Below are 115,343 nucleotides of genomic sequence, written 5' to 3' on the forward strand. Positions count from 1 at the left end.
GAATATATAAAAAGTATCATGAATCAGCCATTAAGAAATATATATAATACTATCCCCCTACATTTACAAACATAGATTTGAATACATAATTTAGTTAAGAGCTCAATTTTAGGTTTGAGAACCTATAAAAATGGCAAAATTATTAGAGTCCGATTATTTGCATATAAAAGGTTTCATCATGTATAATAAAAGTCAAATATAGTCAAAGTCAGAGGGGAGGAAGCTTGGTGCGAAACATCTCAGATATCATTGAAAACTACTTAAAACAAGTCATGAAGATGAGTGAAAAAGAAGTAGTAGAAATCAAGCGTAATGAAATTGCTGATAAATTCCAATGCGTTCCTTCGCAGATTAACTATGTGATTAACACCCGGTTTACTATAGAAAAAGGATATGTGGTAGAAAGCAAGCGCGGGGGTGGCGGATATATCCGTATCATGAAGGTTCACTCTTATGATCATGCACATTTAATCGACCAATTAATCGGTATCATTAAAGAAAGAGTTACACAGGGAAGCGCTGAGGATGTGATCTACCGATTAGTTGAAGAAGAAATTATTTCTAAACGGGAGGCTAGAATCATGTTAAGCGTGATTGACCGTTCCGTTTTATATATCGAGCTTCCACATCGAGATGAATTGCGAGCACGAATGTTGAAGGCGATGCTCCAAACATTAAAATACAAGTAGGAAGCAAAAGAGGTGTTATTATGGTATGTCAAGAATGTAATCAACGTCCTGCAACTTTACACTTTACAAAAATAATTAACGGGGAAAAAGAACAATTTCACCTCTGTGAACACTGTGCACAAGAAAAAGGTGACATATATATGTTCAATAATACCTCCGGTTTTTCAATAAATAATTTATTAGCAGGTTTATTTAACATAGAACCGAATGTAAAACAACAGCAGCAAAATCCATTCCAACAACAAGAAGTACTTCAGTGCAATCATTGTTCAATGACTCTGAATCAATTCTTAAAGGTCGGACGTTTTGGATGTTCTCATTGCTATTCAACTTTTAAGGAAGAGTTAGATCCTATTTTCAAAAGATTACATGGCGGAAACTGGACACATCACGGAAAGATTCCAAAACGTGTCGGTGGAACGATGCACATTAAGAAAAATATTGAGGATTTAAAAAATCAGCTTCAACAGTTGATAGCCAATGAAGAATTTGAAAAGGCTGCTCTTGTTAGGGACGAGATTCGCCTACTAGACCAAAAATTAGATCATTCTAGTGGGGGAGGGAATTAAGTTGTCATTAGAAAGATTTTTAAATCAGGCCGTCAGTTCATGGATGAATACAGAGGGTCCTGATTGTGATATTGTATTAAGTTCTAGAGTACGATTAGCAAGAAATATGGATAATTATAAATATTCTTTCCTTAACTCAAATGAGGAAGCTTTACAGGTGATTGAAGAAATTAAAAAACGGGTAAACATAACTCCATATACGAAAAAGGGAAATATGGATTTGCTAGTAATGGATGAGTTGCAGCCACTTCAAAAAAGAGTGTTAGTTGAAAAACACTTGATAAGTCCACATTTGGCCGAAAATGCCAAACATGGAGCATGTTTATTAACCGAAAACGAAGAAATCAGTATTATGATTAATGAGGAGGATCATATAAGAATTCAGTGCATATACTCTGGTTTACAACTGCAAGAAGCATTGAATACTGCATTTGAAATAGATGATTGGATTGAGGAACAAATTGATTATGCTTATGATGAGAAGTTTGGCTATTTAACAAGTTGCCCAACAAATGTTGGAACCGGGCTTCGTGCCTCAGTTATGATTCACTTACCAGGTTTAGTTATGACACAGCAAATAAATCGAATTATTCCAGCAATTAATCAATTGGGTTTAGTTGTTAGAGGAATTTATGGGGAAGGCAGCGAAGCATTAGGAAACATCTTTCAAATCTCCAATCAAATTACATTGGGTAAATCTGAACAGGATATTGTAGAAGATTTAAAAAGTGTTGTTAGTCAAATTGTTTCCCAAGAAAGAGCTGTTCGTGATACATTAGTAAAAACTTCAAATATTCAGCTTGAAGACCGCGTATATCGATCACTTGGAGTATTAACCAATAGCAGAATTATTGAAACAAAAGAAGCAGCTAAATGCTTATCTGATGTGAGACTAGGAATTGATATTGGTTATATCGAAAACATCTCTAGAAATATTTTAAATGAATTAATGATATTAACCCAGCCTGGATTTTTACAGCAATATGCCGGAGGCCCATTAAGGCCAAATGAACGGGATATTCGTCGGGCTACTTTAATAAGAGAAAGACTCCATTTGGAAAAATAATAAGAGTAGGGAGGAATGGACATGATGTTTGGACGATTTACAGAAAGAGCTCAAAAGGTATTAGCTTTAGCCCAGGAAGAGGCCATTCGCTTAGGTCATAACAATATTGGTACAGAGCATATTCTACTAGGACTAGTACGTGAAGGTGAAGGAATTGCCGCTAAAGCTTTATATGCGTTAGGTCTTAGCTCTGAAAAAATCCAAAAGGAAGTAGAAGATTTAATAGGTAGAGGTCAAGACACACCAGGATCCATCCACTATACCCCACGAGCCAAAAAGGTTACCGAGTTATCAATGGATGAAGCACGGAAACTTGGCCATTCCTATGTAGGGACAGAACATATATTATTAGGATTGATCCGTGAAGGAGAAGGTGTTGCGGCTCGAGTCTTAAATAATCTTGGTGTTAGTTTAAATAAAGCACGCCAACAAGTGCTACAGCTCCTTGGAAGTAATGAATCTGGTTCACATCAAGGTGGTTCAACAGCCAATGCAAACACTCCTACTCTTGATAGTCTAGCTCGTGATTTAACAGCGATTGCACGTGAAGGAAGCCTGGATCCGGTTATTGGTCGTAGTAAAGAGATTCAACGTGTGATTGAAGTATTAAGCCGCCGCACTAAAAACAACCCTGTATTAATCGGAGAACCTGGTGTTGGTAAAACGGCGGTTGCTGAAGGACTTGCTCAGCAAATTGTACAAAATGAAGTACCTGAAACTTTACGAAATAAACGTGTAATGACTTTAGATATGGGTACGGTTGTTGCAGGTACGAAATACCGTGGTGAATTTGAAGACCGTTTGAAAAAGGTAATGGATGAAATTCGTCAAGCGGGAAATATCATTTTATTTATTGATGAACTTCACACATTAATTGGTGCTGGTGGAGCGGAAGGTGCAATTGATGCATCGAACATCCTTAAGCCGTCTCTTGCACGTGGAGAACTGCAATGTATTGGTGCCACAACATTGGATGAATACAGAAAATATATTGAAAAAGATGCAGCATTGGAAAGACGTTTCCAGCCGATTACAGTTGATGAACCTACTTTAGAGGAGTCAGTACAAATTTTGACAGGATTACGTGACCGTTATGAAGCTCATCATAGAGTGTCTATCACTGACGAGGCAATTGATGCTGCAGTTAAGCTATCAGATCGTTATATTTCGGACCGTTTCCTACCAGATAAGGCCATTGACTTAATTGATGAGGCTGGATCAAAGGTTCGCCTTCGTTCCTATACAACTCCACCTGATTTAAAAGAATTGGAAGTAAAATTAGAGGAGATCCGTAAAGAAAAGGATGCAGCTGTACAAAGTCAAGAATTTGAAAAGGCTGCTTCACTTAGAGATTCAGAGCAACGCCTTCGTGAACAATTAGAAGAAACAAAGAAGGTTTGGAAGGAAAAACAAGGACAAGAAAATAGCGAAGTAACAGTAGAAGACGTCGCAAGTGTTGTAGCTAGTTGGACTGGAATCCCAGTTTCAAAACTTGCCCAAACAGAAACTGATAAATTGTTAAACTTAGAAGAAATCCTTCATTCACGTGTAATTGGCCAGGATGAGGCCGTTGTGGCAATTTCTAAAGCTGTTCGTCGTGCGCGTGCAGGTTTGAAAGATCCAAAGCGTCCGATCGGATCGTTTATCTTCCTTGGCCCAACAGGTGTAGGTAAAACAGAGTTGGCAAGAGCATTGGCTGAGGCTATGTTTGGCGATGAAGATGCGATGATTCGAATCGATATGTCCGAATACATGGAAAAACATTCAACTTCCCGTTTAGTTGGTTCACCTCCTGGGTATGTAGGATATGAGGAGGGCGGACAGCTTACTGAAAAGGTAAGGAGAAAGCCATACTCTGTAGTATTGTTAGATGAAATTGAAAAGGCACATCCAGATGTGTTCAATATCCTTTTACAAGTATTAGACGACGGAAGATTAACTGATTCAAAAGGAAGAACAGTTGACTTCCGTAACACAGTAGTCATTATGACTTCAAACGTAGGTGCATCTGCCTTACAACAAAACAAATATGTTGGTTTCAATATTAATGATACACAACAAGAATATAAAGACATGAAGGGAAAGGTAATGGAGGAATTGAAAAAGGCCTTCCGTCCAGAATTCCTAAACCGTGTCGATGAAACGATTGTTTTCCATTCCTTAGAGAGAAAACATTTGAAAGAAATTGTTGTTCTATTGGCTAATCAATTAATCAAACGATTAAAAGAACAAGACATAACATTAGAACTTACAGAAGCTGCGTTAGAGAAAATTGCTAAAGAGGGTTACGATCCGGAATATGGAGCCAGACCTCTCCGTAGAGCTATTCAAAAGCATATAGAGGATCGTCTCTCAGAAGAGCTTCTTAAAGGCACAGTGTTAACAGGACAGATCGTAGCCATTGATGTTGAAAATGATGAATTTGTTATCCGTTCATCCACATCGATTCCTGAGTCTCAATTACAAAATTAAGTCAACTAGATATCCGACAATAACTTAACTTGGATAAAGGGGTACACGAAATCACGTGTACTCCTTTTTTAAAATAGGGTTTTTAATCATGTTTTATAAATAACAGGAATATAATATACTTTCAAAAGAAGACAATTGTATGGAAAGTGATGATGAAGGTAAATGGCAAAAAGAAAAACAAAGTTTATGTGTCAAGATTGTGGCTATGAATCTCCAAAATGGATGGGAAAATGTCCTGGTTGCGGCGCTTGGAATAAAATGGTCGAGGAGATTGAGAAGCCCCCTGCAAAAAGAGGTGCTTTCCTACACTCCGAGGCTACGGCAATTGTTGCAAAACCAATGAGCATTACAGCCATTGATATTGAGAATGAGGCCAGAATTAATACCGATTCGAAAGAGTTAAATCGGGTTCTCGGTGGAGGGATCGTAAAAGGTTCACTTGTTCTGATTGGTGGTGACCCGGGAATAGGGAAGTCCACCTTGCTTCTGCAAGTATCCTCTCAATTAGCGAATAAAAAGCATTCTGTTCTATATATTTCAGGGGAAGAGTCATTGAGACAAACAAAACTTAGGGCAGAAAGGTTAGGGGTTACCTCGGAGCAGTTAATGGTTTACTCTGAGACGAATTTAGAAGAGGTTAGTTTGACGATTGAGACGTCAAAACCTGAATTTGTGATCATCGATTCCATTCAGACGATCTTTCATCCTGAGGTCACCTCAGCCCCAGGAAGTGTCTCTCAAGTACGTGAATGTACAGCTGAACTTATGAGAATTGCTAAAACAAAGGGGATTGCTATTTTTATCGTTGGTCACGTGACAAAAGAAGGATCGATTGCGGGCCCTCGTATTTTAGAACATATGGTTGATACCGTTTTATATTTTGAAGGTGAGCGTCATCATACATATCGCATTTTGCGTGCGGTCAAAAATCGTTTTGGATCAACAAACGAGATGGGGATATTTGAAATGCGGGAGTCAGGCTTAGAAGAGGTGGAAAACCCATCTGAAATGTTCCTAGAAGAACGTTCTCACGGTGCAGCCGGTTCAACTGTTGTTGCCTCAATGGAAGGAACAAGACCCGTTCTAGTGGAAATTCAGGCGCTTATCTCCCCAACAAGCTTTGGGAATCCAAGACGGATGGCGACGGGGATTGACCATAATCGGGTGCCCCTGCTTATGGCTGTATTAGAAAAGAGAGTGGGGATGCTTCTTCAAAATCAAGATGCATACTTAAAGGTAGCAGGCGGAGTGAAACTGGATGAACCAGCCATTGATTTAGCTGTAGCCATTAGTATTGCCTCAAGCTTTCTTGATAAGCCGACAAAAGCAACAGACTGTATCATTGGAGAGGTTGGCTTAACAGGTGAAGTTAGAAGGGTGTCAAGGATCGAGCAACGAGTTCAGGAAGCGGAGAAGCTTGGATTTGAACGAATTATTTTACCTGCTAACAATATTGGTGGTTGGACAGCACCGAAAGGAATCCAATTAATTGGAGTCACCTCTGTTAAGGAAGCTTTGCAAGTTGCATTAGGGGGATAAAACATGGATAACAAAAGGTTAAACGACCAAACCATGAGTAAGATACTGTCATTTATGGCCCCTGGTACACCCATTCGAGAGGGCATCGAAAATGTTTTAAGGGCCAATACAGGTGGACTGATTGTAGTAGGTTATAATGAAAAGGTTAAAAACATTGTTGATGGCGGATTTCAGATCAACTGTTCTTTTTCACCAAGTTACTTATATGAGCTCTCCAAAATGGATGGAGCTATTATCCTAAATGAAACAGGCAATAAGATATTGATTGCCAACGCACAATTGACTCCAGATACAAGCATCCCCTCCTCTGAGACAGGAATGCGTCATCGTACAGCTGAAAGGGTGGCAAAACAAACAGGAAATCTTGTCATTGCGATTTCTCAAAGAAGGCATGTCATTACCCTTTATCATGGACATTTGCAATATGCCCTTAGAGATATTGGTGTTATTTTAACAAAGGCCAATCAAGCCTTACAAACACTTGAAAAATATAAAGTAGTGTTAGAACAAAGTGTAACAAATTTAAGCCTATTAGAGTTTGAGGAAATTGTTACGTTCAATGATATTTTACAAGTGATTCAGCGGTTCAGAATGGTTTTAAGGATTAAGAATGAATTACTAACCTATTTAAACGAATTAGGGACAGAAGGGCGTTTAATTCGCTTACAAATGAATGAGCTTCTTTCCGATATGGAAAGAGAGTTAAAGTTATTCATTAAAGATTATGCTCATTCGAGAACGATTAACGTAAGCGAAGCAGTGCAGACATTGCATGAGTTGTCCCATGTAGAAGCGATCGAAGACCAAGCGCTTTTAAGACAATTAGGTTATCAAGGGTATATCCATCTTGATGAATTAAAATGCCCACGCGGCTATCGTATGTTAAGTAAAATTTCACGACTTCCTCCGATTATCATTGAAAATCTAATTGACCAGTTCGGGCAACTCCCATTTATTATTAAAGCTACGGTAGATGATCTAGATGAAGTAGAAGGGATTGGTGAAGTAAGGGCTCGGAAAATTAAAGAGGGCTTGAAGTTTTTTAGAGACCAATTATTTGCTGATAGACGAGTATGATGTGATTTAATGTGTTTGTAATAAGTGTAAATGACTTTTTTATAGTAAAATATATATAAAGAAGGTTTTGATTTCCCTAAAATGTTAATACTTAATAAAAAGGAGGTGAAGGAATGTTAAGAAGAATTGTTCAAGTGTGTTTCCTTATTATTGGGGGTACCTTGGGACTGATTTTGATACCTGACTTATACAATTTAATGTTTTCTAATGACATTCCTCTAGTTAATAACCCATATGTTTCTGTTATTTTAGGTTCTCTTATCTTTTATCTTATTACTTTCTGGGCGATTGATCATGTTGTGAATTTTATCAAGTGGATTGAGGAATCTTTAGTTAAGGCACCCATTACAGACATTATCTCTGGAAGTATTGGACTTGGTTTTGGACTTATCGTTGCCTTCTTAATTGGTTATGCACTTAATGCGATTTCAGTACCCTTTTTAAATACTGTAGGTCCTATTTTGTTAACCTTATTATTTGGTTATTTAGGTTTTCAAGTTGGTTTTAAGAAGAAGGAAGAGTTATTAGGATTATTTTTGAAACAAAAACGGAAACCGGCAGAAGAAGAGAATGCTAAACCTAAAAATGGTTTGAAGATTCTTGATACGAGTGTTATTATCGATGGTAGGATTGCTGATATTTGTCAGACTGGCTTTCTAGAAGGTACAATTGTCATCCCACAATTTGTCCTAGCTGAATTGCAGCATATTGCCGATTCCTCAGATGTGTTGAAAAGAAATCGAGGAAGAAGGGGTCTTGACATTTTAAATCGAATTCAAAAAGAACTTGAAATCAAAGTTGAGATTTATGAAGGCGATTTTGAGGATATTCATGAAGTAGACAGTAAGCTAGTAAAACTAGCTAAGATCACGAATGGAATTGTTGTTACAAATGATTTCAACTTGAATAAAGTATGTGAATTACAACAAGTATCTGTATTAAATATTAATGATCTGGCAAATGCGGTGAAACCAGTTGTTTTACCAGGTGAAGAAATGAATGTTCAAGTCATTAAAGATGGAAAAGAGCATAATCAAGGGATTGCTTATTTAGATGATGGTACAATGATCGTTGTTGAGGAAGGCCGTAACTATATTGGTAAGCACCTTGATGTACTAGTAACAAGTGTTTTGCAAACATCTGCAGGTCGAATGATTTTTGCGAAGCCTAAACTATTAGAAAAGGCACTATAACGCTAGATAAGATAGGAGTACGGTTATGACTTATCAAGTCATTATCCCTGCAGCAGGTCAGGGTAAAAGAATGGGAGCAGGGAAAAACAAACTGTTTTTAGAGTTAGAAGGAGAACCCATTTTTATCCATACACTAAAGGTCTTTGAAAAGGATAAAAATTGTACGGGAGTCGTTCTCGTCATTAACGAAAATGAAAAAGATGAATTTAAACATGCCTTACAAAGGTTTGGAATCAAAAAAGTAATCGCTTTTGCACCGGGTGGAGAAGAAAGACAATACAGTGTCTTTCATGGGATACAGACAATCAAAGAAGATGGCATCGTGCTTGTTCATGATGGAGCGCGTCCTTTTGTTGATTTAGATTTAATTGCTGATTTGGTTGTAGCAGCTAAGGAATATGGTGCTTCCGTACCAGCTGTCCCTGTTAAAGATACGGTAAAAAAGGTTATTGGTAATAAGGTGAAAGAAACGGTTGAACGTTCTAGCTTGTGGGCCATCCAAACCCCACAAGCTTTTCGTGTGCCACTCTTACGTGAGGCACATGAAACAGCGATGAAGGATGGTTTTTTAGGTACAGATGATGCGAGCCTTGTTGAACGCTTAGGTCGGGATGTTATAATTGTTGAGGGAAGCTATAATAATATAAAATTAACGACACCGGAAGATTTATTTGTAGCGGAAATGTTCTTGCATAAACGGAGTCGCAAATAGAAAAAAGGAGACTACTGAATGTTTCGTATTGGACAAGGATTTGATGTTCATCAATTCGCTGAAAATCGACCGCTGATTATTGGTGGTATTACGATTCCTTATGAAAAAGGGTTAATAGGCCATTCTGATGCTGACGTATTATTACATACAGTGACAGATGCCTGTTTGGGTGCAATTGGTGAAGGTGATATTGGCAGACACTTCCCGGATACGGATCCGGAATTTAAAAATGTGGATTCTAGTATATTGCTTAAACAAGTATGGGGACTTGTAAAGAAAAAAGGCTATGAACTAGTGAATGCAGATTGCACGATTATTGCTCAAAAGCCAAAAATGGCCCCTTATATTGAACCAATGAAGGAAAGAATTGCAGAGTTATTAGAAACAACAACAGATCGGATTAACGTGAAGGCCACAACGACCGAGAAGCTGGGTTTTGTTGGACGTGAGGAAGGAATCGCCGCTCAGGTTGTTGTATTGTTAAAGCAGAAATAGGTAATACAAGTGTGTTAAAGAGGAAAATAAGAATAGGAAAAGTGATTAGCTTCAGCGCCTAGCGCCTAGTGGACTTCGCATTCCTCCTCAACGATTGCGTCAACATCGATTTGCATTGTCGTGCTCATCGTGTTTCCTTTTTCTCAGTCTGAGGAGTACATCAACTAAAGGCCGCCACGTCCTGTGGCGAACGTCAAATTCAGCACATCCTGTGCAAGTCAGTCTATACGTCGCTGGGCAAGGCGCTTACGCTTTTCGATTTTGGAGGAGTAAAACATGGCGAAAGAAGTTCGTGTAAGATATGCACCAAGTCCAACAGGTTTTTTACATATTGGAAATGCCCGTACAGCCTTATTTAATTATCTGTTTGCTCGACATCACAATGGAAAGTTTATCATCCGTATTGAAGACACTGACCAAAAGCGGAATGTTGAAGGTGGGGAAGCTAGCCAACTTAAATATTTAGACTGGCTTGGAATTGATTGGGATGAGGGCGTAGATGTAGGCGGAGAGTACGGCCCATATCGACAATCAGAACGAAACCACATTTATGAAGTGTATTACAAAGAACTTTTGGAAAAAGGGTTTGCTTATAAATGTTACTGTACGGAAGAGGAATTAGAACAAGAGCGAGAAGAACAGATGGCAAAAGGTGAAACACCACAGTACTCAGGGAAATGCCGTCACTTATCGACAGAGGAACAACAGAAACTAGAAGCAGAAGGCAGAAAACCAAGCATTCGCTTTAAAGTTCCACAAGGAAAAGTCTACTCATTTGATGACATGGTAAAAGGTCATGTTTCGTTTGAGAGTGAAGGGATTGGTGACCACGTTATTGTTAAAAAGGACGGAATCCCAACATATAACTTTGCTGTAACTGTCGATGACCATTTAATGGAAATGACTCATGTCCTGCGTGGGGATGACCATATCTCTAATACACCTAAACAATTAATGATTTATGACGCTTTTGGTTGGGAACCACCTGTATTTGGCCATATGACATTGATTGTCAATGAAAGCCGTAAAAAACTTAGCAAGCGGGATGGGTCGATCATCCAATTTATTGAGCAGTATGAAGAATTAGGGTACATCCCAGAAGCGTTATTTAACTTTATTGGCTTGTTAGGGTGGTCTCCAGAGGGGGAAGAGGAGATTTTCTCCAAAGAAGACTTCATTCGGATATTTGATAGTAAACGCTTATCAAAATCACCTGCTTTATTTGATAAACAAAAGCTGACATGGATGAATAACCAGTACATGAAATCACTTGAACTTGACCGCGCTGTGGAAATCACTTTACCGCATTTAGTGAAAGCGGGTCTAGTGAAAGAAAGTCGAACAGAACAAGAAGAGCGTTGGGTGCGTGAATTGATCGCTCTAAATCAAGAACGGATGAGTTATGGAGCGGAAATTGTTGATCATTCGAAAATCTTCTTCTCTGATGAAGTTGTCATGGATGAAGAGGCGAAAGCAGTTATAACAGAAGAACAAGTTCCAGAAGTTCTTGCTGCTTTTCTGAATGAAGTTGAGAATTTGGGGTCATTTACAGCTGAGGAGATTAAAAAGGCCGTTAAAGTAGTTCAGAAGACAACCGGACATAAAGGCAAAAAACTATTTATGCCCCTTCGGGTGGCGACTACTGGTCAAACCCATGGACCAGATTTGATGAAAACAATTGAATTATTAGGTGTAGAAAAGGTAAATTCAAGAATTAGACAATTAATTTAATTAACAAATCTGCAAAAATGTAATATAGTAAAGTAAAATGAATCAAATAGTGAAAAAGTGTAGATGAGGAATAGTAGGAAAATGAAGCTTTTTTAAATGGTTTTTTAACTTTATTCAGCAGAAGTCTTTCCTTTCAATAAGTGAAAGATGTATACACATAGGATTTTTCAAATCTGACGAGATTCAAACCTTTGCTGAATGAAGTTAAGCCTCCCGGCGTATGCCTCGGATTTTTTAAGTGTATTTTTTCGTGCGGGCTTGACAACGGAAGAACGTCCTAGTCAGGCGAATGCCACAGGATGTGGTGTTTTGAAGCGTGAATCCGGGCACAAATTCGGTGGACGAATTTGATATAAAACCTTTGTCAGAGAGAACCTTCACCGGCTGAAAGGGGTTCAAAGCCTCTCGTTTTCTGAATGCGCCTCAGAGTCTTGTATTGAAATCGTTAGTAAATACAGGCGGAGGGTCCCACCGTTAAAGGGCAGAGTGAAGTCTTGTAAGTAAAAAAGACTTAAACAGAGTGGAACCGCGCAGAAAAAGCGTCTCTGTCGTAATGACAGAGACGCTTTTTGTGTTTTTTTAAGGCTCTTTTCTCAGACATTGTTGCTTATAGTATGAAAAATAAGATGTTTGACCTAAGCTTTACACTGTGTATCAGGTTTTAACAGAAGAGCAAAGAGCTACAAACTGAATTGAAGCCCAGAAATAGCTATGTCCACGTTAAAATTGGCCTTTAAATTTTAACAACAAACTTTACGAAAACAGCTTTTTTAAAAGAGTTGTTCGACTTAAGATTGGAATATCTTATTAAAGAAAGCATCCATGGGATTTAAAGAGGTTAATGAATGGAGGGGAAGTGTATGTTTCGAAACTTAAAAGAAGATATAGACGTGATATTAGAACAAGATCCCGCTGCAAGGAGTCGCTTTGAGGTTATATTAACCTATTCTGGACTACATGCGATCTGGTCCCATCGGATCGCACATGCGCTTCACAAAAGGAAATATTTTTTCCTTGCACGTCTTGTATCACAAATTAATCGGTTTTTTACCGGAATTGAAATCCACCCTGGCGCAAAGATAGGAAGAAAACTTTTTATCGACCATGGAATGGGGGTTGTGATTGGGGAGACATGTGAAATCGGGGATAATGTAACGATCTATCAAGGGGTGACATTAGGTGGAACGGGAAAGGAAAAAGGCAAGCGCCACCCAACTGTGAAAGATAATGCATTAATTTCTAGTGGAGCCAAAGTTTTAGGAGCCATTACAATTGGCGAAAATGCAAAGGTAGGTGGAGGTTCTGTCGTTCTTCAGGATGTACCAGATAATTCAACTGTAGTAGGGATACCTGGTAAAATCGTTGTCCAAGATGGGATTAAAGTCAAAAAGGATTTCAATCATGCAAACCTTCCAGATCCAGTTGCAGATCGATTAAATGAAATGCAAAAGACCATTGAAAGTTTAACCCACGAAATAAAAGAGTTAAAAAAGGAAAGGGGTCAAAAACACCATGACTATTCAAATCTATAACACGCTTTCACGGAAAAAGGAAGAATTTATTCCTTTAGAAGATGGGAAGGTAAAAATGTATGTGTGTGGTCCTACTGTATATAACTATATTCATATAGGGAATGCAAGACCAGCAATTGTGTTTGATACGGTTAGAAGATATTTTCAGTATCGTGGCTATGATGTTCGCTACATCTCTAACTTTACGGATGTTGATGATAAATTAATCCGCGTAGCAAATGAAGTCGGTGTAGATGTACCGACAATTGCAGATCGCTTTATTGATGCTTATTTCGAAGACGTAACTGCATTAGGGTGTCAAAAAGCAGATGCCCACCCCCGCGTAACAGAAAATATGGATATTATAATAGATTTTATTTCCGTATTGATTGATAAAGGATTTGCTTATGAATCAGAGGGTGATGTTTATTTTCACACAAGACGTTTCGAAGGATATGGGAAGTTGTCTCAACAATCGATTGATGAACTGCGAGTAGGCGCACGGATTGCAGTCGGAGAAAAGAAACAAGATTCCCTTGACTTTGCCTTATGGAAAAAGGCTAAAGAAGGGGAGATTTATTGGGATAGCCCATGGGGAAAAGGCAGACCAGGTTGGCATATTGAGTGTTCAGCAATGGCAAAAAAATACTTAGGGGATACGATCGATATTCATGCAGGTGGTCAAGACTTAGCCTTCCCGCATCATGAGAATGAAATTGCCCAAACAGAGGCATTAACAGGGAAAACGTTTGCTCGCTATTGGATGCATAACGGTTATATCAATATTGACAATGAAAAAATGTCTAAATCATTGGGGAACTTTGTGCTAGTCCATGATATTTTAAAAGAAGTTGATCCCCAAGTATTGAGGTTATTTATGTTATCGGTTCATTACCGCCATCCGATTAACTACAGTGCTGAACTATTGGAAAATACGAAAGCGGGTCTAGACCGAATTAAAACGTCTTACCAAAACTTAACTCATCGTAAAGAGGCGAGTACGGACTTAACTGAAAATAACAAAGAATGGTTCGAACAAATGGATACGTTGAGGGGTACATTCATTAAAGCGATGGACGATGATTTTAATACGGCGAATGGAATATCTGTTCTATTTGAGCTATCCACTTTAGCTAATCGTTATTTATTAGAAAAAAATACAGCGGTGGAAGTCATTGATGGTTTTCTTGCCTTATTTGATGAATTATTAAATGTATTAGGTTTACAAATTATGTCTGAAGAATTGCTTGATGAGGAAATTGAAGATTTAATTCAACAGAGAATTCAAGCTCGTAAAGACCGAAACTTCCAATTAGCAGATCAGATACGTGACCAATTAAAAGATTTAAATATTATTTTAGAGGATACTCCTCAAGGTACGAGATGGAAAAGAGGATAAATCATGCTTGACTATGGAAAAAAGGTAGATGGAAAACAATTGAACAGCCTCGCTCTAGCTTATATGGGCGATGCTGTTCTTGAAGCCTATGTAAGATATCACTTGTTACAACATGGTCAAGTCAAGCCCCACCTTCTCCATAAAGAGGCCACTCGGTATGTATCAGCTAAATCACAATCCAATGTTCTTCATGCCATGAAGGATGAGGGGTTTTTCAGTGAAGAGGAAGTCGCTATTTTGAAAAGGGGGAGAAATGCGAAATCTGGTTCTGTCCCTAAAAATACCGATGTACAAACATATCGTTACAGCACAGCCTTCGAAGCATTAATTGGCTCTCTCTATTTGGAAGGGAAACAAGAACGTTTGGAAGCAATTATTGGACATGCATTCGACTTGATCGACGAAACGAAAGGAGGAAATTAAGATGAACCAAGATTTTATCATGGGAAAAAACGCTGTTCTTGAAGCACTTCGTTCTAACCACGATATAAATAAGATTTGGATTGCGGAAGGATCCAATCGCGGCCAAATGCAACAAGTGATTAACATGGCAAAAGAAGCCAATGTAATCGTACAATTTGTTCCTAAGAAAAAAATAGATGGCATGGTGGAGGGGAATCACCAAGGGGTAATCGCACAAGTAGCTGCCTATCAATATGCTGAACTCGATGATTTATTTGCAGTCGCAGAGAAGAAAAATGAAACGCCATTCTTTTTATTACTGGATGAAATCGAAGACCCACATAATTTAGGCTCAATTATGAGAACCGCAGATGCTACTGGAGCACATGGAATCATTATTCCGAAGCGGCGGGCAGTGGGGCTGACAGCCACAGTTGCTAAGGCTTCTACCGGGGCTATTGAACATATCCCAGTTGCCAGGGTTACGAATATGGCCCGAACGATTGACGAATTAAAGGAAAGAGGCATATGGATTGTCGGAACAGATGCAAAAGGAAAGCAAGATTATCGTCAAATTGATGCTAATATGCCTTTAGGTCTGGTCATTGGCAGCGAAGGGAAAGGCATGGGCCGACTTGTACGTGATAAATGTGATTTTCTTATTCGTTTACCTATGGCAGGCCATGTTACATCATTAAACGCATCAGTTGCAGGGGCTTTATTAATGTATGAAGTCTATCGAAAACGATATCCGCTAGAGGGATAGTCATGGATATTTTACTCGTAGATGGTTACAACATTATCGGGGCATGGCCTGAACTACAGGAATTAAAGATGAAGGACCTTTCTGCCGCAAGAGATCTGTTGGTAGAAAAAATGGCAGAATATCAAGGGTTTACAGGATATAAAGTAATTGTCGTTTTTGATGCTTATGGTGTACACGGATTAGAAAAAAAATATAAAAATTATCAAATTGACGTCATTTTTACAAAGGAAAATGAGACTGCAGATGAACGGATAGAAAAGTTAGCAATTGCATTAAGTAATCGGAAAACCCAAGTTCATGTGGCAACATCTGATTTTACAGAACAATGGGCTATATTTGGTCAAGGGGCATTGAGGAAATCCGCTAGAGAATTATTAATTGAAATGGAATCAATTGAAAACGCCATTGGAAAAAAGGTTAAGCATATTATTGACGATAGGCCAGCCTCCAAAATTGAACTAAGTGACGAAATGGTTGAAATTTTTGAAAAATGGCGCCGAGGTGAGTAAGATTTGGTTGACGCTGGAAATTTAAGTGCTGTATAATTATGCTAGGATGCTTGTACGGTCGGGGGGACTTGAATTGAATTCATACTTCGGGACAAAGCTTAACGATGATCAAATTCACTTTAAAGAATTTGAGGATGAGGAAATTATTGAATTAGTACACAAGGGTGATAGTGAGGCTCTTGATTTTTTAATTCATAAGTATCGCAACTTTGTACGGGCAAAAGCACGATCTTACTTTTTGATAGGTGCTGATCGTGAGGATATTGTACAAGAGGGCATGATAGGGCTATATAAGGCGATTCGCGATTTTAAAGGGGACAAGCTGTCTTCCTTCAAGGCATTTGCCGAATTATGTATTACGAGACAAATTATAACCGCTATCAAAACAGCAACTAGACAAAAACATATACCGCTGAACTCTTATGTTTCGTTAGATAAGCCTATTTATGACGAAGAGTCAGATCGGACATTGATGGACGTTATATCAGGGGCAAAGGTATTAGACCCAGAGGAATTAATTATAAATCAAGAAGAGTTTGACCTTATAGAGGTCAAGATGGCGGAATTATTAAGTGATTTGGAGAGAAAGGTCCTTTCTTTATATTTGGATGGACAATCCTATCAGGAAATTTCAGAAGAACTTAACCGTCATGTTAAATCAATTGATAACGCATTACAGCGTGTAAAGAGGAAACTTGAGCGTTATTTAGAAGTAAGAGAATTTACGCTCTAGACAGTTAGGGAGACCCTGCTGTTATTGACATGACCAATCGCTCATGTTACATTTTTATGGTATAAAAGAGCTATAGTAGGTGCGGAAATGAGAAAAAAAACAGTTCTTGCATGTTCAAAATGTGGGTCAAGAAATTACTCAACAATGAGCAAAAAGGAATCGGAACGTCTAGAGTTAAAAAAGTATTGTGATCAATGCCAATCTCATACGATCCACCGTGAAACAAAGTAGCTAGTAGAATAAACAGTAGAGAATACTCGTCTATGGAGTTTGGAGGTTACGAAATGCAACGCATCGTGAATTTTTTCCGTGAAGTTGGACGTGAAATGAGAAAGGTGAGTTGGCCGAAACGAAAAGAACTGACGAATTACACCATTACGGTTCTTGCAACCGTGGCATTCTTTGCAGTCTTTTTCGCCGTCATTGATCTTGGGATTTCTAATTTGATTCGCTTTATTCTTGAATAACACCTGTCCTGTAATGGTATAATGGAAAATAACAAAAGTAAATAAAATCAAAAGAGCCCGGGAACGGGTTTTTTGGTTTTGTAAAGAAAAGTCGAACATAAGAAAATTAGTTTAGCATCAGCGCTGGCACTATGCTTTTAAATACTTCAATGATTCTTTCAAGTTGAAGGCGTGCGCTTTTCTTATAACACTAATGCAGGGAGGGAAGGACGTAAGGTCCCCTTAAATGGAAAAAAATTGGTATGTTGTCCACACGTACTCAGGTTATGAAAATAAAGTAAAAACCAATTTAGAAAAGCGTGTTGAGTCAATGGGTATGCAAGATAAAATATTTCGGGTTGTTGTCCCAGAAGAAGAAGAAACAGATATAAAAAACGGCAAGAAAAAAGTAGTAAAGCGTAAAGTTTTCCCAGGTTATGTATTAGTCGAATTGGTCATGACAGATGATTCTTGGTATGTTGTCCGAAATACGCCAGGAGTAACAGGGTTTGTTGGTTCTGCAGGAGCGGGTTCAAAGCCGACGCCACTATTACCTGAAGAAATTAATTCCATACTAAAACATATAGGTGTTAATGAGAGACCAATCGATATTGATTTTGAAGTTGGTGAAACTGTAAAGGTGAAGGAAGGACCATTTTCTGATTTTACAGGAGCCATTGAAGAAATTGATAGAGATAAAGCAAAGATAAAAGTGTTAGTAAATATGTTCGGTCGAGACACGCCGGTTGAGCTCGAATATACACAAGTTGAAAAAATATAAAAGGAAAACTTGAAATTCATTAGAAAAAGTGGTAACATTTCAAAAGTCAGTATGTCTCAGTTATTCTGAGGCGTTGCCGATAGTAAAGTCTTTTATATTAAAAGAGACGATAGATGAGTGGGAGGGACCTACATAATTGTCCCTATTACCACATCACGGACTTAAGGAGGTGTGTCTCGTGGCTAAAAAAGTAATTAAAGTGGTTAAATTACAAATCCCTGCAGCAAAAGCTAACCCAGCTCCACCGGTAGGACCAGCACTAGGTCAAGCAGGTGTTAATATCATGGGATTCTGTAAGGAGTTTAATGCTCGTACAGCTGAACAAGCTGGCTTAATCATTCCAGTTGAAATTACGGTATTTGAAGACCGTTCATTTACGTTTATTACGAAAACTCCACCTGCTGCAGTTTTACTTAAAAAAGCAGCTGGAATCGAGTCAGGTTCAGGTGAACCTAACCGTAATAAAGTAGCAACAGTTAAGCGTGATAAAGTACGCGAGATTGCTGAAACAAAAATGCCTGATCTAAACGCAGCAGATGTTGAATCGGCTATGCGTATGGTTGAAGGTACTGCACGCAGCATGGGCATTTCTATCGAAGATTAATTTCGTTCGGCAGAGATCCTTCTGTTATATGAGGAAGATGAATGCTAATGGCTTTTCATTTTCAGGGGGGATAACCCAGCTGGATGAAATGAAGCCTCCGGACGCAATTCGGTTGGCGAATCTGATTTATTGTCTTGAATAAAGGTTGCGGGGAGACATACAACAACTCGCAACCTTTATTACTGCACATTACATGCAGTGCTTTTAACGTGGGAGGTTATTCCGCTAAAACCACAAACAAGGAGGAAATTATAATGGCTAAAAAAGGTAAGAAGTATGTTGAAGCTGCAAAGCTGATTGAACGTACGAAACATTACCCGATTAACGAAGCAGTTGAACTTGTTAAGAAAACAAGTTTTACAAAATTCGATGCATCTGTAGAAGTTGCATTCCGTTTAGGAGTAGACCCTAAGAAAGCAGACCAACAAATCCGTGGTGCTGTGGTTCTTCCTAATGGAACTGGTAAAACACAAAGAGTATTAGTATTTGCTAAAGGTGAAAAGGCGAAAGAAGCAGAAGCTGCTGGAGCTGATTATGTAGGCGATGCAGAATTCATCAACAAAATCAACCAAGGTTGGTTTGAATTTGATGTAATCGTAGCTACACCTGACATGATGGGTGAAGTTGGTAAACTTGGTCGTGTATTAGGACCTAAAGGTTTAATGCCAAACCCTAAAACAGGCACTGTTACTTTTGATGTAGCGAAGGCTGTTAACGAGATCAAAGCTGGTAAAGTTGAGTATCGCGTTGATAAAGCTGGAAACGTCCATGTTCCAATCGGAAAAGTATCTTTCGAAGATGAAAAACTAATCGAAAACTTCCAAACTATTTTCGATACAATGGTAAAAGTAAAACCAGCTGCTGCAAAAGGTACTTATATGAAGAACGTAGCGATTACTTCTACTATGGGTCCTAGCGTAAAAGTAGACGGAGCTTCTCTATAAAAAATGTTGACAAACATGAACCTAGTATCTATAATAGGTTCTGTTGTAAAAATACAAATAACATTTGTACCGTAGACAGCAGGTGCTAACCGCTTAATTCCCTGCCGAGGTTCATACGATAGATTTTTTTAAGAATCGTTTTTTAAAAACGACTATTGTATAGATACCTCTATGTCCATGAAGATATAGAGGTATTTTCATTGACCGGTATGAATGCATTAATTCTTACAGGAGGTGTACAGAATGGGCAGTGCAATCATTGAACAAAAGAAACAGATCGTAACAGAAATTGCTGATAAACTAAAAAATAGTAAATCAACAGTTGTAGTTGACTACCGTGGTTTAAATGTTGCGGAAGTAACAGAACTACGTAAACAACTTCGTGATGCAGGCATCGATTTCAAAGTATACAAAAATACAATGACTCGTCGTGCTGCAGACGCTGCTGAATTATCTGGACTTAACGAAGCGTTAACAGGTCCAAACGCAATTGCATTCAGTAACGAAGATGTTGTTGCTCCAGCTAAAATTATTAATGACTTCGCGAAAAAGCACGAAGCATTAGAAATCAAAGCGGGTGTAATCGAAGGAAACGTCGCATCAGTGGAAGAAGTTAAAGCTCTAGCTGAACTACCATCACGCGAAGGTTTACTTTCTATGTTACTCAGCGTGCTACAAGCACCTATCCGCAATCTTGCTCTTGCAACAAAAGCTGTTGCAGAACAAAAAGAAGAACAAGGCGCGTAAGTTAACCGCATATTATAAAATTTCGTGAAAAATTAGGAGGAAATAAAGTCATGACTAAAGAACAAATCATTGAAGCTGTCAAAAATATGACTGTTTTAGAATTAAACGACTTAGTAAAAGCAATTGAAGAAGAATTTGGTGTAACTGCTGCAGCTCCTGTAGCTGTTGTTGGTGGCGGCGCTGGTGCTGCTGCTGAAGAACAAACTGAGTTCGACGTTGTTCTTACATCTGCAGGCGACCAAAAAATCAAAGTTATCAAAGTGGTACGTGAAATCACTGGTCTTGGTCTTAAAGAAGCAAAAGAACTTGTTGACAACACTCCAAAGGCAATCAAAGAAGGCGTTTCTAAAGATGAAGCTGAAGAAGTTAAAGCTAAACTTGAAGAAGTTGGAGCTGGCGTTGAAGTTAAGTAATAATCCTATGAAAAAGCTCGCTGTATAAGCGGGCTTTTTTATAGCTACTCTATTATTTCCTCAAAATATAACGCACATTTCATATGTGTGTATCTCCGGTGAGGTGAATCCATGTCTGAGCATTATTATTCCCAAACACAAAATGTTGAAAGTGAACCGAAGTTTTGGAATACCGAACTTAGAAACATAAAGTTACGTTTCAAAACGGATAACGGCGTGTTTTCTAAAGGAGAAATCGATTTTGGATCAAGATTACTAGTTGAAACCTTTGTGATGCCAGATTTGTCTGGTGACATTCTTGATGTTGGTTGTGGTTATGGTCCAATCGGATTAGCCATAGCAAAGTCCTGGGCCGACCGAAAGATATATATGGTTGATGTGAACAGAAGGGCCCTTCAACTTGCCAAGGATAACAGTGAATTAAATGGGATCAAAAATACTTCCATAAAGGAAAGTGATTGTCTGAGTGCTGTTAAGGATGAGAGTTTTGCTGTTATCTTAACGAACCCGCCAATTCGCGCTGGTAAAGAGGTTGTACACACGATCTATGAGCAAAGTTATGAATGTCTATTACCAGGTGGAGAATTATGGGTAGTCATTCAAAAAAAACAAGGGGCTCCTTCGACGATCGAAAAGCTCTCAAACATATATTCAGATGTAGAAGTGGTTTCCAAAAAGAAAGGTTACTTTATTATAAAAGCAATAAAATAGGAAAAACAGATTTGTCAATACGTTTTTGGGTATTTCAAGAATAAATTATTGACTTAAGAAAATCGTTGTGATAGCATTGTAAAATGCTAATGGATTATTTTCTCCGATATGCTATTTTTTATCCTATTTGTATAAAGTTGGTATTGTTGGAGAAACTGATAAAATAATAGTCGTATTGTGGAAATGTGGTTTTTGGAGTTGAAAACCCTTTTTCTTTTTGTACTCATGGAAAGTCAATTAATGTTTGCCTTTCCATTTGATAGTAATACATTTCATAAATAACGCTTGATTTGAGGGGTGAATCAGTTGACAGGTCAACTAGTTCAGTATGGACGGCACCGCCAACGAAGAAGTTACGCACGGATCAGTGAAGTATTAGAATTACCAAATCTTATTGAAATTCAAACCTCATCCTATCAATGGTTCCTTGATGAAGGTTTGCGTGAAATGTTTGCAGATATTTCACCAATTGAAGATTTTACGGGTAATCTATCACTTGAATTTATTGATTACAGTCTTGGCGAACCAAAATATTCTGTTGCAGAATCAAAAGAGCGGGATGTTACATATTCAGCACCGCTGCGTGTGAAAGTACGTCTTGTTAATAAAGAGACAGGCGAAGTGAAAGATCAGGATGTCTTTATGGGGGATTTCCCATTAATGACAGAGACAGGTACATTTGTTATTAATGGAGCGGAACGTGTTATTGTTTCACAACTCGTGCGTTCACCAAGCGTTTACTTCAGTGCCAAACTCGACAAGAACGGTAAAAAGGGCTTTACGGCTACGGTCATACCTAACCGTGGTGCTTGGCTTGAGTATGAGACAGACGCTAAAGATGTTGTGTATGTTAGGATTGATCGTACTCGGAAACTGCCCGTTACGGTCCTTTTGCGTGCTTTAGGTCTAGGATCTGATCAGGAAATTCTTGATCTGATCGGTGATAATGAGTATTTAAGAAACACGTTAGAAAAGGATAGTACGGAAAGCTCTGAAAAGGCGCTGCTAGAAATTTACGAGCGTCTACGTCCTGGAGAACCTCCTACCGTTGAAAACGCAAAAAGTTTATTAGTTTCTAGATTTTTTGATCCAAAACGCTATGATTTAGCAAATGTTGGGCGTTACAAAATTAACAAAAAATTGCACATCAAAAATAGATTATTTGGGCAGCGCTTAGCTGAGACATTAGTTGATCCTGAAACAGGAGAAATTATTGTTGAAAAGGGAGCAACCCTTGATCGACGTACACTTGACCGTATTATTCCTGCTTTAGAAAAAAACGTAGGCTTTAAAAATCAAAGTCTATATGGCGGTGTACTTGACGAAGAAGTTCTACTTCAATCCATTAAAATCTATGCGCCAAGCGAAGATGATAAAGTAATTAATGTAATCAGCAACGCTTATGTTGAAGAGGCAGTTAAGCATATTTCTCCTGCTGATATTATTGCATCAATCAGTTATTTCTTTAACTTATTATATGATGTAGGTCATACAGATGATATCGATCATCTAGGGAATCGTCGCTTACGCTCTGTTGGTGAATTATTACAAAACCAATTTCGTATTGGATTGTCAAGGATGGAACGTGTTGTAAGAGAAAGAATGTCAATTCAAGATACAAATACGATTACACCACAACAATTAATCAATATCCGTCCGGTTATTGCATCAATTAAAGAGTTCTTTGGAAGTTCCCAATTGTCACAGTTCATGGATCAAACGAATCCGTTGGCAGAATTAACACATAAACGTCGTTTATCTGCTCTTGGACCGGGTGGTTTAACTCGTGAACGTGCTGGGATGGAAGTTCGTGACGTTCACTATTCCCACTATGGACGTATGTGTCCGATTGAAACACCGGAAGGTCCGAACATTGGATTAATTAACTCATTGTCTTCTTATGCAAAGGTAAATAAATTCGGTTTCATTGAAACGCCATATCGAAAAGTTGATCCGGATACGGGCAGAGTTACTTCTCATATCGACTATTTAACAGCTGATGAAGAGGATAACTATGTAGTGGCGCAGGCCAATGCTCGTCTTGATGAAAATGGTGAATTCCTTGATGAAGAAGTTCTTTCACGTTTTCGCGGTGAAAACACAGCCGTAAAACGAGAAAGAGTTGACTACATGGATGTATCGCCGAAACAAGTTGTATCAGCGGCAACTGCATGTATTCCGTTCTTAGAGAATGATGACTCCAACCGTGCTCTAATGGGAGCGAACATGCAACGTCAAGCAGTTCCACTAATGCAACCTGAATCACCAATAGTTGGTACAGGTATGGAATATGTATCTGGTAAAGACTCCGGTGCGGCAGTTATTTGTAAATACGATGGAACTGTTGAACATGTTGAGGCACGTGAAGTATGGGTGCGTCGGACTCAGGAAGTTGACGGTCAAACTGTGAAAGGTGACCTTGATAAGTATAAATTACAGAAGTTTAAACGTTCTAATAACGGTATGTGCTTTAATCAGAAACCGATTGTTTCTGTAGGCAACCATGTAACAAAAGGAGAGATCCTTGCTGATGGTCCTTCCATGGAGCTAGGTGAATTAGCGTTAGGGCGTAACGTATTGATTGCTTTCATGACATGGGACGGATATAACTATGAGGATGCCATCATTATGAGCGAACGTCTTGTAAAAGATGATGTGTATACTTCGATCCATATCGAAGAATATGAATCAGAGTCTCGTGATACAAAACTGGGACCTGAAGAAATTACTCGTGATATTCCTAACGTTGGGGAAGATGCTCTTCGCAACCTTGATGAGAGAGGAATCATTCGTACAGGTGCGGAAGTAAAAGACGGAGATCTTCTTGTTGGAAAGGTAACTCCAAAAGGGGTAACAGAATTAACAGCAGAAGAACGTTTGCTTCATGCCATTTTCGGTGAAAAGGCCCGTGAAGTTCGTGATACGTCATTACGTGTCCCACATGGTGGCGGTGGAATTGTTCTCGATGTTAAAGTTTTTAATCGTGAAGATGGCGACGAACTACCACCAGGGGTAAACCAACTTGTTCGCGTTTATATTGTTCAAAAACGTAAAATTTCTGCTGGGGATAAAATGGCTGGACGACATGGTAACAAAGGGGTTATCTCTCGTATTTTACCAGAGGAAGATATGCCATTTTTACCAGATGGTACACCAGTTGATATTATGTTAAACCCATTAGGGGTACCTTCTCGTATGAATATCGGGCAGGTCCTTGAACTACATCTTGGTATGGCGGCAAGATATTTAGGAATTCATGTGGCATCGCCAGTATTTGACGGGGCTACAGAAGAAGATGTATGGGATACAATTGAAGAGGCAGGAATGGCACAGGATGCTAAGACTGTATTGTATGATGGTAGAACAGGTGAGCCGTTTGATAACAGAGTTTCTGTCGGAATCATGTATATGATTAAACTGGCACACATGGTTGACGATAAACTTCATGCGCGTTCAACTGGACCGTACTCACTTGTTACGCAGCAACCACTGGGCGGGAAAGCTCAATTTGGTGGGCAGCGTTTCGGAGAGATGGAGGTTTGGGCATTAGAAGCTTATGGTGCAGCCTATACTTTACAAGAAATCTTAACTGTTAAATCAGATGATGTAGTAGGACGTGTGAAAACGTACGAAGCAATTGTAAAAGGGGAAAATGTTCCAGAACCAGGTGTCCCAGAATCATTCAAGGTATTAATTAAAGAATTACAAAGCTTAGGGTTAGATGTGAAAATTCTTTCGGGCGACGAGAAAGAAATTGAAATGCGTGATACAGAAGATGATGATGAGATGCATCAGGCTGAATCCTTTACATTAACACCTGAACCTGTTGAGGCTGAATCAGAAAAAGTAGGCTCAAACGAATAAACGATTAGCTGAACCTATTTAACTATATAGATCCCCTCTATTCGTAACTATGTTTATTTTAGAGGGGATTTCCTAAAATGATAAATTGGTAACTATCCAGGATTATAGCAATATGGGTAAAAACCCGAAGATGAAAAGGGAGGTAGGCCCCTTGATAGATGTTAATAATTTTGAGTTTATGAAGATTGGCTTAGCTTCACCTGATAAGATTCGCTCTTGGTCATTTGGTGAGGTCAAAAAGCCGGAAACGATTAATTACCGTACATTAAAGCCAGAAAAAGATGGGCTATTTTGTGAACGCATTTTTGGACCGCAAAAGGACTGGGAATGTCATTGTGGTAAATACAAACGTGTACGTTATAAAGGGGTAGTTTGTGATCGTTGCGGTGTTGAAGTAACACGTGCGAAGGTACGTCGTGAACGGATGGGACATATTGAACTTGCAGCTCCTGTTTCACATATTTGGTACTTTAAAGGGATCCCGAGTCGTATGGGGCTTGTTCTTGACATGTCTCCGCGTGCACTCGAGGAAATTATTTATTTTGCCTCTTATGTAGTTACCGATCCAGGTGAAACGACTCTTGAGAAGAAACAATTATTATCTGAAAAAGAATATCGTGCATATCGTGATAAATACGGGAATAAATTCCATGCTGGAATGGGTGCTGAATCCATTAAAAAACTTCTTTCGGATATTGATTTAATAAAAGAAGCAGATATGTTGAAAGAAGAACTCAAGTCAGCCCAAGGTCAACGTCGTACTCGGGCTATCAAACGTCTCGAAGTCATTGAAGCCTTCCGTGGATCTGGAAATGAACCATCATGGATGGTATTAGACGTACTTCCAGTCATTCCTCCGGAGCTTCGACCAATGGTTCAACTAGATGGCGGTCGTTTTGCTACATCAGATCTGAATGATTTATATCGTCGGGTCATTAACCGTAATAACCGCTTAAAAAGATTGCTTGATCTAGGGGCACCGAGCATCATCGTTCAAAATGAAAAGAGGATGCTTCAAGAGGCTGTTGATGCCCTTATCGATAATGGTCGACGCGGTCGACCTGTAACAGGACCAGGTAATAGACCACTGAAATCACTATCCCATATGTTAAAAGGTAAACAAGGTCGTTTCCGTCAAAACCTTTTGGGGAAACGTGTTGACTATTCTGGCCGTTCCGTTATCGTAGTTGGACCTAACCTGAAAATGTACCAATGTGGTCTACCAAAGGATATGGCATTAGAACTATTTAAGCCTTTTGTCATGAAAGAACTAGTTGAAAAGGGTTTAGCCCATAACATTAAGTCTGCAAAACGTAAAATAGAAAGAGTTCAACCGGAAATTTGGGATGTTTTAGAAGAAGTTATTAAAGAACATCCAGTATTGCTTAACCGGGCCCCTACACTACACAGATTAGGGATACAGGCATTTGAACCTACACTTGTAGAAGGAAAGGCGATCCGTCTCCATCCGTTAGTATGTACAGCATATAATGCAGACTTTGATGGTGACCAAATGGCTGTTCACGTACCTCTTTCTTCTGAGGCACAGGCAGAAGCACGCCTATTAATGCTTGCTGCACAAAACATCCTAAATCCAAAGGATGGGAAACCAGTTGTTACACCATCTCAGGATATGGTTCTAGGTAACTACTATTTAACTCTTGAAAAAGAGGATGCAATCGGAGAAGGCATGATTTTTAATGATATTAACGAGGCTCTACTAGCATATCAAAATGGTTATGTTCATTTGCATACCCGTGTAGCAATAAGAGCAAGTTCATTAAATAATCCAACTTTTACCGAAGAACAGAATCGTAAGTTGCTAGCAACAACTGTAGGTAAACTTATTTTTAATGAGATCTTACCGAGGTCTTTCCCTTATATTAACGAACCGACAAAGCATAACCTTGAAGTAGAAACACCGGAAAGATATTTTATTGATCCAGGCCAAGATGTTCGGGCTGCAATTAAGGAAATGCCATTGGTTGCGCCGTTTAAAAAGAAAATTCTTGGAAACATTATTGCTGAAGTGTTCAAACGCTATAAAATTACAGAAACATCAAAAATGCTTGACCGCATGAAAGACTTAGGATTCAGATACTCAACAAAAGCAGGTATTACAGTTGGGGTTTCTGACATCGTAGTTTTAGCGGAAAAGCAAGAAATTATTGATGAAGCGCAGAAAAAAGTCGATAACGTCATGAAGCAATTCAGACGTGGTCTAATCACTGAGGACGAACGGTATGATCGTGTAATCTCCATCTGGAGTTCGGCAAAGGATAATATTCAAGGAAAACTAATGGATTCCTTAGAAAATACAAACCCAATCTTTATGATGAGTGATTCGGGTGCCCGTGGTAATGCTTCTAACTTTACACAGTTGGCAGGTATGCGTGGTCTGATGGCTAACCCAGCTGGTCGTATTATTGAGTTACCGATCATCTCAAGTTTCCGTGAAGGTTTAACAGTATTAGAGTACTTTATCTCGACACATGGTGCTCGTAAAGGTCTTGCGGATACCGCACTGAAAACAGCCGATTCAGGTTATCTGACACGACGTCTCGTTGATGTTGCTCAAGACGTCATTGTTCGTGAAGATGATTGTGGAACAGATCGAGGCTTGTTGATCCGCTCGTTAAAAGACGGAACTGAGGTTATTGAAGCGCTAGAAGAGCGCTTAATTGGCCGATATACAAGAAAGGCGATTAAACATCCAGAAACGAAAGATGTTATCGTTCCGGAAAACAGTCTGATTACTGAAGATTTGGCTACTGAAGTTATTGATGCTGGTATTGAAGAAGTGTGGATTCGTTCTGCATTTACGTGTAATACTCGTCATGGTGTTTGTAAGAAATGTTACGGACGTAACCTTGCAACAGGTGAAGAGGTTGAAGTAGGAGAAGCGGTAGGTATTATTGCTGCCCAATCCATTGGGGAACCTGGTACACAGTTAACGATGCGTACGTTCCATACTGGTGGGGTTGCAGGTAACGATATTACTCAAGGTTTACCACGTATCCAAGAAATTTTTGAGGCGCGGAATCCAAAAGGACAATCTGTTATTTCTGAAATTGACGGGGTTGTCGTGGGGATTAATGAGGGCCGTGACAGACAACATGAAATCATTGTTCAAGGTCAGTTAGAATCTCGAACATATAATGCACCATACACAGCAAGGTTAAAGGTTGCAGTCAATGATCACGTTGAAATAGGTCAAGAGTTAACAGAAGGTTCTATTGATCCTAAGGAATTAATCAAGGTAAAAGACGTGATGGCTGTTCAAGAATACTTGCTAAAAGAAGTGCAAAAGGTTTATCGTATGCAAGGTGTTGAAATTGGAGATAAACACGTGGAAGTTATGGTGCGCCAAATGCTCCGTAAAATCCGTGTAATTGAAGCAGGAGATACAGATGTACTGCCAGGAACACTGCTTGATATCCACCAATTTACTGATGCCAACGAACAAGCATTGCTAAATGGAAAAATGCCTGCCACAGGTCGACCTGTACTCTTAGGTATTACAAAAGCATCGCTTGAAACGGATTCCTTCCTATCCGCAGCATCCTTCCAAGAAACGACGAGAGTTCTTACAGACGCTGCGATTAAAGGAAAACGTGATGAATTACTAGGTTTGAAGGAAAATGTTATCATTGGTAAATTGATCCCTGCTGGTACGGGTATGTCTCGATACCGCCGCGCGGAACCAGTTGTCAATATTGATGAAGCTGAAGATCCTGTTACGGTTGAATAATTAAATTGATGATGCAACACCTCTTTGAAGAGAGTGTTGCATCATCAAAAATATTTCATAAAATTTTTCCGCAAAACGTTGACAACTTTTTAGGAAAGTGATAATATTCTTTAGGTGCTCCTAATAACCGAATACTTTGGAGGATATTGAATGTCTTATGAAAAAGTATTGCAGGCTAAAAGCATTTATGTAGGAACAAAGCAAGCTGCTAGAGCGCTCAATTCAGGTAATGTTAGTGAAGTAATTGTTGCGACGGATGCGGATCCTAGGCTAACGTCAAAAGTCGTAGATATTGCTAGTAAGACTAATGTTCCAATCTCATATGTTGACTCTAAAGTAAAACTAGGAAAGTCATGCGGGATTAATGTTGCATCGGCAGTAGTCGCTATAGTAAACAAATAACGTTTTTGCAGACAAAAGACTGCAAAGACTTTGTTTTTGTAAAAAAATGAACCACCTGGATGTGTGGACATAAGAAATATGTGAAGGGAGGAAATAAAATGCCTACAATTAACCAATTAGTACGCAAACCACGTAAGTCACTTGCAGAAACATCAAAGTCACCAGCACTTAACAAAGGGTACAATAGTTTTAAGAAGACTCAAACAAACTTAACATCACCACAAAAACGCGGTGTTTGTACTCGTGTTGGTACAATGACACCTAAGAAGCCGAACTCAGCGCTTCGTAAATATGCTCGTGTACGTTTATCAAACGGTATTGAGGTAACTGCATACATTCCTGGCATCGGACACAACCTTCAAGAACACAGTGTTGTTTTAATCCGTGGCGGTCGTGTTAAAGACTTACCAGGGGTACGTTATCACATTGTTCGCGGTGCTTTAGATACTGCAGGTGTAAATAACCGTATGCAAAGCCGTTCTAAATATGGAACTAAGAAACCAAAAGCAGCTAAGAAATAATAGAACTTTATAACCCGATTATTCTTGAAAGGAGGAAATAGAATGCCTCGTAAAGGTCCAGTAGCAAAAAGAGATGTATTACCAGATCCGATTTACAATTCAAAACTTGTTACTCGTCTTATCAATAAGATGATGGTTGATGGTAAAAGAGGAAGATCTCAAACAATCCTATATTCTGCGTTCGATATCATTCGTGAACGCACTGGCAACGAACCAATGGAAGTATTCGATCAAGCGTTAAAAAACATCATGCCCGTTCTTGAAGTTAAAGCACGTCGTGTAGGTGGTGCAAACTACCAAGTACCAGTTGAGGTGCGTCCAGATCGTCGTACAACACTTGGTCTTCGTTGGTTAGTGAATTATTCTCGTCTTCGTGGTGAGAAAACAATGGAAGAGCGCTTAGCGAACGAAATCCTTGATGCTGCCAACAACACTGGCTCATCAGTTAAAAAACGTGAAGATACACACAAAATGGCTGAAGCTAACAAAGCTTTTGCTCACTATCGTTGGTAAAATATATAGTTTATTTCAATTAAAAATCACAACAAATTAGGAAGGAGAAAAAACCTAATGGCAAGAGAGTTCTCCTTAGAAAAAACTCGTAATATCGGCATCATGGCTCACATCGATGCCGGTAAAACTACAACAACTGAGCGTATTCTTTACTATACAGGTAAAATCCATAAAATTGGTGAAACTCATGAAGGAGCTTCACAAATGGATTGGATGGAACAAGAACAAGAAAGAGGTATAACGATCACATCTGCTGCAACAACAGCACAGTGGCATGATCATCGTATCAACGTTATTGATACTCCAGGACACGTAGACTTCACAGTAGAAGTTGAGCGTTCATTACGTGTACTAGATGGAGCGGTAACAGTTCTTGATGCTCAATCAGGTGTAGAACCACAAACAGAAACAGTTTGGAGACAAGCTACAACTTACGGAGTACCTCGTATTGTATTCATCAACAAGATGGATAAACTTGGTGCAGATTTCCTTTATTCTGTAGGAACATTACGTGAACGTTTACAAGCAAATGCACATCCAATTCAACTTCCAATTGGTGCAGAAGATACTTTCACAGGTATTATCGACTTAGTTGATATGACAGCTGATATATATAAAGATGATTTAGGAAATGACATGGAAGTAACTGAAATTCCTGAAGAATATCGTGAATTAGCTGAAGAACATCGTGAAAAGCTTCTTGAAGCAGTAGCTGAATTAGACGAAAATTTAATGGAAAAATACCTTGGCGGTGAAGAAATCACTGTAGAGGAGCTTAAAGCAGCTATTCGTAAAGCTACACTTAGTGTAGAATTCTACCCAGTACTTTGCGGTTCAGCTTTCAAAAACAAAGGTGTACAATTAATGCTAGATGCTGTTGTAGATTATCTACCAGCCCCAACAGATGTAGCATCAATTAAAGGTATCATACCAAACACTGATGAAGAAGTTGAGCGTCATTCAAGTGATGACGAACCATTTGCAGCATTAGCATTTAAAGTTATGACAGACCCGTATGTAGGGAAGTTAACATTCTTCCGTGTGTACTCTGGTACACTTCAATCCGGATCATATGTACAAAACTCTTCAAAAGGCAAGCGTGAACGTGTTGGACGTATCCTACAAATGCACGCAAACTCTCGTGAGGAAATCTCACAAGTATATTCTGGGGATATTGCAGCAGCTGTAGGTTTAAAAGACACAGCAACTGGTGATACTCTATGTGATGACAAGAACCTTGTTATTCTTGAATCTATGGAATTTCCAGAACCAGTTATCCAATTGTCAGTTGAACCAAAATCTAAGGCTGACCAGGATAAAATGGCAACGGCACTTCAAAAGCTACAAGAGGAAGACCCAACATTCAGAGCACATACTGACCAAGAGACTGGACAGGTTATCATTGCAGGTATGGGCGAGCTTCACTTAGACGTTATCGTTGACCGTATGAAGCGTGAATTTAAAGTAGAAGCAAATGTTGGAGCTCCACAAGTTTCCTATCGTGAAACATTCCGTGCTTCTGCTCAAGTAGAAGGAAAGTTTGCCCGTCAATCAGGTGGTCGCGGACAATACGGACATGTTTGGATCGAATTCTCTCCTAACGAAGAAGGAAAAGGATTTGAATTTGAAAACGGGATTGTCGGTGGGGTAGTACCACGTGAATACATCCCAGCTGTACAAGCAGGACTAGAAGATGCTTTAGATCGTGGTATCCTTGCTGGATATCCGCTAGTTGATATTAAAGCAAAACTATTTGATGGTTCATACCATGATGTTGACTCAAGTGAAATGGCGTTTAAGGTTGCTGCATCATTAGCACTAAGAAACGCAGCAAGTAAATGTCAACCTGTTATTCTTGAGCCGATTATGAAGGTTGAAGTTGTAATCCCTGAAGAATATCTAGGTGATATTATGGGTCAAGTTACAGCTCGTCGTGGCCGTGTTGAAGGTATGGATGCTCGTGGTAACGCTCAAGTAGTTAGAGCAATGGTACCACTTTCAGAAATGTTCGGATATGCAACAGCACTTCGTTCAAGCACACAAGGTCGTGGAGTATTCTCTATGCACTTTGACCATTACGAAGAAGTTCCGAAGTCAATTGCTGAAGAGATTATCAAAAAAAATAAAGGTGAATAATTGATTTTACCTGACATATCAAGTATAAATACTAATGTATGCTTAAGGTTGTGGAATTCTCAGTTCCGCAACCTATATAAAAATACTTAATTTTTTTATTTAAAAGGAGGATTTTCCTAATGGCAAAAGAAAAATTTGATCGTTCAAAGCCCCATGTAAATATTGGTACAATTGGTCACGTTGACCATGGTAAAACAACTTTAACAGCTGCAATCACAACTGTACTTGCAAAAGCAAGCGGCGGTGAAGCAAAAGGTTACGCTGCAATCGATAACGCTCCAGAAGAAAGAGAGCGTGGAATTACAATTAACACTTCACACGTTGAATATGAAACTGCAAACCGTCACTATGCACACGTTGACTGCCCAGGACACGCTGACTACGTTAAAAACATGATCACTGGTGCTGCGCAAATGGACGGCGGTATCTTAGTAGTATCTGCTGCTGATGGTCCAATGCCACAAACTCGTGAACACATTCTTCTTTCTCGTCAAGTAGGTGTACCTTACCTTGTTGTATTCATGAACAAATGTGACATGGTTGATGACGAAGAATTACTAGAATTAGTTGAAATGGAAGTACGTGACCTTCTTTCTGAATATGACTTCCCAGGAGATGACATTCCTGTAATCAAGGGTTCTGCTCTTAAAGCTCTTGAAGGCGAAGCAGAATGGGAAGAAAAAATTCTTGAATTAATGGCTGCAGTTGATGAGTATGTTCCAGAACCAACTCGTGACACTGACAAACCATTCATGATGCCTGTTGAGGACGTATTCTCAATCACAGGTCGTGGTACTGTTGCTACAGGCCGTGTTGAGCGCGGACAAGTTAAAGTTGGTGATGTAGTTGATATCATCGGTTTAGCTGAAGATTCAAAATCAACAACTGTAACAGGTGTTGAAATGTTCCGTAAGCTTCTTGACTATGCTGAAGCTGGAGACAACATCGGTGCTCTTCTTCGTGGGGTTTCTCGTGAAGATATCGAACGTGGACAAGTATTAGCTAAGCCAGGTTCAATCACACCACACACAAAATTTAAAGCACAAGTATACGTTCTATCTAAAGAAGAAGGTGGACGTCATACTCCATTCTTCTCTAACTATCGCCCTCAGTTCTACTTCCGTACAACTGATGTAACTGGTATCATTCAACTTCCAGAAGGCGTTGAAATGGTTATGCCTGGCGACAACATTGAAATGACTGTTGAACTTATTGCTCCAATTGCTATTGAAGAAGGAACTAAGTTCTCAATCCGTGAAGGTGGCCGTACTGTAGGCGCTGGATCAGTAGCAACAATCACTGAATAATTGTTAATAAAAAACAGATGGGTGACGATCCATCTGTTTTTTTTGTCCCTGAATAGGTGTATATATGTTATTGTCACATATAAAAAAGAAATATACACCAATTCTCAAAAACACTTGAATTGTTCCAGCTAACCCAGTATAATATGAAAAGTGTAAAAAACATAAACAGATTTAAATTTTTTACTTGAATTCGGTTTGTGTTTTCAGTATAATAGACAATGTTGGTCTTTGACTGCGATGATACGGGAGGTTGCTGATACACCCGGCCGCTTTGCCATGGCGAGTGTGTTAGGAGATTTCCGTTGAGAATGTCTATTTATTAAATAGGCGAAAAGGAGGGAAAATAATGGCAAAACAAAAAATTCGTATCCGTCTTAAAGCATATGATCACAGAATTCTAGATCAATCTTCTGAAAAGATCGTGGAAACGGCAAAACGTTCTGGTGCAGCTGTATCAGGTCCAATTCCACTACCAACTGAGAAATCAGTATATACGGTTTTACGTGCTGTTCATAAGTACAAAGACTCTCGTGAGCAATTTGAGATGCGTACTCATAAGCGTTTGATTGATATAATCAATCCTACACCACAAACAGTAGACTCATTAATGCGTTTAGATTTACCATCTGGCGTTGATATTGAAATTAAACTTTAATAAATAAATTATTCATTATACAGGAGGTGTGACTAATGACCAAAGGAATCTTAGGAAGAAAGATCGGTATGACTCAAGTATTCGTAGATAACGGAGATCTTATTCCGGTAACTGTTGTTGAAGTAGCTAACAATGTTGTTCTACAAAAGAAAACATCTGAAACTGATGGCTATGAGGCAATTCAAATCGGTTTTGAAGATAAACGCGAAAAGCTATCAAATAAACCTGAAAAAGGTCACGTTGCTAAAGCTAATACTGCTCCTAAGCGCTTCGTTCGCGAATTTCGCGGAGTTGACTTAGCAGCATATGAAGTTGGTCAGGAAGTCAAAGTTGATATATTTGCGGAAGGCGATGTAGTTGATGTAACTGGAATCTCTAAGGGAAAAGGGTTCCAAGGCGCAATCAAACGACACGGACAATCACGTGGACCAATGTCTCACGGATCTCGTTACCACCGCCGCCCTGGTTCAATGGGACCAGTTGCTCCTAACCGCGTATTCAAAGGTAAGTTATTACCTGGACGCATGGGTGGAGAACAAGTTACTGTACAAAACCTTGAAATTGTAAAAGTGGATGCTGAACGTAATCTACTATTAATTAAAGGAAATGTACCTGGACCGAAAAAATCCCTAGTAAAAATTAAGACTGCGATTAAAGTGAAATAATCAATTCAGAAAGGAGGATATTAATAATGGCGAAAGTTGATGTATATAACCAAACTGGATCAAAAGTAAGTGAAATTGAACTTAATGATTCTGTATTTGGTATCGAGCCAAACCAACATGTTCTTTTTGAAGCGATTGTTGCACAACGAGCTTCATTAAGACAAGGAACACACAAAACGAAAGTTCGCTCAGAAGTTGCTGGTGGCGGACGTAAGCCATGGCGTCAAAAAGGAACTGGTCGTGCACGTCAAGGTTCAATCAGATCACCACAATGGCGTGGAGGCGGTACTGTATTTGGTCCTGTACCACGTAGCTATAGCTATAAATTACCAAAAAAAGTTCGTCGCCTAGCGATCAAATCTGCGTTATCATCTAAAGTATTAGATCAAAAGATTTTAGTATTAGAAAGCTTAGTTTTTGATTCTCCAAAAACTAAAGAATTTAAAGGTGTATTAAGTGCCCTTTCTGTAGATTCTAAAGCTTTAATCGTGACTGCTAGTCTTGATGAAAACGTAGCGTTATCTGCACGGAATATTCCAGGAGTAACTGTTTTAACTGCTGAAGGATTAAACGTATTAGATGTTATAAGTCATGATCGTTTAATCATAACAAAAGATGCAGTTGAAAAAGTAGAGGAGGTGCTTGCATAATGGATGCACGCGATATCATTAAGCGCCCCGTTATCACAGAACGTTCAACTGATATAATGGCTGAGAAAAAGTACACTTTTGAAGTTGATACAAAAGCGAACAAGACTCAAGTTAAACATGCAGTAGAAGAAATCTTTGGTGTTGATGTTGAAAAAGTAAACATCATGAACTATAAAGGTAAATTCAAACGCATGGGACGTTTTGGCGGATATACAAGTAAACGCCGTAAGGCAATCGTAAAATTAACAGCTGATAGCAAAGAAATAGAAATCTTTGAAGCTTAATAATCACTTAAGATAAGGAGGGAATAAAATGGCGATTAAAAAGTATAAACCTACCTCAAACGGCCGTCGTAATATGACATCACTTGACTTTGCTGAAATCACAACTGATAAACCAGAAAAGTCATTGCTTGCTCCTTTACACAAAAAAGCCGGTCGTAACAACCAAGGTAAAATTACAGTTCGTCATCAAGCAGGCGGCCATAAGCGTCAATATCGTATCGTTGACTTTAAGCGCGACAAAGATGGCATACCAGGACGCGTTGCCACAATCGAATATGATCCAAACCGTTCTGCAAACATCGCATTAATTCATTATGCTGATGGTGAAAAACGTTACATTTTAGCACCAAAGAATTTAGTGGTTGGTCTAGAAGTAATGTCAGGACCAGATGCAGATATTAAAGTAGGGAATGCATTACCACTAGTAAACATGCCTGTTGGTACTTTCATTCATAACATTGAATTAAAACCAGGTAGAGGTGGACAATTAGTCCGTTCTGCTGGTACATCTGCACAAGTACTTGGTAAAGAAGGCAAATATGTACTTGTACGTTTAAATTCAGGTGAAGTACGTATGATTCTTGCAACTTGCCGTGCAACTGTTGGTCAAGTTGGTAATGAAGCGCATGAGCTTGTAAACATCGGTAAAGCAGGTCGTTCCCGTTGGTTAGGAAAACGCCCAGCAGTTCGTGGATCAGTTATGAACCCTAACGATCACCCACACGGTGGTGGTGAAGGACGTACACCAATCGGACGTAAATCACCAATGACACCATGGGGTAAACCGTCACTTGGTTATAAAACTCGTAAGAAGAATAAAAAGTCAGATAAGTTCATTGTTCGTCGTCGCAAAAAATAACGGGATTGACTACGGTCTAAAAGCCAAGGCCGTAGAACAATCACGAAGGGAGGTTCAGTTATGGGTCGCAGCTTGAAAAAAGGACCTTTTGTGGATGGTCATTTAATGACTAAGATTGAAAAGCTTAATGAATCGAACGGAAAGCAAGTGGTTAAAACTTGGTCACGTCGTTCAACCATTTTTCCACAATTCATCGGACATACTATTGCTGTCTATGATGGTCGCAAACACGTACCGGTTTATGTTACTGAAGACATGGTAGGTCACAAACTTGGAGAATTTGCTCCAACACGTGCATACAAAGGCCATGGAAATGACGATAAGAAAACAAGACGTTAATGAGAGGAGGGCATCCAAATGCAAGCTAAAGCTGTTGTAAGAACAGTCCGTATTGCTCCTCGTAAAGCTCGTTTAGTCGTAGATTTAATTCGAGGAAAGCAAGTTGGCGAAGCAGTGGCCATTTTGAAACATACTCCAAAGGCTGCTTCTCCAATTGTAGAAAAGTTACTTAACTCTGCAATCGCAAATGCAGAACATAACTACGAAATGAACGTTAATAATTTAGTTGTTGCACAAGCATTTGTTGACGAAGGACCAACAATGAAACGTTTCCGTCCACGTGCACAAGGCCGTGCAAGCCAAATTAACAAACGTACTAGTCATATTACAATCGTTCTAACAGAAAAGAAGGAGGGATAATTAGTGGGTCAAAAAGTAAATCCAATCGGTATGCGTATCGGGGTCATCCGTGATTGGGAATCCAGATGGTATGCAGGCAAAGACTATGCTGATCTATTACACGAAGACCTTAAAGTGCGTGAGTATATTGCAAAGCGCTTAAGCGAATCTTCTGTTTCTAAAGTTGAAATCGAACGTGCTGCTAATCGTTTGAATGTGACAATCCACACTGCAAAACCTGGTATGGTTATTGGTAAGGGTGGTACAGAAGTAGAGGCTCTTCGTAAGGCACTAAACTCACTTACAGGCAAACGTGTTCATATAAATATTCTTGAAATCAAAAAGGCTGACATTGATGCAAAATTAGTTGCTGAGAATATTGCTCGTCAACTTGAGAACCGTGTATCATTCCGTCGTGCACAAAAACAAGTGATTCAACGTGCGATGCGCGCTGGTGCAAAGGGAATCAAAACAATGGTTTCTGGACGTTTAGGTGGAGCAGATATCGCCCGCTCTGAATCATATAGTGAAGGAACTGTTCCTCTTCATACTTTACGTGCTGATATCGACTATGCTCATGCAGAAGCTGATACAACATATGGAAAATTAGGCGTTAAAGTATGGATTTATCGTGGAGAAGTCCTTCCTACAAAGAAGAAAACTGAGGAAGGAGGCAACTAATTATGTTATTGCCAAAACGCGTAAAGTATCGTCGTCAACATCGTGGTAAAATGCGCGGCCAAGCGAAAGGCGGCACTGAAGTAACATTCGGTGAATACGGTCTACAAGCTACTGAAGCTTCATGGATTACAAACCGTCAAATCGAAGCTGCCCGTATTGCAATGACACGTTATATGAAACGTGGTGGTAAGGTTTGGATTAAAATTTTCCCACACAAACCATACACTGCTAAACCGCTAGAAGTACGTATGGGTTCCGGTAAAGGGGCACCAGAAGGCTGGGTTGCAGTTGTTAAACCAGGAAAAGTATTGTTTGAAGTTGCCGGTGTTCCTGAAGAAGTAGCACGTGAAGCATTACGTCTTGCAATGCACAAACTTCCAGTTAAATGTAAGTTTGTAAAACGAGAAGAAATTGGTGGTGAATCAAATGAAAGCTAATGAAATTCGTGACCTTACCACTGCTGAAATAGAACAAAAAGTTAAATCATTAAAGGAAGAGCTTTTCAACCTACGCTTTCAATTGGCGACAGGGCAACTTGAAAATACTGCTCGTATCCGTGAAGTACGTAAATCGATCGCCCGCATGAGAACGGTGATTCGCGAAAGAGAGATCGGGGTTAACAACCGATAAACGAAAGAGGAGGTTCATAAATGAGTGAACGTAACCAACGCAAAGTTTACACTGGACGTGTTGTTTCTGACAAAATGGATAAGACGATCACAGTAATCGTTGAAACGTATAAGAAACATCCTCTATTAGGTAAACGCGTAAAATACTCTAAAAAGTATAAAGCTCATGACGAGCAAAACGTTGCTAATACTGGCGATATTGTCCGCATCATGGAAACTCGTCCGTTATCAGCTACAAAACGTTTCCGTCTTGTAGAAGTAGTAGAAAAAGCAGTTATTATCTAATTGTTCGGATAGAAGCTTGATCCTGAAGGGAGGTTAATTCTGTGATTCAACAGGAAACAAGATTGAAAGTTGCTGACAACTCTGGTGCCCGTGAAGTACTTACAATTAAAGTGCTAGGTGGATCAGGTCGTAAGACAGCAAACATTGGTGATATTATCGTTTGTACGGTGAAACAAGCAACACCAGGAGGCGTTGTCAAAAAAGGCGACATCGTTAAAGCTGTAGTTGTGCGTACAAAATCAGGCGTTCGACGTAACGATGGTACTTATATTCGCTTTGATGAAAATGCTTGTGTAATTATCCGTGATGACAAAAGTCCGCGTGGAACTCGTATCTTTGGACCAGTAGCACGTGAATTACGTGACAGCAATTTCATGAAAATTATCTCATTAGCTCCAGAAGTTCTATAATTTAAAATCTATGCCTTTAAGGAGGTGCAAACAGATGCATGTAAAAAAAGGTGACAAAGTCATGGTCATCTCTGGTAAAGATAAAGGCAAAACAGGTGTAATTCTTGCTTCATACCCTAAAAAAGACCGTGTTCTTGTTGAAGGTGTGAATATCGTTAAGAAGCACTCTAAGCCATCTCAATTAAATCCACAAGGTGGAATTATTAACCAGGAAGCACCTATTCATGTATCAAATGTAATGCCTATCGATCCTAAGTCCGGTGAACCAACTCGTGTAGGCATTAAAGAAATAGACGGCAATAAAGTAAGATATGCAAAAAAATCTGGTGAAGTTCTAGATAAATAGTCAAATGAAGAAGGGAGGTACAATCGATGAACCGCCTAAAAGAAAAGTATATTAAAGAAATTACTCCTGCTCTTGTTAGCAAGTTTAATTATAAATCAGTTATGCAAGTACCAAAAATTGATAAAATCGTTGTAAACATGGGTGTTGGTGACGCTGTACAAAATGCAAAAGCATTAGATGTTGCTGTTGAAGAACTAGCAATCATTACAGGTCAAAAACCATTAATTACTCGTGCGAAGAATTCAATCGCTGGTTTCCGTCTACGTGAGGGAATGCCAATCGGTGCAAAAGTTACCCTTCGTGGTATTCGCATGTATGAATTCCTTGATAAACTAGTTTCAGTATCACTTCCACGTGTACGTGACTTCCGTGGGGTTTCTAAAAAGTCTTTCGACGGTCGCGGTAACTATACATTAGGTGTAAGGGAACAACTAATCTTCCCTGAAATTGATTATGATAAAGTAAGTAAAGTACGTGGTATGGATATCGTTATTGTAACGACTGCAAATACCGATGAAGAAGCACGTGAACTATTAACTCAAATCGGTATGCCATTCCAAAAGTAACTTCTAAATAAGGGAGGCGAAAACGTGGCTAAAAAGTCAATGATTGCGAAACAAAAGCGCGCGCCTAAATTTAAAGTACAAGAATATACACGCTGCGAACGTTGTGGTCGTCCACATTCTGTATATCGTAAATTTAAGCTTTGCAGAATTTGTTTCCGTGAATTAGCGTATAAAGGACAAATTCCTGGTGTTAAAAAAGCTAGCTGGTAAACCCCAAATATGGGAAGGAGGTAAAAAATATGGTCATGACAGATCCAATTGCTGATTTGCTTACTCGTATTCGTAATGCAAATATGGTTCGTCACGAAAAATTAGAGGTACCTGCATCTAATATTAAAAGAGAAATTGCTGAAATTTTAAAGCGCGAAGGTTTCGTACGTGACGTTGAATATATTGAAGATGATAAACAAGGTATTATCCGCATTTTCTTAAAATACGGATCTAGCAATGAACGCGTAATTACTGGGCTAAAACGAATCAGTAAACCTGGTCTTCGTGTTTATGCAAAAGCAGATGAAGTACCACGTGTTTTAAATGGTCTTGGTATCGCTCTAGTATCTACTTCTCAAGGCGTACTTTCTGATAAAGAAGCTCGTGCCAAAAAGGTCGGCGGAGAAGTATTAGCATACGTTTGGTAATAGGAATTTTTATTGAATGGAGGTGCAATAAATGTCTCGTATAGGTAATAAACCAATTGATATTCCTGCTGGAGTAACAATTACACAAAATGGATCAACTGTAACTGTTAAAGGACCGAAAGGTGAATTAACTCGTTCATTTAATCCTGAAATCGAAATTAAGGTAGAAGAGAACGTGATTAATATTTCTCGTCCTTCTGACCAAAAAGAACATCGTGCATTACACGGAACTACTCGTTCATTACTTTCAAACATGGTTGAAGGTGTTTCTAAAGGTTTTGAAAAGACTTTAGAGCTAATCGGGGTCGGATACCGTGCTCAAAAACAAGGCAATAAACTAGTATTAAACGTTGGTTACTCACACCCTGTTGAATTCGAACCTGAAGAGGGTCTTGAAGTAGAAGTACCTGCAAACACGAAAGTTATCGTAAAAGGTATTAACAAAGAGCGCGTGGGTGCACTAGCTGCAAATATTCGTGAAGTTCGTCCTCCTGAGCCGTACAAAGGTAAAGGGATTCGTTACGAAGGTGAATTTGTACGTCGTAAAGAAGGTAAAACAGGTAAGTAATGTCGCTTAAGACTAAACGAAAGGAGTGACCTCAATGATTACGAAGAACGATAAAAATGCAGTACGTAAGAAAAGACACGCACGTGTGCGTACAAAACTTAGCGGAACTGCTGCTCGTCCTCGTTTAAACGTGTTTCGTTCAAACAAGCACATTTATGCACAATTAATTGATGATGTGAATGGAGTTACTTTAGCAAGTGCTTCTACATTAGATAAAGAAGTAAGTGCTGAGTCAACAGGAAACAAAGAAGCTGCTGTTAAAGTTGGCGAACTTGTTGCAAAACGCGCTGTTGAGAAAGGCGTAAAAGAAGTTGTATTTGACCGTGGAGGATACCTCTATCATGGACGTATTCAGGCATTAGCAGATGCTGCACGTGAGAACGGCTTACAATTTTAATCGATAAAGGAGGGACACAAAAAGATGCGTCGTATTGATCCAAATAAGCTTGAATTAGAAGAACGCGTAGTAACAGTTAACCGTGTTGCGAAAGTTGTTAAAGGTGGACGTCGTTTCCGTTTCACAGCTCTTGTTGTAGTTGGTGATAAAAACGGTCATGTTGGCTTCGGTACTGGTAAAGCACAAGAAGTTCCAGATGCTATTCGCAAAGCGGTAGAAGATGCAAAGAAAAACTTAATTGAAGTAGCAAGAGTTGGTACTACATTACCACATGAAGTAATCGGACACTTTGGTGCTGGAGAAGTTCTTCTGAAGCCTGCTGCTGAAGGTACAGGAGTTATCGCTGGTGGACCAGTCCGTGCGGTACTTGAATTAGCTGGTGTTGGTGATATCTTATCTAAGTCTTTAGGTACAAACACACCAATTAACATGATTCGTGCAACAATCGATGGACTTACACAAATGAAACGTGCTGAAGACGTAGCAAGATTACGTGGTAAATCAGTAGAAGAACTGTTAGGATAAGGAGGGAAATCAAATGGCAAATAAATTACAAATTACCCTCACTCGCAGTGTTATTGGTCGTACACAAGATCAAAAGGATACTGTAAAAGCTCTAGGTTTACGTAAGGTAAATCAAACTGTTGAACAGCAGGATAATGCTGCTATTCGTGGAATGGTTAATAAAGTTTCTCACTTAGTAACAGTTAAAGAAATTTAAGATAAAACTTCTTAAATAAGGAGGTGCCAAAATGAAACTTCATGAATTAAAACCTGCAGAGGGTGCTAGACATGAGCGCAAGCGAAAAGGCCGTGGTATCGGATCTGGTAATGGTAAAACTGCTGGTAAAGGTCATAAAGGACAAAATGCCCGTTCAGGTGGCGGAGTTCGTATGGGATTCGAAGGTGGTCAAACACCATTATTCCAACGTTTACCAAAACGTGGCTTTACCAATATCAACCGTAAAGAATATGCAATTGTTAACCTTGAGGCTCTTAACCGTTTTGAAGAGGGAACAGAAGTTACTCCAGAATTATTAATTGAAACAGGAGTCGTTTCAAAAGAAAAGTCTGGAATCAAGATATTAGCCAAAGGCAATATCGAGAAAAAACTTTCTGTTAAAGCACATAAATTCTCTTCTGCAGCAAAAGAAGCTATTGAAGCTGCTGGCGGTAGTGCTGAGGTGATTTAATGTTTCAGACAATCTCCAATTTTATGCGCGTGGGTGATATAAGACGAAAAATCATATTCACCCTTTTAATGTTGATTGTATTTCGCATCGGTACATTCATACCTGTACCGAATGTGAATGCAGAATTTTTTGCAGTACAAGATCAGCTAAGTGTATTCGGGATATTGAACACATTTGCTGGTGGTGCACTCAATAATTTTTCAATACTTGCTATGGGGATTATGCCATATATTACTGCATCTATTATCGTACAATTATTACAAATGGATGTTGTTCCAAAGTTTACAGAGTGGTCAAAACAAGGTGAAGTGGGTCGGCGTAAATTGGCTCAATTTACAAGATACTTTACTATTGTACTTGGTTTTATCCAAGCACTAGCAATGTCATATGGGTTTAATAATTTGGCTGGCGGAACCTTAATTGAAAATCCTGGAGTTGGTACTTATCTCGTGATTGCAGTGGTTTTAACTGCTGGTACGGCATTCTTGATGTGGTTAGGTGAACAGATTACATCAAAGGGTGTTGGAAATGGGATTTCAATTATCATCTTCGCAGGAATTGTTGCTGGGATACCAACTACTATTCAGCAAATTTACGCACAACAATTTATTAATGCTGGTGATGAGTTATTTATTAATATTATCACTGTTGTATTAATGGTACTTGCGATTGTTGCTATTGTAGTAGGTGTGATCTATGTCCAACAAGCATTAAGAAAAATTCCAATCCAATATGCAAAACGTATGGCTGCTGGTCGCGCTTCTGTAGGCGGTCAATCTACTCATTTACCATTAAAAGTAAATGCGGCAGGGGTTATCCCAGTTATATTCGCCGTTTCATTTATTGTGACGCCAAGAACCATTGCATCCTTTTTCGAACAAAATGATGTAACTCTATGGATTCAAAGAGTATTTGATTATACACATCCGATCGGAATGGTTGTATATGCTGTACTCATTATTGCTTTCACGTATTTTTATGCCTTTATTCAGGTAAACCCTGAACAAGTAGCAGAAAACTTACAAAAGCAAGGCGGCTATATACCTGGTATACGTCCGGGAGTTAATACACAAACCTATTTAACTCGTACCCTATACCGATTAACCTTTGTTGGCGCTATCTTCTTAACTGTGGTTGCCATTCTGCCAATTTTATTTACAAAAGTTGCTGGTCTTCCTCAGTCAGTACAAATCGGTGGTACAAGTCTTTTGATCGTTATTGGTGTTGCGCTAGAAACCATGAAACAGTTAGAATCACAATTAGTGAAGCGTCATTATAAAGGATTTATAAAATAACTATACTAAGTGACTTTATGTTTTAATGTATAGTTAAATTGGGGGGAATACGAATGAATCTAGTATTAATGGGACTCCCTGGTGCCGGAAAGGGTACACAAGCAGAGAAAATCGTTGAAAAATACGGCATCCCTCATATTTCCACTGGGGATATGTTCCGTGCAGCTATTAAAGAAGGTACAGAATTAGGATTACAAGCTAAATCTTTTATGGATAAAGGGGATTTAGTACCAGATGAAGTGACAATTGGGATTGTACGTGAGAGATTAAGTAAGGAAGATTGTAATAAAGGCTTCTTGCTTGATGGTTTTCCAAGAACCGTTGCTCAAGCAGATGCTTTGGAATCAATTCTTTCTGACTTGAATAAACAAATTAATTTTGTTATAAACATTGATGTGGATCAAGAGATTCTTATGGAACGTCTTACTGGTAGACGGATTTGTAAGTCTTGTGGTTCCACTTATCATCTTGTTTTTAACCCACCTGCAAAAGACGGAGTTTGCGACCGTTGTGGCGGTGGATTGTATCAACGAGCTGATGATAATACAGAAACAGTTCAAAATCGTTTAGAAGTAAATGTAAAGCAAACAAAACCTTTGCTTGATTTCTATGAAACGAAAGGCTATTTACGTAATATCAATGGTCAACAAGATATTCGTAAGGTTTTTGAAGATATTGATGTATTACTCGGGAGCTTACATGCATGATCCTTTGTAAGGCACAACGACAAGGTGAACGTTTATCGAACATCTCCCACGAATTCAAGTTGTATACGCAATTAATGGCTTTTATCCAGCGCAGGAAGTATGTGGGAAACAGATTCGGGAAAGACTTACATGAGGATATCTTGATGTTGCGCTGATTTATAAGCCTTGAAATAGATACTATTTGAAATAGAAGGGAGTCGTGTTCAGGTGGCGAAAGATGATGTAATTGAGATTGAAGGCACAGTTACTGAAACATTACCAAATGCGATGTTTAAAGTAGAATTGGAAAATGGCCACACGATTTTGGCACATGTTTCCGGTAAAATCAGAATGCATTTTATTCGTATTTTACCTGGAGATAAAGTAACTGTAGAACTTTCTCCATATGATTTAACTCGCGGAAGAATTACTTACCGTTTTAAATAAATCTCATTGCACTCCGTACTATTAAGGAGGTTAGGATAATGAAAGTAAGACCATCAGTCAAACCGATCTGCGAAAAATGTAAAATTATTCGTAGAAAAGGCAAAGTTATGGTTATCTGCGAAAACCCTAAACATAAACAAAAACAAGGATAAAGAAAAGGAGGTGCACATTCTTAATGGCACGTATTGCTGGTGTAGATATTCCACGTGAAAAACGTATTGTTATTTCTTTAACTTACATTTATGGTATTGGTAAAAATACTGCTCAAAAAGTATTAGCTGAAGCAGGTGTATCCGAGGATACTCGTGTTCGTGATTTAACAGAAGACGAATTAAACAAAATCCGTGATATTATTGATAAATTGAAGGTTGAAGGTGACCTTCGTCGTGAAATTTCACTTAACATTAAACGTCTAATGGAAATTGGTTGCTACCGCGGTCTTCGTCACCGTCGTGGATTGCCTGTCCGTGGACAAAATACAAAAAACAATGCTCGTACGCGTAAAGGTCCTCGTAAGACTGTAGCGAACAAGAAGAAATAATAAGTAAAGGAGGTCACTAAACATGGCACGTAAAACAAATACACGTAAACGTCGTGTGAAAAAGAATATAGAGTCTGGTGTTGCACATATCCGTTCAACATTTAATAATACAATTGTTACAATTACTGACGTTCATGGGAACGCTCTTTCATGGTCAAGTGCAGGTGCGTTAGGTTTTAAAGGATCACGTAAATCCACTCCTTTCGCAGCACAAATGGCTGCTGAAACTGCAGCAAAAGCTTCTATGGAACACGGAATGAAAACTTTAGAAGTTACTGTTAAAGGACCTGGTGCTGGACGTGAAGCAGCGATTCGTGCTCTTCAAGCAGCTGGTTTAGAAGTAACTGCAATTAAAGACGTTACACCTGTTCCACATAACGGATGCCGTCCGCCAAAACGTCGTCGTGTGTAACTTTTCTGTATAGAATTTGTAACCTTGTCTATAATGGGTTATGATACAAGTTATGAATATACGGAAAAGTTATCCAGTTACTATATATTACAGGAATGTAGACTGGGGAAATTTCGGTTAGAACCCTAGCCGAGGTTTGACGTTTTGAAGGAGGGTATATTTTGATGATCGAAATAGAAAAACCAAAAATCGAAACGATTGAGATCAGCGATGATGCCAAGTACGGGAAGTTCGTCGTGGAGCCACTTGAGCGTGGATATGGTACAACATTAGGTAACTCCTTACGTCGTATTTTATTATCCTCACTCCCTGGTGCTGCTGTAACATCTGTTCAAATCGACGGAGTATTACATGAGTTCTCTACAATTGAAGGTGTTGTAGAAGATGTAACAAACATCATCTTAAACATTAAAAAGATGGCGCTAAAGATTTATTCTGACGAAGAAAAAACGCTTGAAATAGATGTACAGGGCGAAGGGGTTGTAAAAGCTGGCGATGTTACTCATGACAGCGATGTTGAAATTCTAAATCCTGATCTTCATATTGCAACACTTGGAACAAATGGTCATTTACGTATGCGTTTAACTGCCCGACGCGGAAGAGGATATACACCTGCAGATCAAAACAAACGGGAAGACCAGCCAATTGGTGTCATTCCTATCGATTCTATTTACACTCCAGTTTCACGTGTTTCTTATCAAGTAGAAAGCACACGTGTGGGTCAACTAACAAACTTTGATAAGCTAACATTTGATGTTTGGACTGATGGTAGTACAGGTCCGCAAGATGCAATCGCGCTTGGTGCAAAAATCTTTACTGAGCATTTAAATATCTTTGTTGGTTTGACCGATGAGGCTCAAAATGCTGAGATTATGGTTGAAAAAGAAGAAGACCAAAAAGAAAAAGTCCTTGAAATGACAATTGAAGAACTAGATCTTTCTGTTCGTTCTTATAACTGCCTAAAACGTGCTGGAATTAACACTGTTCAGGAACTAGCGAATAAAACTGAAGAAGATATGATGAAAGTACGAAATCTTGGTAGAAAATCTCTTGAAGAAGTAAAAAACAAACTAGATGAACTTGGACTAGGCTTAAGAAAAGACGATTGATTTTCTTTAGAACCTAGATATATATTAACTTCAAAAAAGGAGGGAAACTTTCATGGGATACAGAAAGTTAGGACGTACTAGCTCACAACGTAAGGCGATGCTACGTGATTTAGCTACTGACTTAATTATCAATGAACGCATTCAAACAACTGAAACTCGTGCGAAAGAATTACGTTCTGTTGTTGAAAAAATGATTACTCTAGGTAAACGTGGCGACCTACACGCTCGTCGTCAAGCTGCTTCATTTATTCGTAATGAAGTTGCTAACGCTGAAACTAATCAAGATGCACTTCAAAAATTATTCAGTGATATTGCACCACGTTACGAAGAACGTCAAGGTGGATACACACGTATTATGAAAATGGGACCTCGTCGTGGAGACGGAGCACCAATGGTTGTTATTGAATTAGTTTAATCTTGATTTAAATGGTCTTAATAAGGGCATAGGGACATATTGTTTCTTGTCCTTTTTTCAAAAGCGAAATTGTGAGGGCTTTCCTTACCAAGCCAAAAAAGAGTGTTATGATGAGCATGTCCCCTCATAGAAATGGGATGAGTGGTTACAATTATTATGTTGCAATTGTTCCTGTGTTATGTACCCTTACACACAGTGATGATATGTCTCGTCTAGCTCAAGCGCCTTGTCACTGCATTGTAGATATTCTATTGTGATAATGGCGCAGGCTTTTTTGTTCTTTTGTAGGATCAATTAATGAGGGAGTAAAGTATAAGAAATGCTTCGACTATCCTCTTTGAATACGAGAAGTCGTGTTTTTCTCATGCTAACTTTTCTTTATGAGCACTGATATTGGAAGCAATGAAAAGAGGTTAGCAGATTGCCACACAACTGAAATCTATTTTGGATATAGGTAAATCGGCTACTCCGGTTGCTTCACAATTTCAAAGCTCGCCATATTTGGCGGGTATTTTTTTTAAAAAAATCTTTTGAAATTGTGGTGCCAAACCTCATTAACTATTAGATAGTAAAGCTGAGCTTAGGAGTGGACAGAATGCAGAAGCCGTTAATACAAATACAAAATATTTCATACCAGTATGATGAACAAGCACGCCCTGCACTTGATGATGTCTCACTGACAGTTTATGAATCTGAATGGTTGGCTATTGTGGGCCATAATGGGTCTGGTAAGTCGACATTGGCCAAGCTCTTAAATGGTTTACAATTTCCTCAGAAGGGAACGATCCATGTAGGCGGAATCCCAATGTCGGAAGATACAGTATGGGATATTCGCAAAAGAGTAGGAATGGTATTTCAAAATCCGGATAATCAATTTGTTGGTGCTACCGTTCAAGATGACGTAGCATTCGCTCTTGAAAATAATGGAGTTCCAAGAGAGGAAATGGTTCCAAGAGTATTAACCGCTCTTGAAAAGGTGAAAATGGATTACTTCCTTAATTCCGAACCTCATAACCTTTCAGGCGGTCAAAAGCAAAGGGTGGCCATAGCAGGGGTTATTGCTCTTAGACCACAGGTTATCATCTTAGATGAAGCAACATCTATGTTAGACCCTAGAGGAAGGGAAGAAGTATTAAATACGGTAAGGGAACTTAAGGCTGATTTTCATATGTCGGTTATTTCGATTACACATGACTTAGAAGAAGCTGCTAAGGCAGATCGAATTATCGTTATGAATAAAGGTAAATTGCACCGTGAAGGAACTCCCGAGGAGATTTTTCAATTAGATGAAGAGCTTATTTCACTGGGTTTAGATATGCCTTTTCCTGTAAAAATGAGTAAGCTATTAAATGAAAAGGGCGTTAAACTTAATAAGCCCTATTTAACAGAAGAAGAGTTGGTGGCAGAATTATGGACATCTCACTTCAGCAGGTAGAATATCGTTATCAGGCAAATACTCCCTTTGAACGAATTGCCATACAAAATGTTTCCTTTGACATTCCAGAAGGAACGTATCTAGCCATTATTGGCCATACTGGCTCTGGTAAATCAACAGTGCTACAACATTTAAATGCTTTATTGAGGCCAACTAAGGGAAAGGTAGTCATTGGTGATACGGAGATTAAGGCAGGGGAAAAACCAAAAGATTTAAAAAGAGTAAGGCAAAGGGTCGGGATTGTCTTTCAGTTTCCTGAACATCAGTTGTTTGAGGAGACCATTGAAAAAGACATTTGTTTTGGTCCAATGAATTTTGGTGTTTCGGAAGAGGAAGCGAAGGTACGTGCAAGGGAAGCACTAAAGCTCGTTGGTTTATCTGAAGGCCTTTTACAAAAGTCGCCCTTTGATCTATCAGGTGGACAAATGAGACGAGTGGCCATTGCAGGTGTATTAGCAATGGACCCTGATGTCATTGTATTAGACGAGCCAACAGCTGGTCTCGATCCAAGAGGTCGAAAAGAAATAATGAATATGTTTTATCAGCTTCATAAGGAGAAAGGCTTATCAACGATCCTTGTTACCCACAGTATGGAGGATGCAGCTAGATATGCTGATCAAATTGTGATTATGCATAAGGGACAGGTGTTCAAAAAAGGAACTCCCGAGGAAATCTTTGCTTCCCCAGATGGTTTAATTGGAATGGGATTAGATGTTCCAGAGGTTGTTCGCTTTCAAAGGCAGTTTGAAGAAACCTGCGGAGTTCAGTTAAACAGAATATGTCTTACAACCGAACAATTAGCAGAGGCTGTGGCTGAGAGCTTGGAAAGAGGTATGCCAAAATGATGGATAAAATAATTTTGGGCCGCTACGTTCCAGCAGATTCGGTTCTACATCGCATGGATCCGAGATCAAAACTGATCATTATCTTTTTATTTGTTTGTATTGTTTTTATAGCAAATAATACTCTTACCTATGGCATTTTACTAGCGTATACCCTATTTATGATCGCCATATCAAAAATTCCCTTTCGTTTTATTTTAAACGGTCTCATTCCAATAATATGGCTTGTCATTTTTACTTTGCTCATTCATCTTTTCTTTACTCGAGAAGGGGATGTTCTTGTTGATATCGGATGGCTCAAAATCTATGAAGAAGGGGTAAGGCAAGGGGTTTTTATTTCTTTACGCTTTTTTCTGTTGATTTTGGTTACTTCTTTATTAACTCTAACAACAACTCCCATTGAAATTACCGATGGAATTGAATATTTATTAGCACCCCTTAAGAAAATAAAATTTCCTGTCCATGAACTGGCATTAATGATGTCAATCGCGCTTCGTTTTATTCCTACACTTATGCAGGAAACGGATATTATCATGAAGGCGCAAAGTGCCCGAGGGGTTGATTTTACGACGGGCCCGATAAAGGAACGTTTAAAGGCGATTATTCCACTTCTTATCCCTCTATTTATTAGCTCTTTTAAAAGGGCAGAGGAACTAGCAATTGCGATGGAAGCTAGAGGGTACCGTGGGGGAGAAGGCAGGACGAAATATAGGCAATTAAGTTGGGGATTTTCTGATACAGCAATGATTCTAGTATTATTATCGGTAACCGTGTTACTGATTATTTTTAGAACTTAGCGAGGTTTATTCATGCAGCGCTATAAATGTACGATAAGTTATGACGGCACTTTGTTTTCGGGTTATCAGGTTCAGCCAAAAACGAGAACGGTTCAAAGAGAAATAGAATCTGTTTTAATGAAGATTCACAAAGGACAAGAGATTAAAGTTACCGCCTCTGGTCGAACAGATGCAGGTGTTCATGCGAAGGGTCAGGTCATTCATTTTGATTCACCACTATCCATTCCAATGGATCGCTGGCGGATGGCGCTTCAAAGTCTCTTGCCAGAAGATATTGCTATCATTCAGGTTGAGAAAGTACATTCATCATTTCACGCTCGTTTCGATGCAATAGGCAAAGAGTATCGCTATTTTATCAAGCGGACAGCCATATCGGATCCTTTTTCGCGGAATTATCAATTTCAGTATCAGTATGATTTAAATATTGATTTAATGCGGAAGGCCGCCTCCTATTTAATCGGGACCCATGACTTTACGAGCTTTTGCTCCGCAAAGACAGAAGTAGAGGACCGTGTTCGTACCGTAACAGAAATTGAGATTTTCGAAGAGGGCGATGTCGTTATATTCCGGTTCGCTGGTAATGGCTTTTTATACAACATGGTTCGAATCTTAGTGGGTACTCTTCTAGAGGTTGGTAAAGGAAATATTTGTCCCGAAGAAATGGTAGAAATTCTTCAAGCGAAGGATCGAGGCCAAGCAGGTAAAACCGCACCACCACAAGGGTTATACTTGTGGAAAGTAGATTATTAAGGGTAGAAAAAATTTTTTTCTAAAACAACCCTACCTGGTGTAACATTTTCTTGACATTAACCACCAGAGGATTTATTATTATATGGTATGATTTTTAATCCCACGATAAGCCCCGGAACTTATTGTGATTAAATATGAGATATGTTACGAACGAAATTTAATGAAATGGCTATTATTAGGAGGGAAATTCATGCGTACAACATTTATGGCAAATGCCCAAAATATTGAGCGTAAATGGTACGTAATTGATGCTGAAGGCAAAACTTTAGGACGTCTTGCTACAGAAGTTGCATCAATTTTACGTGGTAAACATAAACCAACTTACACACCACATGTGGACACTGGTGATCATGTTATTCTTTTAAATGCTTCAAAAATCGAATTGACTGGTAATAAAATTAATGACAAAATCTATTACCGTCACACAAATCACCCAGGTGGTTTGAAACAAAGAACGGCTCTTGAAATGCGTACTAACTTCCCTGAAAGAATGTTAGAACAAGCAGTTAAAGGCATGCTTCCAAAGAACACTCTTGGTCGTCAAATGGCTAAAAAATTACACGTTTATGCTGGTAGCGAACATCCGCACCAAGCTCAACAACCTGAAGTTTACGAACTTCGTGGATAATTTATAAAGGAGGTTATTATCTTGGCACAAGTTCAATATATCGGTACTGGTCGTCGTAAAAGTTCTGTTGCTCGTGTACGTTTAGTACCAGGCGATGGTAAAGTTGTAATCAATGGTCGTGACGTTAACGACTACATCCCATTTGAAGCATTACGTGAGGTTGTAAGACAACCTTTAGTGGCTACTGAAACTCTTGGCAGCTACGATGTGCTTGTAAATGTTAATGGTGGTGGCTATACTGGTCAAGCTGGAGCAATCCGTCATGGTATCGCTCGTGCGTTACTACAAGCTGACCCAGAATACCGCGCAACTCTAAAACGCGCTGGATACTTAACACGTGACCCACGTATGAAAGAACGTAAGAAATACGGTCTTAAAGGCGCTCGTCGTGCACCTCAGTTCTCAAAACGTTAATATCGTTGTTATACAACAAAAAAACCTTTCCCAAACTTTTGGGAGAGGTTTTTTTACGTTGAATACTGGATTGGACACCCCTTGGAACCTTTTTTAAAAATCCAGCAGGGGAGCAACCGAGCATCTTTTATACTCCTTTTAGATTCAAAACGTAGTATTTTTCTTAAGCATTGAAAATAGACAAAATTCGATTAAGGACATTATTTTTAAATACGGAATATTAAACCTTATAGTAGTACCTTTGTTAAAACCTCATGTGATCTCTTCATGAAGTTTCGGAAAGACTGATTATCGGCTCCTAAAGCCAAGTCTAAAAGAAATGCTGTTGTGTTCCCGTTCTCCTGTTTTAAGTTTATTAAGGTTTAAAGATTAAAAATAATAAATGATTTAAACATCTTAGTTCAAGTTTCCCCCTGCCAAAGGAGTGTCGTTGATTCTAAAAGCTTTTCAACAGTAGCTGCAAATCCCTTTATATCAAGCGATTTACAGTGTTTATCTCAATAAATACTTAGTAATGATCAACGATATTTTTAATTTAATGACCTTATTCATTCCACGAAGATGCCATAACTGTTAATCCATTTGTGGATTAGGGACAAGACTGGCTCACCTCTATCCCGTTGGCCACCCTCAACTCGTCTCCCTCAATGCTGTCGAAAATGTTTTCCATTATACAGAGGTTCTTCCCGGCATCGATCCTAATGCCATTGGTGGCTTTTCGAATGACATTGCCCTTGACCCTGATGCCTGACGGGATTCCTTTGCCGCGTCCGTCAGCACCGCGGTCCTTGATGAGGCGGATACCCGAGAACATGTCAGTCCCCCCAGTGATGTGGTTACCGTACAACTTTGTGCCTGGTGCATTACGGACCTCGATGCCGACCCGCGAATTATCCCCACTGGTGATTCTGTTGTCCTCAATGAGGGTGTCAGGTGTTCCCAAAATGACGAGGACTCCTTGACGGTTTGCAATCAAGTCGTTAGAGTGCACCCAGTTTCCAGGACCTGAGGCATCATGTTTGTTCTTTGCCCCGCCGGAATTGCCTAATGCGATGCCCGCCCGCTGCCCCCCAACGACCGTGTTATCCCTGATTTCGTTCAGATATTCACCCTCGCCGTGCAGGTCGATGGCGTCGAGGATGCTGCCGGTAATGGTGTTCTCTGCCACGAGATTGTTGTGTGTGGGGAACTGTAGTAGAATGGCGTGCCGTAGATGCCTGCCATCGAAGGTATTACCTATGACGACGTTGTGTCGGGAGTCGTTGGTGGCATCCGGGTCGTGCTGCTTCACTGAGCCCTCGATAGCGATTCCATAGCCCTGTCCCCCAGGGCCAACAGCAGTTGCTTCACTTACAGAGTTTCCAGTGAGGGTCACTTCACGGCTGGCCTTGACGGAGATTCCGTGGCGTTTGAATTTACGAATGCTCAGGTTCTCCACAAGGATCCGGGAGCTGGCTGTCCCTTTGTGGGCTCCGAGGTAGATTCCGTACATAGGACCACCACCCACGTCGCCGTTTTCAGGGTCATCGCCGAGTGGTCCCTTATAACGAGAGGTGATGGTGAGGTCAGCGACGATCACATCTTGGGCACCGGAGCCACGAATGACCCGGCTGTCATCCTCACCGTCGAAAGAAGTCAGTAGCACGGTTCTCTCCTGACCCTCGCCCCGCAGGTCCACACCGCTGCGCAGTACGATGTTCGCTGACTCGTCGGCCGGGTCAGTGGTGCGCAGGTCATACGTGCCGGCAGGCAGTAAGACCTCGTCACCCGGTTCAGCCGCATCAAGGGCCTTCCTTATGGCCGCTGCGTCGTCTTTTGAGTCCGGATCCGGATCTGCCCCAAATTTCGTAACATCCAGAGTCCTGCCTGTGGTCGGACCTGGCATCGGCACCTCGATTGGCTTGCCAGATCGGTCCACCAAGCCGGGGACATGCCAGTCGCCACGTTCGGCCGGAGCTGGTTCAGCAGTTTTATCGCTCTCTACTGACTTGTCAGGTTCCTTCACGGTGCATGCGGTCAAGAGGATCACAAGGCCAAGGGCTAACCACCACCAATTAGCCAAACCTAGCCGGCTGTTACGAACTGATTTTTTCTTCAAACTTCTCACGTCCTTACAGGAAATTTTTCATCCCTCTCATTGTCCATGGAGACAAGGAGAAAAGCGGTGAGCTTACTTGCTCACCGCCTGTTGGGATGCTACGACGACCTCTACCGGTCGAAGACATCATCCCATGATCATGGGCATATTACTTAGAGTTCCCTTTGCCCTTGTTGTTGCCTTTGCCTTTATTCTTGTCAAGTTTGAAGTTCAACGGAATCTCCTTTTCCAGTGGAGTATCTGTCGAGGAACCTCCGACATGTACGCGGTACTTTCCGTCAGCGGTTGCCCACTCGCCGTCAGCCCAGTTCGCTAGGTTGTCCGGTTCTTTCGGAATAAAATAGGAGAACGGGTGGTTGGAGCCTGCCTGGTCAATCCTTAGAGTCACCGTCTTGTTCTCACCGGGCTTAAGGTCAATCTTCTCAAAGTTTACGAGGCGCTTAGTCGGTTGCCCCGCCTCGTTCGGCAGGGTTAGATAAACCTGTGCCGCTTCTTTGCCGGCAACGTCACCAGTGTTCGTGACGGTGAAAGTTACATCAATACCGGACAATGAGCCCTTGTTGCCGCGAACCCTCTTCACTTTGAGGCCGTCATACTTGAAGGTCGTGTACGATAGACCGTATCCGAAAGGGAAGAGAGGCTTTACATTGTTGGCCTCGTACCAGCGGTAACCCATCTGCAGACCTTCGGTGTACTGGGCGATCATCTGTTTGGAACCGTCGCCATACGGACCTGGGCCACCAGGTTTGCCGGTGTCTTGACGAGTTCCTGGGTATTGTTTCTCGGTAGCGAAAGCGGCCTCTCGCGCGCTGGCACCAAACGTCATAGGCAGTTTTCCGGAAGGATTGACCTTCCCGTAAAGCAGATTGGCAACAGCGTTACCATCTTCCATTCCCGGGAACCACGCCTCGAGTACGGCAGGAACCTGATCCAACCACGGCATGAGCACTGTACCAGAGGTCTTCAGGATCACAGCAGTGTTCTTTGCGTTTGCCTTCAGGACCGCATCGATCAGCGGCTCCTGCTCCACCCAGTCCACTTTGTCTCGATGTTTGTTGAGATCGATAGCCGGGAAGCCGAGAGTCTCGCGATCCTTAGTTTCATGCGGATTGTCACCGATCATGAGTAGCACGATGTCAGACTGTGAGGCCAGTTTGGCAGCGGCTTGAGGGTCACGGCCATCGTTGTACGTCACCTTGGTGTTGTAGCCCATCTCTTTAATAACATTTTCCAAGCCTTCCTGTGGGGTGACCGTGTAAGGGGTCACGACGTTCTCATTGGTGTCTCGAACAGAGCGCGGGGACAACTTGGCTATACCTGCGAACCACTCGACACCAATCAGTGCGATCGACTTCGGTTTCCCATCCAGTGGCAGGAAGCCGTTTTCGTTCTTCAACAGTACGGCCCCTTCCTCGGCCATCTTTCGAGCGATAGTACCATTAGCTTTCGAATCGACGATCTCCGGCATGAACTTGTTGAAAGGCTTATCCATATGGCCAAATTCAATCATCTTGATGTACCGTGGACGAAGCAGATTGTCGATGTCGTTCTCGGTCACCTGACCAGTATCAAGAGCCTTCTGAATTTTCTCTTGGGTGTAGTACTGAGGTGCCCAGTCGAGCTCGACATTCGTGCCCGCCTTAATAGCAGAAACCGTGTCATGAATCGCGCGACGGTCACTCATGACATAACCGTTGAAGCCCCAGTTTTTACGCAAAGCGTCCTGAAGTAGTTCAGAGCTGTCACAGGCAAAAGTGCCATTTACATCCGGGAACGAGCACATCACAGAGGCTGGATTAGCATCCTTAGCGGCCATCTCGAAAGGCAGCATATACAGCTCGTTCATGGCACGTGAGGGAACCTGTACACCCATCGTCCATCGCTCAGTTTCCTGCTCGTTGCCTGCTAGGTGCTTAAGCTGGGCCTGAATCCCCTGGGCCTGGATTCCCTTGACTTGCTCGGTTGCTAGTATACCCGTGAGGTATGGGTCCTCACTGAAGTACTCATAGTTCCGGCCATTGTACGGGTGACGCACAAGGTTCATGCCAGGTCCGAGCATCACGTGATGTGCAAAGGCCCGGGTCTCCTCGCCAAGGATCCGACCGGCCTCATTGTTTAGCTTACGGTCGAAAGTCGCAGCCATGGCCAGAGTAGACGGTAGGCCTGTTGCCAATGGGTCATTGCCACACGATCCGCCCTTCACCCCTGTACCACCGTTGGTCATGCGGATGGTGGGAATACCTAGTTCCTTGATCCCGCGGATCTGCCGGCCGGTGTCCTGCCACTCACATCCGGGCAAAGTACCCTGGGGCTCGAAAACTCCGTTTTGGTATTTGCTTGTTCCTCCCCTATTGATGACGACCGTCTCACCGGTGTCATTCTCATTGAAGCGCGAAATAACGATTTGCTGCATCTTCTGTTCGATCGTCATCGCATCGAGAAGCAGCTCGGTGCGCTTCTCAGCCGAGAGCTTGGTGTTCATCCAGGGGCTGTTTCCCTGTGTTCCACCGTTCGCCGCATAAGTAGGCATTACTAACGTAGAGATGAAGATTATTGCTGTCAAAAAAATTATAGTCGTTCTTTTAATCATCTTATTATCTCCCTTACTATTCTATGTAGTGTGTTAGAATTGAAAAAAATCGTTAAAAATTTTAATCTCTCCCTTACCGTCTATGTAGTCTATTAGTTTTGAAATAATTCGTTAAAATTCTCCCTTGTTATCTATAATGTCTTTTAGTTTTGAATTAATTCGTTAAACATCTTCATCTAAAAAATTAATAGATCACTTGATTCTAAATATAAAAAGGTTTGAAGCATGAAGACGGTTTGAGGTCACTGAAAAACATATTCTAAAAAACTGGAATATACATTAATAAAAAAGATGAATAAAAGAAAAAACCTCAAATTGAGTATAATAGGGTTGTCGAGACCCCCCATTTTTTCCCAAATGGGGGTCTATGCTTAAAAGCTTAGAACTCTAAAAATCGCAACTATCCCAAGTCATACTAATCAGCGGTGTTTCATAGTCCAAGAACTTTGTATAGGTAATAAGCAATGAAAGTATAAATAATTTATTAAAAGATGTCCTACATAATCTTAACTGAAAACCAATAATTACTATTTACATTCTAAGAGACACCCATGACAGTGTGCTCATTTATAAAAAGGCATCTTATCGGTATGTGAAACGTTTAGATCAAGTGATATTGAGAAAGCATTAAGTGTTTATATTAAGTACAGACACGATCACCGGATTTGAATATCCACCACTACCAGAATAATAAATAACTTATTAACCATCATCTTTCCCCTTTATTTTTACTGAACTTACTGTGAGTATTCTACAAGCGGAAATTTTGGAAAATGGATTGCTACAACTTATTGAGACCTAATGGCCATCCATGAGCAGAAGTAGCTTACTCCTATCATCGGAGTCTTCGCCACATCAGTTAGTCAATACCACCTAAAATGGATATCAGTTTTTTTAACACTTTGTCTTTCCAAATAAAAAAGCAGGAGCTTCATCCGCAGAAATCTCCCGTCTTTTCTCAATTGTTCTCTCCCTTGTACAGGAAAATCACATGAATACTGAAGAATAAATTACGACAATATAAAAGGGTAGGATGAAGGAGGGTTTTTATGAAACGAATAGCTTTAATTTCAGTTGCATTAACAGCTTTGGTTCTTTCAGCCTGTGGTGTTAATAATGATAACTCGAATGATACCGCAGTCCAAAGTTCCGATATAACAAAACCTACAAAAGTCAATAATTCTGATAATAATTTCACTTATGGATCTAGAGCAAATGATAATACAAACAATGATACACAAAGGAAGAACCACATTGAGGATAAAATTGTCTCAATGAATGAAGTTGAACAGGCGAATGTTACTATAAAAAATAATAATGTTTATATAGCTGCACAACTCAATAATAACAATAATCATCTTTCCGCGGACGTTGCACAGAGAATAGCGGATCAAGCAAAATCGATTGACCATAATATTGAAAATGTATATATCTCAGTTAATCCCGATGTCTCAATTAACCCCGATCGCTCTGATCGAATGAATGACTCTTCAAACGATATCCAGTTGACTTCCAATTGAAAGATTCTTTGAAGAAATTGAAAATGATTTGCGTCGCGTATTCCCGACACACTATAATGAATAAAATATGCAACTAGCGCCCAAAAGTGGAAAAATCTATTGAATGCCGGTTTCGCCAAAAAATAGAATAAAGTCATAAGCACAAAATAATTTATAGTATAATTTCAGAACAAATTGCTAAACTCGCACGTCCCAAGTGAACATAAATCACTTGGGATTCTTTTGTTTAATCCGATCTTTGGTTCTTCCTACTCTCTTTGACCTTACACATTTCCTAGTTCTTGTCGGTTGTATGTAAGAATAGAAAGCGGAGGGGTGTCCAATTACCAGAGAAGAAGTAGACGTTTTTTCGAACCTAAACCTCTTTTCTTCGAAAATTTTTTTCTGACTTCAAATAAGCTGAACTATTTTTGACCATATTATTACCATTTAACATTATCTATTTTTTATTAAAAGGAAAAAGTCCCGATAAGTCAGGCTTTCAATAAATCATTTTATTTCGAGTTTCTTCATATTTTAATACTAAAATAATAGAACGTAAGTAATACGGTCTTAAAGGCGCTCGTCGTGCACCTCAGTTCTCAAAACGTTGATTACTACGTTTTCAAAGGCTCTCAAGCTTATTGCTTGGGTCTTTTTTTTTGTGTTTTCTTTTATTTCGATAGACTAAAGACTAATATTAATGATTATTTGATAAAGTTATAAAACTTAAAATAGTGAAAAACTATTTCATAATAAGATCGAATTGCTTATAATTAATTTATGTTAAAAGTAATAGTTATTAAGTCTGAAAATGATATTCGTATTGCCATTAATTGTATTCGCCTCTTAGCTAAAGCTCTCGAGTTTTCTAAAGTGGACATGCAAAAGATTGTTGTTGCCGTGTCAGAGTTGACTCAGAATATTCTGGATCACTCCGGAACACATGGACTCGTTAAGTTTGATTCTATTGAGAGTAGGGGGATACAAGTATTTGTTGAGGATCAGGGTAAAGGCATCAATCAACTGGAGCAAATTTTAAATGGACAAAAGGTTATTTCAAAAAAGGGTCTTGGGCTAGGTTTGTTAGGAGCGAAAAGATTAATGGATGAATTTATTATAGAAACATCTGAGGAAGGGACGAGGATTATTGCAATTAAATGGAAAAGCAACAAGTACTGATGATGTTACACTTGATCGTTTAGCAGCAGTAGGACAAATTGCAGCAGGCATTGCACATGAGGTTAGAAATCCCTTAACAGCTGTGAAAGGATTCCTCCATTTGTTGAAGGAAGAAAATCCTCATGCCTATTTAGACATTGCAGTGGATGAATTGGATCATGCTTTGACAACGATGCAAAAACTTACTGAATGTGTCCAAGCCAGACCTAGATGATGAGAAATTTTCATTAATCAGTCTCACCTCTGAACTCGAATCAATTTTATATCTGTTCCAAAACCAGGTTTACCATGTCACCGTTGAAAGGCGATTTACAGACACACAATTAAAGGTTTATGGAAAACGGAATCAGTTGAAAAAAGCTTTATTTAATCTAATTAAAAATGCTTTTGAAGCTATGCCTGAAAATGGTGTCTTAACTGTAAGACATTACAAATTAGGTGAGAAATTAATGGTTCAAATAGCGGACACAGGGGTGGGAATCCCAAAAAAAAAACTAAGTTTATTAGGAACTCCATTTTTTACTTCAAAAGAGTCTGGTACGGGTATGGGATAAACGCAAGTATTTTCAACCATTTATGAACATGATGGCAAATTGAATGTCGATAGTGAAGTGGGCAAAGGTACATGTTTTTCAATAGAGTTTCCAATACAAGAAATAAGGGAATTAGGAGTGGAAAAGTTGAATTTAGTCTTTAAGGAAAATCAAACATTTATTGAGTTTTACGAGACCAACAAGGAATCCTTTATGAACCGTTTAATGGAAAATGGCAGAAACTTATTTGATAGCATTGCTGGGATTGATAATTCAATTGATGAGGAATACATCTTACGCTCTGCAGAAACAATTGTAGATCTATTGAATAGGGAAGATGAATTTGGCCTTGTTCTTCATGCTAAAGATCACGGGAGAAAGTGGGCTGAATTAGAATTTGAACTTATTTTAAAATTAGACTGGATTCAAACTCTTAGAAAGACATATTGGGATTACCTATATAATTACTATGATCATATTGAAATTTCCAAAAAAGAAATTTTTGAAATGGAAAGACAGGTTAATTTTACACTGGACTCTTATATTAAACATTTTTCGGCCAGTTTTTCAGAGTACACTAGTTACCTCATCTCAGCGCAAAATGAATTAATTGATGACTTAAATGTCCCGGTCATTCCCTTATCAAATGAAATTGCCATTTTACCAATCATTGGAATGGTTGATACAAGACGGGCAAAAAATATTCAATTTAAAGTTTTGGAAGAAATTTATAAACAAAATATAAAATACATCATATTAGATCTGTCGGGTGTTTCTTATATGGATACGGCTGTACTTAGTCATTTGTTTAATATCGTTAATGGAATCCGTATCCAAGGTTGTAAGACGATATTAACAGGCGTTCGACCTGAAATAACCAATACAATTGTTGAGCTTGGAATCGATTTAAATGGAAAAGTCGAAACAAAGGGAACGCTGCAACAGGCTTTAAATGATTTAAACGTACTTAGTTAAAATGAATGCTATGGAGCTAAGACCCAGTCGCGAGGAACGGGGTCTATTTTTTTGCAAACTGCCCCTCAGAAATTGGTAACAGAAGGCAAAGGTTTCAATGTATGACTTTTACTGAGAGTAAAAAACTATCTCGTAAAGAGGTGAAGATTGAAGTGAATGTCATTACGACCTTTATAGAAAAAAAACGCGAGAAACAGATGAAATATGAAAAGTCGGTTCTCCGTGAAATATCTGTTAAGACGTTAAAAGAAAGAGTTCAACATTATTTTGGAGCTTCTCGTTTTACCCAAAGCATGATTATGCACAGTGGAATTGAAGAAGCCTGTTATGATGTTGCCATCGAGGCCTTTTTATTAGGAGCGAATATGAGCCGCTTCGGTTATTATGGTGAAGAAGCTACAGATGTTAAATTACGTTGTCAACACGAGGAAAAACATCTTATCGATACCCTTTACAATTTTTTATTGTATTGGGGAGGTAGTCAAGAAGGTGTTTTGAGTGAATCTTTAAATTACCAGTGTGAGCAGTATGTTAACAGCTGGTGGCTGGATGGCTTTCACAAAGGTGAAAGAAGAATTAAGCTAAAGCTACATTAAATTCCATCTATGAGTTCTATCACTTCTCCTTGTCCCATATATTGTATTGCAAGGACAAGCGGAGGGATTGATGGATAGACATGGGAAAAAAGTGGAAAGCCAGTATCTTTACGATCGGACTTATTGTCCTGTTTTTTATTTTACAATATGATTTCTTGGAAGACGATACATGGAAAGATTGGAATTTACCGTTATCGGGTAAAATTATTTTAATCGATCCAGGACATGGCGGACCTGATGGTGGTGCTGGGGATAAGGATGCCTTAGAGAAGGATATTGCATTGCATGTTTCACATAAGCTAAGGGAATATTTACAGGAGCAAGGTGCCCTTGTAATTATGACAAGAGAAGACGACACCGATTTAGCAGATGCAGATACGAAAGGATACAGTCGAAGGAAAGTACAGGATTTAAAAAAGCGACTGGATCTGATTAACAATCAAGATATCGACTTTTTTGTTAGTGTTCACTTGAACTCTATCCCTTCAGCTAAATGGAGTGGAGCGCAAACCTTTTATGCCCCACAATATGATGAAAATGAAAGAGCAGCAAAGTTTATCCAAGACGAGTTAATTAAAAATCTAGAAAATACGAACCGCAGGGCCAAACCCATTAATCATGTTTATATTTTAGATAATGCTAAAAAGCCAGGTGTTCTAGTAGAAGTTGGATTTTTATCAAATCCAACAGAAAAAGCGAACTTAAAAAAGGATCCATATCAAGAGAAAATCGCAGTCTCTATTTATAATGGCATTATGCGCTATTATTCAAATGAAAAGGAATTAACTATACCTGATTAAGGCGACCGTCCTTTCTCAGGTATTTTTGTATTTAATCCAGACTGTGATTCAAATTATAGAGATTTGTCGCCTCTATGTTATACTGATATGGAGGAAAATTCAAACAAAGGTGGGCATGAATGTATGATTACTGAGGACAAAGTCAGAGAGAGTTTAAACTCAATGAAAGAACCCTTTTTGCAAGTAACTCTAGGTGAGTTAAATGCAATTGAAGAGATAAAAATTAAAAAAGAAAAGAATCACGTCAGCGTCAAGATCGCAATTACAAAAACAGGAACATCCGAACAAATGCAGCTTCAAACCCAAGTTGTAAATGCTTTAAAAGAAGCGGGTGCTAATACAGTAGGAATTCGTTTTAGTGAACTGCCAGCTGAAACGGTAGGGAAATACCGTTCTACTGATAAAAAAGAAGAAAATCAAGGTTTATTATCTCCAGATAGTAAAACCACTTTTATTGCCATTGCGAGTGGTAAAGGTGGAGTGGGTAAATCAACTGTTTCTGTAAACTTAGCCGTGGCATTAGCTAGACTAGGGAAAAAAGTAGGGCTTGTCGATGCGGATATTTATGGATTCAGTGTACCTGATATGATGGGCATTACCGCTCGTCCTACTGTTAAAGGAGAAAAGCTAATTCCAGTAGAACGTTTCGGTGTTAAAGTCATTTCAATGGGCTTTTTTGTAGAGGATAATGCACCGATTATTTGGCGCGGTCCGATGCTTGGAAAAGTATTGAACCAATTTTTCAATGATGTCGAGTGGGGCGAGTTAGACTACTTATTATTAGATTTACCTCCTGGAACAGGGGATGTTGCCTTAGATATTCATAGTATGTTACCGACAACAAAAGAAATCATTGTGACAACTCCACACCCGACAGCTGCTTTTGTTGCAGCAAGAGCTGGTGCGATGGCTTTAAGAACAGAGCATGAAATTCTAGGGGTTATCGAAAACATGTCCTATTTTGAAAGCAAAGCTACAGGGGAAAAGGAATATGTATTTGGTCAAGGTGGCGGAGATAGGCTAGCTGATTCATTGGAAACAACTGTCCTAGGGCGACTCCCATTAGGGCAGCCAATTATTAGAGAAGAGGATTTCTCTCCTTCTGTATATCAAGAAGAACATCCAATAGGGAAAAAATATATGGAGATTGCTAATAAAGTAATCGATGCAATCCAATAATGATAAAAGGCCATCCCAATGGGACAGGCCTTTTATGCTTCTGCAGCTTTTTTTTCTTCGTCTGCCTTTTTTTCCGCGGCTTTTAAGAGTAATTCTTGGATTTTTGTTTGATAAAGCGGGCTTTCAATGGTTTCGCTGATGACTGTTTTTAGATGATCACGATACTCATTGCTTTTTAATATCGTTGTTAAATCCGGAATAAGTTCGGGATCTTTCATCACTTCAATTAATTTCGTTCGATATTCTGGATCATTCATTAAGGATTTTAACAACTGTTCATGTTGTTGTTGCATACTTTGTGCCATTTTTTCGGCAAAAGCAGGATCCTCGAAATTCTTCTTCCAGAAATCCGCCCCTTTTTCACTTGTCAAGGTAGATTGTATGGTTTCGGTTACAATCGCCTGATCCATAATTAGTTGTTGTCTTAATTTTTCATCAGACATAACATCTTGAATGGCCTTCTTTCCCTCATCTGTTTTTAGAATATCAACAACCATCTTTTTCGTTTCCTCATAATCTAATTCCCTTGAGACTTGGGCTTGACCTCCACAGCTAGTGGTTATAAATACACTTAGAATAATAAGAGACAAAAGCAAGGCTCTCTTCATCTTAAAAACTCCTCTCAGAGTATTACCTACTCTTAGGATGAAGAAATGAACATAAAATTATTCGTCTTGAATCATATGCCTAGATTTTTCTAATTTTCGTTGATACAATTCAATAAACGGAACATTTTGATAATGGGGGATACAATTGTGACAAGTCGAAATGTAGTAAAATTATTTTTTTCAACTCTTCTTATTGGAGGATTTGTAACGAGTGTAACAGGTTTTATTGTGCGTTGGGGGGAGTTTAGTCCTTATTTTAAGAATATTGAGTTATTAAGTATCATCTCAACATTTTTTTGGTTATTTTGTTTCGGGTTCATTTTTAGTTTGGTTAGTCAAGTGGCCTTTTTTGCTTATTTAACCGTTCACCGTTTTGGTTTATCCATTTTCCGATCGTTTTGGAATAGGGTTCAAGTTGTTCTAATTGTATTTGCTTTATTTGATTTAGTATATTTTCGTTACCGGGCCTTTGCAGAAAATGGCGAGAGTTTGTTGCCATATTTGTATCCAGCCCTCTTAATCTTAGCCGTTGGGTTAGTAGCGGCTTATTATAAAGCAAAGCAAACGAACAAAAAGGCGTTTATTCCAGCCCTATTTTTTATGACAGTTGTGACAATTGTTGAATGGGTTCCCGTTTTACGAATTAACGATCAGAATTGGGTTTATTTAATGATCTTTCCACTGTTAGCCTGCAATATATACCAATTGTTGATTTTGCATAAATTGCATGAAAGTTCCATAAGAGAAAGAAGTGCAAAAGTTGAAAATCCGGCCTAAATGAGGCCGGATTCTTGGATTCCTTTGTTATTTAATTTCCTCAGTTTTAGTACTTGCATTAGCAATCATTTCTGAAACAGTTACGAGCTTCAGACCTTTTCTTTTAATATCCTCTATAATTAGTGGGAGGGCTTTACTCGTTTGTGTAGCAGAATCTGAAGCATGCAGAAGTACAATATCTCCCTTTTTAGCCTGAGCAACATTGCTTCTAATCATGTCGGTGCCTGGATTTGTCCAGTCCTTTGAGTCAATGCTCCAATGAACTACCGTATAACCGTATCTTTCAGCAATAGATAACGTTTTTTGATCGAAATGCCCAGTTGGAGCCCTTAAAAGTTGAATATTTTTAATCCCTAATTTGTCAAAGACTGTTTTGGCTAGTGAAATATCCCTTCTTACCTTTTCGTCTTCAAGCTCTGAATAATCCTTATACTCATACCCAAGCATTCCAATCTCATATCCCTCTTTAACCATTCGCTCTACAAGTTCAGGATGACGCTCAGCCCATGATCCAGATAAAAAGAAAGTAGCAGACTTAACATCATTTTCTTTTAAAATATCTAAGATTGGTTCTGCCTTTTCATCGCCCCATCCAATATTAAAGGTCAAAGCGATATCCTTCTCGCCTTTATAAACAGCTTTTGGGCCGTCCTTGGCTGAAAAAACAGGAACTTGTACGATATTTCCCAAATAAAAAAACCAGGCAGTAAAAAAAGAGGCAATTCCAATAATCAAAATCTGCTTAAGCGTTTTACCGTTTAATACATAAAAAAAGTTCATTTTTAATCACCTCGTCCACACTCTTCTTTCAATCCTATGAGTTATATCATGAAAAAATGAACTATTTTTTATAAAAAATATGGAAACTGTTTATACTACATTTAACATATATATTTTTGCATCAAGGAGGAAAAGTTATGTTGGCAATGCTTTTAAATGAAAAAGAAATTAAGGAAATGCAATATTTATTAAAAAGAGAAATGGATGAAATTCTATATGACTTGAGAGATGAACGGATTGATATGTTCATAAAAACGGAAATGGAAGAACGGTATAAGCATTTATTTATGTTGTTTAAAAGAGTAGCACCACCTGTAGAATGTATGAAATATATACTTACCTACCAAAAGGGGAAGAGAAAGGAAAAAAACTATAGAAGGAATAAGAAAAGCAATTGACACTAGAAGTATTATTTGATATATTAAAAACCATCGCTAATGAGAAATATCCTTGAAAAGACTTTATCTCTTAGATGTGATAAAGTCGCTTTTATGATTCAAGAGAATAACTTTAGAATTTCCTCTTGAAAAATAATAAAAAGACACTATAATATAAGATGTCTTTGAAAAAATAAGCTTTTGAATGAAATAGACTGCAGTACGAATTTAGGAAGCTATAATAATTATTCCGCAGTAGCTCAGTGGTAGAGCAATCGGCTGTTAACCGATCGGTCGTAGGTTCGAATCCTACCTGCGGAGCCATTTATATACTTTGGATTCCATGCTTCCATAGCTCAGCAGGTAGAGCACTTCCATGGTAAGGAAGAGGTCGTCGGTTCGAATCCGACTGGAAGCTTACATAATATGTGAACATATTAATAACGGCCCGTTGGTCAAGCGGTTAAGACACCGCCCTTTCACGGCGGTAACACGGGTTCGAATCCCGTACGGGTCACCATTTTTAAGTATGCGACGTCCTGTCGCAACGCATGCACTCGTACATCCTGTACGTTGGAGGATTAGCTCAGCTGGGAGAGCATCTGCCTTACAAGCAGAGGGTCGGCGGTTCGAGCCCGTCATCCTCCACCATATGCCGGCCTAGCTCAATTGGTAGAGCAACTGACTTGTAATCAGTAGGTTGGGGGTTCGAGTCCTCTGGCCGGCATCCTTTCCGTTTTAATAAAACGGCTATTTTTTATTTTTTTGGAGGGGTAGCGAAGTGGCTAAACGCGGCGGACTGTAAATCCGCTCCCTTGGGTTCGGCGGTTCGAATCCGTCCCCCTCCACCATAATTAATTTGAAAACAAATGAATAATAAATGAAAAACGGGACATGATAATAACTGTCCTTTTTATTTTCTTATTGGGCTATAGCCAAGCGGTAAGGCAACGGACTTTGACTCCGTCATTCGTAGGTTCGAATCCTGCTAGCCCAGTTAACTTTTTAGAGCTATCATCTTTCAGTACAAAGAGGAACGAAATATCATTTTCGAGCCATTAGCTCAGTTGGTAGAGCATCTGACTTTTAATCAGAGGGTCGCAGGTTCGAATCCTGCATGGCTCATATTTTATCGGATCATAAAATGCACAAGAGGTTTGATTACAAAATCTCTTGTGCATTTTTTATTTTTAAAAAGCGTAAACGAGTCCTAGTCTAACTAAAAGGATCTCTGTCAGCCTTTTAAATTCTCGATCATCCCATCATTCCAGTTACAGGGGATTTCATATCCAATTAGCATATAAAACAATAAAACCTTCAATGCTTAGTCAATAATTCCCCGAAAATCATTCGTCAAGCATTGCACTAATAATTTTTTAATAACATATTATTAGCCCTTTCCCTGAATATGATTTTATAATATAAATGAATATTGTAATATTTATAAAAATAGATAGGTGCAAAGGGGAAGTTGATCTTGGAAAAACTCTCAATTATTGGCATGCCTATGGACCTTGGTCAAACACGACGGGGAGTAGATATGGGGCCTAGTGCCATAAGATATGCAGGTGTTAATGAAAAGCTGAATCGATTATTTAAGGAGATCAAAGATTTAGGAGACATTCCAATTGGTAGGCCTGAGGTAAAGATTGATCCGAATACCAATTTAAAAAATCTCCATCTTGTTGCTGAAAAAAATGAAATTTTAGCACAAAAGGTAGCGCAAGTAGTGGACGAGGGTTCTTTTCCTTTGATATTAGGTGGGGATCATAGTATTGCGATCGGTACTTTAGCAGGTCTAGCCAAACAATATAAAAATTTAGGGGTTATTTGGTTTGATGCACATGGAGATTTAAATACAGTAGAAACTTCACCATCTGGAAACATCCATGGGATGCCGCTTGCTGTAAGTCTGGGCTTAGGGCATAACCTTTTAACGAATATAGGTGGGGTAACTCCAAAGGTAAAACCGGAGAATATTGTCATTATTGGGGCGAGGTCACTAGATGAAGGCGAAAAATCGCTGATTAAGGCTAAAGAGATAAAAGTGTTCACTATGCATGAAATTGATCGATTAGGCATGACAAAGGTAATGGAAGAGACGATCTCTTATTTAAAAGATAAAACGGATGGAGTTCATTTATCTTTTGATTTAGATGGGTTAGATCCAAGTGATGCACCAGGTGTAGGAACACCGGTTATCGGGGGGGTTAGTTACCGAGAAAGTCATCTAGCCATGGAAATGTTGGCTGAAGCCCATCTTATTACATCAGCAGAATTTGTTGAAATCAATCCAATCCTCGATGATAAAAACAAAACGGCCATTACCGCTGTGGCATTAATGGGTTCATTATTTGGTGAAAAACTATTATAATAAAAGGGATGCGGTAACTTTTATCGATTAGTTACTGCTTATTTTTTTGAATAAAACATTACCAAGGGAAACGAGATCCTAACATGAGGAAACAGAAGAGTCGTCTCTATGTTTTCTTCTAACAAATTATTTTGTGAAACCTTTTCGGGTATCAATTCGTATATCGAGATAGCCGCTGAAGCGGAGGTTATAGAATGGAAGCTCTCATTAAAAAGAGAATAAAACAAGTATTAAAAGGCGACCAGAATGCATTCGGGGAAATTGTTGAAATGTATAAAGATAAGGTCTATCAAATTTCTTATCGGATGCTTGGAAACCGGCATGAGGCTGAGGATATCGCACAAGAGGCCTTTCTTCGTGCATATGTGAATATACAAAGCTATAATACAGAATATAAATTTTCGACATGGCTTTATCGAATTACAACGAATCTATGTATTGACCGAATTCGAAAAAAGAAGCCAAGTTATTATTTAGATGCAGAAGTGTCAGGCACAGAAGGGTTAAACATGTATTCCCAAATTCCATCTACAACTCGATTACCTGAAGATGATGTTGAAAGCCTTGAGCTACAAGATACCATTCAGAAGGAAATTATGAAACTTCCAGAAAAGTACCGCTCGGTGATTGTTTTAAAATATATTGAGGAATTATCCTTAAAAGAGATTAGTGAAATATTGGATATGCCATTAGGAACCGTTAAAACCCGTATACATCGAGGAAGGGAAGCTCTTCGAAAAAGACTCCAACATATGTGATAGAAGGTGAAAAGATTGAAGTGCCCAACTAAATTCATAACTTATATGCATGAGTATTTAGATGAGGAGATATCTGTAGAGCATGAACAGCAACTAAGGGAACATATTCATACCTGTCAAAATTGTTATGATCATTTTCATCAATTAAGAAAAACGATTGCTCTAGTCCAGAGTACATCACATATCGATGCCCCCCTTGGCTTTACGGATCAAGTTTTAGCCCATCTTCCTAAGGAACAGAAAAAGGTGAGTGTACAACGGTGGTTTATGAACCATCCACTATTAACCGCCGCCTCTCTCTTTATTATTTTAATGGCGGGCAGTTTAGCAACCGTCTGGAATGCGGATCAACAATTTTCCGTAACTAGACAGGAAAATCTCATTGTTCAAAACAATACAGTGATTGTTCCGGAAGGAGAAGTCGTTAAAGGTGATCTGGTTGTTCGCAATGGGGATCTGCAGATTGATGGGATGGTTGAAGGAGATGTTACCGTAATTAACGGAGAACCATATATGGCATCTGCAGGAAAAGTAACTGGGGACATAAAAGAGATTAATGAAGTGTTCGAATGGATATGGTATCATGTCCAAAGGGTAAGTGAAGACATCATAAATATCTTTGAAGATAAAAACCAAAAGGCATTAGAATATCCGGCTTAAACAATCTCTGTTTCGTGCAGAGGTTGTTTTCTTCTTTAGACTATTAAATTATTGTAAAAGCAGGTTTCAACAAGCAGCCTATAGGGCAATTATGGTATAATGGTGTGGTGACTATTTAGATGACTCTAAAGAAAAATGTATTGGCTAAAACTTGTACCAACGTTTTATTAAACTAGATGGAGGAAGAACAATGAGCTTATCAGATCTCCCATTGATGACTTATTTAGCGAATGCAGTTGATATTCTCCTCGTTTGGTACGTCATATATAAAGTTATTATGATTGTTAGAGGGACGAAGGCGGTTCAACTTTTAAAAGGAATATTTGTTATATTAATTGTCCGTCTGATCAGTGAATATTTTCACTTTCAAACGTTGTTCTGGCTCACCGATCAAATCCTAATATGGGGATTTTTAGCGATTATAATTATATTTCAACCCGAAATACGAAGGGCACTCGAACAGTTGGGCAGGGGAAAGTTTTTCGCAAGGAGTGGATTTCATGAAGAGGAACTTCAAGAGCATTTAGTTGAATCCATTGTTAAGGCTGTAGATTATATGGCGAAAAGAAGAATAGGTGCCCTGATCTCAATTGAAAGAGAGACTGGAATGGGAGATTATATCGAGACAGGAATTGAAATGGATTCAAAGGTTTCATCCGAGCTTTTGATCAATACGTTTATTCCCAATACGCCATTACACGACGGAGCCGTAATTATCCAAAAAGATCGGATTGCAGCAGCGGCCTGTTACTTACCTTTATCAGAGAGCCAATTTATATCAAAAGAATTGGGTACGCGACATCGTGCTGCAATTGGTATTAGTGAAGTAACAGATAGCTTGACAGTGGTTGTTTCCGAGGAAACAGGCAATATCTCACTTACGAAAAATGGTAATTTACATAGAGATTTAAGTAAAGAAACATTTAGAGAGATGCTCTCAAATGAAATTCAAGTATCTTCAACGTTTAAATCAGTTTCTCCTGCTCGTTGGAATTGGAGGGGGAAAAGACATGGATAAATGGCTTGATCGACTAACCGATAATCGAACATTTATGAAATTAGTTGCCTTGGTCTTAGCCTTTCTCTTATTTGGTTCGATCTACGATGAAAATAAGGGAACGAACGATGTAAATGTCCCCGGTGAGTCCGACGCAGCAATTCTTGATGGAATCCCAGTAAAAAGTTACTATGATACGGAGAATCTAGTGGTTACAGGTGTTCCAGAAACGGTTGAAATTACGTTAGAAGGGCCGAAACCAAATGTTCGGGCAGCCAAAACACAGAAGGACTTTGAGGTATTTGTTGATTTAACAAAGGCAAAGGTTGGGAAACAGCGGGTGATGCTCCAAGTCAAAGATTTATCTCCAAGCATCACTCCTACCATTAGTCCTGCATACATTGAGGTAAATGTCCAGGAAAGAGAGACAAAAGAATTTAGTATTGAAGTTGAGTATAATCAGAAAATGATCGCTGATGGATATAAAGCGGGCGTGCCGGTAATTGATCCAAAAAAAGTAACTATTAGCGGTGGAAAAGATGTCATGGAACAAATCGCTTATGTAAAAGCGATTGTCCCATTATCAGATGGTACGAATGGGACTATTAATAAAACAGCACCGATAACCGTTTTAGATAAAGATTTAAATAAATTAAATGTTGTTCTTGGGCGTGAATCGGTGAAAGTGACCATTCCTGTTGAAAAAATAAGTAAAACGGTCCCAATTGAAATTGTAGAAAAAGGCTCTCCGCCACAAGGGATTGTCATCGATTCGATTACTTTAGACAAAAAGGAAACAGTCATTTCAGGTAGTAAGGAAGCACTTAATCGAGTTGAAAATGTTAGAGTGGAAGTGGATCTGAGCAAAATAAACGAGAGTACAGAGCTGACTCTTCCTGTGATCATTTCAGATGGGATTAAGGAAGTGGAACCCCAACAGGTAACGGCAACAATTGTCGTTAGTCAGGAAGTACAAGAAACGACAACACCTGAAGAAAAGGAAGAGGAACCAGAAGCAGAGCCAGAACCAGAGACAGAACCAGAAACAAAGATTTTCTCGGGTATCCCGATTGAAGTAGAGGGCATACCTGATGAGTTTACAGCAACTATACAAGAACCTTCAAATGGAAAAACCAGTTTAACCGTGGTGGGTTCCAGTGCTGTTTTTAACAATATAAAACAGACAGATTTTCAAGTATTTGTGAATGTAGCAAATTTATCTCCTGGGGACCATGAAGTAGAATTAACAGTTGATGGTCCAGAAGAGGTTAGCTGGGAACTTAGCGATGAATCGGTAAGTATTTCGATTTCTGAAAAGGAAGCTTCCAGTACTTAAAAGTTTAACGAAAAAAATAGGAAATAAATCAAACACAATAGTAAAATAGAAAATCAATTTTAAAAAAATGGTCGTAAGGTGGGTATAACCATCTAATCTATAGACTAGGGAAATCCATGAAGGAGCGATAATGTATAATGGGTAAATATTTCGGAACTGATGGTGTTCGAGGTGTAGCAAATAGTGAATTAACCCCGGAACTAGCTTTTAAACTGGGCCGTTTTGGTGGATATGTATTAACGAAGGATACAGAGCGTCCAAAAGTATTAATTGGACGGGATACACGTATCTCAGGACACATGTTAGAAGGAGCACTAGTGGCAGGACTTCTTTCTATTGGAGCTGAAGTTATGCGATTAGGTGTTATTTCAACACCTGGGGTTGCTTATTTAACAAAAGCAACAGGTGCTCAAGCAGGTGTTATGATTTCGGCATCACATAACCCGGTTGCAGATAATGGAATTAAATTCTTTGGGCCGGATGGGTTCAAGTTATCAGATGAACAGGAGTTGGAAATTGAGTCTTTGCTTGACCTAGAAAAGGATCAACTTCCACGGCCCGTTGGCGCTGAACTTGGACAAGTCAATGATTATTTTGAAGGCAGTCAAAAGTATTTACAACATTTAAAACAAACAGCTGATGAGGATTTTTCAAATATTCATGTTGCATTAGACTGTGCGCATGGGGCAACCTCATCTCTTGCTACCTATTTATTTGCGGATTTAGAAGCAGATTTATCAACAATGGGTGCATCACCAAATGGCTTAAATATTAATGATGGTGTTGGCTCCACACATCCCGAAGCGTTAGCTAAGTTTCTAAAGGAAAAAGGGGCCGATGTTGGTCTGGCCTTTGATGGGGATGGCGACCGATTAATTGCTATTGATGAAAATGGTGATATCGTCGATGGCGACCAAATTATGTATATTTGTGCAAAGTATATGAAAGAAAATGGGCTATTAAAACAAGGGACGGTTGTCTCTACTGTCATGAGTAATCTTGGTTACTATAAAGCGTTAGAAACACAAGGGATTGATAGTGTTCAGACAGCGGTAGGCGACCGCTATGTTGTTGAGGAAATGAAAAAGAATGGTTATAACCTCGGTGGAGAGCAGTCAGGACATATTATTTTCCTTGACCACAATACAACGGGTGATGGCCTTCTATCAGGTGTACAGCTCGTTAATATTATGAAGGTAACGAAGAAGCCTTTATCCGAGCTTGCTAGTGAAATGAAGAAATTCCCACAAAAACTAGTCAATATTCGTGTTAAAGATAAATATCATGTGACTGATAACGAAAGAGTAAGTGCGATCATTAAAGAAGTGGAGCAAGAAATGAATGGAGATGGACGAATTTTAGTCCGCCCGTCTGGAACAGAACCTTTAGTTCGTGTCATGGCAGAAGCTTCCACAGAGGAACTTTGTGAATCTTACGTAAACCGAATTGCTGATGTAGTTAAAGAAGAAATGGGATTAGAAGAATAAAAAATGAACCAATATGCATGAAGGAACTTTCTGATTCCTTTATGCATATTTTATTTTGTGAGGCAATTTTTCTACTGATTCGTGTTCCTGTTATAACTGGCATGGTTAGGTGGAAACTGACATACTTATCAGGCTTAACGGGCAGTAAGAACCCTACCAAGACCTGAGTACAATTAAAGAAGGGTGGGGATTAACTGCCCGTAAAGCTCCGAAATAATGAACACAGACTAAATACGTCTCCGGCAATGTCTGCGTGACCAGCAAGCCTGCTGCCTCAACTACTCACTGACTGATGGAGGTTTCATTTTATGGGAGAGTTGTCTTTACCTTCACATTGACGGTGTTTTTAAACTATTGTATGATTATCATGTTTCTGCCTCAGTGGAAACCCATTTGATTCATTCAGCAGAGGTTTCTGATTTACTGCGAGATGAAGCTATGTCTCTGGTGGCTGTCTCGGATTTTATGATTTTTTCAAACGGTCTCGATAAAAATCTGGACGCAAACTTGGGGTAACAATTTCACTTGAAAGGAGAAATAGTAAGCATTTTATTAATAAAAGCGCCTGGACTATAATCGCGGATAAATGATTATAGTTGACGAGGAGGAGGTTTATCGAAAGTTTCGGCGGATGCCTCCCGGTTGAAAAGAAGTACAGCCGCAAGTCTTTCTCTAAATCATTAAGGTAACTTAATGGACAAAAGGAAAGATATACTTCCTATATAAAAATTATTCTTTAAAAAATAAGAGATAAGGGGACAAGATTGTCCTCAAATCCCCTAATATTAGGCCTGTCAATTATACTTGTATCGACCGATCGTTACTTTTTTGCCAGCCTTAGTAAATAAGGGTATAAAGCCTTCTTGTCCCCGCTATAGGGAGGAAAAGAAGTATGTGTGGTATTGTTGGTTATATTGGAAATCAAGATGCGAAAGAAGTGTTATTAAAAGGTCTAGAAAAGCTTGAATATCGAGGCTATGATTCATCTGGTATTGCTATCATGAGCGAGAACGGTATCCATGTTTTTAAAGAAAAAGGCCGGATTGCGGATTTAAGAGCTACTGTTGATAATGACCTCTTCGCGGCAACAGGAATTGGTCACACACGCTGGGCAACCCACGGAGTGCCAAGTCAATCCAATGCCCATCCACACCAAAGTGTATCAGGCCGTTTTACACTTGTTCATAATGGTGTAATTGAAAACGATGAATTATTGAAACAGGAGTATTTAATGGATATCGCTTTAAAAAGTGATACAGATACAGAGGTCGTTGTTCAGTTCATTGAGGTAAATGTGAACAAAGGACTTTCGTTTGAAGACGCCTTTATTAAAACACTTAAAGAATTAAAAGGATCTTATGCGATTGCATTACTAGATGAACAAAACCCAGATGTCATTTATGTGGCGAAGAATAAAAGTCCATTATTAGTCGGGTTGGGCAAAGGATTTAATGTAGTTGCAAGTGATGCAATGGCTATGCTCCAAGTGACGGACCAATTTGTAGAACTCATGGATCAGGAAATTGTGATTGTGAAAAAAGAAGATGTAACCATTAAAAACCTTCAAGGTGAAGTCATTGAACGTGCTCCATATACAGCGCAATTAGATGCAAGTGATATTGAAAAAGGAACTTATCCACATTTTATGTTAAAGGAAATCGATGAACAGCCACTTGTGATTCGCAAGATTATCCAAGAGTACCAAAATGCGACAGGTCAACTTACAATTGATCCAGAAATCATCGAAGCGGTATCTGAAGCGGATCGCATCTATGTGATCGCAGCAGGTACTTCATATCATGCAGGCCTTGTTGGTAAACAATTTATCGAAAAACTAGCGAAGGTACCCGTGGAAGTTCATATTTCCAGTGAGTTTGGCTATAACATGCCATTATTATCAGCTAACCCACTGTTTATTTTTATTTCACAAAGTGGGGAAACAGCTGACAGTCGTGCTGTTTTAGTGCAAGTGAAAAAGCTAGGTCATATAGCCTTAACGATTACGAATGTACCTGGATCCACTCTATCAAGGGAAGCAGATTTTACATTATTGCTACATGCAGGGCCAGAAATCGCCGTGGCCTCTACAAAGGCTTATACAGCACAATTGGCCGTTTTAGCGATCCTTGCAGAGGTAACTGCTAAAAATAATGGTAAAGAAATTGGATTGGATCTTGTCCGAGAATTAGGGATTGCAGCCAATGCGATCGAAGTCCTCTGTGATTCAAAAGAAGAGATTGAAAAAGTGGCCTATGAATACGTGCAAATGACTCGTAATGCTTTCTTTATCGGCCGTGGCATTGACTACTATGTCTGCCTAGAAGGGGCCTTAAAGCTTAAAGAAATTTCCTATATTCAAGCAGAAGGGTTTGCTGGTGGAGAATTAAAACATGGTACTATCGCGCTAATTGAAGAGGGTACACCAGTTATAGCCTTAGCAACACAAGAAAGTGTGAATTTAATTATCCGTGGAAACGTCAAAGAGGTTGTCGCACGTGGAGCAAACCCATTAATTATTTCAATGAAGGGTCTAGAAATGACTGACGATCGTTTGGTTATTCCAGAAGTACATGAATTATTAACTCCCCTTATCTCAGTAGTACCATTACAATTATTTGCTTATTATGCTGCGTTACACCGTGACTGCGACGTTGATAAACCAAGAAACTTGGCTAAATCAGTTACGGTAGAATAATAATTTGGATGGAGATGTATATGTGTCTAAAAATAATAATACCGCTACTTAAACAATAATACCGTTCCCTAAACGAGTGAAAATTGGAGGGCTTCCTCCTGTTTTCCTCGTTTTTTTGTGTTCAAAAGCAGAGAAAAAGGCAGGAGAAAGAGCATGAAAAAACCCCTCATTCTAATCCCTGCACCCTGTCTTTCAGAGAACCACTTATTTGCCTACAGAAATAGGAAAAATCGGAGAAAGACAGGAGTGGCAAGGGTTTTGGAGAAGGGGGAGGAAACGGTCAGGGAAGAACCGAATATGACAACTACAATCGGACTTACCACTTCTTTAGTGACAGGAATATCTAAAAATAACTATATTTTATTAGCTTTTAACCTTTTTCGTTGATACGTTGATAGTAGTACTCCTCCCACTATAAATAGCGATCCAAGAATCTTTGGATAGCAGTATCAACCCCATTATCATTGCTGCAAAAGGTTCAAAATTAGATAATATTGAAGCCTTTGAAGCATCAACATGTCTAATGTTGTTATTCCAAATCAGTGTAGCGATACCATGTACAACAACGGCAATTCCGATCAGAAACGTCCAATCAGACAACTCAGTGCTTATTCGTAACGGAGTGTCCAGTAGAAAGACAAAAGGGATTGACACAATAAAGCCTACTATATTCGAATATAGAGTAATTGTAAGTGGATCTATCCTTTGAGAGAGAAGCCTCGTCATAATAATCATAATGGCGAAGGTAATTATCGTTATTACCATCCACAATAAACCTTTATCAATATGAAAAGAAGAGGGCTTGCCTGTTGCAACAACAAAGTAAATACCTATGATTGCTATAATAGAGCCCGTCAGCGTACGAATTGTTATTTTCTTTTAAAAAAATAGCTGCTAAAAAGCCAGTTAAAATAGGGGTAGTTGCTAAGATTAATGCAGATGTTGTTGGATCAGCTGTTTACAATCCTACGAAAAAAGACCATTGGTTTATAAATACACCAATAACCCCTAAAAATAAAACCTCCAGTAAATCTGATTTTTTCACACGTTTAAGTGTTTCTTCAATAAGGATAATCCAATAAAGAAAATTACAATAAACAATAGTCTGAGCATGGTTAGCAAAGTATATCCTTTCAACATATTACCTTTCTTTTCTATAACAAAAAATACAACTAACCTAGTTTAACGTAGTAAGTGTCATATACAAATCGGACGTCATTCACTCACTTTTTTATAAGCAAAACATATTTTTTATGGCTGATTTAAAATGGATTATTCTAGGGAGGGAAAAATCGATATAGCTTAAAGCTATAGTAAGGGATAGATTTTAAGTGTTACCCTATGATAATTTTCTAATGCTATACTTACTTTAATTTAATTATTAAATAATTTATAAGTATTCGAATATAAAGTCTATTAAATATAACTAACTAGGAGGACAAAGCTCTTTACTTCTGTACCCAGCTTTCATCCTAGGTGGGCAGTCCGGACATTACAAGCTGAAATGAAAATTGATGAATGAAACCACGATTTCGTTTCTGACAGCGAAAAAAGTGGAAATACTGAAAAAGGCGGTTGATTAAACATGACTAATGATGAGGTAATATATCCATACAAAGGAAATTATAATATAACAGCTGATCATTCATTAAGAGAGGATTTCACATGGGAAAAAGTTGAATCGAATTTTAGTTGGTATGTCACTGGAAAAGTGAATATGGCCTATGAATGTGTAGATCGCCATGTAGTGGAAGGATTTGGGGAGAAAGTTGCACTACATTATTTTGGGGAAAATGAAGAGTATACATTAACTTATCGCGAATTAAAGGAGAAATCTGATCTCTGGGCTACTGTTTTAAAAAAGCAAGGGGTGAAAAAAGGGGACTTCGTCTTTATTTTTTTACCAAAGCATCCCGATTGTCATATCGCAATGCTTGCCGCAATTAAACTTGGTGCCGTTGTCGGACCGCTATTTGAAGCATTTATGGAAGACGCAGTGAAAGAGCGGATTGCTGATTGTGAGGGTACTTATTTAATTGCTTCACCGGAATTGGTGAAACGGGTGCCGCGTGCGGAATTACCGTCACTGAAAACGGTTTTGATAACAGCAGAACCAGAACAATGTAATGGTGATGAGATTTCGTTATATGCGGAAGCACGAGCTATTGAAGTTGAAGAAGACATCATCGAGTGGGTGGATTTAGAACATGCGCTTAATATTCATTATACGAGTGGTTCGACAGGTCGCCCGAAAGGAATTATCCATGCGCATCGAGCAATGATCCAACAATACATTACAGGCAGATGGGTATTAGATTTGAAAGAAGAGGATGTGTATTGGTGCACCGCCCATCCTGGTTGGGTAACAGGAACGGTATACGGTGTTTTCGCCCCACTACTTAACCGGGCAACCATTATAATTCACGGTGGTAGATTTAATGCCGATGAATGGTATTCTGTTTTGGAGAAATCTGGAGTCACAGTTTGGTATAGTGCGCCGACGGCCTTTAGAATGTTGATGGCGGAAGGGGATGGAAAGGCAGAGACTTATGATTTATCAAAGATCCGCCATGTGTTAAGCGTAGGAGAGCCGTTAAATCCGGAAGTGATCCGTTGGGGGATCAAAACGTTGTCCAATCGTATCCATGATACGTGGTGGATGACGGAAACAGGGGCTCAACTCATTGTCAATCTGCCATCCGAGAAGATTATCCCAGGTTCGATGGGAAGACCATTTCCAGGAATTGAAGCGGCGATTCTAGGAGAAGATGGCGAAAGGCTAGCACCTGGTAAAGTTGGACATTTAGCTTTGAAAGCAAATTGGCCTGCCATGATGCGAGAAGTGTGGAAAGACCCTGCTAAGTATTCGACGTACTTCCTGTTTGAGGGTTGGTATGTGTCTGGTGATTTAGCGACAATCGATGATAACGGCTATATCTTCTTCCAAGGCCGGAGCGATGATATGATCAATTCTTCAGGTGAACGAATCGGTCCGTTTGAAGTGGAGAGTAAATTACTCGAACATCCTGCTGTTGCAGAAGTGGGTGTCATTGGAAAGCCGGACACACTGAGAGGGGAAATCGTGAAGGCATTTATCGTCTTAAAGAACGACTATGAAGCAAGTGATGCGTTACTGCAAAAGCTCCGCCAATTTGTGCGAAGTGGACTTGCAGCTCATGCGGCGCCAAGAGAAATTGAGTTTCTTGAGGAGTTGCCCAAGACGCCGATTAGCGGAAAAATTCTTCGACGTGAATTAAAGGCAAGGGAACTTCAAAAAGTCGGTGTTTAATCTCCCTAATTGGGACAGATGAGTCCGAAGATTTCTTGATAGAGTGAGAGAAAAAAGAGCTAGATATAGGAAATTTAAATGGACGTTCGAAAGTTTGGAAAATACAATTAGCAACAAAGACCAAAATGTGGGATGGCAAATTAGGCCATGGAATGAAGAGAGGATAGGGGAAAGAGATAGTTTCATGAAGAAATAAAGAGTGCGAAGGACTTGCTAGAACTCAATATCATTTGCTTAAGCGAAATTGAAAAAAGAGTGTTCTATATATCCATTACTTGAACCGATTTGGACGGGAGTAGTAAGTAAATTTACGCAATATTATGACATATATATAAATCATCTACACCGATATCGTGATGCAGCTATGCTTCTGACTCAACTTAAGATAGTTTAGGAACTTTCATTGCGCATCTGTATTGCAAAATCATTCATAGATGGCAGAAGAAGAGTGGGATTTGAAAAGGCAGCGTGAACGGATTGATCTGGTTTGAAAAATGGAGCCGCTTTTGTCCGTCCAGAAGTTCAAGTAACGGAAGAGTTCAAAGAAGTTTAAGATCGCTGATAATCAGGAGAGACAACTGGGGGGAAATTTCATGACAAAGAAAAGAATGTACTTAAATGCGTTTGAAATGAATTGTGCAGGGTTTCAATCCCATGCATTGTGGAGACATCCGGAGGACAATACGCCGGGGTATAAATCCATCGATTATTGGATCCATCTTGCGAAACTCTTGGAAAAAGGACGTTTCGATGCCGTATTCCTTGCGGATGTGCTCGGCGTTTATGATGTGTATCAAGGGTCAAGGGATCCTGCAATTGTGAATGGTGTCCAAGTGCCAGCAAACGATCCAGCTTTTGTTATACCTGTCATGGCGTCTGTTACAAAACATCTCGGTTTTGGACTGACGGCCTCCACAACACACGAGCATCCTTATACGTTCGCAAGAAAAATGTCGACGTTGGATCATTTAACGAATGGGAGAATTGGTTGGAATGTCGTCACATCTTACTTGAATAGCGCAGCGAAAAATATCGGATTGGCGCAGCAAACAAGCCATGACGAGCGCTATGCAAGAGCTGAAGAATATATGGAAGTTGTCTATAAATTATGGGAAACAAGCTGGGAAGAAGATGCCGTTGTTGTGAATAAGGAAAAAGGCATTTACACAGACCCTTCCAAAGTTCACGATATAGATCATGATGGAAAATACTTCAGCGTGCCGGGCAACCACTTATGTGAGCCATCACCGCAACGGACCCCAGTCATTTTCCAAGCGGGCGCCTCTTCTAAGGGACGAAAATTCGCTGCGAATCATGCGGAGCTTGTTTTTATTTCATCTACTTCAGCGGAGAAAACGAAAAATATAGTTGCTGCTTTCCGACAAGAGATCGTGCAATCCGGACGACCTGCGGATGATGTCAAAGTGATTGCAGCCATTACACCGATTACCGCGCCGACCACAGAAGAAGCGCAAGCGAAATATGAATATTACAAGCGATACATCAGCCGTGATGGAGCATTCGCGCTCGTTGGAGGATGGACGGGTGTCGATTTGTCAAAAGTGGATCCGGATGAAAAAGTTGAATACATTGAAAACGATGCAATGCGCTCCATTTTAAAAGGCTTTGCAGGCATGACGCCGAATGAAATTGCAGACGAAGTTGCATTGGGCGGTTTGGGTCCAGTCATTGTCGGTGATCCTTATCAAATTGCCGATGAGTTGGAATACTGGATGGACTATGCGGATGTCGATGGGTTTAACATCGTCTATTCCATCACACCTGGGTCCTTTGAAGATTTTGTGGAATTAGTCGTTCCCGTCTTACAGGAACGTGGGTTGGTTCGCAAGGAATATGAAGAAGGCACCTTCCGCAAAAAACTATTTGGCAATGACCAATTGACTAAAAGCCATCCCGCAAAACAAGTCGGCCGCGCAATTGTTACATCATAAAAATAGAAAAGCCAACCGCTCATAATGAGTGGTTGGCTATTTTACACGGATATATTTGGGATGGGAAAAGCGCTATCCATCAACAAAAGTCTAGTTGGGAATAGTCGGATTAGTTTCCATCCGTATGACTTATTTCAATTGCAAAAGCTCTGACTGACACATTTATTTTGGTCTCCATTTTTATTTTATAACAAATAATAAGTCTTCAGCTGATTTCCTCAATTTTGGCTAACATCCCATAATCGAAGTAATGGGAAAAGAGATTTTTAATGTATTCTTAAATCATTTAGTTTCCTGCTATGGATTTATGATTAAACCTAAAATTTGACGGCAAATAAATAAGTGCTCCGAAAACAACTATGAATAAATTACGATTATTTTCTGTATTATTGTTTGTGTTTGCTGGTTGAGGTAGTAACGCAAAATCCGCATCTTTCAAGGATACTGATGAATAGAAACAAGAGTTTTCTCGCTCTCTTTATTTCTATTTTTCATTGTATTTTTGGATATTGAATCCTTCTCTTTCTGTCCACTCGACAAAATACAACTCCTCGATAGGTCCATATCCTTCTTTCTTTAAATTTTTTCTTAGCCAATCCTCATCCTTCCCGATCATACGAAGACCTTTTTCTTCTATTTCTCCTTCATCTACCAATAATACAGAAGGTGTCTCAGGGTCAACCTTCACTTTTAGCTGTTGGGGTGTCACTGGCTCGAATTCTGGATATCTCATTACGCTAATATCTCCGCTTGTTTCTAAAAAAGCAAATTGTACTTCTTTAAATGAAAAAATTCCTTGCTGACGAAGTAGGGTACGTAACTGTTCGAGCTCAAGCTTTGATTTTTCAATAGCTTTTATATCTAGCTCGCCATCTTTAATGATTGGATATGGATTTCCCATAACTAACACACGGATGCCTTCAAACTTCCGCATGATCCATTCAAATAAAAGGATAGCAAGCGCCCAAATGCCAAGGGCAAAAATAAGATGGCCAATCGTTACTTTATCATCATAAACAGATTCTTCTAAAATACCGCCAAGGATAAGAAGGTAAATAAAATCAAGCGGTGTTATCTGGGCCATTTCTTTTTTTCCCAAAGTACGTACGATCACCATAAGAGCAATTAAGCCGATGATAAGTTTGAGGGCAATTAATCCATACATAAGTAGACCTCCTAACAAATATCTACTAGCTTAATTCCCCTCTTTTAATACCCATAAACCTTATCAAATTTCTAAACTATCAGATATATAATCAAACATTAAGTTCCCGCATATAGCTTTCTCTTAGATGATACTGTTACTTTCTTCTTCCAATGCCAAAAAGTTGGGTTTTTGAATGGAATATGAATTGGGAAGAGCAGCACAAAGCTATGATATTTATGTGGGATTAGTTCCGCTGAAAAAAACATTCGAATTCTAGGGTGAGACAATAATGATCCAGTCTATTTCTGTTGTTCAATTCATTAAATCCCTTGCAGCTTCTTAGAACTGGAGATAAATAACTTAGTATATTAGAAGTATGAAGTCGAACATTACTCATTTTCCATGTTATATGCTAGTATATTAGGAGGAAAAATAGGATTGACCCATGTAAATGTTTTGTTGAATGCTGATAATCAATATCATTTACCGACACTTTAAGAAATTCCATTAGTGTGATAAATGGGTTGAATAATTGAAACTAGGAGGATATGAAAATGGCAAAAGATCGTTATCAAAAAGGGATAGAGAAGATAAAGGAGCTTACATCATCAGGTGATGAAAATCCAACTGGCTTTATGGACATTGGAGAAGGATTTAAAGATATAGCACCTGATTTAAGTAAATATGTTGTTGAGTTTGCTTTTGGGGATATTTATTCACGTCCCGGATTGGATAATAAGCAAAAAGTTATGACCACCATTACGGCCCTGGTAGCTCAAGGAAAACCTCAGATTGAGATGCATATTAAAACTGGACTTAGCGTTGGTTTAAAACCAGAGGAAATTGTAGGATGTATTATTCACCTTATCCCCTACACAGGATTCCCAAGTGTACTTAATGCTTTAAAAGTTGCTCAAAAGGTGTTTGCAGAACTAGGTGTATCAGTTACAACGTCTGATAATTAATAAGTTCTTAATTAAGAAGTGAAGATAAGTTAGGGAAAACAAATAGTTGTTCACAAGATTCTTCAATTAAAAAATGGTTCTAATCACATGGATTTTTCCTGGTGATCGGAGCCATTTTTAATTTTTGTTTTGAAAATCATCCTTACCTCTATTGGATTGATTCAAGAACCTATGTACTGTCATCTTTTTCTGATGAAAAGTCTGTCTAATGTACAGAACAGAAAGTATTATATTCAATTTGTCATTGTATTTATAATGTAAATATACTTAAGAAAAGTATAGGGTAGTGATAATTAGTATGATCAGCTTAATAAAAGCTTTTGAAGATTTTATACAGAATAAAAAAATAAGGATATGCATTCTTAAATAACCCAGAAGTAGCAGTATAAGCTACTCCTGGGTTATTACTTTAAAATAAACTTTTAAAGAACGTGTTTACTTTACCGGCCCTTTTGTGATCTCAGTAAGTTTAGGATTAACGGCAAAGATCTTTGTGTTAATATCTTTTATTCCAAAACCACCTAATCGTTTTGAATGCATCTCGATATATTTTTCAGCAGCTTCCTTTGTCTCGAAAACATAAATTCCGCCAACTTCATTTGTTTCAGGGCTTTCTGTCCAGATTTTCCATATGAAGCCATCCTCTTCATTGATACTTTTCGCTAAGTCGGAAAAAGCGGCGGCCATTTCATCTCCGAATGGTCCGTTCATTTCAAAATCAACTTGTAATACATAAGCCATAATAAATTCTCCTTTATTTAATTAGTTGTTGTAATATAAAGCTCGCCTAAAACTTCCTTCACTTGATAACGATCAGGAGATAGTTCTTTTTCAAGAAAAGAGCGGACCTCTGATTGTTCGATATCATACATGACCTCGATTTCTTTTGAAAATAAAAGCCTTTCCTTTTCGAGCAAGCTAGAAAGGGCTGGTTGTTGTTTTGGTTGCGGTTTTTCCGCATTTAGAACTTGTTTTAACCCGTCAACATAGTATTGGAGTGGGCGCCCGCCAACTATTTTTACTCCTTTGTTTTCTTCATTCATCATGATAATCGTAGGGAACCCTCTGGCCCCTAAGTTTCTAACTAAGGTAAAATCCTCATGTAATAGTTGTTGCCCGATCGGTTGTTGGGCTTCCTTAACAATAGCTTCTCCATTAAGGTCCATCTCATTTACAGTTTCAATTAGCACAGATGAATCAGAAATATTTTGATTAAAGGCGAAAAGCGCCTCTCTTACACGTCGTAAATATTGGAATGCTATCTCATCATTATGATTTTTTTGAATCACCTTAAATACACGAGAGGGTGGATAAGAGGATTGAACCGGGTTATCGATCATTAATGACCCATCAATAGGCATCCTTGAATATTCACCCACTTCTCTCCAGTGACCTGCAACGTCGGCTGGTTTATAAATACCATTTGCAGGGTCAATGGGTCCGTCATGCCATTTTTCCAGCAATCCACCCATAACCGTCTGAACGTTAAAATAATCTCCATACTGCTCTATAAAACGGCGAAGAACAGGTTCAATGGCCCAACAGTGAGAACAGATGGGATCCGTTACATAATAAAGCGTAATTGATTTTTTCGGTTGATTAAAATCAAGGATCTCCATTTCCTCTTCACCAGCTACTCCGCATACACCTGTTTCTAAATCACAAATCATATTGTTATTCTTCATTAAAATCCCCTCCTCAGTAAAATTTCCTTGGATAACAGCGAAAATGAAGTGAACTCTCGCAAATTGCTTCTATCCCTATCCCACATTGGATAAATGAAACTTTCTTAATTAATTAACGACTTTTTTCAAAAGCTCAATATTTGCTTCCCAATTAAAGTTTAGGTCATAATTAAAATTAATTACACCAATAGTTCTGTTGATTTGTTGTTTATACAACACATTTAGGAAAATGTCTAAAAAGTAGGAGTGATAGCTGAATGACACAATCAAAGAGTGATCCGCGGGTTATACGCACACGCAAATTAATTATGGATGCTTTCATTGAATTATCAGGGCAAAAGGAATTTAAGGACATTACGGTTAAAGATATCACAACAGAGGCAATGATTAACCGTGCCACATTCTATTATCACTTTGAGGATATTTATGACTTGTTAGAAAAAGTATTATCTGAAGTATTGTTAGTCAATTTAAATTACAATATTTACGAGAATGATGACTTAAATGAAGAAGCCTTTGTTCGTATTTTTAAAGCTGTCACAAATTTTCAAAAGTCATTGTCTACTCGTTGCCATAGGGGGTATGAGGATACAATTGCTCGTATTATTAGGGAACAGCTTGAAATCATCTTTTATAAAATGCTGTTAAAACAAAATAAAACAGAAGAGGATCAAACGTTAAAAGTTACCGCTGTCATATTAAGTTGGGGAATTTACGGGGCATCAGTAGAATGGAGAAGAAATAGTAAGATCCCGCCAGAGGAATTTATTAAATCAGTAGTTCCGTATATCATTTCTGGGGTTGATCAAGGTAAAAAAATAGGTTGTAAAGGAATTTAAGGATATTTAACTGGGCAATCTATGCAGGGCAGGGAATTTAAATGAAGATCAGATAGGAAAATTAATTATTGATTATCTAAAAGTGCGGTGTTTTCACTCTATGATTAGGGGCATTAGACTCTCTGCAATTACATTAAATAAAAAAAGCATCTAACCCTGTATAGGTTATATGCCCGATCTAAAGTGTTTGGAATAACTAAATTTCTTGCGGTTATAAAGGACAATCCGCATGTCGTAAAGACATTTATATATTGATGTGTCCAAGAATAGTAGTATATCATTAGTTTTTTTATGGTTATTGAGAAGTATCAATTGCAATCGTGGCTGTTAATCGCCTTTGATTCACTACCTCTCTTACTTCTAAGCATATCCTTTAAGGTAGGGGGTTTACCTAATTGATCAGTTTTACGTCTTTTCTCAATTTTGTACCTTCCACATTGCATTTTTAAGCATTCACCTTTTACATTAGGGTCTTTTTTTCGGAACATTTCTAAGCAGTAACATTCTTCACTAGTTTCCACAGCTTCTCTACCCACTTAAAATTATTTTTTTAATAATTCTTCAAGTTTTTCTTTTATAAAATCTTTTATTTGTTTTCCACCGATTGTTGCACTTTCTTCATCTTCAAATGAAGGCAGCACTCTAAAGAAGTTTATGATAAGCATGTTTCCCTTTATTAAGTATTCGTCCATATGAAGTGGTGAGAATCTGACTTCAAGTTCTTCGTACTTTGAACTTCCTTCAGCATCTTTTATCACTTCAACCATATCATCGATATTTAGCTTTTTAAGCGGCTTTACCATCGTATCCGTATGGCTTAAATCTTCCATCATCCACATGTTATTATTCCAAAAGCGAGCTTCTTTTTTTGTCTTTTGTGATAGTATTTCTCTATTCGTAATTGCACTTAAGACTTTGCGAACGGATTCAGCATTAAATTCATCATCATATGAAGTTGTTAATCCTCGCATGGATGCTATTTCGTGAAGATATGATTCAGCAACTTTTTCCCTATCATTTGTAGCTTGCCAAAAATATAGCATCGATTCAATTTCTTCAAGATTTACTCTAATTCTTTGAATCATTTTTAACCCCTCCGGAAAACTTTTATTATCAATCATTAAAGAATTTGTAATCATAATAAACTATTTTACAGAAATTTAAATGATCCTACTATTACATTTATCACTAGAATTCTAAATGTTGTCAAAATCATCATTTTAAATATATTTTCTAAGCTTATGATATCTTCTATTTTTACCTTGTTGAAGGAGGGATTGTTAAACAGCCTGTCATCCAAAAAACTTATTAATTGCTGGTAAGATATTTAGCAAAGCGAGAGAGACTTATATCACTTTTTTAGAAGACTATTTATGATATCGTTAGTATAAATTCATCACTATCCAAAGTGGAAGCGGGTGAGTAGTAAGTCTAGTAAATTTAATTAAAGGAAACTGGATTGGAAATTAAAGTGGATAACCGTATACATCAGACTAAAATGTGGAAAATGATATAATAAATGATTAATGATCTTATTTGGAGGGAACGTTATGAGACAATTATTGAAATATTTGCCTCCCATTCATGAATTACAGAAACATGAAAAGTTTTCTATGTTAATAGATCAATATGGTATTGATCATACAAACATGACGGCTATTTTGACAAATGAATTAAATGATATAAGACAAATGCTTTTACAAAATCAATGGTCTGGAATAGAACCTGGAAGTGAATTATTTATTACTGATATTTTTAATCGATCGGAAAAGGTCATTCAACAGCAATTTCAGTACACATTAAAAAATGTAATTAATGCGACTGGAACGATTTTACATACAAATTTAGGAAGAGCACGTTTAAGTGAACAGACGGTAGAGCATGTGGCAAAAGTTGCCTCTCAATACTCCAATTTAGAATATAAATTAGAAGAAGGGGAGCGTGGCTCTAGACATAGTCATGTGGAAGAACTAATTAAAAGGATTACCGGTGCAGAGGCGGCGATGGTCGTTAATAATAATGCTGCAGCAGTGTATTTCATCCTTCGTACGTTTGCATTAGACAAAGAGGTCATCGTTTCAAGAGGACAGTTAGTAGAAATAGGTGGCTCCTTTCGAATTTCATCTATTATGGAAGAAAGCGGAGCGAAACTTATTGAAGTAGGTACTACTAATAAAACACATCTTTATGATTATGAACGTGCGATAAATGAAGAAACACGAATGATTTTAAAAGTCCACACGAGTAATTTTAAAGTATTTGGATTTACTGAATCTGTTGAAACGGAAGAACTAGTAGACCTAACAAACCAACATGACGAGGTAATTTTTTATGAAGATTTAGGCAGTGGGGTTTTATATGATTTTCGTCAGCATGGGATTGGTGAAGAACCTGTTGTTGGTGAAGTTCTTCAGATGGGTGCCGATCTAGTTTCTTTTAGTGGCGATAAACTTTTAGGAGGGCCTCAGGCAGGAATCATTGCTGGTAACAAAGATCTAATTGATAAACTAAAAAAACACCAGCTAGCCCGTGTTTTAAGAGTAGATAAAATGACTCTTGCTGCCTTAGAAGGAACATTAATGCATTATCTAAAAGGAAAAGATGAACTTAAGAAGGTTCCGGTTATTGGGGACTTGTTAAAAGGTAAAGAAGAATTGAAACTACGCTCAGAGAGATTTAAGGACAAGTTAAATAAGGTCTGTGACTCTTATGAGGTAAACATAATGGAGGGAACAAGTCAGGTTGGAGGCGGGACAATGCCTGAAGTATTATTACCTTCATTTGTAGTTGTATTGAAGCATAATGTTAGGTCCGCGGAAAATTTGGCAAAGACTTTAAGAGTGGACTGTACTCCTGGCATCATTGTAAGGATCCAAAAGAATGAGATTCTATTGGATTTAAGAACCGTGAATATCGATGAAGAAGAAGTAATTATTGAGGCTTTAGCGTCTATAAAATAAAGCTTTGTTTATAATGATTAAGATTTTATGCAAAATATTTACTAGAATCAATGGGGAAGTGCTTGCCATGGTGCTTCCTAAGAATTTCCCCTAAAACCATGGTCTTCCGATGGCACATGTTTAAAATTGATATTTTAATATAATAATAGTGTAAATGTTATAAACAGAATGCTTCTTTTTTGATTCTCTATTATGGAAATAAGGTTACCTTCAGATTTTCTTTATTATTTGAGCATATATTTTGATGACAATCAAATTATTTGATATTCTAAATGATTATATTTCAACGGAAACCGTTGACAGTTTATTTTGTGAACTATATAATAAAGGCATAAATAGTTATATTAATATACTATTAAATTAGAAGGTGAAAGATTCTTCCTTCTAGATGGCCAGAAGAAAATTTTTTTCTAATCAATGAAAGCGCTTTTAATACTGTGCGATTTTTTATGAAATAAGGACCTGTTCTTATAAATATAGGCAGGAATTATTTTTGTGAAAAGTCATAAGGATTTTTTATCCTCGTAGCCTAATGAATTACGTGAGTATGGCCTTTACAAACATAAGGGGTGTATAAAATGAGGGAAAAAGCAATTGTAATAACGAATAATGTACTTTCGAAAGAAGGTTTTGAAAAAACATCTGATGTAATATTTGTAGATGGTTCCTTAATGGATGTCATGAAAACAGCGAGAGATTTTGTCCACAAAGGCCATAAACTCTTAACGCATCCTCTTATGGGTAGTATTAAACCAAATGAAACACCCTATAAGACTATAGCTATATCCTTTAAAGCTGAAAATGGGGTTAATCTAGATTCCTTGAGTTTAATGGAAAACAGCATTGAAACCTCAGAAAAACTAATAGATAATAGACCTCCAAGAAACTGGTCAAAAGAAATTATTAACAGGGTTTATGAAGATTATAGAGTAATAGATTTTGATTTAATTCATAATGCCTTCAATATTTAAGACTGCTTTAATATGTTAAGCGGTTAACTAAGTGAAACTCCATTCTCATTGATTTTATGAGAGGAGAATAAGCTGTTCATTTACCATAAAGTTTTAATTGTGTAAACACTATCGGTGTTAATTAAAATAAATTATGAATCATTTGTGAAAATGTGAGCAAAATTGAGGAAAAAATGATAGAATCAAACTATATAAATTAAGTAGTCCTGCGTTAGTATGGTAAGGGGGTTCCTTCTCTTTATCATAAAGAACTAACAATGTAAACGCTATCACCTGTAACTAAAATAAAATATGTATTATTTGTGAAATAGCGAACAATCGGGAGAAAATAATGATAGAATCAATTTGTAAAAAGTTAGCAAATTAAGAGTCACTTTCTATGTTCAAACTTAACTATACGAGGTGGTAATGAAATGGTAAAGATTTACGACATAGTAATTATAGGTGGAGGCCCTGCAGGACTTTCAGCAGGACTATATGGCTCAAGAGCAAAATTAGATGTTCTTGTAATTGAAAAGGCAAAATTTGGTGGACAAACGACAACAACTGCTGAATTAGAAAATTACCCAGGATCTATTCCTGACTGTACAGGTCCAGCTCTTTCGAAAAGAATGCATGAACAAGCAGAAGAGTTTGGAACAGAGTTTGTTAAAGATGAAGTCGTTTCTGTCGATTTCTCAGGAGATATAAAATTTATTAACGGTAAAGATGCTCAATATCAAGGAAGATCTGTCATCATCACAACAGGCGCAGAACCAAGACTTGCTGGTTTTGGAGAAGAAATGGAATTCAGAGCAAGAGGTGTTTCATATTGTGCAACATGTGACGCTGACTTCTTTGAAGGATTAGATGTAGCTGTTATTGGTGGCGGTGACTCAGCTATTGATGAAGCAATTTATCTAACGAAGTTCGCTGAAACAGTAACAGTTATTCATAGAAGAGATGCTTTAAGAGCTGCCAAGTCACTTCAAGAAAGAGCATTTAACAATCCAAAGATTAAATTCATTTGGGACACCGTTCCAGTAACCGCTTACGGTGATGAAATCCTTGAAGGTCTTGAAGTTAAGAATGTTAAAACTGGAGAGCTTTCAAAACTAGAAGTAAATGGTGTATTCGTATTCGTTGGACTTGATCCAATAACAGAGGCTTTCAAAGGACAAGTAGAACTTGATGAAAGCGGTTATATTCCAACTGATGTAGAGATGAAAACGAATGTACCGGGAGTTTTTGCAGCAGGAGACGTAAGGGTAACGCCTTTAAGACAAGTTATTACAGCGGCTGCAGATGGAGCAATTTCTGCAATATCCGCTGAAAAATATATCACTGAAAAAGAAGCAAATTTAGTTCAAGCATAACAAGTATAGTAAAAAAATTCCATAATCAGGAGGTAACATAATGTTAGAGTTAAACAAAGAAAATTTCGAAGCAGAAGTTACTAATTACACTGAAAAGCCTGTATTCGTTGACTACTGGGGTGACAAGTGTACAACTTGTATAGAAATGATGCCAGATGTTCATAAATTGCAAGAAACTTATGGAGATAAAATTAAGTTTACTAGTTTAAATACAACTGGAAATAGAAGACTTGCAATTTCTCAAAAAGTACTTGGACTACCAACAATGATTATGTATGTAAATGGAGAAAAGGCTGAGGTTCTAACTCCAGATAAAATTTCCTCAGTAGCTGATGTTGAAGAAATGATTAAGAAATTCTACGAGTAATTTATCAACAACTTATGGTTATAACGGCATTGCCTTATATTAAGTTGTAACGGCATTGCCTTTATATAAATACACCCTGGGAGGTGAAGGCTTTGCGCCTTGAATTAGGAAATATTTTTATTAAGGATGTACAATTTGGAGCCGAAACTAAGGTAGAAAACGGTGTCCTTTATGTAAACAAGCAAGAACTTCTAAATGAAGTTGGTGGGGACGAACACCTAGCTTCGATTGATGTTGATATCGTTCATCCTGGAGATGAAGTTAGAATCATCCCTGTTAAAGATGTGATTGAACCGAGAGTTAAAGTTGAAGGCAAGGGTGGAGTATTCCCTGGATTTATTTCAAACGTTGAGCAAGTAGGATCAGGGAGAACTCATGTATTAAAGGGATCTGCTGTTGTGACAACTGGTAAGATTGTTGGTTTCCAAGAAGGAATCGTAGACATGTCAGGAGAGGGAGCAAAATATACTCCATTCTCAAAGACTCATAATGTGGTTATGATCTGCGAACCTGCTGAAGGAGTTCGTCAACACGAACATGAAGAAGCAGTAAGAATGGTTGGATTCAAGACAGCTGCTTACCTTGGAAAGGCTGGAGCAAACGTTGAACCAGACGAAGTAAAGTCTTACGAAACAAAACCGTTACTTCAGCAAGTTAATGAATATCCAGATCTACCAAAGGTCATTTATGTATATATGCTTCAAACTCAAGGTCTTCTTCACGACACATATGTATATGGTGTAGATGCTAAGAAGATTATACCAACTTTTATTTACCCAACTGAAGCATTTGATGGAGCGATCGTTAGTGGAAACTGCGTTTCCGCTTGTGATAAGAACCCATCATATGTTCATATGAACCATCCAATTATAACGGATCTATACGAAAAACATGGTAAGGACTATAACTTCCTTGGAGTTGTCATTACTAATGAAAACGTATACCTTGCTGATAAAGAAAGATCATCAAATATGACAGCTAAGCTTGTTGAGTTCCTTGGAGCAGATGCAGTTATCATTTCAGAAGAAGGATTTGGTAATCCAGATGCTGACCTTGTCATGAACTGTAACAAGATTACTGACAAAGGAATCAAGACAGTTCTTTTAACAGATGAGTATGCTGGAAGAGATGGAGCATCTCAATCACTTGCTGACTCAACTCCAAAAGCTGATGCAATAGTTACTGGAGGAAATGCAAACGAAATCATTGTACTTCCAGCAATGAAGAAGATTATTGGACACCCAGAAGTTGTCGATATGCTTTCTGGTGGATACGACGGATCATTAAGAGAAGACGGTTCAATAGAAGCTGAAATCCAAGTTATCACTGGTGCTACAAGTGAGGTTGGTTTCCACAATCTAACCGCTAAATCATTCTAATCATATATAAATAATAGAAATTTAGGAGGCTTTTATAATGACGATATTAAAGGGTAAACATGTTATCGCTATTGGAGATAGAGATGGAATTCCAGGACCAGCTATCGAGGATTGTGTTAAAAGTGCAGGAGGACAAATTGCATTTGCTTCAACAGAATGTTTCGTTTGAACAGCTGCAGGTGCAATGGATCTGGAGATCCAACAAAGAGTTATTGATACAGTTGAAAAATTGGGTGCAGAAAATGTAGTTGTTGTACTTGGTGGAGCAGAGGCGGAAGCATCAGGACTTTCAGCAGAAACTGTAACAGCAGGTGACCCAACTTATGCAGGACCGTTAGCAAATGTTGAGCTCGGCCTTAAAGTGTACCATGTCATTGAAGATGATCTTAAGGCTGAATTTGATGAGGCTGTTTATGAGGAACAATGTGGAATGATGGAAATGGTTCTTGAGGTAGATGCCATAAAAGAAGAAGTAGGAAACATCAGAAAAGAATATACAAAGTTTAACGACTAGTCCACCAGGAGGAGGAAAGAACCAATGTTACGTGTCGTACATTATATAAATCAGTTCTTCGGCCAAATTGGTGGTGAAGAAATGGCTCACATTGCTCCTGAGAAGAGAGAAGGTCTTGTTGGACCAGGAGCAGCATTAAATAAAGGTTTCAAAGGTGAAGCAGAAATCGTTGGAACCATCATTTGTGGTGACTCATACTTTGCAGAAAACCAAGAATCAGCCGAACAAGAAATACTTGATATGGTTAAATCGTTTAACCCAGACATTTTTATTGCTGGACCTGCATTTAATGCAGGAAGATATGGAACAGCTTGCGGTGCTGTTGGTAAATTGGTGAAGGAACACCTTAACATTCCAGTCGTTTCAGGTATGTACATTGAAAATCCTGGTGCTGACATGTTCAAAAAGGAAATTTATATCGTTTCTACAAAGAACAATGCAGCTGGTATTAGAGATGCAGCTCCAAAGATGGCTTCTCTCGCTTTAAAGCTTGCTAAAGGTGAAGAAGTAGGAGCACCAGAAGTAGAAGGATACATCGAAAGAGGTATTAGAAAGAACTACTTTGCAACTGAAAGAGGATCAAAGAGAGCTGTAGACCTTCTTGTTAAGAAGATAAAGGGCGAAGAGTTCGTAACAGAATTCAAAATGCCTGACTTCGATAGAGTAGACCCAGCAGCACCAGTTGTTGATATTACAAAGGCTAAAATTGCGATCGTTACATCAGGCGGGATCGTTCCAAAGGGTAACCCTGATCATATCGAAGCTTCTAACGCGCAAAAATTCGGTGAATATGATATCGAGGGCTTAATGGATCTTACTGGTGAAACCCACCAAACAGCTCACGGTGGTCATGACCCAGTATACGCGAACGAAGACCCAGATAGGGTCATTCCTGTTGACGTATTAAGAGATATGGAGAAGGAAGGAAAGATCGGAAGTCTTCATAGATATTTTTACTCAACTACTGGTAACGGTACAGCTGTTCTTAGCTCTAAGAAGTATGGTCAAGAAATTGCTAAGAGATTAATCGCTGACGGAGTTCAAGCTGTTATTATGACTTCGACCTGAGGAACTTGTACAAGATGCGGTGCATCTATGTTAAAAGAAATCGAAAGAGCAGGACTTCCTATCGTTCACATGTGTACAATCGTTCCTATTTCAATGACAGTTGGAGCAAACAGAATTGTTCCTACAATAGCTATTCCACATCCGCTTGGAAACCCTAGTCTTTCACCGGAAGATGAAAAGGCATTAAGAAGAAAAATGACTGAAACAGCTCTTAAGGCTCTTCAAACTCCAGTAGAAGAACAAACTGTATTCGAAGTACAATAAATAGTTTAACCCAACAAAGAAGGGGGTGGAAAACTCCACCCCCTTTAATAATGATAGAGAAGTTTATGGAGGTGCAATTATGTTTCCAGTAATTAAAGGAGCAAGTTATGTACTTGTTAACTCTCCTGATATGATCATTCACAACGGAACAACTCAAACACTAGAAAGAGAAACACACCCAGATTCAGAATATCTAAAGAAATTACCAGAACATATTCGATCATTTGAGGATAGTGTAGCTTACCCAGCTAACCAAGCTTACATAGGTGGTATTACTCCTCAAGAGCTTGCAGCAATGCCAAGACCATGGTTTGATAAGAAAATTGAAAACGCTTCAAGGTTTGGAAAATTTGGCGAAATCATGCCACAAGACGAATTTTATGGTCTCTTAAAAGTATCAGATGCATTTGACCTTGTTTTAATTGAAAAGGGATTAATGGCTAGCATTAAGACCTCATTTGAAGAGCATCCGCTATTAAAAGACTTAACACCAAAGCTTGGTGAAGGCTATGAAATGGCTGACATTGAGAAGGCAGTGAATACCCAACATGCTGAGCCGCTTTATATGAATAACGAGCTAGTGGGATGTGTGAAGAGAGCGCATGAACACGATAAAAACTTAACTTCACATATCATGACGGAAAACCTTGTTGTTAAAGCCTCAGGTATCCTAGCAGGATTACACTTAATCGATAAGTATGATGATATCAACCTAGAGGATATCGATTATATTATCGAGTGTTCAGAAGAAGCTTGTGGAGATATGAACCAAAGAGGTGGAGGTAACTTCGCAAAGGCAATCGGAGAAGTACTTGGATTAAAGAATGCTACCGGTTCAGATATTAGAAGTTTCTGTGCTGCCCCGTCACACGCACTTATTAGTGCTGCAGGTCTTGTAAAGTCTGGAATCTACAAGAATGTTCTTGTTGTAGCAGGGGGAGCTACTGCTAAACTTGCAATGAACGGGAAGGACCATGTAAAGAAAGATATGCCAATCATCGAAGACGTAATCGGTGGATTCGCTGTTCTTATTTCGGAAAATGATGGAGTTAGCCCAATTATACGAACAGACGCTGTAGGAAGGCATACAGTAAGTGCTGGTGCATCACCACAGGCTGTTATGGACGCTCTTGTTGCTAAACCACTTGAGGCAGCGGGACTAACATTTACAGATATTGATGTTTATTCTTCAGAAATGCAAAATCCTGAAGCAACAGAACCAGCAGGTGCTGGAGATGTTCCAACAGCCAACTATAAGATGATCGGGGCTCTTGCAGTTAAGAAAGGTCAATTAGAAAAGGCAAAACTCCCTGAATTCTTTAAGCAAGCTGGATACATTGGATTTGCGCCAACACAAGGACATATCCCTTCAGGTGTTCCTTCAATCGGGTTTGCAAGAGAACAAATTCTTGATGGATCAATCAATCGATTGATGGTTATCGGAAAAGGAAGCTTATTCCTTGGAAGAATGACAAACTTGTTTGATGGCTGTTCAATAATAGTTGAAAAGAATACTGGATTAGAAGAAGAGGCCGGTGCAGTTTCCAAAGAAGAAGTAAAGAGCATGGTTGCAGAGGCTCTGAAGGATTTTGCTTCCTACCTGGTGAAGTAAGGAGTGATAGCATGTCAAATGACAACGTTAAAAATCTGATAGGTCAAGTGTTTAATGAAATTGCGGATGCTATGGAGAGCGGAAGCTTTGGCAATAGAGTTAAAGTAGGTTTAACAACTCTGGGAAGTGAGCTTGGAGTTGAGGAGCTTGTAAAGGCTGCTGAAATGGCATCTAGAAAATATAGCGATTTTGAAGTGGTTTTAATTGGGCCTAAGGCTGATACGAAGCTTACTGTTTACGAAGTAGACTGTGAAGCCGATGCTCAAAAGAAAATGGAAGAGCTTCTTGATTCAAAAGAAATTCAAGGCTGCGTGACATTACATTATAACTTCCCAATTGGCGTTTCAACAGTTGGTAGAGTAGTCACTCCAGCAAAAGGCAAAGAGATGATCCTTGCTACAACTACCGGAACTTCCTCAACTCATAGAGTTGAAGGTATGGTAAAGAATGCTATTTACGGGATCATTACTGCAAAGGCTTGTGGAATTGAAAATCCTACAGTTGGTATTCTAAATGTTGATGGAGCAAGACAGGTGGAAAGAGTGCTTAAAGACCTTGTTTCAAAAGGATATGACATCAACTTTACTGAATCGGTTAGAGCAGACGGTGGAGCTATCATGAGAGGAAATGACCTTCTTACGGGAACACCTGATGTTATGATTACTGATTCGTTAACAGGAAATATTCTTATGAAAATGTTCTCTTCCTATAATACAGGCGGTAGCTATGAGGCTTCAGGCTATGGATATGGTCCAGGAGTTGGCGAAGGATATGGAAGACTCATCAATATTATCTCGAGAGCGTCTGGTGCTCCTGTTATTAGTGAAGCATTAAGATACTGTGCAACATGTGCTCAAAATAATATCATTGAAATTTCAAACAATGAATTCGCTAAGCTTGATAAGGCTGGTTTTAAGGATGTACTTTCAAAGCTTACCCAAGCAAGTGATAAGAAAGAAGCAAGTTCAGAAGAGGTGGTTGCTCCTCCGAAGAAGGTAGTAACACACGATATCGCTGGTATTGATATCCTGGAACTTGAAGATGCGGTACAAGAGCTGTGGAAAAAAGGTGTCTATGCAGAAGGTGGTATGGGATGTACGGGTCCGATCGTTCTTATATCTGATGATGAGGCGGACAGTGCTAAGGAAATATTAGCTGCAGCAGGTTTTATATCATAGTTTTACTAAGGCTGGATTCCAATCGGGGTCCAGCTTTTTACGTATCTCACTATTTTATATCATTCAAATAAAGACTTGAATGTTTGTAAATATACAGCATATACTTGATTCAAGTAAATACTTGAATGAAATGAAGTGGGATAATGAATAAAAAAGATAGCTGTGAGATTTACTGTTATGATGAAGAAAAGGTCAATCGAATTCAAAGGGATTTACGCACAGTAGATTTTTCTAGTGTTGCCCAAATGTTAAAGGCGATTGCGGATGAAAATCGAACGAAAATTACTTATGCCTTATGTCAAGATGAGGAATTATGTGTGTGTGATATTGCAAATATCATAGGTGTTACTGTAGCGAATGCTTCCCATCATTTACGTACACTTCATAAACAAGGGATCGTGAAGTTTAGAAAAGAAGGGAAACTGGCATTTTATTCTTTAAATGATGAACATGTCAGACAAATCATGATGATTGCGCTGGCGCATAAGAAAGAGGTGAAAAATAATGTCAAATCAGCAAGCAAAACCAACTAAAGACGAAATAAAAACATACCGAGTTCAAGGGTTTTCCTGAGCTGGCTGTGCAAAAACGTTCGAAACGAATGTAAAACGCCTGGATGGTGTTATAGATGCAAAGGTAAACTTTGGTGCTTCTAAAATTACGGTTATGGGCCATACAACGATCGAAGCCCTTGAAAAAGCAGGTGCTTTTGAAAACCTAACATTACGAGGAGAAAATGAAGAAATGCTAAAGCCAGAACCGTTTTGGAAGCAGAAGGAAACCATCAAAGTTTATATTTCAGCCCTTTTACTTGTGGTTAGTTGGTTTTTAGGGGAGCAATATGGTGAAGAGCATTATCTTCAAATAATGGGTTATGCAGCAACCATATTAATTGGTGGATACAGCCTTTTTATGAAAGGACTCAAAAATTTAAGTCGATTAAAGTTCGATATGAACACACTCATGACGATTGCTATTATTGGTGCTGCCTTTATTGGTGAATGGGGTGAAGGGGCAACTGTTGTTATTTTATTTGCGATCAGTGAGGCCTTAGAGCGTTATTCAATGGATAAAGCTCGCCAATCGATTGAATCTTTAATGGAAATAGCTCCAAAAGAGGCATTGATTCGCCGTGGGAATATAGAAATGATGGTTCACGTGGATGAGATTGTCGTTGGCGATATTATGATCGTAAAGCCTGGTCAAAAGTTAGCAATGGATGGAATAGTTGTAAAGGGTACATCGACATTAAATCAGGCGGCCATTACCGGTGAGAGCATCCCTGTAACTAAAACAATTGCTGATGAGGTATTTGCTGGTACATTGAATGAAGAAGGTTTGTTGGAGGTAAAAGTAACAAAACAAGTTGAAGATACGACATTATCGAAAATCATCCATCTTGTAGAAGAAGCTCAAGCAGAAAGAGCACCATCTCAAGCGTTTGTCGATAAATTTGCAAAATACTATACTCCAGCTATTGTTGCTATTGCACTTCTAATTGCTGTTATTCCTCCATTACTTGGAGGGGATTGGAACGAATGGATTTATCAAGGTTTAGCTGTATTAGTAGTTGGTTGTCCTTGTGCCTTAGTTGTTTCTACACCTGTTGCGGTTGTTACAGCCATAGGCAATGCGGCAAAAAATGGCGTTTTAATTAAGGGTGGGGTCTATTTAGAGGAGGCAGGACACTTAAAAGCCATTGCTTTTGATAAAACAGGAACATTAACAAAAGGGATTCCTACTGTAACAGATATCATGACGTTTGTTGGGAATGAAAATGAGTGGATGAGCATAGCTGCAGCGATTGAAAAAGGATCACAACATCCACTTGCTTCAGCGATTATACGAAAAGCAGAGGAAAAAGGCTTAAAATTCAATGATGTTACGGTTAGTGACTTCCGATCTATTACAGGTAAAGGCATTAAAGCAAAGGTCAATAACCAAATGTATTATGTCGGAAGCCTGAATCTTTTTAAGGAGTTATATGGCAGCATTGAAAATGACAAAGAACAAATGATTGTTGAAAGGCAGAACGAAGGAAAGTCTGTTATGATTTTGGGAACGGAAAAGGAAATTCTTTTGCTCATTGCTGTAGCTGATGAAACGAGGGAATCATCTAAAGCAGTAATTGGCAAGTTGAACAGTATGGGAATTCAAACTGTCATGCTGACAGGTGATAACCGAAGGACTGCAATTGCCATTGGAAAAATAGTCGGGGTTTCTAATATTAAAGCTGACTTGCTTCCAGAAGGAAAGTTGAACTTCATTAAAAAACTTCGCGAAAACCATCAAAGTGTGGCGATGGTGGGGGATGGAGTGAACGATGCTCCAGCACTTGCGGCGTCAACAGTTGGTGTAGCGATGGGTGGTGCCGGAACGGACACAGCATTAGAAACGGCTGATATTGCTTTAATGTCTGATGATTTAAGCAAGTTGCCATATACGATCAAATTAAGCCGTAAAGCCTTAACGATCATTAAGCAAAATATCACTTTTTCTATTGCTATTAAACTAGTAGCATTGCTGTTGGTAATGCCTGGTTGGTTAACATTATGGATAGCGATATTTGCCGATATGGGAGCAACATTACTTGTAACATTAAATAGTTTACGATTAATAAAAGTAAAAGAATAGAAATAAGGGTTATCGCTAAAATTGAATATATGGAGACGGACAGTTTACTGTGCTTCGGGTTTAGCAATGATTTGAATCTCTTTTTACTTAGTAAGGTATCATTTGGGGACAATTTTTTGTAAAGACTTCTGCTGGTATAATATACTGTCAGGAGTCTTTTTTTTGGGGAAACGGAGGGAATGTAATAGTGACTTATATATGGGTTGGTATAGCTGGATTTTTGGGAGCCACTTTAAGGTATCTAGTTGGGGTAGTTTTGTTTGAAGAAGGTACTGTATTTCCGTTGGCCACGTTAATTGTCAACTTATTAGGGAGCTTTTTGTTGGCTTGGCTAACAACTGTGGCTTTTATGAAATTTCCAATTCCCTCCCACTTCAAAACTGCCATAGGAACAGGCTTTGTTGGCTCATTCACGACTTTTTCAACATTTAGTGTGGAAACGGTAAAGTTATTTCAGGAAAACCATCTACTTTTAGGAATTATATATGTATTTGTTAGTTTGTTTGGAGGATTAGCAATGTGTCACTTAGGGTTTATAAAGAATAGAGGAAGAAATTTATGACTTTAGGCAATTTGCTGTTAGTGGGAGTTGGTGGGTTTTTCGGAGCAATCACGCGTTTTTCGGTGAGTCAATTTATCAATAATAGATTTACTTTCAATATACCTATGGCAACTTTAATAATAAATTTATTAGGTTCTTTTCTTCTCGGATTAATCTTTGGATTGGGTTTAAGTCAACCCCTTTTATGGCTGTTCGGTACTGGCTATCTGGGAGCATTTACGACATTTTCAACATTCAAATTAGAGGGAGTACAGCTTCACTTAAACAATAGAAAAAAGGAATTCTATATATATAACGGCATTACTTATTGTGGTGGCATTACCTTGGCTTATTTAGGTTTTATGATGGGCCAATTTTAGTATGGGTGATGATTGGGTAATCATAGATCAAATGAGAAACAGAAAACTTTACTTGATGATTTATATATCCTAAACTTATAGAATAACTATCTAATAATTTTAACTTGATGCAAACTTTTGAATATAATTTTGTTTTAATGAGAATTGTCACAGGATTGAATGTTAATTCTAAAAAATGTTTTACCTAAAGACGGACTGAAAGGGTGTTAACCAATGAAATTAAGTATATTAGACCAAGCTCCTATCACAAAGGGGAATACGGATGCAGATGCTCTAAAAAAAGCAGCAGAATTGGCTATTTTGGGAGATGAGTTAGGTTATCATCGAATGTGGATGGCTGAACACCATGGAGGCAGACATTATGCAAGTTCAGCTCCTGAAGTGACGACAGCTCATTTGGCAGCAAAAACGGAGAGAATTCGTGTCGGAACAGGGGGAGTGATGTTAATGCATTATTCCCCATTGAAACTCGCAGAAGTGTTTAAAACGTTAAGCGCCTTATCACCAGGTCGTATTGATTTTGGTATTGGTCGAGCTCCTGGAGGAGATAACAATGCGATTTATGCTTTATCGCAAGGTCGGCCACCGATGTTAGACAATTTATATGAAAAGTTTGATACAACCCTACAGTTGATCAACGACGAAGTCCCTGAAGATGGTTGGTACAGTAATGCCATTGCAACTCCGTCACAGGTCGTTCTGCCAGAAGCTTGGCTATTAGGATCGACGGGCAATAGCGCGGTTCAAGCTGGAAAAAGAGGGGTAGGGTACTCGTTCGCTCAATTTTTCAATGGTGAATTGAGCAAAGAGATTTTAGATGCATATAGAAGCAACTTCCAACCTTCAGCATTTATGGAGAAGCCACAAATTAATGTTTCTTATATGGTAACAACAGCCGAAACAAAAGAAGAAGCGGAATTTGAGGCAAGACCACAAGAAATTTGGCGTTTGTTGTTTAGAAGAGGCCAGATCACTTCAGTTATGACTCCTGAAGAAGCCCATGAATATCCATTGACAGAGATGGAACGTATGCTTATTCAAGAAAATCGTAAAATTCATTTAGTAGGCGATGCAAAGGAAATTGCCGCGAAGTTACAAGAAGAACAGGAACGCTATGGATTTGATGAAGCCGTGATTTGTAGTATTCCTCATTCACAAGAAAAACGCCTGAATGTATACCGACTATTAGCTAGGGAACTATTATAGCTTAACCTTATAATTTCAAAAAATTCCTATGACAAAAAAGAAAGACTCGTTCTCTCTATGAAATCGAGTCTTTTTCCTTATAATATGTAAGATTATCTCATGTTCAGGATTTCTTTGCTACAATGACCAGTGCAGGTGAGTCGATGGAGTGAGCCTCTCCTTTAAAGTTTCCGTGTACATTAACCACTCCAAAGCCAGCTACTTTAAGCAATGAAATGAGTTGTTGAGATATAATTGGAAATAATGGCATGGTGTTTTCAATCGTCTTCTCATTAACCGTTAATCTTGTACTAAAAAGAATATGCTCATCCTTCTTTTCATAATGCCTCGTAAAAGTGAAGTCTTCTTTTTCAATCACTGGAAATGAGAAATCGTGTTTAGTTAATACCCGATCATAATTCACTTGCTGAATTATCAGGACCCCATTCTGTCCCAATTTTAAATAACATTTCTTTAAAAAGATTTCAATCTCTCTAGTATTCGATAAATGGGGAAGTGTGTTTCCGAGGCAGAGGATTCCATCAAAGCTCCCTTGAATTTCATCAATTTCCTCCATCGATTTGGTAAAGACGGATAAATCTATTCCCCTAGAACTAGCCTTATCTTGAATGGATTGTGCCATCGTTTCTTCTGGCTCTGATGCAGTAACTTTTATGCCTTTCTCTGCAAGAGCAATAGCCATATTGCCCGTGCCAGCACCTATATCCAGGATCGTGCTTCCCTCAGGAAGGTGTTGAGATATAAACGAGAAGGCAGTTTGATTTAAAGGGAAAATTTGATCATAATATGCTGTTAAGTCATTATAAAAAGACAAGGTCATTGCTCCTTTTCTGAACGTTACAGTTTATCACTTTATTTTAGTATACTCAGCGCTTCGTATTCCTAGCAACTACAAAGAGAGAATGGTTTCTCATAGATAAAATAGGCCATTAGAAATGACTTACTGACGTAATATTGTTAGAATAGTAAGTAACTAATAAAATAAATCGGACCTTTCTTATTTTATCCTAGAAAACTAAAAGCAACTAACTAGGATTCTATTAATAAGGCACCGTTAAAGGAGGAATTATGGACTTTAAAGTTTATACTAACCGTAAGAAAGTAACAAAGATACCAAGGGCATCAAAGTTACCGAAGCTACCGAAATTTAACGGTTGGACTGGGGGCATTATTGGGACTCTATTGATTCTTTTTATTATCGGGATTAGTACCTTCCAGTGGATTACTGAATATATCTGGATGGACTCTCTTGAATTTGGCAGCGTATTCACTACGATTCTGAGCAGTAAACTTATGCTAGGCGTAGCTGGTTTTGTTGTCTATGGATTTGTAACATGGCTAACCTTATTTTGGATACGTAGAAGCTACTTAAGTCACTTTGACCAACAGCAACTACCGGCCTTTCTCTATGAGAGAAAAGCAATTGTGAATGTGGGACTTCTCGCCATTGCCCTTTTCGTAGGACTGATGGGAAGTACCATTGCTCAAGGTGTGGGCTGGGAACCACTTTTAAAGATTCAAAATTACGAGGCATTTGGGGAAAGTGACCCCATATTCAATCTAGACATTTCCTTCTACATGTTTGTTCTCCCATTTTTAGAAATAATAATTAATATTTTACTAGGTTTAGGTTTCTTCGTGCTCGTGGTTGTAGCAGCTGCGTATTCTGTTTTTCACATGTACCGAATGAACCGTTCGGCACAAATCCATCTTGGATTAACGATTGCTGTTATCGGGATTTTGCTGGCATGTTCGCATTTACTAACACCTTATCAGGCACTATTGACAAATCAAGTCAATGTTCTTCAAACGAGTGTAGTCCATGGAATAAGTTATACAGACCGTATAATTAATATCCCTGTTTCTTATATTCTAGCGGCAGTAGCAGTGATTGGATCAATTTGGGTTATTCTTACATTGAGAAAAGGCAATATTAAATTGACTTTGTATCCGATTATTGCTTATTTTGCGGTTATTATTCTTGGACAAGGCGTTTCAGCTGTTGTTCAAAACTATGTTGTAGAGCCAAATGAGTTTCAACGTGAAAAAACTTATTTGGAGCATAATTTGAATTTTACTAGAAAAGCTTATGACCTTGAAGATATTAAAATAACCGAGCACCCAGGTAATCAAGATTCTCTAAGTCCAGAGATGATTAAAAATAATGAACTAACAATTAATAATGTGCGAATTAATGACGCACGTCCGTTGCTTGATATTTATAATCAATTACAGACGTTCCGGACATATTATCAATTTAATGATATTGATGTCGATCGATATGAAATTGATGGTGAATACGAGCAAGTATTTATTGGTGCAAGAGAGTTGAATACGGTGGACTTGCCTGACCAAGCCCAAACATGGGTTAACCGGACTTTGAGGTATACGCATGGATACGGAATTGCAATGAGCCAAGTAAATGAGGTTACTTCACAAGGTCAACCTCAATATATTGTAAAAAATCTTCCGCCAGAAGGTGCAGTTAACGTGGAACGTCCACAAATTTATTTTGGTGAATTGGATTATCCAAACGTGATCGTAAATACATCCGTCGATGAATTTGACTATCCATCAGGTGAACAGAATGTGACTAATCGTTACGAGTCAGATAAAGGAATTCAGCTGAATGGATGGAATCGTTTGTTATTTGCGATCAATGAAGGCTCATTCCGAATGTTCGTGTCTGATCAACTTTCTAGTGAGAGTCAGTTGCTTGATACACGGAATATAGTCGATCGTGTTAATCGAATCGCTCCATTTTTCGAATATGATGAGGATCCATATATCGTTGTACGGGATGATGGGTCACTTGTGTGGATCATTGATGCCTATCTTGTTGAACAAGGTTACCCTTATGCGGAAAATTACGAAGGCAACAAAAACTATATTAAAAATGCAGCAAAGGTTATGATTGATGCTTATACTGGAGAGGTTAATTTCTTTGTTGCTGAACCAGATGACCCATTGCTTAAAACGTATCAAAACATGTTTCCGAAACTTTTTACAACAGACGTTCCAGAAGATGTGCAGAACCATTTTCGTTATCCAGAAAGATTATTTTCGATTCAAGCAAATAAATATGGTACGTATCATATGACGAATCTAGAAATCTTTTATAATCGAGAAGATCGCTGGGAATTTCCAACAGAGCATTATTTCAACGAAGATATTGAAATGGCACCTTATTATGTAACCATGAAACTTCCAGAATATGAGCAAGAAGAATTCATTTTAATGATGCCATATACTCCTAGAAATCGACAGAATATGGTCGGTTGGATGGGCGTTCGTAATGATGGCGAACAATATGGAGAAAAGTTTGTCTATCGTTTCCCGAAACAGGAAAATGTCTATGGTCCGCAGCAAATTGAAAATCGGATCAATCAGGACAGTGTCATTTCTCAAGAGTTAAACCTATGGTCACAAGGGGGATCTCAAGTCATCCGAGGTAACCTGCTATCGATTCCAATTGAGGATACGATGCTCTATGTTGAACCAATCTATATTGAATCTGCCAACGAAACATCGCTGCCAGAGGTCAAACAGGTTGTCGTTGCTTATCAAGATCATATTGTCATGGAGGCAACGTTTGACAAAGCATTGAATCGAATCCTTGAACTGGCTAACGGTGGAACGGATGCCGGTGCTTTACAACCTGAAGGGCCAACACCGGAAGATATTGAAGGTGAACAAGAACCATCCAATGAAGCGGCAGAGGAAGGAACACCTTCTCCAGGAGCGCCATTAAATTCAGATCAATTAATACAGGAATTCTCTGAGTTATTCGGTAATTATCAGGATGCCCTTTCAAATGGTGATTGGCAAAAAGCCGGAGACATTATGACTGAAATTGAAACACGACTAGAACAAGCAAATCAATAAAAGTATAAAGGTGCTAGGTATCATCCTTTTTGGATGCTTCCTGGCACTTTTTTTATAAGGTCATCCCTGTCTACTGCCAATAAGTAAAATAATTTTCATTCGAATATTCCTCCAAAATACTCTTGTACTATCTAATCTACTTTCAAAGGATTAAGAGAAAATGAGAAAATCATCAGAAATGAAGAAGATATTGAAAAACTATTATTAGAGAGATAGGAAATTAGCACGAATAAGCTTTGTATTAAAAATTAAATAATAGAAAAGACTAAAAGGTACAGATACCAGTCATCTTAGATGTACAGAATAACAAGGAGCTGTTAAAATGGGAGCCATTGAACGGAATGGATATCGTTTCGAACCAGAGTACAGTGTTATTGAACAGAATGGAGCTGTACATGTTTATAAAAATGGAGAGTTTCAAGAGGAAATACAGTTTTCCTTTTCAGGAAAAAGTCCCGAGCTCAACCAAATACAAGAATTGGTTGACCAATACTGTGACGAAAAGGGGATATAATTAAGGTGCTAGGTAATCCAGAAATGGATAATGCCTAGCACCTTTTTGGGGTTATAAAATTAATTTATAAAAGGCATTGACTTTATTTAATAAACATAGTACGATTATCTCGAATTAAAGATAACTAATGTAAATATATTTTAATTAAATGCAAATATGTTTTTAATTTTACCTCCTAGTGAGGTTCAGTTTTGAAAGGAGAATAATAATGAAACATATTTTTCAAAAGGGTAAAAATCCTGAAAAGCCAACTTTACTATTGTTACATGGTACAGGGGGGAATGAATTAGACTTGTTACCACTTGCCGGAATGATTGATGCAGAAGCAAACGTGTTAAGTGTTCGCGGCAATGTGTTGGAAAATGGAATGCCCCGCTTTTTCCGTCGATTAGCAGAAGGGGTATTTGATGAAGAGGATCTCGTTTTTCGAACAAATGAATTAAATCAATTTTTAGATGAAGCGGCTGAAAAGTATGGATTTGATCAAGGAAATGTTATTGCAATTGGTTACTCAAATGGGGCCAACATTGCCGCAAGTCTGTTATTTCATTATCGGGATGCATTAAAGGCAGCGATTCTTCATCACCCAATGGTTCCAAGAAGAGGAATTGAACTTCCTGATTTAACAGGAAAGTCTGTGTTCATTGCTGCCGGAACGAATGATCCAATCTGTTCACCTGAGGAATCGACTGAGTTACAAGCCTTATTAGAGCAGGCGAATGCAAAGGTAGAACTTCATTGGGAGAACCGAGGTCATCAATTGACTGGAGAAGAAGTGAAAGCCGCGGGGCAATGGTATCAACAATTATAAAATGATAATATAGACTATTTAAAGAGGAGAAGGATTGTTATGAAACACGAAATTGGAGCACTTATTTTACGAGTCGTACTGGGGATTACGTTCTTTATTCATGGTTTTGTTAAATTTCAAGGTGGAATTGAGAATCAAGCCGCATGGTTTAGCAGCATTGGGTTGCCGGGATTTTTAGCTTATGTGGTAGCAATTATTGAATTAGTAGGTGGATTTGCATTAATTATTGGCTTTGCAACGAAAATTGTATCTATTCTAATTGGAGTCATTATGATTGGAGCAACTGTAACAGTAAAGCTTCCGTTAGGTTTCTTAGGAAATGGCCAAATGGCTGGTTATGAATTAGATGTCATTTTATTAGCGATGGCTGTATACCTTGCTATTAATGGAAGTAAATTATGGTCACTAGGTCACTTAATTTCTCAAAAGGACTCAAAAAATACAACGATAGCTGCATAATAAATTGCAAAAAAACCCCTCAGAATTAACTGATTTTGAGGGGTTTTTTAGCTTGCTTTGCCTTAGCGGAAGAAGTTTTTTTATTGTAAGCGAGTAATACGATCATCCCAATAATACAGGCCGTACCCACCCATTGAAAAACTCCGAAAGGCTCTTTTAACCAGAAGACCGTTATTAAAACAGCTGCTAACGGTTCTATTGTGCCTAGAAGGCTGGTTTCTTTAGGGGAGAGACTTTGTAGACTTTTAATATAAAACCAAAAAGCAAGCATTGTACCGAAAAGGATGACAAATATTAAGTATAGATAGGCTTCTGTTGTTAAGGCTGTGAAGTCTATTTGCCAAGGAGGGTGGATAAAGCTTAATGATAAGCCCCCAATGATCATTGCCCATCCGACAATAACAAGAGAATCATATTGGGAAAGGAGTGGTCCGGCATATAAGGTATAGAAGGCCAAAGCAATACCTGATAATATTCCCCAAACAATGGCTGGTGTAGGCACAGATAACCCGGAAATAGAACCATTCGTTAATAGGAGGAAACAACCACCTAAAGCGAGTGAAACAGTTAATAAATCCTTTTGTGTCAATACAGCCTGTTTACGTAAATGCAAATAAATAATGATCATGACGGGTGCTAAATATTGTAATAGAGTTGCCACAGCGGCATTCCCATGGTTAATGGATGCCATGTAGGTATACTGAACCGCAAGCATGCCCAGTAATCCAAGAATAACGAGTCTAACGGCTGTTTTTTTCTTTTTCCATACGCTAAAAACCTGTAAACGGTCCTTCCGTAAAAATTGAATGGTCAATAGTAAAAAACCAGCGATGAGCAATCGGGTCGTTACTAGCCAATTAACGTCGATTCCATATTGTTGAAACAGCTTCTGTGAGGCAGTTCCACCAACTCCCCAAAATAGTGCCCCAGTGATAACAAGCAACATTCCCTTGCGTCTATTCATTTTTCATTCTCCACCTAAAAATATAAAAATAGGATAATTATAGTTATATGATAATTGGATATGACTTGGTAGTATACCGAAATTGAATGAAAAAGTATAAGGATATTAAGGTGGGAATGTGCAAAAGAGGGATTTCACTAGATTAACACTTCTTCTATTTAGGGAATAGTTTCGTTTAACTATTCTCTAAAAGATGTGAATGACCTTCTAATATCTAAGAGTTTAATAGAATACGAATAAGTACACCCAAACGAATAGGACAGAGTCAGAAGTTGGCAGAGGTTTAAAACTGGGTAAGAATTGTGAAAGGATGTAGTCGGATGGAGAGGTGAAAAACTGTATAACGAGTTCACACCTCATTCGACAAAGCTATTCCACCAAACCTTGTTGAAAGGCATAACTGGTTAACTGCACTCGGTTATCTAAATGAAGCTTACTTAATATATTCTTTAGGTGACTTTTAACCGTATGTTCCGAAATAAATAGGGTCTCTGAAATTTCCCTATTTGATAATCCCTTAGCCACTAATTGCAGAACCTCTAATTCCCGTAGAGACAAAGGTGTTTTTTCTTTCACGATTGGTTTACTATGGGGGAATTCCTTTAAGATTTGAAAGGCTATTTCCTTAGACATTGGGACTTCATCTAGGGCAAAGGCTTTTAAATGCTCATACCATGCTTCTGATTGGAGATTTTTTAGTAAATATCCTTGAGCCCCTTTTTTTAGTGCATCAAATAAATCCGTAATATCATCGGATACAGTAATCATTACAATTTTTACTGAGGGGAATTGAAGCTTAATTCTTTTAGTTGCCTCTAGCCCATCCATAACCGGCATTTGAATATCCATCAGAATGATATCTGGCATTAACTCTTCAGTCAGTTGAATGGCTTCTTCTCCATTCTTCGCTTCTCCAATAATAAGGAAGTCATCATACTCCTCTAAGATTTCCCGAATTGCTTCTCTTGCATGAGAGTGATCGTCTACAATTAATATACGAAAAGGCTGCACTTATTTTCCCTCCTTTTTTAAGGTAATGATGGTTTCACTTTCAATCCTCTTCATAGAAAAATCCCAATTCATATCTTTTGCTCTGTCTTTAATGATTTGTAATCCATATCCCTTGCTAGATGTAAGTGTTTCATCGGTGAAGCCTACTCCCCGATCAATAACTTTACAAATCCAACCATGATTGATTTCCTTTGCTTCAATCCAAATTTGATTTGTATTGGCATGCTTTATGACGTTCACAATGGCCTCTTTTATACAGGAGAATAACTCAACTTTCTCTTTAGGTGACAATAAATCCTCATTAATGTCCCAATTTAAATCAACATCTATTAAATGTTGATTTTTAAGTTCTGTTACATATTGATAGATGGTTTCCGTCCAACTGAAAGGACTTTCAACAGGTATGTATTTTAAGTTTGTAATTGCTTGACGAGTATCCTCGTGAATATGTTGTAAGGTTTGTTTAATTTTTTGAAAATCAGAATCATGTTGGAGTCCATTTTTTCGACTAAATTTATTTACTTTTACAGATAATAGAAAAAGAGATTGGGCAATTCCGTCATGAAGTTCCCTTGCTAATTTTTCTCGCTCAATAAGTGCAGCTTTTTTCTCCTTTTCCAACCGAAGTTCTTCTGCCATTCTTTCTAAAATAGTAAATAAACGTCGTACAAATACGAGTGTAATGATAAAAACAAATAATGGAGAGAGGTAATTCCCCAATTCCATAGAGATAAAAGACAGAAGAAATTCATGACGTAAATATTCCCATAAGGCAATGGTAATCGTTGGGGTTATTAAAATTAGCCATTTAATCTGTTTATAGTTCAAGCTTCCACCCTTTTCTTTATACTGCAATATGTCTATATTTTAACATCTATTCAATGATTATTAATAATTATGCTTTAAAATCACTCTTTCGGGGTATTATGTAATATTTCCGCTGTATATATAATGTTATATAGAAATACCATAATTTTATTCAGGAATTTTTTGTACAAAGCTTGCGATAGGTGTAGTTTTCCTTCCACTTTAATAAGTGGAGCATTAAATCTAAGCTGATTAAGTTTTTCCACCGATCGATGAATCGGATTTTTTAAACCTTAGACAACTATAAAATAATAGGGGGAGGAATTAGTTTGAAACGTATATTTATAATGATAACGGCATTCTTATTAGCCATTTGTATTTCAACGAGTGCACTAGCCCACTCGCATTTAGGCGCATCAAATCCAGCGGATGGAGACGTTGTTACTGAACCATTAAATGAAATTAGGCTTGAATTCGACGCTAACATTGAGCAAGGCAGCTACATAGAGGTTACAACAACAGAGGGGCAAGAAGTTGAAATTCAGGAAGAGATTATAGAAGGGGACACTTTGACTGCTCCACTTCCTAAACCACTTTCAGATGGCGAATATCAAGTGAATTGGAATATCATTAGTGCGGACGGTCACCCTTTAGAAGGTGAATTCTCTTTTACAGTAGACGCTGAAATTCCTGAATCTGCGGAGGAGGAAACGATAGAGCCATCAGAAACAACGGAAGCGAATGGGGGGGAGGAATCCACCGAATCAGCTCAGGAACTAACAGAAAATGAGACGTCAACCATTTCAGCTGATGCGGAAGAACAAGAGACATCCAAATTAACAATGATTCTAATTGTTCTAGTTCTTGTCATTGTAATTGGCGGTTTCCTCTTGCTTAGAAAAAGGAAATAGGGTATGGATCTATTAATTATTATTAGTCAAACGCTTCTATATTTATGCTTTTCGGTATTAGCAGGGAGCTTTGCTCTACTGCTTGTACCAAAGGAATATCGTCCAGATCTTAATATACCAAAACGATTATTACTTATTAGTGCAGTTACCCTGCCTGTCTTTGCGTTTTTCCCTGTACTTGATATCGCCTTGTTTATTTCTCCTCGTTTAGGTTTAGTGGAAGCTCTAAAAATGGTTTTAACAACCTATACAGCTGGTACCTTATGGAATTTTACCTTGCTTGGTTCTGTTTTGTTAGTCCTATTAATTACCTTGGTGAGACCTATTGAAAAGAGAAGCTTTGCCCTTTTAGGGATGATGCTCACATTCGGGTTAATGTTAACAGTTGCTTGGTCAAGCCATGCGGCCTCTATGGATCCAACTATAGGGATTGTCAGTGATTTTGTGCATTTAGCTGCTGTCAGTATTTGGGTGGGGATCTTACTTATCGTTGGTTGGTGTTCACGGAATCATGAAAATTGGTTTAAATTTTTAAGTTGGTTTTCAGTGGTAGCAATTTGCTGTCTAGTTGCCACAGCCCTTAGTGGTTTTCTCTTAATGGATGTATTGGTGGATGATTATACAGATTCTTGGATGGTATCTTACGGACAAGGATTATTTATTAAACATTTATTCTTGCTTCCGGTTATCTTTTACGCTTTGGTGAATGGGTTTGTTGTGAAATATAAACTCTCAAAAAATCCTACATTTAATCCGATTCCTTGGATTCGTGTAGAGGGTTTTATTTTATTTGTCATTTTCTTGATAACCGCTATTTTTACACAACAATCTCCAGCCCATGGTCATTATTTAACAAGTGAGGCAGTGTCACCTATATTCCGTTTATTCCACAGTGACATGATTGATCCAGGAAGCACAATCGGCTTTGCTTTGAATGCCAATACAGCATCCTTCTTAGTGCTATCTATTTTATTCTTAGCGTTAATGGGATTATCGTTTTTCAAAAGGGCGTCGATTTACGTATCTTTTCTGTTTAGTTGTTTATTTGTTTTAAGTATCTATCTCATGTTCATGATGACTGTAGTGGTTCGATAATAGACCTATAAAAAACTACGATGATTAAAATCCATTTTGATAACTTTTCAAAATGGATTTTTTTGCATGTTGAGAATAATGAATGGACCATTCATTATTCTTGACAGATGAAACACCAGATAACCCCGGTGTTTCATCACTCTATCCAGAAATTATAACTCCAATTGAAAGTAATGCCGAACTGCTTCCTTAATCTCATGTTCCTTTAACTCTTGCTTCGTTTTTTCACTACCTTCCACAATGGTCAGGCTATTTCCTGATAAGGTAATGCGACCAACTTCTGTTACTCGCGACAAGAAATACATCTTATTGAACTTTGATTGGGGAGAGGTTTCAGTAAGTAGACTGATTGGGCGGATCTTATCTAAATTCCATTGGTTTGAAGGAGTGTCAAAGCGATAGATTGTTTTCCAATCAGCACCTGTCCTTTTTTGTAAATAAAAAAGCGGTTGGGTTTTATCTTTTTTAACTCGGTAATCCCCATCACGATCAATCGCTTCTTCTCCACTGAGTGGAACAGGAAGTCTCGGGCAGTTTCCTCCAAATCCAACGTCTACCAAATATTCCTTGTTTTCTAGCGTAACGATGATGAACATATGACCATTTTCAAGTGCCCACTGGCCATTACCCGCATATACAGTACCTGCCATTAAATAGGCATTAAAACCAATCTCTTTTAACAGATGATAAAATGCTCCGTTTAACTCATAACAAACGCCACCACGTTGATCCATTATGAGCTTTTGATAAAGAGAATCTTTATTTAAGGAAAGGGGTTTTTCCTTCATAATATCCAAATTCTCAAAAGGAACGTTTAGAACATGCTGCTTTTGAAGATAAGCTAGATATTTGAGAGTTAACTCTTCTTTCTTTACCGCTTGAATACGCTCTAAATATTTTTTTATATTCATATTGATCACCTGCTTAAATATAATGTACGGATAGACAAGGGGCTGTATCTATGAAACTAGTTTTAGCCCGATCGCAGAGCTTAATACCAT

The 115,343-nt window shown here is 38.6% G+C and carries 122 protein-coding genes, 8 tRNA genes and 1 other annotated feature (1 of these 131 only partly in view); of the genes, 115 read left to right on the top strand and 15 right to left on the bottom strand.

Annotated features, from left to right (window positions below):
* The first annotated feature begins 227 nt into the window (after positions 1-227).
* The 66 genes from R4Z10_RS00495 to rpsI all read left to right on the top strand — a co-directional run bounded on the left by R4Z10_RS00495 (position 228) and on the right by rpsI (position 53,278).
* Positions 228-689, top strand: coding sequence for a CtsR family transcriptional regulator (locus tag R4Z10_RS00495; protein ID WP_338471301.1), 462 nt, complete (start codon positions 228-230; stop codon positions 687-689).
* A 20-nt stretch (positions 690-709) separates the two neighbouring features.
* Positions 710-1,258 carry a UvrB/UvrC motif-containing protein gene (locus R4Z10_RS00500; protein WP_338471302.1) on the top strand — a complete coding sequence of 183 codons (549 nt, stop codon included), beginning with the start codon at positions 710-712 and terminating at the stop codon, positions 1,256-1,258.
* 1 nt (position 1,259) lies between these two features.
* Positions 1,260-2,324, top strand: a complete 1,065-nt coding sequence (locus R4Z10_RS00505) for a protein arginine kinase (protein ID WP_338471303.1) — start codon at positions 1,260-1,262, stop codon at positions 2,322-2,324.
* A gap of 21 nt (positions 2,325-2,345) precedes the next feature.
* Positions 2,346-4,796 (top strand): ATP-dependent protease ATP-binding subunit ClpC, encoded by a 2,451-nt coding sequence (clpC, locus tag R4Z10_RS00510; RefSeq protein ID WP_338471304.1) that lies wholly within the window; start codon positions 2,346-2,348, stop codon positions 4,794-4,796.
* 162 nt (positions 4,797-4,958) lie between these two features.
* Entirely contained in the window at positions 4,959-6,335 is a 1,377-nt protein-coding gene (radA, locus tag R4Z10_RS00515; protein ID WP_338471305.1) for a DNA repair protein RadA, read from the top strand.
* Positions 6,336-6,338: 3 nt separating this feature from the next.
* The gene (gene disA / locus R4Z10_RS00520; RefSeq protein WP_338471306.1) at positions 6,339-7,412 is read left to right on the top strand and encodes a DNA integrity scanning diadenylate cyclase DisA; all 1,074 of its coding nucleotides are present in this window, start codon (positions 6,339-6,341) and stop codon (positions 7,410-7,412) included.
* A 113-nt stretch (positions 7,413-7,525) separates the two neighbouring features.
* Positions 7,526-8,605 (top strand): PIN/TRAM domain-containing protein, encoded by a 1,080-nt coding sequence (locus tag R4Z10_RS00525; protein ID WP_338471307.1) that lies wholly within the window; start codon positions 7,526-7,528, stop codon positions 8,603-8,605.
* 25 nt (positions 8,606-8,630) lie between these two features.
* A complete protein-coding gene (gene ispD / locus R4Z10_RS00530; RefSeq protein WP_338471308.1) occupies positions 8,631-9,317 on the top strand; it encodes a 2-C-methyl-D-erythritol 4-phosphate cytidylyltransferase in 687 nt (228 codons plus the stop codon).
* A gap of 18 nt (positions 9,318-9,335) precedes the next feature.
* A complete protein-coding gene (ispF, locus tag R4Z10_RS00535; protein WP_338471309.1) occupies positions 9,336-9,812 on the top strand; it encodes a 2-C-methyl-D-erythritol 2,4-cyclodiphosphate synthase in 477 nt (158 codons plus the stop codon).
* Between the two features lie 276 nt (positions 9,813-10,088).
* The gene (gene gltX, locus R4Z10_RS00540) at positions 10,089-11,543 is read left to right on the top strand and encodes a glutamate--tRNA ligase (RefSeq protein ID WP_338471310.1); all 1,455 of its coding nucleotides are present in this window, start codon (positions 10,089-10,091) and stop codon (positions 11,541-11,543) included.
* An 860-nt stretch (positions 11,544-12,403) separates the two neighbouring features.
* Entirely contained in the window at positions 12,404-13,075 is a 672-nt protein-coding gene (gene epsC / locus R4Z10_RS00545) for a serine O-acetyltransferase EpsC (RefSeq protein ID WP_338471311.1), read from the top strand.
* Positions 13,056-14,453, top strand: a complete 1,398-nt coding sequence (gene cysS / locus R4Z10_RS00550; RefSeq protein ID WP_338471312.1) for a cysteine--tRNA ligase — start codon at positions 13,056-13,058, stop codon at positions 14,451-14,453. The genes epsC and cysS overlap by 20 nt, the downstream gene beginning before the upstream one ends.
* A 3-nt stretch (positions 14,454-14,456) precedes the next feature.
* The gene (locus R4Z10_RS00555) at positions 14,457-14,876 is read left to right on the top strand and encodes a Mini-ribonuclease 3 (protein ID WP_338471313.1); all 420 of its coding nucleotides are present in this window, start codon (positions 14,457-14,459) and stop codon (positions 14,874-14,876) included.
* Position 14,877: 1 nt separating this feature from the next.
* The gene (gene rlmB, locus R4Z10_RS00560; RefSeq protein WP_338471314.1) at positions 14,878-15,621 is read left to right on the top strand and encodes a 23S rRNA (guanosine(2251)-2'-O)-methyltransferase RlmB; all 744 of its coding nucleotides are present in this window, start codon (positions 14,878-14,880) and stop codon (positions 15,619-15,621) included.
* 2 nt (positions 15,622-15,623) lie between these two features.
* Positions 15,624-16,130 (top strand): NYN domain-containing protein, encoded by a 507-nt coding sequence (locus R4Z10_RS00565; RefSeq protein ID WP_338471315.1) that lies wholly within the window; start codon positions 15,624-15,626, stop codon positions 16,128-16,130.
* Positions 16,131-16,176: 46 nt separating this feature from the next.
* A complete protein-coding gene (sigH, locus tag R4Z10_RS00570; RefSeq protein ID WP_338471316.1) occupies positions 16,177-16,863 on the top strand; it encodes an RNA polymerase sporulation sigma factor SigH in 687 nt (228 codons plus the stop codon).
* Positions 16,864-16,950: 87 nt separating this feature from the next.
* Positions 16,951-17,094 carry a 50S ribosomal protein L33 gene (gene rpmG / locus R4Z10_RS00575; protein ID WP_338471317.1) on the top strand — a complete coding sequence of 48 codons (144 nt, stop codon included), beginning with the start codon at positions 16,951-16,953 and terminating at the stop codon, positions 17,092-17,094.
* Between the two features lie 53 nt (positions 17,095-17,147).
* The gene (gene secE, locus R4Z10_RS00580; protein ID WP_338471318.1) at positions 17,148-17,330 is read left to right on the top strand and encodes a preprotein translocase subunit SecE; all 183 of its coding nucleotides are present in this window, start codon (positions 17,148-17,150) and stop codon (positions 17,328-17,330) included.
* Between the two features lie 226 nt (positions 17,331-17,556).
* A complete protein-coding gene (nusG, locus tag R4Z10_RS00585; protein ID WP_338471319.1) occupies positions 17,557-18,090 on the top strand; it encodes a transcription termination/antitermination protein NusG in 534 nt (177 codons plus the stop codon).
* A gap of 178 nt (positions 18,091-18,268) precedes the next feature.
* Positions 18,269-18,694 (top strand): 50S ribosomal protein L11, encoded by a 426-nt coding sequence (gene rplK, locus R4Z10_RS00590; RefSeq protein ID WP_338471320.1) that lies wholly within the window; start codon positions 18,269-18,271, stop codon positions 18,692-18,694.
* A gap of 254 nt (positions 18,695-18,948) precedes the next feature.
* Complete coding sequence (gene rplA / locus R4Z10_RS00595) at positions 18,949-19,638, top strand: 50S ribosomal protein L1 (protein ID WP_338471321.1); 690 nt, start codon at positions 18,949-18,951, stop codon at positions 19,636-19,638.
* A gap of 51 nt (positions 19,639-19,689) precedes the next feature.
* Positions 19,690-19,845 (top strand) — a sequence feature (ribosomal protein L10 leader region).
* 36 nt (positions 19,846-19,881) lie between these two features.
* Complete coding sequence (rplJ, locus tag R4Z10_RS00600; protein ID WP_338471322.1) at positions 19,882-20,385, top strand: 50S ribosomal protein L10; 504 nt, start codon at positions 19,882-19,884, stop codon at positions 20,383-20,385.
* A 50-nt stretch (positions 20,386-20,435) separates the two neighbouring features.
* A complete protein-coding gene (gene rplL / locus R4Z10_RS00605; protein ID WP_338471323.1) occupies positions 20,436-20,798 on the top strand; it encodes a 50S ribosomal protein L7/L12 in 363 nt (120 codons plus the stop codon).
* A gap of 111 nt (positions 20,799-20,909) precedes the next feature.
* Positions 20,910-21,509, top strand: coding sequence for a class I SAM-dependent methyltransferase (locus R4Z10_RS00610; RefSeq protein ID WP_338471324.1), 600 nt, complete (start codon positions 20,910-20,912; stop codon positions 21,507-21,509).
* A 306-nt stretch (positions 21,510-21,815) separates the two neighbouring features.
* Complete coding sequence (gene rpoB, locus R4Z10_RS00615; RefSeq protein WP_338471325.1) at positions 21,816-25,373, top strand: DNA-directed RNA polymerase subunit beta; 3,558 nt, start codon at positions 21,816-21,818, stop codon at positions 25,371-25,373.
* A gap of 151 nt (positions 25,374-25,524) precedes the next feature.
* Complete coding sequence (rpoC, locus tag R4Z10_RS00620) at positions 25,525-29,124, top strand: DNA-directed RNA polymerase subunit beta' (RefSeq protein ID WP_338471326.1); 3,600 nt, start codon at positions 25,525-25,527, stop codon at positions 29,122-29,124.
* Between the two features lie 150 nt (positions 29,125-29,274).
* On the top strand, positions 29,275-29,526 hold the full coding sequence (locus R4Z10_RS00625; protein WP_338471327.1) for a ribosomal L7Ae/L30e/S12e/Gadd45 family protein: 252 nt from the start codon (positions 29,275-29,277) through the stop codon (positions 29,524-29,526).
* 98 nt (positions 29,527-29,624) lie between these two features.
* A complete protein-coding gene (gene rpsL, locus R4Z10_RS00630; RefSeq protein ID WP_338471328.1) occupies positions 29,625-30,047 on the top strand; it encodes a 30S ribosomal protein S12 in 423 nt (140 codons plus the stop codon).
* A 42-nt stretch (positions 30,048-30,089) separates the two neighbouring features.
* A complete protein-coding gene (gene rpsG / locus R4Z10_RS00635; RefSeq protein WP_338471329.1) occupies positions 30,090-30,560 on the top strand; it encodes a 30S ribosomal protein S7 in 471 nt (156 codons plus the stop codon).
* 57 nt (positions 30,561-30,617) lie between these two features.
* Positions 30,618-32,696: an elongation factor G gene (gene fusA, locus R4Z10_RS00640; RefSeq protein WP_338471330.1), complete on the top strand. Its 2,079-nt coding sequence runs from the start codon at positions 30,618-30,620 to the stop codon at positions 32,694-32,696.
* A 119-nt stretch (positions 32,697-32,815) separates the two neighbouring features.
* The gene (tuf, locus tag R4Z10_RS00645) at positions 32,816-34,003 is read left to right on the top strand and encodes an elongation factor Tu (protein ID WP_338471331.1); all 1,188 of its coding nucleotides are present in this window, start codon (positions 32,816-32,818) and stop codon (positions 34,001-34,003) included.
* A gap of 346 nt (positions 34,004-34,349) precedes the next feature.
* Complete coding sequence (rpsJ, locus tag R4Z10_RS00650) at positions 34,350-34,658, top strand: 30S ribosomal protein S10 (protein ID WP_338471332.1); 309 nt, start codon at positions 34,350-34,352, stop codon at positions 34,656-34,658.
* 35 nt (positions 34,659-34,693) lie between these two features.
* Positions 34,694-35,323 carry a 50S ribosomal protein L3 gene (gene rplC / locus R4Z10_RS00655; RefSeq protein WP_338471333.1) on the top strand — a complete coding sequence of 210 codons (630 nt, stop codon included), beginning with the start codon at positions 34,694-34,696 and terminating at the stop codon, positions 35,321-35,323.
* A gap of 26 nt (positions 35,324-35,349) precedes the next feature.
* A complete protein-coding gene (gene rplD, locus R4Z10_RS00660; protein ID WP_338471334.1) occupies positions 35,350-35,973 on the top strand; it encodes a 50S ribosomal protein L4 in 624 nt (207 codons plus the stop codon).
* Positions 35,973-36,257 carry a 50S ribosomal protein L23 gene (gene rplW / locus R4Z10_RS00665; RefSeq protein WP_338471335.1) on the top strand — a complete coding sequence of 95 codons (285 nt, stop codon included), beginning with the start codon at positions 35,973-35,975 and terminating at the stop codon, positions 36,255-36,257. Before rplD ends, rplW begins: the two co-directional genes overlap by 1 nt.
* Before the next feature lie 28 nt (positions 36,258-36,285).
* Positions 36,286-37,116 carry a 50S ribosomal protein L2 gene (gene rplB, locus R4Z10_RS00670; protein WP_338471336.1) on the top strand — a complete coding sequence of 277 codons (831 nt, stop codon included), beginning with the start codon at positions 36,286-36,288 and terminating at the stop codon, positions 37,114-37,116.
* A 60-nt stretch (positions 37,117-37,176) separates the two neighbouring features.
* Positions 37,177-37,455, top strand: coding sequence for a 30S ribosomal protein S19 (rpsS, locus tag R4Z10_RS00675; RefSeq protein ID WP_338471337.1), 279 nt, complete (start codon positions 37,177-37,179; stop codon positions 37,453-37,455).
* A gap of 18 nt (positions 37,456-37,473) precedes the next feature.
* Positions 37,474-37,815 (top strand): 50S ribosomal protein L22, encoded by a 342-nt coding sequence (rplV, locus tag R4Z10_RS00680; protein ID WP_338471338.1) that lies wholly within the window; start codon positions 37,474-37,476, stop codon positions 37,813-37,815.
* Between the two features lie 3 nt (positions 37,816-37,818).
* Positions 37,819-38,475: a 30S ribosomal protein S3 gene (gene rpsC / locus R4Z10_RS00685; protein ID WP_338471339.1), complete on the top strand. Its 657-nt coding sequence runs from the start codon at positions 37,819-37,821 to the stop codon at positions 38,473-38,475.
* A gap of 2 nt (positions 38,476-38,477) precedes the next feature.
* Positions 38,478-38,912, top strand: coding sequence for a 50S ribosomal protein L16 (rplP, locus tag R4Z10_RS00690; RefSeq protein ID WP_338471340.1), 435 nt, complete (start codon positions 38,478-38,480; stop codon positions 38,910-38,912).
* Positions 38,902-39,105, top strand: a complete 204-nt coding sequence (gene rpmC / locus R4Z10_RS00695) for a 50S ribosomal protein L29 (protein WP_338471341.1) — start codon at positions 38,902-38,904, stop codon at positions 39,103-39,105. Before rplP ends, rpmC begins: the two co-directional genes overlap by 11 nt.
* Before the next feature lie 20 nt (positions 39,106-39,125).
* Positions 39,126-39,389, top strand: coding sequence for a 30S ribosomal protein S17 (gene rpsQ / locus R4Z10_RS00700; protein ID WP_338471342.1), 264 nt, complete (start codon positions 39,126-39,128; stop codon positions 39,387-39,389).
* Positions 39,390-39,430: 41 nt separating this feature from the next.
* Positions 39,431-39,799 carry a 50S ribosomal protein L14 gene (rplN, locus tag R4Z10_RS00705; protein ID WP_338471343.1) on the top strand — a complete coding sequence of 123 codons (369 nt, stop codon included), beginning with the start codon at positions 39,431-39,433 and terminating at the stop codon, positions 39,797-39,799.
* A gap of 34 nt (positions 39,800-39,833) precedes the next feature.
* A complete protein-coding gene (gene rplX / locus R4Z10_RS00710; RefSeq protein WP_338471344.1) occupies positions 39,834-40,145 on the top strand; it encodes a 50S ribosomal protein L24 in 312 nt (103 codons plus the stop codon).
* 26 nt (positions 40,146-40,171) lie between these two features.
* The gene (rplE, locus tag R4Z10_RS00715; RefSeq protein WP_338471345.1) at positions 40,172-40,711 is read left to right on the top strand and encodes a 50S ribosomal protein L5; all 540 of its coding nucleotides are present in this window, start codon (positions 40,172-40,174) and stop codon (positions 40,709-40,711) included.
* Between the two features lie 24 nt (positions 40,712-40,735).
* Positions 40,736-40,921: a 30S ribosomal protein S14 gene (rpsN, locus tag R4Z10_RS00720; protein ID WP_184529596.1), complete on the top strand. Its 186-nt coding sequence runs from the start codon at positions 40,736-40,738 to the stop codon at positions 40,919-40,921.
* 29 nt (positions 40,922-40,950) lie between these two features.
* Positions 40,951-41,349, top strand: coding sequence for a 30S ribosomal protein S8 (gene rpsH, locus R4Z10_RS00725; protein WP_338471346.1), 399 nt, complete (start codon positions 40,951-40,953; stop codon positions 41,347-41,349).
* 31 nt (positions 41,350-41,380) lie between these two features.
* Positions 41,381-41,917, top strand: coding sequence for a 50S ribosomal protein L6 (gene rplF / locus R4Z10_RS00730; protein ID WP_338471347.1), 537 nt, complete (start codon positions 41,381-41,383; stop codon positions 41,915-41,917).
* A 34-nt stretch (positions 41,918-41,951) separates the two neighbouring features.
* Positions 41,952-42,314 carry a 50S ribosomal protein L18 gene (gene rplR, locus R4Z10_RS00735; protein ID WP_338471348.1) on the top strand — a complete coding sequence of 121 codons (363 nt, stop codon included), beginning with the start codon at positions 41,952-41,954 and terminating at the stop codon, positions 42,312-42,314.
* Between the two features lie 24 nt (positions 42,315-42,338).
* Positions 42,339-42,839: a 30S ribosomal protein S5 gene (gene rpsE / locus R4Z10_RS00740; protein WP_338471349.1), complete on the top strand. Its 501-nt coding sequence runs from the start codon at positions 42,339-42,341 to the stop codon at positions 42,837-42,839.
* Positions 42,840-42,852: 13 nt separating this feature from the next.
* Entirely contained in the window at positions 42,853-43,035 is a 183-nt protein-coding gene (rpmD, locus tag R4Z10_RS00745; protein ID WP_338471350.1) for a 50S ribosomal protein L30, read from the top strand.
* A 31-nt stretch (positions 43,036-43,066) separates the two neighbouring features.
* Positions 43,067-43,507: a 50S ribosomal protein L15 gene (rplO, locus tag R4Z10_RS00750; protein WP_338471351.1), complete on the top strand. Its 441-nt coding sequence runs from the start codon at positions 43,067-43,069 to the stop codon at positions 43,505-43,507.
* Positions 43,507-44,802, top strand: coding sequence for a preprotein translocase subunit SecY (secY, locus tag R4Z10_RS00755; RefSeq protein WP_338471352.1), 1,296 nt, complete (start codon positions 43,507-43,509; stop codon positions 44,800-44,802). The genes rplO and secY overlap by 1 nt, the downstream gene beginning before the upstream one ends.
* 53 nt (positions 44,803-44,855) lie before the next feature.
* A complete protein-coding gene (locus R4Z10_RS00760; protein ID WP_338471353.1) occupies positions 44,856-45,509 on the top strand; it encodes an adenylate kinase in 654 nt (217 codons plus the stop codon).
* 207 nt (positions 45,510-45,716) lie between these two features.
* Positions 45,717-45,935: a translation initiation factor IF-1 gene (infA, locus tag R4Z10_RS00765; protein WP_019244399.1), complete on the top strand. Its 219-nt coding sequence runs from the start codon at positions 45,717-45,719 to the stop codon at positions 45,933-45,935.
* Positions 45,936-45,973: 38 nt separating this feature from the next.
* On the top strand, positions 45,974-46,087 hold the full coding sequence (gene rpmJ, locus R4Z10_RS00770) for a 50S ribosomal protein L36 (RefSeq protein ID WP_016205879.1): 114 nt from the start codon (positions 45,974-45,976) through the stop codon (positions 46,085-46,087).
* A gap of 23 nt (positions 46,088-46,110) precedes the next feature.
* The gene (rpsM, locus tag R4Z10_RS00775) at positions 46,111-46,476 is read left to right on the top strand and encodes a 30S ribosomal protein S13 (RefSeq protein ID WP_338471354.1); all 366 of its coding nucleotides are present in this window, start codon (positions 46,111-46,113) and stop codon (positions 46,474-46,476) included.
* Positions 46,477-46,498: 22 nt separating this feature from the next.
* Positions 46,499-46,888: a 30S ribosomal protein S11 gene (gene rpsK / locus R4Z10_RS00780; RefSeq protein ID WP_150441760.1), complete on the top strand. Its 390-nt coding sequence runs from the start codon at positions 46,499-46,501 to the stop codon at positions 46,886-46,888.
* Positions 46,889-47,052: 164 nt separating this feature from the next.
* A complete protein-coding gene (locus R4Z10_RS00785) occupies positions 47,053-47,997 on the top strand; it encodes a DNA-directed RNA polymerase subunit alpha (RefSeq protein WP_338471355.1) in 945 nt (314 codons plus the stop codon).
* Between the two features lie 52 nt (positions 47,998-48,049).
* The gene (gene rplQ / locus R4Z10_RS00790) at positions 48,050-48,412 is read left to right on the top strand and encodes a 50S ribosomal protein L17 (protein ID WP_338471356.1); all 363 of its coding nucleotides are present in this window, start codon (positions 48,050-48,052) and stop codon (positions 48,410-48,412) included.
* Between the two features lie 595 nt (positions 48,413-49,007).
* Positions 49,008-49,847 (top strand): energy-coupling factor ABC transporter ATP-binding protein, encoded by an 840-nt coding sequence (locus R4Z10_RS00795; protein WP_338471357.1) that lies wholly within the window; start codon positions 49,008-49,010, stop codon positions 49,845-49,847.
* The gene (locus tag R4Z10_RS00800) at positions 49,823-50,692 is read left to right on the top strand and encodes an energy-coupling factor ABC transporter ATP-binding protein (RefSeq protein WP_338471358.1); all 870 of its coding nucleotides are present in this window, start codon (positions 49,823-49,825) and stop codon (positions 50,690-50,692) included. The genes R4Z10_RS00795 and R4Z10_RS00800 overlap by 25 nt, the downstream gene beginning before the upstream one ends.
* The gene (locus tag R4Z10_RS00805) at positions 50,689-51,486 is read left to right on the top strand and encodes an energy-coupling factor transporter transmembrane protein EcfT (protein WP_338471359.1); all 798 of its coding nucleotides are present in this window, start codon (positions 50,689-50,691) and stop codon (positions 51,484-51,486) included. Before R4Z10_RS00800 ends, R4Z10_RS00805 begins: the two co-directional genes overlap by 4 nt.
* Before the next feature lie 12 nt (positions 51,487-51,498).
* Positions 51,499-52,236 carry a tRNA pseudouridine(38-40) synthase TruA gene (gene truA / locus R4Z10_RS00810; RefSeq protein WP_338471360.1) on the top strand — a complete coding sequence of 246 codons (738 nt, stop codon included), beginning with the start codon at positions 51,499-51,501 and terminating at the stop codon, positions 52,234-52,236.
* Positions 52,237-52,426: 190 nt separating this feature from the next.
* Positions 52,427-52,864, top strand: a complete 438-nt coding sequence (gene rplM / locus R4Z10_RS00815) for a 50S ribosomal protein L13 (protein WP_338471361.1) — start codon at positions 52,427-52,429, stop codon at positions 52,862-52,864.
* Positions 52,865-52,885: 21 nt separating this feature from the next.
* Entirely contained in the window at positions 52,886-53,278 is a 393-nt protein-coding gene (gene rpsI, locus R4Z10_RS00820; protein WP_338471362.1) for a 30S ribosomal protein S9, read from the top strand.
* Positions 53,279-53,867: 589 nt separating this feature from the next.
* On the opposite strand, the gene R4Z10_RS00825 is transcribed toward rpsI, so the two are convergent.
* Both R4Z10_RS00825 and R4Z10_RS00830 read right to left on the bottom strand, forming a co-directional pair.
* A complete protein-coding gene (locus tag R4Z10_RS00825) occupies positions 53,868-55,376 on the bottom strand; it encodes a right-handed parallel beta-helix repeat-containing protein (protein WP_338471363.1) in 1,509 nt (502 codons plus the stop codon).
* Positions 55,377-55,524: 148 nt separating this feature from the next.
* The gene (locus R4Z10_RS00830) at positions 55,525-57,966 is read right to left on the bottom strand and encodes a glycoside hydrolase family 3 C-terminal domain-containing protein (RefSeq protein WP_338471364.1); all 2,442 of its coding nucleotides are present in this window, start codon (positions 57,964-57,966) and stop codon (positions 55,525-55,527) included.
* A gap of 1,049 nt (positions 57,967-59,015) precedes the next feature.
* Here R4Z10_RS00830 and R4Z10_RS00835 point away from each other — a divergent pair.
* The 8 genes from R4Z10_RS00835 (at position 59,016) to R4Z10_RS00870 (ending at position 64,730) form a co-directional block, all read left to right on the top strand.
* Positions 59,016-59,486, top strand: coding sequence for a YhcN/YlaJ family sporulation lipoprotein (locus R4Z10_RS00835; protein WP_338471365.1), 471 nt, complete (start codon positions 59,016-59,018; stop codon positions 59,484-59,486).
* 762 nt (positions 59,487-60,248) lie between these two features.
* A complete protein-coding gene (locus tag R4Z10_RS00840; protein ID WP_338471366.1) occupies positions 60,249-60,647 on the top strand; it encodes an ATP-binding protein in 399 nt (132 codons plus the stop codon).
* Positions 60,616-60,861: a histidine kinase dimerization/phospho-acceptor domain-containing protein gene (locus R4Z10_RS00845; RefSeq protein ID WP_338471367.1), complete on the top strand. Its 246-nt coding sequence runs from the start codon at positions 60,616-60,618 to the stop codon at positions 60,859-60,861. Before R4Z10_RS00840 ends, R4Z10_RS00845 begins: the two co-directional genes overlap by 32 nt.
* Entirely contained in the window at positions 60,839-61,201 is a 363-nt protein-coding gene (locus R4Z10_RS00850; protein WP_338471368.1) for an ATP-binding protein, read from the top strand. Before R4Z10_RS00845 ends, R4Z10_RS00850 begins: the two co-directional genes overlap by 23 nt.
* A gap of 126 nt (positions 61,202-61,327) precedes the next feature.
* Complete coding sequence (locus R4Z10_RS00855) at positions 61,328-62,155, top strand: STAS domain-containing protein (protein WP_338471369.1); 828 nt, start codon at positions 61,328-61,330, stop codon at positions 62,153-62,155.
* A gap of 152 nt (positions 62,156-62,307) precedes the next feature.
* A complete protein-coding gene (locus tag R4Z10_RS00860) occupies positions 62,308-62,751 on the top strand; it encodes a YbaK family protein (RefSeq protein WP_338473130.1) in 444 nt (147 codons plus the stop codon).
* An 80-nt stretch (positions 62,752-62,831) separates the two neighbouring features.
* Positions 62,832-63,551, top strand: a complete 720-nt coding sequence (gene cwlD, locus R4Z10_RS00865; RefSeq protein ID WP_338471370.1) for an N-acetylmuramoyl-L-alanine amidase CwlD — start codon at positions 62,832-62,834, stop codon at positions 63,549-63,551.
* A gap of 123 nt (positions 63,552-63,674) precedes the next feature.
* Positions 63,675-64,730, top strand: a complete 1,056-nt coding sequence (locus R4Z10_RS00870) for a P-loop NTPase (protein WP_338471371.1) — start codon at positions 63,675-63,677, stop codon at positions 64,728-64,730.
* Positions 64,731-64,762: 32 nt separating this feature from the next.
* On the opposite strand, the gene gerD is transcribed toward R4Z10_RS00870, so the two are convergent.
* Entirely contained in the window at positions 64,763-65,338 is a 576-nt protein-coding gene (gene gerD / locus R4Z10_RS00875; RefSeq protein WP_338471372.1) for a spore germination lipoprotein GerD, read from the bottom strand.
* A gap of 147 nt (positions 65,339-65,485) precedes the next feature.
* Between gerD and R4Z10_RS00880 the strand changes: the two genes are divergently transcribed.
* Complete coding sequence (locus R4Z10_RS00880) at positions 65,486-66,115, top strand: KinB-signaling pathway activation protein (RefSeq protein WP_338473131.1); 630 nt, start codon at positions 65,486-65,488, stop codon at positions 66,113-66,115.
* A 27-nt stretch (positions 66,116-66,142) separates the two neighbouring features.
* On the opposite strand, the gene pdaB is transcribed toward R4Z10_RS00880, so the two are convergent.
* The gene (gene pdaB / locus R4Z10_RS00885) at positions 66,143-66,895 is read right to left on the bottom strand and encodes a polysaccharide deacetylase family sporulation protein PdaB (protein ID WP_338471373.1); all 753 of its coding nucleotides are present in this window, start codon (positions 66,893-66,895) and stop codon (positions 66,143-66,145) included.
* A 137-nt stretch (positions 66,896-67,032) separates the two neighbouring features.
* On the opposite strand from pdaB, the gene R4Z10_RS00890 reads away from it, so the two are divergent.
* The 16 genes from R4Z10_RS00890 (at position 67,033) to glmS (ending at position 77,579) form a co-directional block, all read left to right on the top strand.
* Positions 67,033-67,293, top strand: coding sequence for a hypothetical protein (locus tag R4Z10_RS00890; protein ID WP_338471374.1), 261 nt, complete (start codon positions 67,033-67,035; stop codon positions 67,291-67,293).
* A gap of 228 nt (positions 67,294-67,521) precedes the next feature.
* Positions 67,522-67,596, top strand: a tRNA-Asn gene (locus tag R4Z10_RS00895).
* Positions 67,597-67,617: 21 nt separating this feature from the next.
* A tRNA-Thr gene (locus R4Z10_RS00900) sits at positions 67,618-67,690 on the top strand.
* Between the two features lie 27 nt (positions 67,691-67,717).
* Positions 67,718-67,792 (top strand) — tRNA-Glu (locus R4Z10_RS00905).
* Between the two features lie 55 nt (positions 67,793-67,847).
* Positions 67,848-67,923, top strand: a tRNA-Val gene (locus R4Z10_RS00910).
* Between the two features lie 3 nt (positions 67,924-67,926).
* Positions 67,927-67,999 (top strand) — tRNA-Thr (locus tag R4Z10_RS00915).
* A gap of 40 nt (positions 68,000-68,039) precedes the next feature.
* Positions 68,040-68,123: transfer RNA gene (locus R4Z10_RS00920), tRNA-Tyr, on the top strand.
* A 74-nt stretch (positions 68,124-68,197) separates the two neighbouring features.
* Positions 68,198-68,269 (top strand) — tRNA-Gln (locus R4Z10_RS00925).
* Between the two features lie 55 nt (positions 68,270-68,324).
* Positions 68,325-68,397 (top strand) — tRNA-Lys (locus R4Z10_RS00930).
* A 352-nt stretch (positions 68,398-68,749) separates the two neighbouring features.
* Positions 68,750-69,646: an arginase gene (rocF, locus tag R4Z10_RS00935; RefSeq protein WP_338471375.1), complete on the top strand. Its 897-nt coding sequence runs from the start codon at positions 68,750-68,752 to the stop codon at positions 69,644-69,646.
* 194 nt (positions 69,647-69,840) lie between these two features.
* Entirely contained in the window at positions 69,841-70,404 is a 564-nt protein-coding gene (gene sigW / locus R4Z10_RS00940) for an RNA polymerase sigma factor SigW (RefSeq protein ID WP_338471376.1), read from the top strand.
* 15 nt (positions 70,405-70,419) lie between these two features.
* Positions 70,420-71,064 (top strand): anti-sigma factor, encoded by a 645-nt coding sequence (locus R4Z10_RS00945; RefSeq protein ID WP_338471377.1) that lies wholly within the window; start codon positions 70,420-70,422, stop codon positions 71,062-71,064.
* 190 nt (positions 71,065-71,254) lie between these two features.
* Positions 71,255-72,082 carry a diadenylate cyclase CdaA gene (cdaA, locus tag R4Z10_RS00950; RefSeq protein ID WP_338471378.1) on the top strand — a complete coding sequence of 276 codons (828 nt, stop codon included), beginning with the start codon at positions 71,255-71,257 and terminating at the stop codon, positions 72,080-72,082.
* Positions 72,075-73,397 carry a CdaR family protein gene (locus tag R4Z10_RS00955; protein ID WP_338471379.1) on the top strand — a complete coding sequence of 441 codons (1,323 nt, stop codon included), beginning with the start codon at positions 72,075-72,077 and terminating at the stop codon, positions 73,395-73,397. The genes cdaA and R4Z10_RS00955 overlap by 8 nt, the downstream gene beginning before the upstream one ends.
* A gap of 137 nt (positions 73,398-73,534) precedes the next feature.
* Positions 73,535-74,884, top strand: coding sequence for a phosphoglucosamine mutase (gene glmM, locus R4Z10_RS00960; RefSeq protein ID WP_338471380.1), 1,350 nt, complete (start codon positions 73,535-73,537; stop codon positions 74,882-74,884).
* Positions 74,885-75,776: 892 nt separating this feature from the next.
* Complete coding sequence (gene glmS, locus R4Z10_RS00965; protein WP_338471381.1) at positions 75,777-77,579, top strand: glutamine--fructose-6-phosphate transaminase (isomerizing); 1,803 nt, start codon at positions 75,777-75,779, stop codon at positions 77,577-77,579.
* A 363-nt stretch (positions 77,580-77,942) separates the two neighbouring features.
* On the opposite strand, the gene R4Z10_RS00970 is transcribed toward glmS, so the two are convergent.
* Positions 77,943-78,344, bottom strand: coding sequence for a DMT family transporter (locus R4Z10_RS00970; protein WP_338471382.1), 402 nt, complete (start codon positions 78,342-78,344; stop codon positions 77,943-77,945).
* 820 nt (positions 78,345-79,164) lie between these two features.
* Between R4Z10_RS00970 and acsA the strand changes: the two genes are divergently transcribed.
* Positions 79,165-80,868: an acetate--CoA ligase gene (acsA, locus tag R4Z10_RS00975; RefSeq protein WP_338471383.1), complete on the top strand. Its 1,704-nt coding sequence runs from the start codon at positions 79,165-79,167 to the stop codon at positions 80,866-80,868.
* A gap of 608 nt (positions 80,869-81,476) precedes the next feature.
* Complete coding sequence (locus R4Z10_RS00980; RefSeq protein ID WP_338473132.1) at positions 81,477-82,820, top strand: LLM class flavin-dependent oxidoreductase; 1,344 nt, start codon at positions 81,477-81,479, stop codon at positions 82,818-82,820.
* A gap of 484 nt (positions 82,821-83,304) precedes the next feature.
* On the opposite strand, the gene R4Z10_RS00985 is transcribed toward R4Z10_RS00980, so the two are convergent.
* Entirely contained in the window at positions 83,305-83,985 is a 681-nt protein-coding gene (locus tag R4Z10_RS00985) for a DUF421 domain-containing protein (RefSeq protein WP_338471384.1), read from the bottom strand.
* A gap of 536 nt (positions 83,986-84,521) precedes the next feature.
* Here R4Z10_RS00985 and R4Z10_RS00990 point away from each other — a divergent pair.
* On the top strand, positions 84,522-84,932 hold the full coding sequence (locus tag R4Z10_RS00990) for a carboxymuconolactone decarboxylase family protein (protein WP_338471385.1): 411 nt from the start codon (positions 84,522-84,524) through the stop codon (positions 84,930-84,932).
* A 435-nt stretch (positions 84,933-85,367) separates the two neighbouring features.
* Here the strand turns inward: R4Z10_RS00990 and R4Z10_RS00995 are convergent, their stop codons facing one another.
* Together R4Z10_RS00995 and R4Z10_RS01000 are read right to left on the bottom strand one after the other, a co-directional pair.
* On the bottom strand, positions 85,368-85,673 hold the full coding sequence (locus tag R4Z10_RS00995; RefSeq protein WP_338471386.1) for a monooxygenase: 306 nt from the start codon (positions 85,671-85,673) through the stop codon (positions 85,368-85,370).
* 17 nt (positions 85,674-85,690) lie between these two features.
* On the bottom strand, positions 85,691-86,617 hold the full coding sequence (locus tag R4Z10_RS01000) for a DsbA family protein (protein WP_338471387.1): 927 nt from the start codon (positions 86,615-86,617) through the stop codon (positions 85,691-85,693).
* A 257-nt stretch (positions 86,618-86,874) separates the two neighbouring features.
* Between R4Z10_RS01000 and R4Z10_RS01005 the strand changes: the two genes are divergently transcribed.
* Positions 86,875-87,456, top strand: a complete 582-nt coding sequence (locus tag R4Z10_RS01005; RefSeq protein ID WP_338471388.1) for a TetR/AcrR family transcriptional regulator — start codon at positions 86,875-86,877, stop codon at positions 87,454-87,456.
* Between the two features lie 542 nt (positions 87,457-87,998).
* On the opposite strand, the gene R4Z10_RS01010 is transcribed toward R4Z10_RS01005, so the two are convergent.
* Complete coding sequence (locus tag R4Z10_RS01010; protein WP_338471389.1) at positions 87,999-88,541, bottom strand: hypothetical protein; 543 nt, start codon at positions 88,539-88,541, stop codon at positions 87,999-88,001.
* Between the two features lie 465 nt (positions 88,542-89,006).
* On the opposite strand from R4Z10_RS01010, the gene selA reads away from it, so the two are divergent.
* From selA to R4Z10_RS01080, 14 genes are all read left to right on the top strand, one after another.
* Positions 89,007-90,416, top strand: coding sequence for an L-seryl-tRNA(Sec) selenium transferase (gene selA, locus R4Z10_RS01015; RefSeq protein WP_338471390.1), 1,410 nt, complete (start codon positions 89,007-89,009; stop codon positions 90,414-90,416).
* A 578-nt stretch (positions 90,417-90,994) separates the two neighbouring features.
* Positions 90,995-91,387 (top strand): GrdX family protein, encoded by a 393-nt coding sequence (locus tag R4Z10_RS01020; RefSeq protein ID WP_338471391.1) that lies wholly within the window; start codon positions 90,995-90,997, stop codon positions 91,385-91,387.
* 413 nt (positions 91,388-91,800) lie between these two features.
* Entirely contained in the window at positions 91,801-92,742 is a 942-nt protein-coding gene (trxB, locus tag R4Z10_RS01025; RefSeq protein ID WP_338471392.1) for a thioredoxin-disulfide reductase, read from the top strand.
* A 40-nt stretch (positions 92,743-92,782) separates the two neighbouring features.
* Positions 92,783-93,109: a thioredoxin family protein gene (locus R4Z10_RS01030; RefSeq protein ID WP_338471393.1), complete on the top strand. Its 327-nt coding sequence runs from the start codon at positions 92,783-92,785 to the stop codon at positions 93,107-93,109.
* Between the two features lie 92 nt (positions 93,110-93,201).
* Positions 93,202-94,488: a glycine/sarcosine/betaine reductase component B subunit gene (locus R4Z10_RS01035; protein ID WP_338471394.1), complete on the top strand. Its 1,287-nt coding sequence runs from the start codon at positions 93,202-93,204 to the stop codon at positions 94,486-94,488.
* A gap of 37 nt (positions 94,489-94,525) precedes the next feature.
* The gene (gene grdA / locus R4Z10_RS01040; RefSeq protein WP_338471395.1) at positions 94,526-95,002 is read left to right on the top strand and encodes a glycine/sarcosine/betaine reductase complex selenoprotein A; all 477 of its coding nucleotides are present in this window, start codon (positions 94,526-94,528) and stop codon (positions 95,000-95,002) included.
* A 24-nt stretch (positions 95,003-95,026) separates the two neighbouring features.
* The gene (grdB, locus tag R4Z10_RS01045; RefSeq protein ID WP_338471396.1) at positions 95,027-96,334 is read left to right on the top strand and encodes a glycine reductase complex selenoprotein B; all 1,308 of its coding nucleotides are present in this window, start codon (positions 95,027-95,029) and stop codon (positions 96,332-96,334) included.
* 79 nt (positions 96,335-96,413) lie between these two features.
* A complete protein-coding gene (grdC, locus tag R4Z10_RS01050; protein WP_338471397.1) occupies positions 96,414-97,946 on the top strand; it encodes a glycine/sarcosine/betaine reductase complex component C subunit beta in 1,533 nt (510 codons plus the stop codon).
* Positions 97,947-97,957: 11 nt separating this feature from the next.
* Positions 97,958-99,124 carry a glycine/sarcosine/betaine reductase complex component C subunit alpha gene (gene grdD / locus R4Z10_RS01055; protein ID WP_338471398.1) on the top strand — a complete coding sequence of 389 codons (1,167 nt, stop codon included), beginning with the start codon at positions 97,958-97,960 and terminating at the stop codon, positions 99,122-99,124.
* 143 nt (positions 99,125-99,267) lie between these two features.
* Positions 99,268-99,657 carry a metalloregulator ArsR/SmtB family transcription factor gene (locus R4Z10_RS01060; RefSeq protein ID WP_338471399.1) on the top strand — a complete coding sequence of 130 codons (390 nt, stop codon included), beginning with the start codon at positions 99,268-99,270 and terminating at the stop codon, positions 99,655-99,657.
* Complete coding sequence (locus R4Z10_RS01065; protein WP_338471400.1) at positions 99,629-101,758, top strand: heavy metal translocating P-type ATPase; 2,130 nt, start codon at positions 99,629-99,631, stop codon at positions 101,756-101,758. Before R4Z10_RS01060 ends, R4Z10_RS01065 begins: the two co-directional genes overlap by 29 nt.
* A gap of 187 nt (positions 101,759-101,945) precedes the next feature.
* Positions 101,946-102,320: a fluoride efflux transporter CrcB gene (gene crcB / locus R4Z10_RS01070; protein ID WP_338471401.1), complete on the top strand. Its 375-nt coding sequence runs from the start codon at positions 101,946-101,948 to the stop codon at positions 102,318-102,320.
* Positions 102,317-102,679 carry a CrcB family protein gene (locus R4Z10_RS01075; protein ID WP_338471402.1) on the top strand — a complete coding sequence of 121 codons (363 nt, stop codon included), beginning with the start codon at positions 102,317-102,319 and terminating at the stop codon, positions 102,677-102,679. The genes crcB and R4Z10_RS01075 overlap by 4 nt, the downstream gene beginning before the upstream one ends.
* A gap of 213 nt (positions 102,680-102,892) precedes the next feature.
* On the top strand, positions 102,893-103,885 hold the full coding sequence (locus R4Z10_RS01080; RefSeq protein WP_338471403.1) for an LLM class flavin-dependent oxidoreductase: 993 nt from the start codon (positions 102,893-102,895) through the stop codon (positions 103,883-103,885).
* 103 nt (positions 103,886-103,988) lie between these two features.
* Here the strand turns inward: R4Z10_RS01080 and R4Z10_RS01085 are convergent, their stop codons facing one another.
* Positions 103,989-104,699 (bottom strand): class I SAM-dependent methyltransferase, encoded by a 711-nt coding sequence (locus tag R4Z10_RS01085; protein WP_338471404.1) that lies wholly within the window; start codon positions 104,697-104,699, stop codon positions 103,989-103,991.
* 254 nt (positions 104,700-104,953) lie between these two features.
* On the opposite strand from R4Z10_RS01085, the gene R4Z10_RS01090 reads away from it, so the two are divergent.
* The 4 genes from R4Z10_RS01090 (at position 104,954) to R4Z10_RS01105 (ending at position 109,554) form a co-directional block, all read left to right on the top strand.
* Entirely contained in the window at positions 104,954-107,770 is a 2,817-nt protein-coding gene (locus tag R4Z10_RS01090; RefSeq protein WP_338471405.1) for a UPF0182 family protein, read from the top strand.
* Positions 107,771-108,092: 322 nt separating this feature from the next.
* Entirely contained in the window at positions 108,093-108,284 is a 192-nt protein-coding gene (locus tag R4Z10_RS01095) for a YbxH family protein (RefSeq protein ID WP_338471406.1), read from the top strand.
* A gap of 208 nt (positions 108,285-108,492) precedes the next feature.
* On the top strand, positions 108,493-109,095 hold the full coding sequence (locus R4Z10_RS01100; RefSeq protein WP_338471407.1) for an alpha/beta hydrolase: 603 nt from the start codon (positions 108,493-108,495) through the stop codon (positions 109,093-109,095).
* A gap of 33 nt (positions 109,096-109,128) precedes the next feature.
* Positions 109,129-109,554, top strand: coding sequence for a DoxX family protein (locus R4Z10_RS01105; protein ID WP_338473133.1), 426 nt, complete (start codon positions 109,129-109,131; stop codon positions 109,552-109,554).
* A 25-nt stretch (positions 109,555-109,579) separates the two neighbouring features.
* Here R4Z10_RS01105 and R4Z10_RS01110 read toward each other — a convergent pair whose 3' ends face one another.
* The 3 genes from R4Z10_RS01110 to R4Z10_RS01120 all read right to left on the bottom strand — a co-directional run bounded on the left by R4Z10_RS01110 (position 109,580) and on the right by R4Z10_RS01120 (position 112,357).
* On the bottom strand, positions 109,580-110,518 hold the full coding sequence (locus R4Z10_RS01110; RefSeq protein ID WP_338471408.1) for an EamA family transporter: 939 nt from the start codon (positions 110,516-110,518) through the stop codon (positions 109,580-109,582).
* Positions 110,519-110,887: 369 nt separating this feature from the next.
* Positions 110,888-111,529 (bottom strand): response regulator transcription factor, encoded by a 642-nt coding sequence (locus tag R4Z10_RS01115; protein ID WP_338471409.1) that lies wholly within the window; start codon positions 111,527-111,529, stop codon positions 110,888-110,890.
* Positions 111,530-112,357 carry a histidine kinase gene (locus R4Z10_RS01120; protein ID WP_338471410.1) on the bottom strand — a complete coding sequence of 276 codons (828 nt, stop codon included), beginning with the start codon at positions 112,355-112,357 and terminating at the stop codon, positions 111,530-111,532. It lies immediately after the preceding gene.
* Between the two features lie 308 nt (positions 112,358-112,665).
* Here R4Z10_RS01120 and R4Z10_RS01125 point away from each other — a divergent pair, with 308 nt between their 5' ends.
* A complete protein-coding gene (locus tag R4Z10_RS01125; protein WP_338471411.1) occupies positions 112,666-113,247 on the top strand; it encodes a copper resistance protein CopC in 582 nt (193 codons plus the stop codon).
* Between the two features lie 3 nt (positions 113,248-113,250).
* Complete coding sequence (locus R4Z10_RS01130) at positions 113,251-114,342, top strand: CopD family protein (protein ID WP_338471412.1); 1,092 nt, start codon at positions 113,251-113,253, stop codon at positions 114,340-114,342.
* Between the two features lie 152 nt (positions 114,343-114,494).
* Here the strand turns inward: R4Z10_RS01130 and R4Z10_RS01135 are convergent, their stop codons facing one another.
* Both R4Z10_RS01135 and R4Z10_RS01140 read right to left on the bottom strand, forming a co-directional pair.
* A complete protein-coding gene (locus R4Z10_RS01135) occupies positions 114,495-115,253 on the bottom strand; it encodes an arylamine N-acetyltransferase (RefSeq protein WP_338471413.1) in 759 nt (252 codons plus the stop codon).
* Between the two features lie 48 nt (positions 115,254-115,301).
* A protein-coding gene (locus tag R4Z10_RS01140) for a multidrug efflux SMR transporter (RefSeq protein WP_338471414.1) crosses the window boundary here: on the bottom strand, positions 115,302-115,343 show its 3' end. The gene runs 273 nt beyond the window's last position; the window shows 42 of its 315 coding nt (coding positions 274-315); the start codon falls outside the window, past its right edge; it ends in the stop codon at positions 115,302-115,304.

It is taken from the genome of Niallia sp. XMNu-256, assembly GCF_036670015.1.
GTDB lineage: Bacteria > Bacillota > Bacilli > Bacillales > Cytobacillaceae > Bacillus_BD.

What these genes read in the sequence shown, in the direction of transcription:
- sigH (WP_338471316.1), top strand. Translation starts at nt 16,177, where the DNA reads ATGCTTGTACGGTCGGGGGGACTTGAATTGAATTCATACTTCGGGACA.
- rplM (WP_338471361.1), top strand. Translation starts at nt 52,427, where the DNA reads ATGCGTACAACATTTATGGCAAATGCCCAAAATATTGAGCGTAAATGG.
- rplQ (WP_338471356.1), top strand. Translation starts at nt 48,050, where the DNA reads ATGGGATACAGAAAGTTAGGACGTACTAGCTCACAACGTAAGGCGATG.
- rpmG (WP_338471317.1), top strand. Translation starts at nt 16,951, where the DNA reads ATGAGAAAAAAAACAGTTCTTGCATGTTCAAAATGTGGGTCAAGAAAT.
- clpC (WP_338471304.1), top strand. Translation starts at nt 2,346, where the DNA reads ATGATGTTTGGACGATTTACAGAAAGAGCTCAAAAGGTATTAGCTTTA.
- glmS (WP_338471381.1), top strand. Translation starts at nt 75,777, where the DNA reads ATGTGTGGTATTGTTGGTTATATTGGAAATCAAGATGCGAAAGAAGTG.
- R4Z10_RS00525 (WP_338471307.1), top strand. Translation starts at nt 7,526, where the DNA reads ATGTTAAGAAGAATTGTTCAAGTGTGTTTCCTTATTATTGGGGGTACC.
- R4Z10_RS01095 (WP_338471406.1), top strand. Translation starts at nt 108,093, where the DNA reads ATGGGAGCCATTGAACGGAATGGATATCGTTTCGAACCAGAGTACAGT.
- rplC (WP_338471333.1), top strand. Translation starts at nt 34,694, where the DNA reads ATGACCAAAGGAATCTTAGGAAGAAAGATCGGTATGACTCAAGTATTC.
- rpsE (WP_338471349.1), top strand. Translation starts at nt 42,339, where the DNA reads ATGCGTCGTATTGATCCAAATAAGCTTGAATTAGAAGAACGCGTAGTA.
- R4Z10_RS00970 (WP_338471382.1), bottom strand. Translation starts at nt 78,344, where the DNA reads ATGGTAATAACGATAATTACCTTCGCCATTATGATTATTATGACGAGG.
- rlmB (WP_338471314.1), top strand. Translation starts at nt 14,878, where the DNA reads ATGAACCAAGATTTTATCATGGGAAAAAACGCTGTTCTTGAAGCACTT.
- R4Z10_RS01000 (WP_338471387.1), bottom strand. Translation starts at nt 86,617, where the DNA reads ATGAAGAATAACAATATGATTTGTGATTTAGAAACAGGTGTATGCGGA.
- R4Z10_RS01130 (WP_338471412.1), top strand. Translation starts at nt 113,251, where the DNA reads ATGGATCTATTAATTATTATTAGTCAAACGCTTCTATATTTATGCTTT.
- R4Z10_RS00830 (WP_338471364.1), bottom strand. Translation starts at nt 57,966, where the DNA reads ATGATTAAAAGAACGACTATAATTTTTTTGACAGCAATAATCTTCATC.
- rpsK (WP_150441760.1), top strand. Translation starts at nt 46,499, where the DNA reads ATGGCACGTAAAACAAATACACGTAAACGTCGTGTGAAAAAGAATATA.
- epsC (WP_338471311.1), top strand. Translation starts at nt 12,404, where the DNA reads ATGTTTCGAAACTTAAAAGAAGATATAGACGTGATATTAGAACAAGAT.
- R4Z10_RS00565 (WP_338471315.1), top strand. Translation starts at nt 15,624, where the DNA reads ATGGATATTTTACTCGTAGATGGTTACAACATTATCGGGGCATGGCCT.
- R4Z10_RS00890 (WP_338471374.1), top strand. Translation starts at nt 67,033, where the DNA reads ATGTTGGCAATGCTTTTAAATGAAAAAGAAATTAAGGAAATGCAATAT.
- ispD (WP_338471308.1), top strand. Translation starts at nt 8,631, where the DNA reads ATGACTTATCAAGTCATTATCCCTGCAGCAGGTCAGGGTAAAAGAATG.
- rplV (WP_338471338.1), top strand. Translation starts at nt 37,474, where the DNA reads ATGCAAGCTAAAGCTGTTGTAAGAACAGTCCGTATTGCTCCTCGTAAA.
- secY (WP_338471352.1), top strand. Translation starts at nt 43,507, where the DNA reads ATGTTTCAGACAATCTCCAATTTTATGCGCGTGGGTGATATAAGACGA.
- rpsJ (WP_338471332.1), top strand. Translation starts at nt 34,350, where the DNA reads ATGGCAAAACAAAAAATTCGTATCCGTCTTAAAGCATATGATCACAGA.
- nusG (WP_338471319.1), top strand. Translation starts at nt 17,557, where the DNA reads ATGGAAAAAAATTGGTATGTTGTCCACACGTACTCAGGTTATGAAAAT.
- R4Z10_RS01110 (WP_338471408.1), bottom strand. Translation starts at nt 110,518, where the DNA reads ATGAATAGACGCAAGGGAATGTTGCTTGTTATCACTGGGGCACTATTT.
- cdaA (WP_338471378.1), top strand. Translation starts at nt 71,255, where the DNA reads ATGAGCTTATCAGATCTCCCATTGATGACTTATTTAGCGAATGCAGTT.
- R4Z10_RS01080 (WP_338471403.1), top strand. Translation starts at nt 102,893, where the DNA reads ATGAAATTAAGTATATTAGACCAAGCTCCTATCACAAAGGGGAATACG.
- secE (WP_338471318.1), top strand. Translation starts at nt 17,148, where the DNA reads ATGCAACGCATCGTGAATTTTTTCCGTGAAGTTGGACGTGAAATGAGA.
- R4Z10_RS01100 (WP_338471407.1), top strand. Translation starts at nt 108,493, where the DNA reads ATGAAACATATTTTTCAAAAGGGTAAAAATCCTGAAAAGCCAACTTTA.
- rplF (WP_338471347.1), top strand. Translation starts at nt 41,381, where the DNA reads ATGTCTCGTATAGGTAATAAACCAATTGATATTCCTGCTGGAGTAACA.
- cwlD (WP_338471370.1), top strand. Translation starts at nt 62,832, where the DNA reads ATGGGAAAAAAGTGGAAAGCCAGTATCTTTACGATCGGACTTATTGTC.
- rpmJ (WP_016205879.1), top strand. Translation starts at nt 45,974, where the DNA reads ATGAAAGTAAGACCATCAGTCAAACCGATCTGCGAAAAATGTAAAATT.
- pdaB (WP_338471373.1), bottom strand. Translation starts at nt 66,895, where the DNA reads ATGAACTTTTTTTATGTATTAAACGGTAAAACGCTTAAGCAGATTTTG.
- gerD (WP_338471372.1), bottom strand. Translation starts at nt 65,338, where the DNA reads ATGAAGAGAGCCTTGCTTTTGTCTCTTATTATTCTAAGTGTATTTATA.
- rpsS (WP_338471337.1), top strand. Translation starts at nt 37,177, where the DNA reads ATGGGTCGCAGCTTGAAAAAAGGACCTTTTGTGGATGGTCATTTAATG.
- rplD (WP_338471334.1), top strand. Translation starts at nt 35,350, where the DNA reads ATGGCGAAAGTTGATGTATATAACCAAACTGGATCAAAAGTAAGTGAA.
- grdD (WP_338471398.1), top strand. Translation starts at nt 97,958, where the DNA reads ATGTCAAATGACAACGTTAAAAATCTGATAGGTCAAGTGTTTAATGAA.
- rpsG (WP_338471329.1), top strand. Translation starts at nt 30,090, where the DNA reads ATGCCTCGTAAAGGTCCAGTAGCAAAAAGAGATGTATTACCAGATCCG.
- R4Z10_RS00985 (WP_338471384.1), bottom strand. Translation starts at nt 83,985, where the DNA reads ATGTATGGATTAATTGCCCTCAAACTTATCATCGGCTTAATTGCTCTT.
- rpsQ (WP_338471342.1), top strand. Translation starts at nt 39,126, where the DNA reads ATGAGTGAACGTAACCAACGCAAAGTTTACACTGGACGTGTTGTTTCT.
- rplA (WP_338471321.1), top strand. Translation starts at nt 18,949, where the DNA reads ATGGCTAAAAAAGGTAAGAAGTATGTTGAAGCTGCAAAGCTGATTGAA.
- disA (WP_338471306.1), top strand. Translation starts at nt 6,339, where the DNA reads ATGGATAACAAAAGGTTAAACGACCAAACCATGAGTAAGATACTGTCA.
- R4Z10_RS00555 (WP_338471313.1), top strand. Translation starts at nt 14,457, where the DNA reads ATGCTTGACTATGGAAAAAAGGTAGATGGAAAACAATTGAACAGCCTC.
- glmM (WP_338471380.1), top strand. Translation starts at nt 73,535, where the DNA reads ATGGGTAAATATTTCGGAACTGATGGTGTTCGAGGTGTAGCAAATAGT.
- R4Z10_RS01090 (WP_338471405.1), top strand. Translation starts at nt 104,954, where the DNA reads ATGGACTTTAAAGTTTATACTAACCGTAAGAAAGTAACAAAGATACCA.
- rplW (WP_338471335.1), top strand. Translation starts at nt 35,973, where the DNA reads ATGGATGCACGCGATATCATTAAGCGCCCCGTTATCACAGAACGTTCA.
- selA (WP_338471390.1), top strand. Translation starts at nt 89,007, where the DNA reads ATGAGACAATTATTGAAATATTTGCCTCCCATTCATGAATTACAGAAA.
- tuf (WP_338471331.1), top strand. Translation starts at nt 32,816, where the DNA reads ATGGCAAAAGAAAAATTTGATCGTTCAAAGCCCCATGTAAATATTGGT.
- R4Z10_RS01010 (WP_338471389.1), bottom strand. Translation starts at nt 88,541, where the DNA reads ATGATTCAAAGAATTAGAGTAAATCTTGAAGAAATTGAATCGATGCTA.
- R4Z10_RS00955 (WP_338471379.1), top strand. Translation starts at nt 72,075, where the DNA reads ATGGATAAATGGCTTGATCGACTAACCGATAATCGAACATTTATGAAA.
- ispF (WP_338471309.1), top strand. Translation starts at nt 9,336, where the DNA reads ATGTTTCGTATTGGACAAGGATTTGATGTTCATCAATTCGCTGAAAAT.
- rplO (WP_338471351.1), top strand. Translation starts at nt 43,067, where the DNA reads ATGAAACTTCATGAATTAAAACCTGCAGAGGGTGCTAGACATGAGCGC.
- R4Z10_RS00995 (WP_338471386.1), bottom strand. Translation starts at nt 85,673, where the DNA reads ATGGCTTATGTATTACAAGTTGATTTTGAAATGAACGGACCATTCGGA.
- trxB (WP_338471392.1), top strand. Translation starts at nt 91,801, where the DNA reads ATGGTAAAGATTTACGACATAGTAATTATAGGTGGAGGCCCTGCAGGA.
- R4Z10_RS00870 (WP_338471371.1), top strand. Translation starts at nt 63,675, where the DNA reads ATGATTACTGAGGACAAAGTCAGAGAGAGTTTAAACTCAATGAAAGAA.
- R4Z10_RS00990 (WP_338471385.1), top strand. Translation starts at nt 84,522, where the DNA reads ATGGCAAAAGATCGTTATCAAAAAGGGATAGAGAAGATAAAGGAGCTT.
- R4Z10_RS00805 (WP_338471359.1), top strand. Translation starts at nt 50,689, where the DNA reads ATGATGGATAAAATAATTTTGGGCCGCTACGTTCCAGCAGATTCGGTT.
- rplR (WP_338471348.1), top strand. Translation starts at nt 41,952, where the DNA reads ATGATTACGAAGAACGATAAAAATGCAGTACGTAAGAAAAGACACGCA.
- rplE (WP_338471345.1), top strand. Translation starts at nt 40,172, where the DNA reads ATGAACCGCCTAAAAGAAAAGTATATTAAAGAAATTACTCCTGCTCTT.
- R4Z10_RS00625 (WP_338471327.1), top strand. Translation starts at nt 29,275, where the DNA reads ATGTCTTATGAAAAAGTATTGCAGGCTAAAAGCATTTATGTAGGAACA.
- R4Z10_RS00835 (WP_338471365.1), top strand. Translation starts at nt 59,016, where the DNA reads ATGAAACGAATAGCTTTAATTTCAGTTGCATTAACAGCTTTGGTTCTT.
- gltX (WP_338471310.1), top strand. Translation starts at nt 10,089, where the DNA reads ATGGCGAAAGAAGTTCGTGTAAGATATGCACCAAGTCCAACAGGTTTT.
- rpsM (WP_338471354.1), top strand. Translation starts at nt 46,111, where the DNA reads ATGGCACGTATTGCTGGTGTAGATATTCCACGTGAAAAACGTATTGTT.
- R4Z10_RS01135 (WP_338471413.1), bottom strand. Translation starts at nt 115,253, where the DNA reads ATGAATATAAAAAAATATTTAGAGCGTATTCAAGCGGTAAAGAAAGAA.
- R4Z10_RS01020 (WP_338471391.1), top strand. Translation starts at nt 90,995, where the DNA reads ATGAGGGAAAAAGCAATTGTAATAACGAATAATGTACTTTCGAAAGAA.
- rplB (WP_338471336.1), top strand. Translation starts at nt 36,286, where the DNA reads ATGGCGATTAAAAAGTATAAACCTACCTCAAACGGCCGTCGTAATATG.
- R4Z10_RS01030 (WP_338471393.1), top strand. Translation starts at nt 92,783, where the DNA reads ATGTTAGAGTTAAACAAAGAAAATTTCGAAGCAGAAGTTACTAATTAC.
- rpsL (WP_338471328.1), top strand. Translation starts at nt 29,625, where the DNA reads ATGCCTACAATTAACCAATTAGTACGCAAACCACGTAAGTCACTTGCA.
- R4Z10_RS00785 (WP_338471355.1), top strand. Translation starts at nt 47,053, where the DNA reads ATGATCGAAATAGAAAAACCAAAAATCGAAACGATTGAGATCAGCGAT.
- rplL (WP_338471323.1), top strand. Translation starts at nt 20,436, where the DNA reads ATGACTAAAGAACAAATCATTGAAGCTGTCAAAAATATGACTGTTTTA.
- acsA (WP_338471383.1), top strand. Translation starts at nt 79,165, where the DNA reads ATGACTAATGATGAGGTAATATATCCATACAAAGGAAATTATAATATA.
- fusA (WP_338471330.1), top strand. Translation starts at nt 30,618, where the DNA reads ATGGCAAGAGAGTTCTCCTTAGAAAAAACTCGTAATATCGGCATCATG.
- R4Z10_RS00500 (WP_338471302.1), top strand. Translation starts at nt 710, where the DNA reads ATGGTATGTCAAGAATGTAATCAACGTCCTGCAACTTTACACTTTACA.
- grdC (WP_338471397.1), top strand. Translation starts at nt 96,414, where the DNA reads ATGTTTCCAGTAATTAAAGGAGCAAGTTATGTACTTGTTAACTCTCCT.
- rpmD (WP_338471350.1), top strand. Translation starts at nt 42,853, where the DNA reads ATGGCAAATAAATTACAAATTACCCTCACTCGCAGTGTTATTGGTCGT.
- rpsH (WP_338471346.1), top strand. Translation starts at nt 40,951, where the DNA reads ATGGTCATGACAGATCCAATTGCTGATTTGCTTACTCGTATTCGTAAT.
- sigW (WP_338471376.1), top strand. Translation starts at nt 69,841, where the DNA reads ATGGAAGCTCTCATTAAAAAGAGAATAAAACAAGTATTAAAAGGCGAC.
- rplJ (WP_338471322.1), top strand. Translation starts at nt 19,882, where the DNA reads ATGGGCAGTGCAATCATTGAACAAAAGAAACAGATCGTAACAGAAATT.
- cysS (WP_338471312.1), top strand. Translation starts at nt 13,056, where the DNA reads ATGACTATTCAAATCTATAACACGCTTTCACGGAAAAAGGAAGAATTT.
- R4Z10_RS00760 (WP_338471353.1), top strand. Translation starts at nt 44,856, where the DNA reads ATGAATCTAGTATTAATGGGACTCCCTGGTGCCGGAAAGGGTACACAA.
- radA (WP_338471305.1), top strand. Translation starts at nt 4,959, where the DNA reads ATGGCAAAAAGAAAAACAAAGTTTATGTGTCAAGATTGTGGCTATGAA.
- R4Z10_RS01005 (WP_338471388.1), top strand. Translation starts at nt 86,875, where the DNA reads ATGACACAATCAAAGAGTGATCCGCGGGTTATACGCACACGCAAATTA.
- R4Z10_RS00980 (WP_338473132.1), top strand. Translation starts at nt 81,477, where the DNA reads ATGTACTTAAATGCGTTTGAAATGAATTGTGCAGGGTTTCAATCCCAT.
- rpmC (WP_338471341.1), top strand. Translation starts at nt 38,902, where the DNA reads ATGAAAGCTAATGAAATTCGTGACCTTACCACTGCTGAAATAGAACAA.
- R4Z10_RS01075 (WP_338471402.1), top strand. Translation starts at nt 102,317, where the DNA reads ATGACTTTAGGCAATTTGCTGTTAGTGGGAGTTGGTGGGTTTTTCGGA.
- R4Z10_RS00610 (WP_338471324.1), top strand. Translation starts at nt 20,910, where the DNA reads ATGTCTGAGCATTATTATTCCCAAACACAAAATGTTGAAAGTGAACCG.
- R4Z10_RS00840 (WP_338471366.1), top strand. Translation starts at nt 60,249, where the DNA reads ATGTTAAAAGTAATAGTTATTAAGTCTGAAAATGATATTCGTATTGCC.
- R4Z10_RS00795 (WP_338471357.1), top strand. Translation starts at nt 49,008, where the DNA reads ATGCAGAAGCCGTTAATACAAATACAAAATATTTCATACCAGTATGAT.
- R4Z10_RS01060 (WP_338471399.1), top strand. Translation starts at nt 99,268, where the DNA reads ATGAATAAAAAAGATAGCTGTGAGATTTACTGTTATGATGAAGAAAAG.
- rplX (WP_338471344.1), top strand. Translation starts at nt 39,834, where the DNA reads ATGCATGTAAAAAAAGGTGACAAAGTCATGGTCATCTCTGGTAAAGAT.
- R4Z10_RS00800 (WP_338471358.1), top strand. Translation starts at nt 49,823, where the DNA reads ATGGACATCTCACTTCAGCAGGTAGAATATCGTTATCAGGCAAATACT.
- truA (WP_338471360.1), top strand. Translation starts at nt 51,499, where the DNA reads ATGCAGCGCTATAAATGTACGATAAGTTATGACGGCACTTTGTTTTCG.
- rplP (WP_338471340.1), top strand. Translation starts at nt 38,478, where the DNA reads ATGTTATTGCCAAAACGCGTAAAGTATCGTCGTCAACATCGTGGTAAA.